Annotated in this window: 106 protein-coding genes and 2 other annotated features (2 of these 108 running past the window's edge); of the genes, 94 read left to right on the top strand and 12 right to left on the bottom strand. The window is 35.2% G+C overall.

What is annotated here, in order from left to right; translation table 11 throughout:
- Positions 1-7 carry the 3' end of a preprotein translocase subunit YajC gene (yajC, locus tag NKG37_RS24110; protein ID WP_016201678.1) on the top strand. It extends 293 nt beyond the left edge of the window, so 7 of the gene's 300 nt are visible here — the last part of the coding sequence; the start codon falls outside the window, past its left edge; its stop codon occupies positions 5-7.
- Between the two features lie 365 nt (positions 8-372).
- Here the strand turns inward: yajC and NKG37_RS24105 are convergent, their stop codons facing one another.
- Positions 373-693 carry a TIGR04086 family membrane protein gene (locus NKG37_RS24105; RefSeq protein WP_254415457.1) on the bottom strand — a complete coding sequence of 107 codons (321 nt, stop codon included), beginning with the start codon at positions 691-693 and terminating at the stop codon, positions 373-375.
- A gap of 316 nt (positions 694-1,009) precedes the next feature.
- Between NKG37_RS24105 and NKG37_RS24100 the strand changes: the two genes are divergently transcribed.
- Complete coding sequence (locus tag NKG37_RS24100; RefSeq protein WP_254415456.1) at positions 1,010-1,651, top strand: DUF421 domain-containing protein; 642 nt, start codon at positions 1,010-1,012, stop codon at positions 1,649-1,651.
- A gap of 87 nt (positions 1,652-1,738) precedes the next feature.
- Here the strand turns inward: NKG37_RS24100 and spoVB are convergent, their stop codons facing one another.
- Entirely contained in the window at positions 1,739-3,283 is a 1,545-nt protein-coding gene (gene spoVB / locus NKG37_RS24095; protein ID WP_016201675.1) for a stage V sporulation protein B, read from the bottom strand.
- 215 nt (positions 3,284-3,498) lie between these two features.
- On the opposite strand from spoVB, the gene NKG37_RS24090 reads away from it, so the two are divergent.
- From NKG37_RS24090 to dtd, 8 genes are all read left to right on the top strand, one after another.
- The gene (locus NKG37_RS24090) at positions 3,499-3,798 is read left to right on the top strand and encodes a post-transcriptional regulator (RefSeq protein WP_016201674.1); all 300 of its coding nucleotides are present in this window, start codon (positions 3,499-3,501) and stop codon (positions 3,796-3,798) included.
- A gap of 379 nt (positions 3,799-4,177) precedes the next feature.
- Positions 4,178-6,430 (top strand): protein translocase subunit SecDF, encoded by a 2,253-nt coding sequence (secDF, locus tag NKG37_RS24085; protein WP_254415455.1) that lies wholly within the window; start codon positions 4,178-4,180, stop codon positions 6,428-6,430.
- 424 nt (positions 6,431-6,854) lie between these two features.
- The gene (locus tag NKG37_RS24080) at positions 6,855-7,154 is read left to right on the top strand and encodes a LapA family protein (protein ID WP_016201672.1); all 300 of its coding nucleotides are present in this window, start codon (positions 6,855-6,857) and stop codon (positions 7,152-7,154) included.
- A 466-nt stretch (positions 7,155-7,620) separates the two neighbouring features.
- Positions 7,621-8,937, top strand: a complete 1,317-nt coding sequence (locus NKG37_RS24075) for an ISLre2 family transposase (protein ID WP_254415264.1) — start codon at positions 7,621-7,623, stop codon at positions 8,935-8,937.
- Positions 8,938-9,120: 183 nt separating this feature from the next.
- Positions 9,121-11,484 (top strand): single-stranded-DNA-specific exonuclease RecJ, encoded by a 2,364-nt coding sequence (gene recJ / locus NKG37_RS24070; protein ID WP_254415454.1) that lies wholly within the window; start codon positions 9,121-9,123, stop codon positions 11,482-11,484.
- On the top strand, positions 11,475-11,987 hold the full coding sequence (locus tag NKG37_RS24065; RefSeq protein WP_016201669.1) for an adenine phosphoribosyltransferase: 513 nt from the start codon (positions 11,475-11,477) through the stop codon (positions 11,985-11,987). Before recJ ends, NKG37_RS24065 begins: the two co-directional genes overlap by 10 nt.
- 571 nt (positions 11,988-12,558) lie before the next feature.
- Positions 12,559-14,754: a RelA/SpoT family protein gene (locus tag NKG37_RS24060; RefSeq protein ID WP_016201668.1), complete on the top strand. Its 2,196-nt coding sequence runs from the start codon at positions 12,559-12,561 to the stop codon at positions 14,752-14,754.
- An 11-nt stretch (positions 14,755-14,765) separates the two neighbouring features.
- Entirely contained in the window at positions 14,766-15,206 is a 441-nt protein-coding gene (dtd, locus tag NKG37_RS24055) for a D-aminoacyl-tRNA deacylase (RefSeq protein ID WP_101730754.1), read from the top strand.
- 254 nt (positions 15,207-15,460) lie between these two features.
- Here dtd and NKG37_RS24050 read toward each other — a convergent pair whose 3' ends face one another.
- Positions 15,461-16,999 carry an N-acetylmuramoyl-L-alanine amidase family protein gene (locus NKG37_RS24050; RefSeq protein WP_254415453.1) on the bottom strand — a complete coding sequence of 513 codons (1,539 nt, stop codon included), beginning with the start codon at positions 16,997-16,999 and terminating at the stop codon, positions 15,461-15,463.
- 208 nt (positions 17,000-17,207) lie between these two features.
- On the opposite strand from NKG37_RS24050, the gene NKG37_RS24045 reads away from it, so the two are divergent.
- The 41 genes from NKG37_RS24045 (at position 17,208) to NKG37_RS23845 (ending at position 64,722) form a co-directional block, all read left to right on the top strand.
- Positions 17,208-17,384, top strand: coding sequence for a hypothetical protein (locus tag NKG37_RS24045; protein WP_016201664.1), 177 nt, complete (start codon positions 17,208-17,210; stop codon positions 17,382-17,384).
- Between the two features lie 235 nt (positions 17,385-17,619).
- Positions 17,620-17,853, top strand: a binding site (T-box leader).
- Between the two features lie 99 nt (positions 17,854-17,952).
- Complete coding sequence (gene hisS / locus NKG37_RS24040) at positions 17,953-19,227, top strand: histidine--tRNA ligase (RefSeq protein ID WP_016201663.1); 1,275 nt, start codon at positions 17,953-17,955, stop codon at positions 19,225-19,227.
- A 55-nt stretch (positions 19,228-19,282) separates the two neighbouring features.
- On the top strand, positions 19,283-21,055 hold the full coding sequence (gene aspS / locus NKG37_RS24035; RefSeq protein ID WP_254415452.1) for an aspartate--tRNA ligase: 1,773 nt from the start codon (positions 19,283-19,285) through the stop codon (positions 21,053-21,055).
- Between the two features lie 277 nt (positions 21,056-21,332).
- On the top strand, positions 21,333-22,100 hold the full coding sequence (locus tag NKG37_RS24030) for a tRNA threonylcarbamoyladenosine dehydratase (RefSeq protein WP_016201661.1): 768 nt from the start codon (positions 21,333-21,335) through the stop codon (positions 22,098-22,100).
- Between the two features lie 172 nt (positions 22,101-22,272).
- A complete protein-coding gene (locus tag NKG37_RS24025) occupies positions 22,273-22,470 on the top strand; it encodes a hypothetical protein (protein WP_254415451.1) in 198 nt (65 codons plus the stop codon).
- Between the two features lie 5 nt (positions 22,471-22,475).
- The gene (locus NKG37_RS24020; protein ID WP_254415450.1) at positions 22,476-23,036 is read left to right on the top strand and encodes a hypothetical protein; all 561 of its coding nucleotides are present in this window, start codon (positions 22,476-22,478) and stop codon (positions 23,034-23,036) included.
- A gap of 7 nt (positions 23,037-23,043) precedes the next feature.
- On the top strand, positions 23,044-23,421 hold the full coding sequence (locus NKG37_RS24015) for a GntR family transcriptional regulator (RefSeq protein ID WP_016201659.1): 378 nt from the start codon (positions 23,044-23,046) through the stop codon (positions 23,419-23,421).
- Positions 23,422-24,111, top strand: a complete 690-nt coding sequence (locus NKG37_RS24010; protein ID WP_254415449.1) for an ABC transporter ATP-binding protein — start codon at positions 23,422-23,424, stop codon at positions 24,109-24,111.
- 21 nt (positions 24,112-24,132) lie between these two features.
- Positions 24,133-25,050 carry an ABC transporter ATP-binding protein gene (locus NKG37_RS24005; RefSeq protein WP_254415448.1) on the top strand — a complete coding sequence of 306 codons (918 nt, stop codon included), beginning with the start codon at positions 24,133-24,135 and terminating at the stop codon, positions 25,048-25,050.
- Positions 25,047-26,000 carry an ABC transporter permease gene (locus NKG37_RS24000; protein ID WP_169188884.1) on the top strand — a complete coding sequence of 318 codons (954 nt, stop codon included), beginning with the start codon at positions 25,047-25,049 and terminating at the stop codon, positions 25,998-26,000. Before NKG37_RS24005 ends, NKG37_RS24000 begins: the two co-directional genes overlap by 4 nt.
- A 434-nt stretch (positions 26,001-26,434) precedes the next feature.
- Positions 26,435-27,718, top strand: coding sequence for a replication-associated recombination protein A (locus NKG37_RS23995; RefSeq protein WP_254415447.1), 1,284 nt, complete (start codon positions 26,435-26,437; stop codon positions 27,716-27,718).
- A gap of 333 nt (positions 27,719-28,051) precedes the next feature.
- Positions 28,052-29,419, top strand: a complete 1,368-nt coding sequence (locus tag NKG37_RS23990) for an extracellular solute-binding protein (RefSeq protein ID WP_254415446.1) — start codon at positions 28,052-28,054, stop codon at positions 29,417-29,419.
- Between the two features lie 141 nt (positions 29,420-29,560).
- Positions 29,561-30,463 (top strand): carbohydrate ABC transporter permease, encoded by a 903-nt coding sequence (locus tag NKG37_RS23985; RefSeq protein ID WP_016201652.1) that lies wholly within the window; start codon positions 29,561-29,563, stop codon positions 30,461-30,463.
- A gap of 10 nt (positions 30,464-30,473) precedes the next feature.
- Positions 30,474-31,304, top strand: coding sequence for a carbohydrate ABC transporter permease (locus NKG37_RS23980; protein WP_016201651.1), 831 nt, complete (start codon positions 30,474-30,476; stop codon positions 31,302-31,304).
- A 6-nt stretch (positions 31,305-31,310) separates the two neighbouring features.
- Positions 31,311-34,418, top strand: a complete 3,108-nt coding sequence (locus NKG37_RS23975) for an alpha-mannosidase (RefSeq protein ID WP_016201650.1) — start codon at positions 31,311-31,313, stop codon at positions 34,416-34,418.
- A 155-nt stretch (positions 34,419-34,573) separates the two neighbouring features.
- Positions 34,574-36,805: a helix-turn-helix transcriptional regulator gene (locus tag NKG37_RS23970; RefSeq protein ID WP_254415445.1), complete on the top strand. Its 2,232-nt coding sequence runs from the start codon at positions 34,574-34,576 to the stop codon at positions 36,803-36,805.
- Positions 36,806-36,982: 177 nt separating this feature from the next.
- Entirely contained in the window at positions 36,983-38,104 is a 1,122-nt protein-coding gene (menC, locus tag NKG37_RS23965; protein WP_169189703.1) for an o-succinylbenzoate synthase, read from the top strand.
- A gap of 20 nt (positions 38,105-38,124) precedes the next feature.
- On the top strand, positions 38,125-38,940 hold the full coding sequence (locus tag NKG37_RS23960) for a GNAT family N-acetyltransferase (RefSeq protein ID WP_254415444.1): 816 nt from the start codon (positions 38,125-38,127) through the stop codon (positions 38,938-38,940).
- A gap of 36 nt (positions 38,941-38,976) precedes the next feature.
- The gene (locus NKG37_RS23955) at positions 38,977-40,119 is read left to right on the top strand and encodes a M20 peptidase aminoacylase family protein (protein WP_169188877.1); all 1,143 of its coding nucleotides are present in this window, start codon (positions 38,977-38,979) and stop codon (positions 40,117-40,119) included.
- A 470-nt stretch (positions 40,120-40,589) separates the two neighbouring features.
- The gene (locus NKG37_RS23950) at positions 40,590-41,273 is read left to right on the top strand and encodes a YczE/YyaS/YitT family protein (protein ID WP_254415443.1); all 684 of its coding nucleotides are present in this window, start codon (positions 40,590-40,592) and stop codon (positions 41,271-41,273) included.
- Entirely contained in the window at positions 41,273-41,692 is a 420-nt protein-coding gene (locus NKG37_RS23945; protein ID WP_101730770.1) for a cysteine metabolism transcriptional regulator CymR, read from the top strand. Before NKG37_RS23950 ends, NKG37_RS23945 begins: the two co-directional genes overlap by 1 nt.
- A gap of 508 nt (positions 41,693-42,200) precedes the next feature.
- Entirely contained in the window at positions 42,201-43,343 is a 1,143-nt protein-coding gene (locus NKG37_RS23940; protein WP_101730771.1) for a cysteine desulfurase family protein, read from the top strand.
- A gap of 52 nt (positions 43,344-43,395) precedes the next feature.
- Positions 43,396-44,511: a tRNA 2-thiouridine(34) synthase MnmA gene (mnmA, locus tag NKG37_RS23935; protein WP_254416437.1), complete on the top strand. Its 1,116-nt coding sequence runs from the start codon at positions 43,396-43,398 to the stop codon at positions 44,509-44,511.
- Between the two features lie 518 nt (positions 44,512-45,029).
- Complete coding sequence (locus tag NKG37_RS23930) at positions 45,030-45,680, top strand: tetratricopeptide repeat protein (RefSeq protein WP_254415442.1); 651 nt, start codon at positions 45,030-45,032, stop codon at positions 45,678-45,680.
- A gap of 33 nt (positions 45,681-45,713) precedes the next feature.
- Positions 45,714-48,140, top strand: a complete 2,427-nt coding sequence (locus tag NKG37_RS23925; RefSeq protein ID WP_254415441.1) for an SF1B family DNA helicase RecD2 — start codon at positions 45,714-45,716, stop codon at positions 48,138-48,140.
- A gap of 325 nt (positions 48,141-48,465) precedes the next feature.
- The gene (locus tag NKG37_RS23920) at positions 48,466-48,654 is read left to right on the top strand and encodes a hypothetical protein (protein ID WP_016202904.1); all 189 of its coding nucleotides are present in this window, start codon (positions 48,466-48,468) and stop codon (positions 48,652-48,654) included.
- Between the two features lie 55 nt (positions 48,655-48,709).
- A complete protein-coding gene (locus tag NKG37_RS23915) occupies positions 48,710-48,841 on the top strand; it encodes a DUF3918 family protein (RefSeq protein WP_084668708.1) in 132 nt (43 codons plus the stop codon).
- A 133-nt stretch (positions 48,842-48,974) separates the two neighbouring features.
- Positions 48,975-50,054 carry an AI-2E family transporter gene (locus NKG37_RS23910; RefSeq protein WP_254415440.1) on the top strand — a complete coding sequence of 360 codons (1,080 nt, stop codon included), beginning with the start codon at positions 48,975-48,977 and terminating at the stop codon, positions 50,052-50,054.
- Between the two features lie 208 nt (positions 50,055-50,262).
- On the top strand, positions 50,263-51,579 hold the full coding sequence (locus NKG37_RS23905) for an ISLre2 family transposase (RefSeq protein WP_254415300.1): 1,317 nt from the start codon (positions 50,263-50,265) through the stop codon (positions 51,577-51,579).
- 183 nt (positions 51,580-51,762) lie between these two features.
- Positions 51,763-51,995: a binding site (T-box leader), on the top strand.
- An 85-nt stretch (positions 51,996-52,080) separates the two neighbouring features.
- The gene (gene alaS / locus NKG37_RS23900) at positions 52,081-54,708 is read left to right on the top strand and encodes an alanine--tRNA ligase (protein ID WP_169188873.1); all 2,628 of its coding nucleotides are present in this window, start codon (positions 52,081-52,083) and stop codon (positions 54,706-54,708) included.
- A 74-nt stretch (positions 54,709-54,782) separates the two neighbouring features.
- Entirely contained in the window at positions 54,783-55,049 is a 267-nt protein-coding gene (locus NKG37_RS23895; RefSeq protein ID WP_254415439.1) for an IreB family regulatory phosphoprotein, read from the top strand.
- A gap of 4 nt (positions 55,050-55,053) precedes the next feature.
- Positions 55,054-55,470 (top strand): Holliday junction resolvase RuvX, encoded by a 417-nt coding sequence (gene ruvX, locus NKG37_RS23890; protein ID WP_016202908.1) that lies wholly within the window; start codon positions 55,054-55,056, stop codon positions 55,468-55,470.
- Between the two features lie 12 nt (positions 55,471-55,482).
- Positions 55,483-55,770: a DUF1292 domain-containing protein gene (locus tag NKG37_RS23885; protein WP_016202909.1), complete on the top strand. Its 288-nt coding sequence runs from the start codon at positions 55,483-55,485 to the stop codon at positions 55,768-55,770.
- Positions 55,771-55,953: 183 nt separating this feature from the next.
- Complete coding sequence (gene mltG, locus NKG37_RS23880) at positions 55,954-57,105, top strand: endolytic transglycosylase MltG (RefSeq protein WP_016202910.1); 1,152 nt, start codon at positions 55,954-55,956, stop codon at positions 57,103-57,105.
- 317 nt (positions 57,106-57,422) lie between these two features.
- The gene (locus NKG37_RS23875; RefSeq protein WP_226752509.1) at positions 57,423-58,064 is read left to right on the top strand and encodes an O-methyltransferase; all 642 of its coding nucleotides are present in this window, start codon (positions 57,423-57,425) and stop codon (positions 58,062-58,064) included.
- Positions 58,065-58,066: 2 nt separating this feature from the next.
- A complete protein-coding gene (locus tag NKG37_RS23870) occupies positions 58,067-58,996 on the top strand; it encodes a peptidase U32 family protein (protein WP_169188871.1) in 930 nt (309 codons plus the stop codon).
- 20 nt (positions 58,997-59,016) lie between these two features.
- Positions 59,017-60,285 carry a peptidase U32 family protein gene (locus NKG37_RS23865; protein WP_254415438.1) on the top strand — a complete coding sequence of 423 codons (1,269 nt, stop codon included), beginning with the start codon at positions 59,017-59,019 and terminating at the stop codon, positions 60,283-60,285.
- 6 nt (positions 60,286-60,291) lie between these two features.
- Entirely contained in the window at positions 60,292-60,927 is a 636-nt protein-coding gene (gene udk / locus NKG37_RS23860; protein WP_016202915.1) for a uridine kinase, read from the top strand.
- A gap of 518 nt (positions 60,928-61,445) precedes the next feature.
- Positions 61,446-61,922 carry a transcription elongation factor GreA gene (gene greA / locus NKG37_RS23855; RefSeq protein WP_016202916.1) on the top strand — a complete coding sequence of 159 codons (477 nt, stop codon included), beginning with the start codon at positions 61,446-61,448 and terminating at the stop codon, positions 61,920-61,922.
- A gap of 282 nt (positions 61,923-62,204) precedes the next feature.
- The gene (locus tag NKG37_RS23850; protein WP_016202917.1) at positions 62,205-63,968 is read left to right on the top strand and encodes a peptidoglycan D,D-transpeptidase FtsI family protein; all 1,764 of its coding nucleotides are present in this window, start codon (positions 62,205-62,207) and stop codon (positions 63,966-63,968) included.
- A gap of 115 nt (positions 63,969-64,083) precedes the next feature.
- A complete protein-coding gene (locus tag NKG37_RS23845; RefSeq protein WP_254415437.1) occupies positions 64,084-64,722 on the top strand; it encodes a YrrS family protein in 639 nt (212 codons plus the stop codon).
- A 42-nt stretch (positions 64,723-64,764) separates the two neighbouring features.
- Here the strand turns inward: NKG37_RS23845 and NKG37_RS23840 are convergent, their stop codons facing one another.
- On the bottom strand, positions 64,765-64,977 hold the full coding sequence (locus NKG37_RS23840; RefSeq protein WP_016202919.1) for a YrzA family protein: 213 nt from the start codon (positions 64,975-64,977) through the stop codon (positions 64,765-64,767).
- A gap of 234 nt (positions 64,978-65,211) precedes the next feature.
- On the opposite strand from NKG37_RS23840, the gene NKG37_RS23835 reads away from it, so the two are divergent.
- The 8 genes from NKG37_RS23835 to NKG37_RS23800 all read left to right on the top strand — a co-directional run bounded on the left by NKG37_RS23835 (position 65,212) and on the right by NKG37_RS23800 (position 70,344).
- On the top strand, positions 65,212-65,859 hold the full coding sequence (locus tag NKG37_RS23835; RefSeq protein WP_169188869.1) for a class I SAM-dependent DNA methyltransferase: 648 nt from the start codon (positions 65,212-65,214) through the stop codon (positions 65,857-65,859).
- A gap of 4 nt (positions 65,860-65,863) precedes the next feature.
- Positions 65,864-66,556, top strand: coding sequence for a 5'-methylthioadenosine/S-adenosylhomocysteine nucleosidase (gene mtnN / locus NKG37_RS23830; protein ID WP_169188868.1), 693 nt, complete (start codon positions 65,864-65,866; stop codon positions 66,554-66,556).
- A gap of 348 nt (positions 66,557-66,904) precedes the next feature.
- Positions 66,905-67,828 (top strand): cysteine synthase A, encoded by a 924-nt coding sequence (gene cysK, locus NKG37_RS23825; RefSeq protein ID WP_254415436.1) that lies wholly within the window; start codon positions 66,905-66,907, stop codon positions 67,826-67,828.
- Positions 67,829-68,962 (top strand): bifunctional cystathionine gamma-lyase/homocysteine desulfhydrase, encoded by a 1,134-nt coding sequence (locus NKG37_RS23820; RefSeq protein ID WP_254415435.1) that lies wholly within the window; start codon positions 67,829-67,831, stop codon positions 68,960-68,962.
- Between the two features lie 183 nt (positions 68,963-69,145).
- A complete protein-coding gene (locus NKG37_RS23815; RefSeq protein WP_016202924.1) occupies positions 69,146-69,385 on the top strand; it encodes a YrhC family protein in 240 nt (79 codons plus the stop codon).
- Between the two features lie 471 nt (positions 69,386-69,856).
- Entirely contained in the window at positions 69,857-70,006 is a 150-nt protein-coding gene (locus tag NKG37_RS23810; protein ID WP_016202925.1) for a YrzI family small protein, read from the top strand.
- A gap of 27 nt (positions 70,007-70,033) precedes the next feature.
- On the top strand, positions 70,034-70,186 hold the full coding sequence (locus tag NKG37_RS23805) for a YrzI family small protein (RefSeq protein ID WP_016202926.1): 153 nt from the start codon (positions 70,034-70,036) through the stop codon (positions 70,184-70,186).
- A 20-nt stretch (positions 70,187-70,206) separates the two neighbouring features.
- Entirely contained in the window at positions 70,207-70,344 is a 138-nt protein-coding gene (locus tag NKG37_RS23800) for a YrzI family small protein (RefSeq protein WP_101730779.1), read from the top strand.
- Positions 70,345-70,571: 227 nt separating this feature from the next.
- Here the strand turns inward: NKG37_RS23800 and NKG37_RS23795 are convergent, their stop codons facing one another.
- Complete coding sequence (locus NKG37_RS23795) at positions 70,572-72,509, bottom strand: fructose-1,6-bisphosphatase (RefSeq protein ID WP_169188864.1); 1,938 nt, start codon at positions 72,507-72,509, stop codon at positions 70,572-70,574.
- A gap of 307 nt (positions 72,510-72,816) precedes the next feature.
- On the opposite strand from NKG37_RS23795, the gene sigK reads away from it, so the two are divergent.
- A complete protein-coding gene (gene sigK / locus NKG37_RS23790) occupies positions 72,817-73,536 on the top strand; it encodes an RNA polymerase sporulation sigma factor SigK (protein WP_016202929.1) in 720 nt (239 codons plus the stop codon).
- A gap of 154 nt (positions 73,537-73,690) precedes the next feature.
- Here sigK and NKG37_RS23785 read toward each other — a convergent pair whose 3' ends face one another.
- Complete coding sequence (locus NKG37_RS23785) at positions 73,691-74,011, bottom strand: hypothetical protein (RefSeq protein WP_016202930.1); 321 nt, start codon at positions 74,009-74,011, stop codon at positions 73,691-73,693.
- A 437-nt stretch (positions 74,012-74,448) separates the two neighbouring features.
- On the opposite strand from NKG37_RS23785, the gene NKG37_RS23780 reads away from it, so the two are divergent.
- The 4 genes from NKG37_RS23780 (at position 74,449) to NKG37_RS23765 (ending at position 78,208) form a co-directional block, all read left to right on the top strand.
- A complete protein-coding gene (locus tag NKG37_RS23780) occupies positions 74,449-74,919 on the top strand; it encodes a hypothetical protein (protein ID WP_254415434.1) in 471 nt (156 codons plus the stop codon).
- Positions 74,920-75,087: 168 nt separating this feature from the next.
- Complete coding sequence (locus NKG37_RS23775; RefSeq protein ID WP_254415433.1) at positions 75,088-75,852, top strand: N-acetylmuramoyl-L-alanine amidase; 765 nt, start codon at positions 75,088-75,090, stop codon at positions 75,850-75,852.
- A 112-nt stretch (positions 75,853-75,964) separates the two neighbouring features.
- A complete protein-coding gene (locus NKG37_RS23770) occupies positions 75,965-76,177 on the top strand; it encodes a hypothetical protein (protein ID WP_016202933.1) in 213 nt (70 codons plus the stop codon).
- A 246-nt stretch (positions 76,178-76,423) separates the two neighbouring features.
- Positions 76,424-78,208 (top strand): M3 family oligoendopeptidase, encoded by a 1,785-nt coding sequence (locus NKG37_RS23765; protein ID WP_169188862.1) that lies wholly within the window; start codon positions 76,424-76,426, stop codon positions 78,206-78,208.
- A 148-nt stretch (positions 78,209-78,356) separates the two neighbouring features.
- Here the strand turns inward: NKG37_RS23765 and pssA are convergent, their stop codons facing one another.
- On the bottom strand, positions 78,357-78,896 hold the full coding sequence (gene pssA, locus NKG37_RS23760; protein WP_016202935.1) for a CDP-diacylglycerol--serine O-phosphatidyltransferase: 540 nt from the start codon (positions 78,894-78,896) through the stop codon (positions 78,357-78,359).
- Between the two features lie 119 nt (positions 78,897-79,015).
- Between pssA and NKG37_RS23755 the strand changes: the two genes are divergently transcribed.
- Positions 79,016-79,822 carry a phosphatidylserine decarboxylase gene (locus tag NKG37_RS23755; protein ID WP_169188861.1) on the top strand — a complete coding sequence of 269 codons (807 nt, stop codon included), beginning with the start codon at positions 79,016-79,018 and terminating at the stop codon, positions 79,820-79,822.
- Between the two features lie 192 nt (positions 79,823-80,014).
- On the opposite strand, the gene NKG37_RS23750 is transcribed toward NKG37_RS23755, so the two are convergent.
- Positions 80,015-80,155: a sporulation histidine kinase inhibitor Sda gene (locus NKG37_RS23750; RefSeq protein ID WP_016202937.1), complete on the bottom strand. Its 141-nt coding sequence runs from the start codon at positions 80,153-80,155 to the stop codon at positions 80,015-80,017.
- A 601-nt stretch (positions 80,156-80,756) separates the two neighbouring features.
- On the opposite strand from NKG37_RS23750, the gene NKG37_RS23745 reads away from it, so the two are divergent.
- The 8 genes from NKG37_RS23745 to NKG37_RS23710 are packed head-to-tail and all read left to right on the top strand — an operon-like array spanning position 80,757 to position 85,813.
- Positions 80,757-81,272 carry a YqeG family HAD IIIA-type phosphatase gene (locus NKG37_RS23745; protein ID WP_016202938.1) on the top strand — a complete coding sequence of 172 codons (516 nt, stop codon included), beginning with the start codon at positions 80,757-80,759 and terminating at the stop codon, positions 81,270-81,272.
- Between the two features lie 3 nt (positions 81,273-81,275).
- Entirely contained in the window at positions 81,276-82,379 is a 1,104-nt protein-coding gene (yqeH, locus tag NKG37_RS23740) for a ribosome biogenesis GTPase YqeH (protein WP_016202939.1), read from the top strand.
- Positions 82,380-82,428: 49 nt separating this feature from the next.
- Complete coding sequence (aroE, locus tag NKG37_RS23735; RefSeq protein WP_101730800.1) at positions 82,429-83,256, top strand: shikimate dehydrogenase; 828 nt, start codon at positions 82,429-82,431, stop codon at positions 83,254-83,256.
- Positions 83,257-83,258: 2 nt separating this feature from the next.
- Positions 83,259-83,552, top strand: coding sequence for a ribosome assembly RNA-binding protein YhbY (gene yhbY, locus NKG37_RS23730; RefSeq protein WP_016202941.1), 294 nt, complete (start codon positions 83,259-83,261; stop codon positions 83,550-83,552).
- Positions 83,553-83,575: 23 nt separating this feature from the next.
- Positions 83,576-84,145, top strand: coding sequence for a nicotinate-nucleotide adenylyltransferase (locus NKG37_RS23725; protein WP_016202942.1), 570 nt, complete (start codon positions 83,576-83,578; stop codon positions 84,143-84,145).
- Positions 84,135-84,704, top strand: a complete 570-nt coding sequence (yqeK, locus tag NKG37_RS23720; RefSeq protein WP_016202943.1) for a bis(5'-nucleosyl)-tetraphosphatase (symmetrical) YqeK — start codon at positions 84,135-84,137, stop codon at positions 84,702-84,704. The genes NKG37_RS23725 and yqeK overlap by 11 nt, the downstream gene beginning before the upstream one ends.
- Positions 84,705-85,061, top strand: coding sequence for a ribosome silencing factor (rsfS, locus tag NKG37_RS23715; RefSeq protein ID WP_016202944.1), 357 nt, complete (start codon positions 84,705-84,707; stop codon positions 85,059-85,061).
- On the top strand, positions 85,058-85,813 hold the full coding sequence (locus NKG37_RS23710; RefSeq protein WP_016202945.1) for a class I SAM-dependent DNA methyltransferase: 756 nt from the start codon (positions 85,058-85,060) through the stop codon (positions 85,811-85,813). Before rsfS ends, NKG37_RS23710 begins: the two co-directional genes overlap by 4 nt.
- Before the next feature lie 183 nt (positions 85,814-85,996).
- Here the strand turns inward: NKG37_RS23710 and comER are convergent, their stop codons facing one another.
- Entirely contained in the window at positions 85,997-86,824 is an 828-nt protein-coding gene (gene comER / locus NKG37_RS23705) for a late competence protein ComER (RefSeq protein WP_169188859.1), read from the bottom strand.
- Positions 86,825-86,912: 88 nt separating this feature from the next.
- Between comER and NKG37_RS23700 the strand changes: the two genes are divergently transcribed.
- The 4 genes from NKG37_RS23700 (at position 86,913) to holA (ending at position 92,282) form a co-directional block, all read left to right on the top strand.
- The gene (locus NKG37_RS23700; protein WP_016202947.1) at positions 86,913-87,533 is read left to right on the top strand and encodes a helix-hairpin-helix domain-containing protein; all 621 of its coding nucleotides are present in this window, start codon (positions 86,913-86,915) and stop codon (positions 87,531-87,533) included.
- Positions 87,534-87,834: 301 nt separating this feature from the next.
- Positions 87,835-88,413 (top strand): ComE operon protein 2, encoded by a 579-nt coding sequence (locus NKG37_RS23695; protein WP_254415432.1) that lies wholly within the window; start codon positions 87,835-87,837, stop codon positions 88,411-88,413.
- A gap of 48 nt (positions 88,414-88,461) precedes the next feature.
- Positions 88,462-90,792, top strand: coding sequence for a DNA internalization-related competence protein ComEC/Rec2 (locus NKG37_RS23690; protein ID WP_254415431.1), 2,331 nt, complete (start codon positions 88,462-88,464; stop codon positions 90,790-90,792).
- A 467-nt stretch (positions 90,793-91,259) separates the two neighbouring features.
- Complete coding sequence (holA, locus tag NKG37_RS23685; RefSeq protein WP_254415430.1) at positions 91,260-92,282, top strand: DNA polymerase III subunit delta; 1,023 nt, start codon at positions 91,260-91,262, stop codon at positions 92,280-92,282.
- 97 nt (positions 92,283-92,379) lie between these two features.
- Here the strand turns inward: holA and rpsT are convergent, their stop codons facing one another.
- On the bottom strand, positions 92,380-92,646 hold the full coding sequence (rpsT, locus tag NKG37_RS23680) for a 30S ribosomal protein S20 (RefSeq protein ID WP_016202952.1): 267 nt from the start codon (positions 92,644-92,646) through the stop codon (positions 92,380-92,382).
- Positions 92,647-92,833: 187 nt separating this feature from the next.
- Here rpsT and gpr point away from each other — a divergent pair, with 187 nt between their 5' ends.
- The 12 genes from gpr (at position 92,834) to deoC (ending at position 107,328) form a co-directional block, all read left to right on the top strand.
- Positions 92,834-93,976: a GPR endopeptidase gene (gene gpr, locus NKG37_RS23675; RefSeq protein ID WP_254416436.1), complete on the top strand. Its 1,143-nt coding sequence runs from the start codon at positions 92,834-92,836 to the stop codon at positions 93,974-93,976.
- Positions 93,977-94,093: 117 nt separating this feature from the next.
- On the top strand, positions 94,094-94,441 hold the full coding sequence (locus NKG37_RS23670) for a YqxA family protein (RefSeq protein ID WP_254415429.1): 348 nt from the start codon (positions 94,094-94,096) through the stop codon (positions 94,439-94,441).
- A 102-nt stretch (positions 94,442-94,543) separates the two neighbouring features.
- Positions 94,544-96,379, top strand: a complete 1,836-nt coding sequence (lepA, locus tag NKG37_RS23665; RefSeq protein ID WP_016202955.1) for a translation elongation factor 4 — start codon at positions 94,544-94,546, stop codon at positions 96,377-96,379.
- 189 nt (positions 96,380-96,568) lie between these two features.
- Positions 96,569-97,711 (top strand): radical SAM family heme chaperone HemW, encoded by a 1,143-nt coding sequence (hemW, locus tag NKG37_RS23660; RefSeq protein WP_016202956.1) that lies wholly within the window; start codon positions 96,569-96,571, stop codon positions 97,709-97,711.
- Between the two features lie 529 nt (positions 97,712-98,240).
- Positions 98,241-99,269, top strand: a complete 1,029-nt coding sequence (gene hrcA, locus NKG37_RS23655) for a heat-inducible transcriptional repressor HrcA (RefSeq protein WP_016202957.1) — start codon at positions 98,241-98,243, stop codon at positions 99,267-99,269.
- A 122-nt stretch (positions 99,270-99,391) separates the two neighbouring features.
- Complete coding sequence (gene grpE / locus NKG37_RS23650) at positions 99,392-99,994, top strand: nucleotide exchange factor GrpE (RefSeq protein ID WP_016202958.1); 603 nt, start codon at positions 99,392-99,394, stop codon at positions 99,992-99,994.
- Positions 99,995-100,029: 35 nt separating this feature from the next.
- Complete coding sequence (gene dnaK, locus NKG37_RS23645; protein ID WP_016202959.1) at positions 100,030-101,859, top strand: molecular chaperone DnaK; 1,830 nt, start codon at positions 100,030-100,032, stop codon at positions 101,857-101,859.
- A gap of 183 nt (positions 101,860-102,042) precedes the next feature.
- On the top strand, positions 102,043-103,167 hold the full coding sequence (dnaJ, locus tag NKG37_RS23640; protein ID WP_101730808.1) for a molecular chaperone DnaJ: 1,125 nt from the start codon (positions 102,043-102,045) through the stop codon (positions 103,165-103,167).
- A 190-nt stretch (positions 103,168-103,357) separates the two neighbouring features.
- Positions 103,358-104,299, top strand: coding sequence for a 50S ribosomal protein L11 methyltransferase (gene prmA, locus NKG37_RS23635; protein WP_016202962.1), 942 nt, complete (start codon positions 103,358-103,360; stop codon positions 104,297-104,299).
- Between the two features lie 124 nt (positions 104,300-104,423).
- On the top strand, positions 104,424-105,167 hold the full coding sequence (locus NKG37_RS23630; RefSeq protein WP_016202963.1) for a 16S rRNA (uracil(1498)-N(3))-methyltransferase: 744 nt from the start codon (positions 104,424-104,426) through the stop codon (positions 105,165-105,167).
- Between the two features lie 5 nt (positions 105,168-105,172).
- On the top strand, positions 105,173-106,525 hold the full coding sequence (gene mtaB / locus NKG37_RS23625) for a tRNA (N(6)-L-threonylcarbamoyladenosine(37)-C(2))-methylthiotransferase MtaB (RefSeq protein WP_016202964.1): 1,353 nt from the start codon (positions 105,173-105,175) through the stop codon (positions 106,523-106,525).
- Between the two features lie 137 nt (positions 106,526-106,662).
- Positions 106,663-107,328, top strand: a complete 666-nt coding sequence (gene deoC / locus NKG37_RS23620; RefSeq protein WP_016202965.1) for a deoxyribose-phosphate aldolase — start codon at positions 106,663-106,665, stop codon at positions 107,326-107,328.
- Positions 107,329-107,407: 79 nt separating this feature from the next.
- Here deoC and NKG37_RS23615 read toward each other — a convergent pair whose 3' ends face one another.
- Positions 107,408-108,193, bottom strand: coding sequence for a helix-turn-helix domain-containing protein (locus NKG37_RS23615; RefSeq protein WP_254415428.1), 786 nt, complete (start codon positions 108,191-108,193; stop codon positions 107,408-107,410).
- 474 nt (positions 108,194-108,667) lie between these two features.
- Between NKG37_RS23615 and NKG37_RS23610 the strand changes: the two genes are divergently transcribed.
- Both NKG37_RS23610 and NKG37_RS23605 read left to right on the top strand, forming a co-directional pair.
- The gene (locus NKG37_RS23610) at positions 108,668-110,428 is read left to right on the top strand and encodes an ABC transporter ATP-binding protein (protein WP_254415427.1); all 1,761 of its coding nucleotides are present in this window, start codon (positions 108,668-108,670) and stop codon (positions 110,426-110,428) included.
- Positions 110,418-112,199: an ABC transporter ATP-binding protein gene (locus NKG37_RS23605; RefSeq protein ID WP_254415426.1), complete on the top strand. Its 1,782-nt coding sequence runs from the start codon at positions 110,418-110,420 to the stop codon at positions 112,197-112,199. Before NKG37_RS23610 ends, NKG37_RS23605 begins: the two co-directional genes overlap by 11 nt.
- A gap of 452 nt (positions 112,200-112,651) precedes the next feature.
- On the opposite strand, the gene NKG37_RS23600 is transcribed toward NKG37_RS23605, so the two are convergent.
- A complete protein-coding gene (locus tag NKG37_RS23600; protein ID WP_254415425.1) occupies positions 112,652-113,569 on the bottom strand; it encodes a Na/Pi symporter in 918 nt (305 codons plus the stop codon).
- Between the two features lie 325 nt (positions 113,570-113,894).
- Here NKG37_RS23600 and rpsU point away from each other — a divergent pair, with 325 nt between their 5' ends.
- From rpsU to NKG37_RS23585, 3 genes are all read left to right on the top strand, one after another.
- A complete protein-coding gene (gene rpsU / locus NKG37_RS23595) occupies positions 113,895-114,068 on the top strand; it encodes a 30S ribosomal protein S21 (RefSeq protein ID WP_003152957.1) in 174 nt (57 codons plus the stop codon).
- A 17-nt stretch (positions 114,069-114,085) separates the two neighbouring features.
- A complete protein-coding gene (locus NKG37_RS23590; protein WP_101730811.1) occupies positions 114,086-114,529 on the top strand; it encodes a GatB/YqeY domain-containing protein in 444 nt (147 codons plus the stop codon).
- Positions 114,530-114,734: 205 nt separating this feature from the next.
- A protein-coding gene (locus NKG37_RS23585) for an NfeD family protein (protein WP_254416435.1) crosses the window boundary here: on the top strand, positions 114,735-115,343 show its beginning. The gene runs 753 nt beyond the window's last position; the window shows 609 of its 1,362 coding nt (coding positions 1-609); it begins with the start codon at positions 114,735-114,737; its stop codon lies off the right edge, out of view.

Here is a 115,343-nt window from a genome sequence, read left to right as displayed (position 1 = left end):
AGAATAATAAAGATAAAAAGTGCAGTCTTAATAGCCTAAGGTTGCACTTTTTTATTTAGGCTGTTTTCTAAAGGATTGTTGTTTTTCAATAGGAAAAAAGAATTAGTTGGAAAAATGGAGCAGCCGGAATACACGAAGACGCCAAGGGGATTAGCGAGACAGCCTGAGACCCCGGAGGCGAAGCGGAGGAGGCTTAAGCTTAGCCCCACGGAAAGCGAAGTGTATTCCGGCTGCGGGTAATCGCAACAAACTTTACGAAAACAGCCTTTATTTATCTAACTCTTAACAGTTTTAAGATCATGTAACTAACCATCAGTGGGGAATGAGGGAAAAACCCCACTGTAGAAGTTTGCTTGATCATTCAGTTTTTAGCTAATTATTTTTTGCAAGATTTACTCCTAATATTCCACCCATCATACAAATAAGGGTATAACAAACATGATAAATTGTTTGCTCCATCGAAAATAGTTGGTCAGATCCCAAAAAGGAAAACAAAAAAATGATAATGGAGTAGATTATCCCAGTAACCCCGCCTAAAAACCAACCTTTTTCTTTCCCTTTTCCCCCAGAAATAAAACCACCTGCAAATAAAGTGATAAAGGATATGGCTGTAATAATATATTGCAGAGACGATTCTTGAACTGACGTAAATCTTAATAATAGGGAAAAGAACAAACTGCTAGTTATTAACATAATGAAAATGGCAATTAGACCGTATAAAACAGCACTGCCAACATGTTTACTCTCTTCGATTGTAAACCTCTCCTTTCCATTGCATCTAAAATTTTCAAAAGCTCTCTAGTACAAGCATATTCAGCATGAGAGAAAATAGAATGAAAAAATACTTAATATCTCATTTTTATTCTGAAGGCGAAGACAGTAATAGGTTGAGGTCGATTTTTTTCATTCTAAACGTCTGAGATTAGCAAACCAATATCATTTATTTTCCGTATTATTTTTTTCTTATGGAGCAGATTAAAAAGGAACATGTTTGATCGGAGGAGATAATGTGGACCAATATTTGATCATTTTGTTTAGAACGATTTTAATATATGCTCTAATCGTTCTTATTTTTCGTTTGATGGGAAAAAGAGAAATAGGGGAATTGAGTATATTAGACTTAGTCGTATTCATCATGATCGCAGAAATTGCTGTGGTTGCAATAGAGGATTACCATGACCCATTATTACCAACACTGTTTCCCATGTTTATACTTCTTTCTATTCAAGTACTTCTCGCTTTCTTATCCCTGAAAAGCAAAAAAATGCGTGATTTTATTGAGGGAGAACCGACCCTAATTATCAAAAATGGCGAAATTAACGAAGCAGCGATGAAGAGCCAGCGATATAATTATGATGACTTATTAGTGCAGCTTAGAGAAAAGGATATCCGTAATATAGCAGATGTAGAATTTGCTATATTAGAAACATCAGGAAAATTATCTGTATTTGAAAAAGAGAACAATAAATCATCCATTACAATTCCATTAATTATGGATGGAATTATTCAAGAAAGTAATTTAGATAAAATGGGGAGAACAAATCTTTGGCTAAGGCAGCAATTAAAAGAAAAAGGCTTTCTCCATATTAAAAATATCTCTTTTTGCAGTTATCAAGATGGGGAATTTTATGTTGATTTGATTGATAAATAGCAGCAAATATACCTATTTTGGATAAAAAAGCAACCAGTGGGAGGTATATTCTCACTGGTTGCTGATGGAATAAATCATCAAAAAAATTTAAGAGAAAAAACGGCCAATCCATGGGATTTTTGCTAAGTCCTTTTTGTTCATTAAACGAAGAAGGAAAAGTAATAATACATAAAAGATACAGATGATGCTTGTAATAGTAATCAATTGCAGCAGAATGGATGGAAATATAATGGTTTTAACTAAGAATGTACCAAGTACTGCTGTTAACGAAATAGTAAGGAGCATTTTTACATAATCTTTGACAATAATAGAGAAACTTATTGTCTTTAATATTGTGGCGAAATGGAGCAGAGTAACAAGGACAAACCCAACAATCAAAGCAATCGCTACTCCATATATCCCAAACTCTGGCCGACTTGCTAGAATAAAGATTAGCGCTGTTTTAACTGCCGCCCCAATAAAACTATTAATCATTGCGGCTCTTGCGAAATTTAGGGCCTGTAAAGCGGCTTGGAGTGGGCCTTGATAATAATTAAGAATAAAGAATGGAGCCATTATTTGAATGAAAGAGGTTCCTCTTGTACTCCCATACATAATGCTCATTAAAGGCTCTGCTAATACATAAAGCACAACGATGGCAAGACCACCTGTCATAAAGGTAAATTTGAGCGCCTGCTGTAATAAGTGTTCAATCAGCTTATATTGATTATTTGCCTTTGCTTCACTAATGGCAGGAACAAGAGATGTTGATAACGATTGAGTGAAGAAAGAGGGCAACATTAAGAGTGGGAGAGCAAACCCTGTTAACACCCCATATTGTTTTGTCGCATTTATGGCAGAGAGACCTGCTATCGATAAACTGTGGGCGACAACAATTGGTTCAATAAACCATGCAATGCTTCCAATCATACGGCTTCCAGTGGTCGGTAACGCAATCGTCATTAACTCCTGGAAAGTATTTTTTCCATTATGTACATATTGGAAGAACTTTTTCCGCAAATGAAATTTTTTTTTCCATTTGAACGATGCAAGTAAATACAATAAAGAAGCTAGTTCTCCAAGAACCGATGCTAGCATCGCTCCTGCCGCAGCATATTCGACTCCAAGTGGTAAAAATGCTTTTGTAAACGTTGCAATTAAAGCAATCCGAATGACTTGTTCAATCACTTGAGAGATGGCAGCAGGCTTCATATTTTGTCTTCCTTGGAAATACCCTCTTAATACAGATGACACAGCAATAATTGGGATAATCGGCGTAATCGCAAGAAGTGGTAAAAGTGTTCGTTCATCGGTAAAAAGTGTTTGGGAAAGATATGGAGCCAATAGAAATAAAGCAGGCGTAAATAAGATAGTTAAACCTAACGTTACACTTAAAGAAACAATTAAGATGCTTTTTACTTTGCGGAAATTCCCGGCAGCTTCTGCCTCTGCTACATTTTTAGAAATAGCAACAGGTAGTCCAAGTTGAGTGATGGTCACAACCAAGATCATGGTAGGATAAACCATCATATAGAGTCCAACTCCATCATCTCCGATAAAACGTGCGATAACGATTCGATTTATAAATCCTAACACTCTCGTAATAAATCCAGCTATAAGTAAAATCATTGTACCTTTTAAAAACTTAGACATTCTATTCCCTGCCTTCTCAAATAGCGAATAATACTATACAATTATCTATATGCAACAGAGTGGACAAAGCATGACAAGGTTTTTAAAAAGTAGACGTGTTGATTGGAGAAGAGTCTATTTTTATTAGAGTCTATTCCAAAAAAAATGTTGCTTTCATAAAAGAGATTGCTCATGATTAAAGTAAGCATAAAATGACTGTAATGGAGTGAATATTAATGTCGTCAACACACATTTATGACCAATATCGTTCACAAGTAAAGCCTGTATTAACGAGCAAGATAGAAGAATTTCAATTACTTGGCTATGACACTATTAAAGAAGATGAACTGTGGGAATATTTAACGAATAAAAAGTGGAAAAAACCATCTGAAGATAGAAGAATTTCAGAATTAGTACAGGATATACTCCATGTAAAGGTTGCAGAGTATATGAACTATGCCACAATCGAGGCATATAAAACAGCAGACTTTTTTTCTGTACTATCAGAAGAAGAGAAAAAAGAATTATTGAAATAGGAAGTTTTCATTATTGGTTCCAATTTATAAAGCTTCCTATTATTTTTGTGCTAAGTTAGAAAGTCTTTTTAATGATTTGGAGAGGGATTAATCAAAGTCGTTAATTTTATGTGACAAGTATGAATAATTTTACTAGTATATTTTTCTATACAAATTGACAGTGAAGATAAACTGTTCCATAATGAGTTTATTCTAATAAGAGAAGAACTTGCTAATAGAAGTTACTTGAAAGAAGTGAGCGGCGAAAATAGAATAGCACCTAATTAAAAGGTTCATATTAAAGATGACATAATTTTGGGACAAACTATTAATGAATAGGGTCAGTAAGCCTATTTGGGGAAGTTTCTGCTTTGTATTTCATGAGGAGGATTAATACATAATGGTTAAACGCAGTAGAATTGTTGCCTTTTTCTTAATCATTGTCTTGGCGGCAGGATTAATGGGAGGTACAACAAATAAAATATTAGGTGACATTAAGCTAGGGTTAGACCTGCAAGGTGGGTTTGAAGTTCTTTATAAAGTAGAACCACTGGAAAAGGGAAAAGGAACAATTGATGAATCGGCATTAAAAAGTACTGCTCAAGCGTTAGATAAAAGAATTAACGTTTTAGGAGTAAGCGAACCGGTTATTCAAATTGAAGGAAAAGACAGAATAAGAGTTCAGCTTGCTGGTATTACCGACCAAAATGAAGCAAGAGAAATGCTTTCAACAGAAGCGAACTTAACATTTAGAGATATTCAAGACAAGAAATTACTTGATGGCTCTGATTTAGTTCAAGGTGGAGCTAGCCAAGAATTTGATCAGTATGGGAAACCTAGTGTTTCTTTAAAATTAAAAGATGCAAATAAGTTTAAAGAAGTAACGCAATCTGTTTTAGGAAGTCCATTGGTAATTTGGCTAGATTTTGAAGAAGGAGATTCCTACAGTGCAGAAGCTACGAAGGAAGAACCAAAATTCTTATCAGCTCCAATGGTAAGTGAAGTAATTAACTCCGATACTGTTTCTATAACTGGTAATTTTACAGTTGATGAGGCGACAAGGTTAGCAGAATTATTAAATGCTGGTGCATTACCGGTTAAATTGACTGAAGAATATTCAACTAGTGTTGGTGCCCAGTTCGGGGATCAAGCATTAAAGGATACTGTATATGCTGGTATAATTGGTGTAGGACTAGTATTTTTATTTATGCTCCTCTATTACCGCTTGCCTGGATTAGTAGCTGTCATTACATTGTCTATTTATGTTTATTTAAATCTGCTCGTTCTTGATTTAATGAATGGTGTATTAACCCTTCCAGGAATTGCAGCACTTATTCTTGGTGTTGGGATGGCTGTGGATGCTAATATCATTACTTATGAAAGAATAAAGGATGAATTGAGAGTAGGAAAGTCGCTACGCGCTGCATTTCAGGCGGGTAATAAAAATTCTATCGGAACCATTCTTGATGCAAACTTAACTACAATCATAGCTTCCATTGTATTGTTTGTTTATGGTACAAGTTCCGTAAAAGGATTTGCCACCCTCTTAATTGTCAGTATATTAGTTAGTTTTATTACTGCCGTTTATGGTTCTAGATTATTACTTGGTTTACTAGTTAAAAGTAAATTGTTTGATAAAAAAATTACGTGGTTTGGAGTCAATCGAAAAGATGTAAAACATATTAGCGAGAATTATGATACGTTGACATTGCCAACTAAATTTGACCGGCTTGATTTTGTGAAATATAAAAATGTGTTTTTTGCAATTTCTGGTATTTTAATTGCTGCAGGGATTGTAATTATGTTTATATTCAAGCTTAACCTTGGAATTGATTTTGCAAGTGGATCACGCATAGAAGTCATGGCAGATAAGGCTTTAACAACTGCTGAAATTGAAGACCAATTGGACAAGCTGGATGTAAAAGCGGACGATATTATTATTTCAGGTGAAAAGCAAGAGATTGCCGCTATTCGTATTAAAGGGGATTTGAGTCAAGAGAAAATTAATACGATAAAATCAGAGTTTAAAAATACGTATGGGCATGATCCGAGCGTAAGCAGTGTATCACCAACTGTTGGTAAAGAATTAGCTAAAAATGCATTTTATGCGATAATATTCGCTTCTATTGGGATTTTTATTTATGTAGCGATTCGTTTTGAATTATATATGGGACTTGCTGCAGTGTTAGCGCTACTTCATGATGCGTTCTTTATTATAGTAATTTTCAGTCTCACACGATTAGAAGTAGATATTACCTTTATTGCAGCGGTGTTAACGATAGTAGGTTATTCGATTAATGATACGATTGTTACTTTTGATCGTATTAGAGAAAATCTAGCGAAGAAAAAGCGTATAAAAACACCACAAGAGATTAAAGATATTATCAATACAAGTATTAGACAGACTCTTGCACGCTCAATAAATACTGTAGTAACAGTTGTAATTTGTGTTGTTGCTCTATTAATATTTGGTAGCAGTGCAATTACAAACTTCTCATTAGCGTTACTTATCGGTTTAATTGGTGGAGCGTATTCCTCTATCTTTATTGCATCCCAGCTTTGGTATGTATGGAAGAAGAAAGAATTAAAGAGAAAAGGTGTCTTAGTTACTTATAAAGAGAAACGTCCTATTTCTGACGAACCACAAGTATAATATAAATAGTTAGTTTTAGCCTGTCTCCTTTTAGTAGAGGAGGCAGTTTTTTTTGGCTGTTTTCAAAAGGATTGTTGTTTTTTCAATCGAAAAAAAGAATTAATTGGAAAAACGGAGCAGCCGGAATACACGAGGACGCTTAAGCTTAGCTCCACGGAAAATGAAGTGATATTCCGGCTGCGGGTAATCGTAACAAACTTTACGAAAACAGCCTTTTTTTTGAAAAGAAGAAAGTATAAGTATTTGAAATTAATAGGGAGCCTCTAGCACAAGCAGCCTACTGCCTAGTAAATATCAGGTTACCTCTTTTACGTAAGGAAACACGAAAAAGCTACGTTCTTTGTGTTTGCTTTTCTTGTTTATATTAGTGAGAATGTGGAAATTAGGGAATAATGAATAAAGTATAGAAAAAGGGGGGGAAGAAATGAAGTTTCAATGGAGTATGCTTTTAGGAATTATTTTCGCCTTAATTGTAGCGGTATTTGCAGTTATTAACGTAGATCCAGTGTCTGTTAATTATCTATTTGGTGAAGGACAATGGCCACTTATTTTAGTAATACTAATTTCTGTTCTACTAGGTGGGTTGATTATTGGCTCTGCAGGAATTATTCGCATCTATTCATTGCAGCGCAAGATTAAAACATTGGAGAAAGAAAAAAGAGAATTAGAACAAAAAAATGGTAGCAAAAAAGAAAATCCAAAGATTCTTACAGATTCAAAATAAAAAAGATGCCTGTTTGGAGATAGTTTGTTGTGATTCATTCCTTCGAATAATTTCTGTGCAGGCATTTTTTTAAGGTGTAAAATGATTAGTAATACATCTTTATTTAGTCCACTCTTACTGTCCGTGAAGGTCCGAATGGTTCAATTAACCATCAGTGGTGGAGGAAGGAAAACCCCCACTGATGGAAAATTTCCCTTTATGAGAATTCTATATGCTTTTAAAGTATTTACAAAAAAGGAAACCTCTATCTTTTCCATTCTGTATGAGTAAAATGTTTGTGGGAGAATAAATATCCTTTTTGTCTAGTTGGGGGACGAGTCCCCCAACTAGACAAAAAGGCCACCAAGCGAAAGCGCGGTAGCTGGAAAAAATTAAGTATTAAAAAAGAGAGCTTCCTTTTGTAAAGTAGAGTTTGACTAGAAAACTACGAAAAGGAGAGGCTCTCATGAATCAATGTAACATAAAAATGCCATCATTAAAAGAATTGGAAAAAACTTTATTTCGAACACTACAAATGACGTTTCAAGAAATCCTTATTCAAACGTTAGAAAATTGGGATCAAGAGATTGCCAAGCAACGAGACAAAAGAAGATTTGCTTTACGAGATAAACGAGAAATACGATTAGATACAGCGTTTGGAGCTGTGGAGCTGAAGCGTAATTATTATTTCGATCGTGTAACCAAAAAATATATTTGTCTGTTAGATCATTATTTACAGTTTCAAGGGAATAAAGGGTTTAGTCCACTATTAGAAGAATGGGGGCTAGAATTAGCGACAAATGGTTCCTCCTATCGAAAGGCGGTGGAAACGTTCGAACAATTTTTAGGCTATTCGGCGATGAGCCACGAAGCATTACGGCAACATCTTCTTCAAACAAGCGTACTTCCCGCTAAGGAAAAACGTCCTTTTCAAAAGGTGTTGTTTGTCGAAGTAGATGGATTATATGTGAAGAGTCAAGAAAAGAAAAAGCGTGGATGGGAGTTGAAATTCGCCGCTGTACATGAGGGATGGAAAGAAAACGGAAAGCGAATCAGGCTCCGAAATAAAAGGCATTTTCTTTATGAAGGAAAAGAACCCTTTTGGGAAGCCTTTGAAACGTTCTTACAGAATCATTATGCGTATGATCCTACCCAAACCTTGCTTATTATTAATGGTGATGGAGCAGGCTGGATAACGGCATGTCGGGAGTATTTTCGGGAACGCGCCTTTTTCACCATGGACCGTTTTCATGTCGCTCGTTCGATGAAGCAACTAATGAAGAGCCATCCTCGATACCGCTACATGAAAAGAGCGTTAAAAAACTACCAGGTAGAAACATTACTTCTAGAGTTGAATAGCGCAGTAGGAACAATGGATACACCAGAAGAAGAAGAAAAACTAGCACATTTCCTCGGCTTTTTAACGCATCATCAGGAAACCATAAAAGATTACCGTAGTTGGTTACAGGAAAAAGGTGTGGACACGACAGCGTATCGTCCAATGGGAAGTGCAGAGGCGATGATGAATCAATTAGCCAAACGATTAAAGAATGGAAGAGCATGGAGCAAAAAAGGGGTCATGAGCATGGCGCGCTTGTGGATTGGATTGAAGGATGACCTATCCATCCAAACGATATATGGGAAATGGGAAAAAGCCACGGAAAAATCAAAGAAAGAGCATCGAGCGAAAAGAAAAATACCCACAAAATTAGTAACAGAAACCGTGCGTCAGAACATGCCATACTTAAATCAAGCGATTGGAAAACCCGTTCACTTTGCCTTACAGGGATTAAAAGGTTTTTAAAAAATGAGAGAATCAACAGTTGGAAGAACAAAACCAATTGGAAAGCGGATACAAACTTAGAGGTTTTACTTTATAAAAAAGGGAGCTAAAAAAACTCCCACAAAAACTTGACTCAATCTTCCATTCTTCTTGCATTGAAACGACTTCTTTTAACTTGTATAATAGTTAAATTGAGGTGATTGAATGTTACGTTCTAAAAAAAGATGGATAAAAGAAGAAGCTCCCAATAAAGAAAAAGCTTCCGAATTAGCGGAAGAATTAAAAATAGCACCACTAGTTGCCTCACTTTTAATAAAAAGAGGTTATTATACTACAGAAGAAGCAAAGGCTTTTTTATTTGATGATAATAATGAATTTCATGATCCGTTTTTACTTTTAGGAATGAATATAGCGGTTGAACGAATAAAGAAAGCAATTTCTAATAATGAATCAATCTTAATTTTTGGAGATTATGACGCCGACGGAGTAACCAGTACGACTGTAATGATGAAAACATTAGAAGATCTCGGTGCGAATGTGCAATTTTATATTCCAAACCGATTCACCGAAGGGTATGGCCCCAATGAAGGTGCTTTTCGTTATGCCAAAAGCATAGGGGTTCAATTAATTATTACTGTTGATACAGGTATTGCTGCAGTACATGAAGCACAAGTGGCAAAGGAATTAGACATAGATTTAATCATTACCGATCATCATGAACCTGGTCCAGTGTTACCAGAGGCACTAGCGATTATTCACCCAAAAATAGAAGGTAGTAAATATCCGTTTCGCGATCTAGCAGGGGTTGGTGTTGCTTTTAAGCTATCCCATGCTTTATATGGTAGTGTTCCTCTTCATTTATTGCCATTTGCAGCAATAGGAACGATTGCTGACCTTGTCTCCTTGACTGGGGAAAATCGTCTTCTTGCGAAAAAAGGAATCAAAGCATTACAAGAAACAAATAATATCGGTTTAAATGCATTATACCGCCAAATGAATGTAGAAAAAAATGCGATTAACGAAGAAACAATTGGATTTATGCTTGCCCCCCGAATTAATGCAATAGGAAGATTAGGAAGTGCTGATCCTGCGGTAGAGCTATTATCAACTGACGATCCAGAGCTTGCGAAAGAGCTTGCATTAGAAATGGAAGAAACCAATAAGGAAAGACAAGCCATTGTAAATCAAATCACAGAGGAAGCGATAGAACAAGTCGAACAAAACTACCCCTTGGCTGAAAATCGCGTTCTAATAGTTGGGAAAGAAGGGTGGAATCCAGGAGTAGTAGGAATTGTTGCTTCAAGATTGGTAGAGAAGTTCTACCGTCCAACGATTATATTAAGCTTTGATTATGAAAAGGGTGTAGCAAAAGGGTCTGCTCGTAGTATTGAAGGATTTGATTTATATCAAAATTTATCGACTTGTAGAGATATTCTGCCCCATTTTGGTGGCCATCCAATGGCAGCAGGAATGTCCTTGAAAATAGACGATGTAGATGTGCTAAGAAATAACTTAAACAAATTAGCCTTTGATCAATTAACGGAGGAAGATCTCGTGCCATTAACAAAGGTGGATGGCAGTTTTTCGATAAGTGACATTTCCATTCAGTCAATAGAGGATATGCAAATGTTGCCTCCGTTTGGTGTTGATAATCCGAAACCGAAGCTGACATTCTGTGATTTAGAAGTAGAGAACATGAGGAAAATAGGTTCAAATCAAAACCATTTAAAAATTTTATTAAAGCAAAATGAATTTGATTTGGATGGTATAGGGTTTGGAATTGGTGACTTATGTGATCATATTGCTCCAAATGCAAAAGTATCTGTATTGGGAGAACTTTCGATAAACGAATGGAATAATCGCAAAAAAACACAAATCTTTATTCAAGATATCGAGGTTTCTCATTGGCAGCTATTTGACTATCGAAGTTTGAGGAAAATGAATCATTTATATGATGTAGTACCTGAAAATGCTCATTGGATTTTCTTCCATCAAGACTCTGTTCCAAAGGATATGAATCAACAAGTCTCCTATCAGGTAATGGAAACGATAGAACAAGCAGCTTTTTTTGAGTCAGTCGATAATGCTATAGTATTAGCAGATTATCCGCCAAATATAGATATGTTAAAAACGTTGTTAGCGAACAATCAACCTGAAAGAATCTATGCTGTTTTTTATAAACAACAAAGTGACTTTTTTAGTACGATGCCAACTCGAGACCATTTTAAATGGTTCTATGCCTTTTTAGCGAAACAGGGGATGTTTCACCTCGGAAAATTCGGTGGAGAGCTAGCTAGAAGAAAAGGTTGGAGTAAAGAAACGGTAGATTTTATGTCAAAGGTGTTTTTTGAATTGAATTTTGTTACAATGAAGGATGGATTTATTTCATTGAATAAGAATGTACCGAAAAGAGATTTATCAGAGTCTATCTCTTTTCAACAAAAGCAGGCGCAATTTGAGCTAGAAAATGAATTGATTTATTCATCTTATGAGCAACTTAAAAATTGGTTTGATCTTATTCTAAAGAAATCCGTTAATAATGAGGAGGCAGTAAAAGAATGGATTTAAAACAATATGTTACCATCGTTGAAGATTGGCCAAAAGAAGGGATCAGATTCAAGGATATTACAACATTAATGGATAATGGAGAAGCATATAGATATGCAACAGATCAAATAGTAGCGTATGCAAAAGAAAAGGAAATTGATCTTGTTGTAGGACCAGAAGCAAGAGGCTTTATCATTGGCTGTCCTGTTGCTTATTCTCTAGGAGTAGGTTTTGCTCCAGTTCGTAAAGAAGGGAAATTACCTAGAGAAACAATTAAAGTAGAATATGGATTAGAGTATGGAAAAGACGTATTAACAATCCATAAGGATGCAATTAAACCAGGTCAACGTGTGTTAATTACAGATGATTTATTAGCGACTGGCGGCACAATTGAGGCAACAATTAAATTAGTAGAAGAGCTTGGTGGAGTTGTTGCAGGTATCGCATTCTTAATTGAATTATCTTATCTTGAAGGACGTAAAAATTTAGATGGATATGATATATTAACATTAATGGAATATTAATATATATATTTTTTCAGCTTGAAAAATTTTAAACAAAGAGCGCTTATAATGAGCGCTCTTTCAGTATGTAGACAAAAAGATTTTTAAAAAGTTAAATGGAATTTTTATGCGTTGCTTGGAGTGGAAGGGGTGAGACCCTGCAGGCCAAAGGCAGACCGCGGCTCAGCGCGAGCCCCACGGAAAGCGAACCCCTGGAGCGGAAAGTAACATCCCTCTTCAAAGGGACTAATAAATATGCTATATACAAACTTCTATTTTAAATAATTAGGGGTTTGTCTACAGTCTGAAAGAGCGTTTATAAAGAGCGCTCTTTTTTATTTTAAATGGGAAATAAGGAAATAAATTCATGAATTTTTATAAAAATCGCCTTTATTCGACATTTTTCTATGATTCTCCATAAAATTTCCTTCCAATCCCTTTACATTCTTCGTTTTTTTTTCGATAATAGTAATAATCATTCTAAAATAAATTTTATTCTTTTTTGTAATTTCGCATAAAAGTAGTAGGATAGAAAGAATGTCTAAAATATGATACATTTAAATAATATAATCGTGATATGAAAGGTGATTACATGGCGAATGATCAAGTATTAACCGCCGAACAAGTCATCGATAAGACTAGAGGATATTTAAACGGAGAGCACGTAGCTTTTATTGAAAAAGCCTATGACTATGCAAGAGAGGCTCATCGTGAACAATATAGGAAATCTGGGGAACCATATATTATTCATCCAATCCAAGTAGCAGGTATTTTGGCTGATTTAGAAATGGATCCAGCAACTGTAGCAGCAGGTTTTCTCCATGACGTTGTTGAAGATACGGAAATTACTTTAGAAGATATAAGTAAAGCATTTAACAGTGAAGTGGCCATGCTCGTTGACGGTGTAACGAAGCTCGGGAAAATTAAATATAAATCGCATGAAGAACAGCAAGCAGAGAATCATCGCAAAATGTTTGTTGCAATGGCACAAGATATTCGTGTTATTTTAATTAAACTTGCAGATAGGCTCCATAACATGAGAACATTGAAGCATTTACCTGCAGAAAAACAGCGTCGTATTTCTAATGAAACATTAGAAATTTTTGCCCCACTAGCTCATCGTCTTGGAATCTCCACAATTAAATGGGAACTAGAGGATACAGCATTACGCTATATGAATCCACAGCAATATTATCGTATTGTTAACTTAATGAAGAAGAAAAGAGCAGAAAGAGAACAATACTTAGATGAGGTAGTTACTGAAATTCGTGAAGGAACAGCAGAAGTAAATATACAGGCAGATATTTCAGGAAGACCGAAGCATATCTATAGCATTTACCGTAAAATGGTTTTACAGAACAAACAATTTAATGAGATATACGATTTGCTAGCAGTAAGAATTGTCGTAAATAGTATTAAAGATTGCTATGCGATATTAGGAATTATTCATACTAGATGGAAGCCAATGCCAGGGCGCTTTAAAGATTATATTGCCATGCCAAAGGCTAATATGTATCAATCTTTACACACAACTGTAATTGGACCGAAGGGTGATCCTTTAGAAGTGCAAATTCGTACCCAAGACATGCATCGGATTGCTGAATATGGGATTGCAGCACATTGGGCATACAAAGAGGGGAAATCAGTAAATGAAGGATCCTCACTAGAAGAAAAATTAACTTGGTTTAGAGAAATACTTGAATTCCAAGATGATATCGTCAATGCGGAAGAGTTTATGGAAAGTCTGAAAATTGATTTATTTTCCGATATGGTTTTTGTTTTTACACCAAAAGGAGATGTGTTTGAGTTACCTTCAGGCTCTGTACCAATTGACTTTGCTTACCGCGTTCATTCAGAGATAGGGAATAAAACCATTGGAGCTAAAGTAAATGGCAAGATGGTAACCCTTGATTATAAATTAAAAACAGGCGATATTATTGAAATTCATACGAGTAAACATTCTTACGGACCAAGTCAAGATTGGTTAAAGATAGCACAAACCTCTCAAGCAAAAAATAAAATTAGACAATTTTTCAAAAAGCAGCGCCGAGAAGAGAATATCGAAAAAGGCCAGGAATTAGTTGAAAAAGAAATTCGCAATATGGAATTTGATATCAAAGAAATTCTTACTCCGGATAATGTGAAGGCTGTGATTGAGAAATTTAATTTTATGACAGAAGAGGATATGTATGCAGCTGTTGGTTATAATGGAATAACTGCACTTCAAGTAGCAAATCGATTAACAGAAAAATGGCGTAAGAAAAGAGATGCAGAACAAGTATCTACCATAACAAATGCTGTTGCTGAATTAAAATCCTTTCCTAATAATAAAAAAAGTGCTTCAGGTGTTCGAGTAACTGGAATTGATAATTTACTCATCCGTTTATCCCGCTGTTGTAATCCAGTTCCAGGTGATGAAATAGTCGGATTTATCACAAAAGGAAGAGGAGTTTCTGTCCATCGTGCAGATTGTACTAATATTGATACAGACGATGCAAAAGCTCGACTAATTCCTGTTGAATGGGAAACGAATTTAAATAATCGTAAAGAATATAATGTTGAAATTGAAATAAGTGGCTATGACAGAAGAGGTTTATTAAATGAGGTTCTACAAGCAGTAAATGAATCGAAAACTAATATCTCAGCAGTATCTGGTAAGTCTGATCGGAATAAAGTCGCGACAATTAACATGAGTATTATGATTTTAAATGTAAATCACCTTCATAAAGTTGTAGATCGAATTAAGCAAATTCCAGATGTCTATTCTGTGCGAAGAATAATGAACTAAGGAGTATTAATGTGCGTGTCGTATTACAAAGATCAAAAGAAGCAAAAGTAGAAGTGGACGGAAAAGCAGTGGGGTCGATTGAGAAAGGTTTTGTTCTCCTAGTAGGCATTACCCATAGTGACGAGCTAGAGGATGTCAAATACCTTGCAGAAAAAATTGCTCACCTTCGCGTGTTTGAAGATGAGAATGGGAAGATGAATCAAAGCATTTTGGATAGTGGAGGAGCAATTCTTTCGATTTCTCAGTTTACCCTTTACGGAGATACCCGTAAAGGAAGAAGACCAAACTTTATGAATGCAGCAAAACCAGATCAGGCAAAAGAACTATATGATCAATTTAATATTCTTTTACGTGATCAAGGCTTAACGGTTGAAACGGGCATCTTTGGTGCCATGATGGATGTCCATTTAATTAACGATGGACCAGTAACTCTTATTCTAGATAGCAAATAAAATAAGCTTAAAGATAAAAAATCATAAAAAAGTTCTTTCAACAGATAATATTCTGTGAAAGAACTTTTTTGTTTAGAACTGATTAGAAATATGGAGCAGCCTAAATACATGTAGACTTATGGCGGGGATTAGCGATGCCTAAGGAGGCGAAAAACGTAGCCCCGTCGGAAGCAATGTTTATTCAGGCTGCGGGATATGCAACTCACAAATCATTATATTTGCATAATTTTAACTAACTAGTAATTTGGAGAACTTTAATAGCTAAAATAATTCTCTAAACCATGATAAATAGCTGTAGTAATGGTCTCTTGATATTTACTTGAAAGCAGTGTTTGTTCTTCAGCAGGATTACTTAGATAGCCTAATTCTAAAAGAGATGCAGCTTGTCTATTTTCCTTGAGTACAACAAACGTATTTTGTCTAACACCTCTGTCTTTTCGATCGGTTGCTTCAATGATACTTTTATGTAAGCTAGTAGCTAGTTTTTTTTGATTTGCTGTATAGTAATAGCTTGTGACGCCATTTACAGAGCTATCATTTATACTATCATAATGAAGACTGATAAAAGCATCTGCATGATAGAAATGGCTGATATCCACTCGATTTTGCAGTGGAATGAATATATCGTTAGATCTAGTAAGAACTACTTTTGCACCTGCAGTTTTTAGTTTGCTAGCAAGTAATTGGGCAGTACGAAGATTTAAATCCTTTTCTAGTGTACCAATTACTCCGATTGTACCGCTATCCTTTCCACCATGACCTGGATCTATTACGATCGTTTTTCCTTTTAAATCAGCTGAATTTGTAGCACTTGCAATTTGCTGATCTAAAGGGTCTGTTTCTTCTACAATCCATTCGGCAATATATCCAAATTCTCCATCTGAAAGTTTAATTTTATACCAATCATCGATTATTTCTACTGCTTGAAATGTTTCTCCATTATTGGCAACAAGTAAGACCTTTGAATTGACTGTTGCATCACTTCTGATGTTTGTTCTGTCGTATACAAGTTTGATTGTCTTATCTGTTTTTTTTCCTTTTCTGCTTTCGAGATCACTATTCTTTAGTAAATCTTTGTGAACCCAGCCGATATTACCAGAATATTGGATTTTTGCCCAATTAGATTCTTCTTCTATTATAGTAATTACAGTGCCTATGCTAATTTTACCAATGATTTCAGCACTTGTAGATGGATTACTCCGAAGATTGATCTGATCTTCTGTAACAGTCGCAATTTGCTGTTTAGGTTTTTCCGGTTCTCCAGTATCTGCTTGAGTTTGAGGATCCTTAAGCAGGAGATAATCATTATGGACCCATCCAGACCCTAAGTCCGTTTTTATTTGATACCATTCTCCATTAGTTGAAAGTATGGTAACTTCGATTCCTTTTCCTAAAGATGTAATAACTTGGTAATTGGTACCAGGACCTTTTCTTAAGCGAAGACCATTTTCTATAATCGTGGCTTTGTTTGAAAGGGAAGTTATTTTTTCTTCTTCTATCGGTTTTTCTTCTACGTTTTCTCCATTTTTGGTTACTAAATAGCCGGCTACCCAACCAGTTAAAGAGGAAGTAAATTGAATTTCCAGCCAACCCTCTTCTTCTTTTATTAAGGGATACGCTTTTCCTATCTCCATTTTCCCAATAACGTTTTGATCAAGCCCTGGATTATCTCTAACATTTACTACTGTATTAGCTTGAACAGTTGATTGATTTTCTGCTGATACATATTGATTGTATGTAGGAATGAAGAAGATGCTTACTAAAAGTAATAGCATCCATCTTATATTCTTCAAACAAGCTACACTCCTTCCGTATATTGTCTAAAGATGACTAGTGTATTTTTGGGCCTATAAAAGAGAATTCTTCATTAGGAAGGTAGATTCCTTTATGATATTCTCTTTTTTTCTAATCAAATTTAGACAAGAAACTATTTTTTGGATGATATTTTTTAGCCACTCATGGTAATACTATAAAAAAATAACAGAAAAAAGGGTGAATTGCATGAGATTTGGTGAAAAAAGTTTATCAGCTGGTGAAATTGATTCCAAATTACTAGGCGTAGATTTTCACGATTTTATTCAAAGAGAAGGAAATTCCAATGCTGTGGAACTTGCTTCTGAATTTGGTTTATCATTAGGAGAAGTAAAAAAACTAAAAAAACAATTAGGGAAATCATAAAAGAACAGGGAAATCATTTTTGGCCCACTCTCAACGGAAAGTAAGACTCTGGACGTAAGCTTAAGAGAATTCGAAGAAAATAGGTTGGAGATTAACTGTCTAAAAGGTCCGAATAGTTCAACTAACTATCATTGTTGAATGAAGAAAAATCCCCTTGATGGAAGTTTCACTTTATATCCTATTGACAATATAATCGTTCCTATTTATTATTAATTAGATAATAATAAATAATCAAGTAAAGCTATTGATCGAGAAAAGTATCTAAGAGACACATGAACAGAGAGGAAATGTCCATAAGGCTGCAAGCATTTCTACATGATGACTTAGAGAAAGAACACTCTGGGAGGCTTTCTTCTGAAAATATTGCTTCATTAGTAGGTAGAAACGTGAGCAGGCGTTAACTGCAAAGTGGAAGATTTATGATAATCTTCAATTAGGGTGGTACCACGGGAAGAATCTCGTCCCTTGTATTCAGATGGATGCAAGGGACGAGATTTTTTTTGTACAAACTATTACGGAAAAAGCACGAATAGCCGGTGCTTTCTAATATTAGGGAGGATACATAAAAATGCAAATTAATATTCCAAGAGGAACCCAAGATATATTGCCTGGAACAGTAGAAAAGTGGCAATATGTTGAACAGAAAATGAAGGAACTTTGTGAACGATATCAATATAGTGAAATCCGCACACCTATATTTGAACATACAGAGTTATTTCTACGAAGTGTTGGAGATACGACGGATATCGTGACAAAGGAAATGTATACTTTTGAAGATCGAGGAAAAAGAAGCCTAACATTAAGACCAGAAGGAACAGCAGCGGTTGTTCGTTCATTCGTAGAGAACAAAATGCATGGTTATGCTGCTCAGCCAATTAAGCTCTTTTATTTAGGACAAATGTTCCGTTATGAAAGACCACAGGCTGGTCGTTTTCGTCAATTTGTTCAATTTGGTGTGGAAGCAATAGGGAGTAAAGATCCAGCTATTGATGCAGAAGTAATCGCACTTGCTTATTCTGTTTATCAAACAATGGGACTATCTAAGTTGAAAGTGGTTGTAAATAGCTTAGGAGATAAAGAAAGCAGACAAGCTCATCGTGAAGCATTAATTGCACATTTTAAACCAAGCATCGGTGAATTTTGTCATGACTGTCAAACAAGATTAGAGAAAAACCCAATGAGAATCTTAGATTGCAAAAAAGATCATGACCACCCATTAATGAAATCTGCTCCATCGATCTTAGATTATTTAAATGAAGAATCAAAAACATACTTTGAAAAAGTGCAGAAATATTTAACAGCGTTAAACATTCCTTTTGTTGTAGACTCCAACCTAGTTAGAGGATTGGATTATTACAATCACACAGCTTTTGAAATAATGAGTGAGGCAGAAGGATTTGGGGCAATTACTACCTTATGTGGTGGAGGCAGATACAATGGCTTAACAGAAGAATTAGGTGGACCAGAAGCACCGGGAATCGGTTTTGCCATGAGTCTAGAAAGATTACTTGCTGCACTTGAAGCGGAAAAAATCGAATTACCTATTGAAAAAAAAGTGGATTGTTATTTAGTTTCATTAGGGGAAGAAGCGAAGGATTACACGGTAGGCTTATTATATGAGCTTAGACAAGCTGGTTTCTCTGCTGAAAGAGATTATCTTGATCGCAAAGTAAAAGCACAATTTAAAGCTGCTGACCGTCTTGGTGCTAAATATGTAGTTGTTATAGGAGAAGATGAGCTTCAAAATAACAAAATTAATGTAAAGCATTTAGAAACCGGGCAACAAAAAGAGATTGAATTAACGAATCTTGTAAGTGTACTGAAAGATTTTGGAGCTTTTTAATACAAGGAATCGTTTTATAGAATTATTAATACAAGATAATTAGGGAGGATACTTCATGTTTGGAAGAACATATTTTTGTGGTGAAGTAACAGAAAAATCGATTGGAGAAAGTATTGTTTTAAAAGGGTGGGTTCAAAAAAGACGTGACTTAGGTGGACTTATTTTCATCGATTTGCGTGACCGTACTGGTATTGTACAGGTAGTGTTTAATCCTGAGATAAATAAAGAAGCAATAGAAATTGCTGATAAAGTGCGAAACGAATTTGTTCTTGATATAAAAGGAAAAGTAGTGGCACGTCAAGAAGGAACAGTTAATGAAAACATTAAAACAGGAAAAATTGAAATAATAGCGGATGAAATTTCGATAATAAATGAAGCAAAAACTCCTCCATTTATTATTTCTGATCAAACAGATGTAGCAGAAGATGTCCGTTTAAAATATCGTTATTTAGATGTTAGAAGACCTGTTATGTTTGAAACATTAAAGATGCGTCATCAAGTAACCAAAGTTATGAGAGACTTTCTTGATAGTGAAGGATTCTTAGATATAGAAACACCAATTTTAACGAAAAGTACGCCTGAAGGAGCAAGAGATTATTTAGTTCCTAGTCGTGTTCATCCAGGTGAATTTTATGCTCTTCCACAATCTCCGCAAATCTTTAAGCAATTGTTAATGGTTGGTGGAGTAGAAAGATACTATCAAATTGCTCGTTGTTTCCGTGACGAAGACTTACGTGCAGATCGACAACCAGAATTTACGCAACTTGATATCGAAACAAGCTTTATGAGTCAAGAAGACATTATGGCTATGATGGAAACAATGATGGCAAAAATCATGAAAGAAGTAAAAGGAATAAATGTTTCTTTACCTTTTGCAAGAATGCCATATGATGAAGCGATGAGCAGATACGGTTCTGATAAACCAGATACTCGTTTTGAAATGGAATTAGTAGACCTTTCTGAAATAGTTAAAGATTCAAGCTTTAAGGTATTTGCTTCAGCGGTCGAAACAAATGGTCAAGTAAAAGCAATTAATGTAAAGAATGCAAGCGGAAAATATTCTCGTAAAGATATTGATGCATTGACAGAGTTTGTAAAAGTGTATGGTGCAAAAGGTCTTGCTTGGTTAAAAGCAGAAGAAGATGGCTTAAAAGGACCTATTTCCAAGTTTATTTCAGAAACAGAGCAAAAAGGTTTAGAGCAAGCTTTAGCAATTGAAACTGGAGACCTTCTATTATTTGTTGCCGATAAAAAGAACGTTGTTGCAGATGCATTAGGAGCTCTACGTTTAAAATTAGCAAAAGAGCTAGATTTAATCGATCAAAGCAAATTTAATTTCCTTTGGGTGACTGATTGGCCATTATTTGAATATGACGAAGCTGAAGGTCGTTTTTACGCAGCTCATCATCCATTTACGATGCCACAAAGAGCAGATCTTGAACTGCTTGATAGCAATCCTAAAGCAGTGAAAGCACAAGCCTATGATATTGTATTAAATGGATACGAGCTAGGTGGAGGATCTCTGCGTATTTTTGAAAAAGACATCCAAGAGAAAATGTTTAGCTTACTAGGCTTTACGAAGGAAGAAGCGCATGCTCAATTTGGCTTTTTATTAGAAGCTTTTGAATATGGTACACCACCACATGGCGGGATCGCGATTGGATTAGACCGCTTAATTATGTTGTTATCTGGCCGTACTAACCTTCGTGATACAATTGCATTCCCTAAAACGGCAAGTGCAAGCTGTCTCATGACAAATGCTCCAAGTGAAGTAAGTGAAAACCAATTAACAGATCTACATTTATCACTAAAACTAGATAAAAAATGATGAAGAGCAGAAGAAAACATTCTAGAATATGTTTTCTTCTGCTTTTTTTATTCATGGGATATTTAGTGTTGACAATGACTTCCTTGTAAAATGAACTAGTATGGTAAACAAAATTTGATGCTTATTTGGAAGCAAGAAAAGGAAGAGTGGTAGCTGATAAAAAATTATGATATATTTCATAAGTAATTATTTTTATTCTCCCAGAATGAAAGTTCCCTGTAAGGGAATATGTAAACATAATTAGCTTATAGGAAAAATTAAATGGAGTTGAAAACAGATGTTACACCAATTTTCGAGAAATGAGTTAGCCATTGGTAAAGAAGGATTAGACACGATGAAAAACAGCACTGTAGCTGTTTTAGGTATTGGGGGCGTTGGTTCTTTTTCAGCAGAAGCCTTGGCCCGCTCTGGCATAGGAAGATTAATTTTAATTGATAAAGACGATGTGGATATTACAAATGTGAACAGGCAGGTCATTGCATTGTTATCCACTGTTGGCCGTCCTAAAGTAGACATAATGAAAGAGCGTATTGCAGACATTAATCCTGAGTGTGAAGTAATTGCCTTGAAAATGTTCTATACAGAAGAAACATATGAAGAAATTTTTGACTATGGCTTAGATTTTGTGATAGATGCTTCTGATACAATTGCGTATAAAATACATTTAATGAAAGAGTGCCTAAAAAGGAATATACCGATTATTTCAAGCATGGGTGCTGCAAATAAAATGGATCCAACCCGTTTCCAAATTGCAGATATCAGTAAAACACACACAGATCCGATTGCGAAAGTTATTCGTACAAGACTACGTAAAGAAGGGATTAGAAAAGGAATTAATGTCGTATTCTCTGATGAAAGTCCCATTATCATTCGTGAGGATGTTCGTAAAGTAGTAGGAAAAGATAATGCACCAATACGTAAAGCAAAAATGCCGCCCTCTTCTAATGCATTTGTACCTTCTGTAGCTGGATTAATTATGGCTAGTCATGTTGTAAAAGAGTTATTAAAAGAGATAAAAATAACACGTGTAAAAGATGAAAAATAAGTTATTTATTTTATAATTACAGTCTTTACGTCGTAAAAAAGGGTGAACTCATAATTGATGAGTTGATCCTTTTTTATTTGTGTTTAGAAATACCACTCCAATGTCCTATTGACGAATGTTTTTGCATTAGTGTACTATGTTGATAGTACACTAATACAATGAGGTGATTTGTTTGCATTCCTTTAATGGACTATTGAAGAAAGATTTAAAGCTTGGTCTCCCTTTTCTATATACAATTCTTCTTATTATGGGATTAGGGATGGTCACGGCAATTGGTTTTGCAGGTTATTATCAATCATTTGTTTTGGTAGCGATTTTAGCTATTTCTTTATGTTTTGCCCACCTTTTTTTCTTCCTGCCTTTTTATTGACTTCGTTGAATATAGAGGGGAAAACACAATTATGGCTTCATAATCCAAATAGCAGTATAAAACTTCTTTTATCCAAATGGATTGCTGGCTTTCTCTATTCTTTAGGATCTTTAAGTCTAATATTTATTGTTGCAGTGATCAGCATTGTAAATGCAGGAGACTTTCAGTTAGCTTTCAATCAGTCGGATTTATTTTTTATGTGTTTGGTTATTTTAGGAATGTCCATATACTTTAGTAGCTGGATTTTTTTCTATTGGGCTCTCTATCACAGTATGAAAAGAATCGCATGGATGAACAAAATACGTTGGCTGCTTTTAATCCTTATTTGGAATGGCTGGAATGTGGCAGTCTATTGGTTTAATCGAATTCCCATTATTGATGCGCTTAAAAGGAAAAGTGTGATTTCAGTAGACCATACATTCACTTTTGAAGGAAATCAGCATTTTTTTCAGGCTTCAATAGAAAGAACAGATATATCAATTTTTACATTACTAGGATATTTCATAACATTCATTGCCGTTTTTCTAGCAGCTTCTTGGTTACTGGAAAAGAAAGTGGAGGTGTAGCTTTACAATGGCAGATGAATTTCAAGCATCAAGACCAATTTATATGCAAATCGTCGAAAAAATCACACAGCAAATTGCTCGTTATGAACGAATGCCAGGAGATAAACTACCATCTGTTCGAGAAATGGCTATTGCTTTAGGCGTAAATCCTAATACGATTCAACGAACGTACAGTGAATTGGAAAGGATGAAAATTGTGGAAACGAGAAGAGGTCAAGGTACATTTATTACTGAATCAGGGGAAGTTTTAGATAAGCTAAGAACAAAGTTACAACATGATTTACTAGATCAGTTTGTTTGCAATATGAAAGAGCTAGGAATCAAAAAAGAAGAAATGGTTCAGTTATTAACAAGCTATCTTCACGAGAAGAAGGGTGATAAGTAAATGATACAATTTCAACATGTAACCAAAAAATATGGCAAAGACTACGCTGTGAATAATATAAATTTAAGCCTAGAAGAAGGAAAGATTTATGGTCTTCTTGGAACAAACGGGAGCGGCAAATCAACTATATTAAAGATGATTGCTGGGCTTGTTCAACCGACTAATGGAGAGGTGTTAGTCAACAAGAAAAAGGCTAATCGTAGAATTGCTGAGGAAGTTTCGTATTTAACAGAGTTAGATCGTTTTTATGAATCCTTTACTGTCCATGATATGGTTCAATTCAGTGCATCACAATTTAACGATTTTCAGCTTGATAAAGCAAAAGAATTACTAGAATTTATACACCTAGATGGAGATAAAAAAATAAAGCATCTTTCAAAGGGGAATAGAGGGAGACTTAAGCTTGTCCTCTGTATAGCTAGAACAGTGCCTATTCTTTTACTGGATGAACCTTTTTCTGGACTCGATCCATTGGTTCGTGAATCCATCGTTAAAAGCTTATTAACATATATAGATTTTGGAAAGCAAACAGTTGTGGTTGCTACACATGAAATAGCAGAGGTTGAATCTATTTTAGACAATATTATTGTATTAAATAATGGGGATTTAATCGCCAATCTTTCTGTAGAAGATTTGAGAGAAGACAAAGGGCAATCAATTATTGAGTGGATGAAGGAAAATATAAACTAGTGAAAGGTTGGTAGAGAAATATTGACTTCAATTGTAGACTTAAAAAATGTTTCTAAAGTAATCAAGGGGAGAAAAATTATTGATTCCTTAAGCTTCCAGGTAGAAGAAGGGGAGGTATTCGGTTTTCTCGGTCCGAATGGAGCTGGTAAAACGACAACCATTCGAATGATTGTGGGATTAATCAGTATGAGTGACGGCGATATTTTTATTTGCAACGAGAGTGTTCGTGATCAATTTGAGAAAGCAATCCAGCATGTCGGCGCAATTGTAGAAAACCCTGAAATGTATAAATTTTTAAGTGGCTATGAGAATCTCTTGCATTATGCGCGAATGATGAAGGGGATATCAAAAGAGAAAATAATGGAGACGGTTGAATTAGTAGGACTAACAGAACGCATTCATGATAAGGTTCGTACGTATTCACTCGGTATGAGACAGCGATTAGGTCTTGCACAAAGCCTTTTGCATGATCCGAAGGTTCTGATTTTAGATGAGTCAACTAATGGGTTAGATCCTGCTGGAATCCGAGAAATAAGAGATCATTTAAGAATGTTAGCAAGAGAAAGAAATATGGCAGTTATTGTTTCTAGTCACTTATTATCAGAGATGGAAATGATGTGTGATCGTATCGGTATCATTCAAGAGGGGAAACTTGTCGATGTACAATTAGTAAAAGATTTTGTTGCAGTGGAACAAGTATTTGAAATAGAATTGAATCCTGTTGATACAGCGATCAATTATTTGAAAAATGTATATCCTGATGTGCAAATGACATCAAGTGAATCAGGAATTTCGCTTACTGTGACAAGAGATAAAATACCAGAAATAATTAAAACACTTGTGTTACAAGATTTTCGCATTTTCGGAATAAAGGAAGTATCGAAGACATTAGAAGATAGATTTTTAGAATTGACTAATCAAGGGGAGGGACAGAAATGATTCAGCTAATAAGAAATGAATGGATGAAAATATGGAAACGTCCAGCTACATTAGTAATGATAGTGATTTTGTTAATTGCTGTACTGCTATTAGGTGCTTTTAATAAATATCAATCAAGTGGATTTTCTGTTCCAGATAATGAGAACTGGCAACATGGACTTGAATTGGAAAATAAACGCTATAAAGAAATGCTAAAGGATGAACATCTTCCTTCAGAAACAAGAAATTATTATACAAAAGAAATAGCACTAAATGAGTACCGTATTACGCATGATTTAAGTACAAACATAGAATATTCGGCATGGGATTTTGTTTCTGATAATATCCAGTTAATAAGTATCGTAGGCTTATTTACTATTATTATAGCAGCTGGAATTGTTGCGAATGAGTTTAATTGGGGAACGGTGAAACTTCTGCTTATCCGACCATTGAGCAGAACGAAGATATTATTGTCCAAGTATTTAACCGTGCTATTTTTCGGTTTTATAGCTCTTTTTGTCTTATTCGCATTCTCCTTTGCACTAGGTGCTATCCTTTTTGGTCTACCAGAAGAAGCCTATCCATATTTATATTATTCCGATGGTGTAGTGAAAGAACAAAGTATCTTCATTCACTTAATCGGTTTTTATGGGTTAAATTCGATTAGTTTAATTATGCTCACTACGATGGCGTTTATGATATCGTCCGTCTTCCGGAACAGTTCATTAGCAATTGGTATATCCATTTTCTTAATGTTTATGGGAAATACAGTAACGTTTTTATTAGCTAATTGGTTCGACTGGGCAAAGTATCTATTATTTGCTAACACTGATTTAACACAGTATTTTGATGGAACACCTCTTGTTAGTGGCATGACCTTGTTTTTCTCTATTATAATGCTACTAGTTTATTTTATCGTGTTCATCGGGTTAGCCTTTTGGGTATTTAAGAAGAGGGATGTGGCGGCATAATAGTAAAAAAGAATGAAGTGATATTATTCGCTTTATTCTTTTTTTATAAAGAATTATTAAATACAGAATGTAATAGTTATATTAGAAAGACCCCCTTTTAATAACTCCATTTCACTATTTAATAAAGTAGAATGAGAAAACAAAGGATCATTTTAAATAATCTTATGAAAATAGAAAGAAATTAATAAGCAAAAGTATTTCCCAAGGAATAGTAGATAGGTAAAGAGCTTTGCTATTTTATCCCACTCATAACAGCCCCAGCTCAAGCTGTTGAAAGTATCCCCTAAAGGTCATATAGTGCAACTAACCATCAGTGGGGGAGAAAGGAAAACCCCCACTAATGGAAGTTTCATTTTATTAGACAAATCAACTTTTTTCTTACTTTCTTCTTTTACGTTATAATAAAGGTAAGATGTTTTAAAGAAGGTGTATAAATGAACGGAGAACCACTTGCTTTTCGAATGCGACCGACAAACCTAGATGAAGTAGTTGGGCAAAAAGAAATTATTGGGAAAAAAACAAGTTTATATAAAATGATTAAAAATGGTCATGTTCCATCCATGCTATTGTATGGTGAGCCTGGTATTGGCAAAACCTCGATTGCATTTGCGATTGCTGGAACGACAAAGCTTCCTTTTATTGCATTAAATGCAACCACATCTGGTAAAAAGGATGTGGAGGCAGTTGTAGATGAAGCAAGAATGACAGGAAAGGTTATTCTCTTTTTGGATGAAATTCATCGCTTTAATAAAGCACAACAGGATTATCTACTCCCACATGTAGAAAGAGGAGATATTGTTTTAATAGGTGCTACTACAGAGAATCCCTATCACGACGTAAACCCTGCGATTAGAAGCAGATGTGGTCAAATTAAGCAATTAAAGAGATTAACAGATGATGATATTAATGAATTACTGCATCGAGCATTAAAAGAGGAAAAAGGGCTTGGAAATCTCTCCATTCAAATTAGTGATAATCAGGTGGAAAGAATCGCAATGGGAACAAATGGCGATGCAAGGAAATCGCTAACGCTATTAGAATCAATTGTATATTCATCAGATAAAGAAGAAGGAACTTTTATCATTAAAGATGAAACGATTGAACAAATGATTGAAAAGGTTGGTGTTTTTGGGGATAAAAAAGGTTCGCATTTTTATAATCTTTTATCAAGTCTACAAAAAAGTATTAGGGGAAGTGATGTAGATGCAGCCCTTTATTACCTTGCTCATTTGTTGGAAAGTGGAGATTTGGTAGCTGTGAACAGAAGACTACTAGTTATTGCTTATGAAGACATTGGACTCGCTAAAACATCTGTTGGAAATAATGTTTTAGCAGCAGTAACAGCTAGTGAGAGACTAGGTCTGCCAGAAGCACGTATTCCCTTATCTGTAGCGGTCGTGGAAATGTGCTTATCCTCAAAATCGAATGCTGCTTATAAAGCGTTAGATGCAGCGATAGCAGATGTTCGTAGTGGCAGAGTAGGTGATATCCCGATGCATTTAAGAGACGGGCATTATGAAGGTAGCAAAAAGCTTGGACATGTTGGCTATATTTATCCGCATGACCATCCAATTGGAACATTCGGAGGATGGGTCGATCAAGATTATTTACCAGAGAAGTTAAAAGGAACGCAGTATTACCACCCAACAGAAGCAGGGGAGGAGAAGAAGCTGGGATCTATATATGACAAACTTAGAAGGTTTAAAAAAGATAGATGATAAAGAATAGATTTGAATAATTAGAGTCTGCGTAAATGACACTTATGAACAAAAGGTAGTCATTTATGTAGGCTTCTTTTTTAGGCGAATTATTAGGTGAAAAAATCTATGCGGAATAATCTTCATTTTCTTAGATGGTAGATAAAATGTCATTCTAGCAAATCAATATTTTTTGTTAAAATCTTCATTTTTTTAACTATATATGAAAAATATTGACTTTCTTTTATTTTATAGATTGAAATAGAGGTAATTAGAGCTTAAATTGAAAGTGCTTACATTTTAGTGACTGATTATATCCACTAATGATTGAATAAAAATGGAGGGGTTGAAAAGATGGGGAAATCGTTTAAAAAAGTATTTTTGATTCTCTTATGCATTCCTTTTTTATTGATTGGATGCTCTAGTGAAAGTAATACTGATGAGGGGAATAGTGAAGGAAAAACACAGGTTAAAATAACATGGAGAGATGTAGGCGAACATGATAATTTGAAAAAATATTTAACTAACACCTTTATTCCTGAATTTGAAAAAGAAAATCCAGACATAAAAATTGTTTTATCTCCGATCACCGCTAGTGAAGGAGACTATTTCTCAAAAGTAGCCTTATCGATGCAATCAGAAAGTACAGCACCTGATGTTGTAGCAGAAGACTCCTTTATGTTAAATTCTGATGCTAATGCAGGATATTTATTGCCTCTTGATGATTATGTGAGTGATTGGGATCAATGGGAATATTATACGGAAAATTTAAAGTCAGGTTCGCTTGGAGAAGATGGGAAATTGTATGCCATTCCAGGGACGTCTGATTCCCGTGGACTGTGGTATAACAAAAATGTTTTTAAAAAAGCTGGCTTACCAGAAGATTGGCAGCCTAAAAATTGGGATGAAATTATAGAAGCTGCTGAAAAAATAAAAGATTCTTCCTCAGATGTGATTCCTCTTTCCATGGGAGTGGCAAAAGCAAATGGAGAATCTGTATCGATGCAAACTTTCGAGATGTTACTCTACGGCACAGAAGATGTTTTATTTGATGCTGAAACAAAAAAATGGCATGTAAATACAAAAGGAATTGAAGATTCCTTAAAATTTATTGACAACGTATACAATCAGAAAAAATTAGGGCCTCCTCTTTTCATTGCAATTAATAGTAACTACAGTTCCGTCCTATTTCAAGAGAAGTTCCCTAATGATGAAGCGGGAATTATCCTAGATGGATTCTGGAATACAGGAAATTATTCGGAAAATGGGGCAGTACCATTAGATAATGTAACAGAACGATTTGGTTTTGCTGCAATGCCTACCCAAAATGGACAAGAGCCTGGTAATACTACGATGTCTGGGGGATGGACATGGGCTATTCCAGCAAAAGCAAAAAATCCTGAAGCATCTTGGAAGGTTATCCAAGCTTTAGGTGGCAAAGAACAGCAAGCAGCACGCGCTGTTTCAGAAGGTAACTTAACAGTACGAGATGATTCGGCTGAGATTCCAGAATATAAGGAACAAGCATTTATTTCAGAAGCAACCGAATATTTGAAGAATGCACATTTTCGTCCTGCTAATGATAAATATCCGAATGTTTCAGTAGAAATTCAAACAATGGTAGAAGCGGTAGCGACTGGAAGTAAAACTCCAAAACAAGCTGCAAAGGATTATGCAAGTAACGTAACTAGGATTGTTGGAGAAGAGAATGTAGTTAAATAAGTTTTAAGCTGTACAAAAGGTTAGATAAATCTAAATGATGAGACCCTACAAGGAATTATCAGCCAGATTATGTATTATTCCTTGTAAGGTCTAAACCTTTTTGTCATAGTGATAAACTTTTTTAAAAAAGGTGGGATGAAATTGGAAGCCGCATTATTAAAGAAGCCTAAAAAGAAAGGCAAATCGGATCACTTTAAGGCAGCTATCTTTCTAGCTCCAACTTGGCTTTTATTATTGATTTTTTTTATTGGACCTATGATTTTGACCTTGCTTTTTTCTTTTACGAATTTAGCCCTGACCGGAGCAGAAGCTAGTCAGCTAAGATTTGTAGGTTTTGAAAACTTTACCCGAATGTTTCAAGATCCAGATTTCCGTGCTAGTGTATGGAACACAATTGTTTTCGTGTTTTTTTCTGCAGTATTAGGACAATGTTTTTTTGGCTTTTTGATCGCTTTTTTAATGAAAGAGAAAAATAAAACATTTAGAAGAATTGTTGGTTTAATCATTATTGCTGCTTGGGTAACTCCAGAAGTTGTTGTAGCATTCTGTTGGGTGGCATTTCTTGGGGAAAGCGGGACGGCTAATTGGCTATTGAGTCTTTTTGATATTAAGCCAATTGCCTGGTTGTTTACCTTCCCTATGATTAGTGTAGTCATAGCAAATATGTGGAGAGGAACGGCTTTTTCCATGATGGTGTTTCAGGCTGCTTTAGACGATATTCCTAAAGATGTGGAAGAGGCAGCTATTATGGATGGTGCCCGCCGCTTTCAGGTTATTCGCTATATCACTATCCCGATGGTAAAAGGAACGATCGCAACGAATATGATGCTAGTTACTCTGCAAACTCTTGGGGTATTTGCTTTAATTTATACAATGACTGGCGGTGGTCCAGGTGTAAGTACAGCGACTCTACCTGTATTTATGTATAAACAGGCATTTGTTAGTTATCAGTTAGGATATGGAACTGCCATTTCCTTTGTGTTGTTAGTATTAGGAGCAATTGCCAGCTTAATATATATGAAAACCTTGAAAGTGAAAGTGTAGGTGATGTAAGTTGGTCCAAAAAGGATATAAAGTCGAAAAATTTATTCATTATTTAATTCTCTCTATTCTAGCAATCCTGTTTTTATTGCCACTGCTATGGATGATTTTCGCATCAGTAGATCCAGGGGCAATTCAGGCACTAAAGATGCCAGAAAAGATAACGTTAGATAACTTTAAGTCCATATTGTCAGAAACAGCGATTTTACGTTCGTTTTTTATTGGTATCGGAATCTCAACTTCGCAAGCATTGTTAGTAGTGATTTTATGTATTTTGGCTGCGTATCCACTATCTAGGTATACGTTAAAATATAAAAATAGTTTTATGATGACAATCTTGTTTATGACTTCATTACCAATGACAGCAGTCATCGTACCTGTATTTCAATTATTTCTTTATTTGAAATTTCAAGATTCTTTAATTGCGATGACACTTTTTTTAACAGCATCCTCTTTGCCATATGGTATTTGGATGATGAAAAATTTTATGGATTCTATTCCTTTAGATTTAGAAGAATCAGCATGGGTTGATGGTGCATCAATCTTCCAAGGAATAAAAAAAATCGTTGCTCCATTAATGCTTCCTGGTATATTTACAGTTGCGATTTTTACTTTTACAGGCAGCTGGGGAAATTACTTTGTTCCATATATCCTGATTCAAAGTCCTGAAAAAATGCCAGCATCTGTGACGATATTTCAATTTTTCGGAAATTTCGGAATGGTTAATTACGGTAGATTAGCAGCGTTTTCGGTAATGTATACATTACCTGTTGTCATTTTGTATACAATATCACAAAATTTTATGTCAAAAGGCTTCAGTTTAGGTGGAGCTACGAAAGGATAGGGTGCTATGTTTTATACAATTGAAAAATTAGAAGCGAGGATTAAAGAATTAAATACTTATCGTTACATGGAAAAAAGTAGTCTCAACGGTTGGAAAGCAAAAGAGAGCATTGATGGAGAAGAGAAATATCCTCCTTACCTCTCTGCTGATTGGAAAGACTTTTCTATAGGGGATATTTGGGAAGGAAGAGACTATTATTTATGGATTCAAACAACCTTTAAAGTACCGAGATCAGATGGGAAAGTAATCTTATTATTGGATTTTGGGCGAACAGGTGGAGGTTATAATTCTGGGTTTGAGTCATTACTTTTTATTGATGGTCATCCATATCAAGGTGTTGATTCCAATCATAAAGAAGTCTTTATTGATTCGGAATTGTACGGAAAGGAAATTACTCTCTCATTAAAATTATGGTCCGGGTTAGAAGGCGGAGGACCTGAACACATTCAATCACATAAATTTAAAGCAGCGGATTCTGCTGTTTTAAATGAAGAATGTGATGATTTATATTTTACAGCTGATTGTGTCTTAAAAACGATTAAACAATTAAAGGAGGATAACCCTGATCGATACGAACTTTTGCCTTTATTAGAAAAGGCAATGAAATATATTGATTGGTCTTATCCAGGAAGTCCGTCTTTTTATAAAAGTGTAAAATTAGCAAATGACATGCTACAAAAAGGAATTGATTCTTTAGACAAACGTGATTTAGTAGCAATTACCACTATAGGTCATACACATATTGATGTTGCTTGGTTATGGAGATTAAAACATACAAGAGAAAAAGTAGCCCGTAGTTTTTCAACTGTTTTACAGTTAATGAAGCAATACCCAGACTATATATTTTTACAAACACAACCCCAACTCTATAAATTTATTAAAGAGGATTATCCTCTAATCTATGAACAAATTAAAAATAGAATAGCGGAAGGACGATGGGAAGTAGATGGAGCTATGTGGCTTGAAGCTGATTGTAATATACCATCTGGGGAATCATTAACTCGGCAAATTCTCCATGGAACGCAATTTATAAAAAAGGAGTTCAATAAAGATGTCCAGTATCTATGGCTGCCAGACGTATTCGGTTATTCGTGGGCATTGCCACAGATTTTAAAAAAGAGTGGAATAGAGACATTTATGACCACTAAAATAAGTTGGAATCAATATAATCGAATGCCGCATGATACATTTGTGTGGCGTGGAATAGACGGATCTGAGGTGTTAACGCATTTTATTACTACACCTGAACCAGGAAGAAACTTAGTTGATAATGAATGGGCGTCCCGCTGGTTCTATACGTATAATGGACAGTTAGAACCAGAAACAGTGTTAGGCAGTTATAAAGCTTACCGGAATAAAGATTTGAATAAACAATTACTGATATCATACGGGTATGGCGATGGCGGTGGAGGAGTCACGAGAGATATGTTAGAAAATCGCCGTCGAATGGATAAAATACCTGGTCTTCCTCACGTCAAAACAGGGCGTGCTGATGAATTTTTCAAGCAGCTTCATGAAACCGTAAATGCAGCAGAAAGTTATGTGCATAAATGGGATGGTGAATTGTATTTAGAATATCATCGAGGAACCTATACTTCTCAAGCGTTTGTAAAAAAAATGAACCGCAGATTAGAACTTGCATTAAGAGAGCTGGAAATTTTGTATGCAACAGTTCAAAATACGGAAGGAGACCCTTATCCGAAGGAAGAAATATATGATTTATGGGAAGTGTTATTACGTAATCAATTTCATGATATTATTCCTGGTTCATCGATAAAAGAAGTCTATCAAGACCATAAGGTGGAGATAGGAGGAGCGATGGAAAGATCAGCCCAACTTTTAACACGATTGAATGATGTCGTTATAAATCAATGGAACGTATATAACTCAGCAGGCTGGGAAAGAAGAGAATTGGTGACGATTGATCTAAATGAAAGCGGAAAATTCGTAACGGATTCTGGTGAAGAATTACAAGCTGTTCCTTGTGAGGAAGGATATATTGTTCAGACTCCTAACATTCCTGCTTTAGGGAATTGTATCATTCAGTTTGTACCAACTAAAGAGGATAGCATAGAAACGGATTTTGTTAAAGAAATAGAAAGTGGCATTGAGACAGATAAATACGTGATAAGCTGGAATGAAAAGGGACAGCTAATTAGCATCTATGACAAAAAATATCAGCGGGAAGTATTAAAAGAAAATGGTCTTGGTAATAGACTTCAATTATTTGAAGATAAACCAATGAACTTTAATGCATGGGATATCGATATTTTTTACCAAGAAAAATGTATTGAGTTAACCGCAGAATCAATTACGATCAAAGAACGAAATAAATTATATGCCTCGGTTGAATTTGTTTATTCGTTTGGTACTTCGAGAATTATTCAAATCATGCAGGTTTATAAAAATTCACGTCGAATAGATTTTATTACTCAGGCTGATTGGAAAGAAAGGGAACAATTGCTTAAAGCAGGATTTGATGTGGACATTCGCAATACAGAAGCAACTTATGATATTCAATACGGTAATGTTAAGCGACCAACACATTGGAATACGAGTTGGGATATGGCAAAATTTGAAACAGTGGCACACCAGTGGGTGGATTTTTCTCAAAGGGACTATGGAGTTAGCTTATTAAATGACTGTAAGTACGGTCATGATATTAAGGATCAAACGATGAGAATTACCTTATTAAAAGGTGGAATTTATCCAGACCCAACAGCTGATATTGGTCAGCATGAATTTACGTATAGTCTTCTACCACATAAAGGAGATTTCATAGAGGGAAGAACAGTTGAGGAAGCTTGGGCTATAAACCAGCCGTTATCTATAGTGAAAGGCAATAAATTAATTAAGGGGCTATTTAAATTACACGCAGAAGAAAGCGTATTCATAGATGCTATTAAATTAGCGGAAAATGGTAAGGGTCTAATTTTACGAGTACATGATCATCTAGGTAGTAACAGAGTTTTAAGTCTCGAGCCATTATTTGATTGTAAAGAATGGAATGAAACGAATTTACTGGAAAAGGATATGACCCTTCCTGTAGATATACAGGGGAATATCACATTTGAGTTAAATCCTTATGAGATTAAAACGATCCGTATTATATAAGGGTAATAATTAATTACAAGAGATTAATAGGTGGAAACAGTTTCTCCACCTATTAATCGTCTTTAACCGTGAGTTTAGCGACCTCTTCTAACATATTGTTTTTCATTATAATCGCACAAATATAAGTTGAATAATAACAAAAAGAGGGGGATATAATGTTTCGGAAAACTATCTTTAAGAAAATTTTTCTGTCATTCTCCGTTGTTATCATTATTTATACTTCTATCATTCTATTTGTTACAATTTCCCAAGAGTATTCCCAGAATAGGCTAGAATTGGATAAATTAAATGAAATGTTTCTTGAAAGGGAAAGTAATATAATTGACTATCGTTTAGATGTTTCGTTAAATGTGGTCAAGCTGCTATCCCAACAAGATGTTATTGTGGAGTTCTTAGAAAAGAATCAGTTTGATTACAATACATATAGTAAATTGTTTAATGAGTTAACAGGCAATCATTTTTCGAATGATCAATTAGGGTTTAATCTTGCTGTTTTAAAAGATTTTGGGACAGATGTAACGAGCTCTGATGGTTATTTTTTGTTTAAAGACTACATGAAATTTATTCATATGGATAAGAATTTGGAGAAATTAAAAGGATTTATGGGTTCGGAAGGAAACAATGATTTACAATGCTATGATGCAAATGACAAATTAATCATTGTTCATAAAATCTATTATCATCAGGAAAAGCAAAACCTTTACTTTTTTATTGTATGGGAGAAAAAGGACTTGTTAATGACGAATTTACCAGATGAGAATGGTATTTTTGGGATTGTCAATGAGTCTACCTTAGCCTCTACCGCAAATAGAGGGGAAAACATACTATCTAGTTTTTTACCAGTGGAAAATACGCATGAAAATCAAATTGTTTCTCGTTCATTAAATGATTATGATGGCTATCAAAAGGGTTCCAATGCGATACCAACAATTAATTATTTATATATAACGAATGTACATAAAGGAATAGGGTTACCGATTCATACCATTAAGAGCATAGCAATAATTTTGTTCGTATTACTTCTGCTCGGTTTCATTCTAACTACAATCTTAAGTAGAAAATCGTATTCACCGATTGAAGAAATTATCAAAAACATAAAAAGCGGTGAAAAAAAGAATAATACAGAAGAGTATATAAAAAATGAACTAGATTATATTATCTCTAATATTCATGATATAAATAAAATCAATAAAAATTTAGTGCAATTGCAAGAAAGCTCATTAAGCGATTTACAAGAGAACTTTTTAAAGAATATCATTTATGAAAATTATGATAAGCAGTTTATAGAGAAAAGATTGAATCTTCTTCAGTTAGATCCATTCCGTGACGGTGGAATTCTTGCAATTGTATCAATGGAGGGAATTTCAGAGTGGGAATCAACTTTAAGTGAAGGCAATATTTTGACATTAAGAAAAAAAGTATTAGCTTTATTTAATGACAAAGATCCCAACCAAAAATTCATATCATTTCCGATTGATTATCAACATTTTTGCTTATTTTTTGCAGAAAAAAATCAGCATCTTATTTTAGAGATGTTAAATAGAATGATTCATAGAATAGAGCAAGAATTAGGAATAGAAATAACTTTTACCCTCTCGCAAGCTTTTTCTTCGTTAATAGATTTACCAGATATATTTAAGTCATCTTTTCAGCTTATGGAACAGAAATATTCTTTTATCGATACAAAATGTTTATGTACCAGCAATGTTCCTTTAACGTCTGAAAAAGAATACTTCTATAGTGTGGAGACGGAAAGTATTTTAATAAATTTTATGCAGAAAAGAGACTTGAAGCAAGCTGAAAAACTGATAAAGGAGATTGTCGAAACAAATTTTAGAGAAGAAAGCATGGATATATTTAGTATTTATGATTTTAGAAATGCCCTTATCAACACATTAAAAAGAATCTTGAATAAATTTAATTTACCGTTTGGCGATTTTTTGAAAGAGAATAAGGCTTTGTTTTTTCATTTGAACAGTACCGATATTGAGATTTTAAAGAGCACCTTTATCGATATTTTCAATGAGTTAATGCTTCTTCTAGGAGAAAAACATTCTCTTAAACTTTCAACTGTAGAAAGTGTTATCAGTTATATTCAAGATAATTACACAAACGATCTTTCCTTAGGGGAAGTTGCAGATCATTTTCAATTAAGTGAATCCTATGTAAGCAAGTTGATCAAAGATCATTTGAAGTCTTCTTTTAAAAATTATGTAAACCAGCTGAAGGTAGAAAAATCCAAGGATTTATTGAAATCAGGTAAATATATGGTATCAGAAGTTGGCGAAATGGTAGGGTGTAAAAATGTTAATACTTTTATAAGGATTTTTAAGCAGTATGAAGGAATAACACCAGGAAAGTATGTTATCAATAAAATGGCCAAATAAATATAATGATATACAAAGTGTGTTTACTCTGTGTAAGCACACTTTTGTGTATTTAGGCTGCGAGTAATAGCTATAAACTTTTTCTAAGATATTTCGACTTTTTAAATAAATTTACACACAAAATTCAAATAACTATTAAAATAGAATAAAGAGACTTGATGAAAAGGGCGTGAAATGGTGCAAATCGATAAAATAGAAGTTCAGCATGTAAAAATGCCGTTGGTTAGTCCTTTTGAGACGAGCTTTGGCAAACTGTTAGAGAAGGATTTTCTTATAATTAAAATATATAGTGGAGAGCACATTGGCTATGGAGAGTCTGTCGCTTTACCTGATCCTACTTATAATGAGGAAACGACTGGAACAGTCATTTACATGTTAAATGAGTTTTTGATACCACTCTTGTTAAAAGAAGAAATAAATCATCCAGATGAAGTTTCAAAAAGATTCGCTCCTATCAGAAGAAATAATATGGCAAAAGCAGCTTTAGAAGGAGCGATATGGGATTTATATAGTAAGAAATTAGGTATTTCTCTTTCTAAAGCACTTGGTGGTGTACAAACTTCGATTGATGTAGGGGTTAGCATTGGAATTGAACCTACTACAGAGATGCTTTTATCAAAGGTGGATCGTTTTTTGTCAGAGGGCTATAAAAAAATCAAAGTAAAAATTAAACCTGGTTATGATTTGGAGCCTTTAACGAAAATAAGACAGACTTTTGGATATGAAATACCGTTAATGGCGGATGCTAACTCTGCGTATACATTAGCAGACATTGAAAGAATCAAAGAATTAGATCCACTTAAATTGATGATGATTGAACAGCCGTTAGCATATGATGATATTATTGACCATTCTATCCTACAGAGCGAGCTTGCTACACCAATATGTCTAGATGAAAGTATTCATTCCGTAGAAGATGCGCGAAAAGCGATTGAATTAGGAAGTTGTAAAATTATTAATATTAAGATTGGCCGTGTTGGTGGATTGACCGAATCGAAGAAAATTCATGATTTATGTGAAAAACATGGTATCCCTGTATGGTGTGGAGGAATGCTGGAAGGCGGTATTGGCAGAGCGCATAATATCGCGATTACAACACTCCCAGCCTTTACTATAGCAGGAGATACATCTGCTTCCAATCGATACTGGAAAAAGGATATCATCTGTCCAGAAGTCACATTGTCTACCCCAGGAAAAATAGATGTGCCCTCAGGAGCTGGTATTGGATTCGACTTAAACGAAGAAGTGATTAATCAACATATGATTTCGAAGAAGGTATATCCTAATCTATCTATATAGTTAAGGGGAGAACAAATAAAGTGAAACCTTATATGATAAGAGAAGTGACCGCAAAAGATGAAATCCAAATGGTGGTTGTTTTTCAAGATTTAATTTGGGGGAAGAAGAATACGATGCCTTTTCCATTTTTGGTTGCCTCCCTTCATAATGGAGGGATCATTATAGGGGCTTTTCTCAAGAAAGAATTAGTCGGTTTTTGCTATGGTTTTCCTGGCTTTCATCAAAATGAAGTATATTTGGTGTCACATATGATGGCAGTAAAGGATAAGGAAAGAAATGCTGGATTGGGCTTTAAAATGAAAGTTAAACAAAAAGAATTAGCTTTGGAGCGTGGCTATAAAAAAATTATCTGGACTTTTGATCCGCTAGAATCACGTAATGCCTTTCTTAATATTGCAAAATTAGGAGGAGCAGTCAAAACATATTATTCCGATCATTATGGAATAATGGACGATGAATTAAATAGTGGTCTTCCTTCAGACCGTTTTTTATTAGAGTGGAGTCTTAAGGGGAAATCTGTTAATAATATTCCGGCGGAGGAGCAAATTCAATCGATTGTTACTTGGGAAATGGCGGCAGATATTCCTGTACCATTATTCGTAGAATCAATTTCCAAAAAGGCAGAATTCTATAAGGTTCCTGTTCCAAATAACATACATACAATAAAAGAAAGAGACATTGCGATAGCAAAAAAATGGCGCATCATGCTACGAAATGCATGTAATCACTTGTTTGAAATGGGATATATCATTCATTCTTTTCAAAAGACAAATGAACCAGTGAATTATTATATTGTAAGCTCAGGCAAAGTCGCTTGTTTTAGCAAAACAATATAAGATGAATAACGAGGTGCATAAACTAGGAGGGGAAAAATGCGCGAGCAAATTGACGGCTGGGTAGATAGGCAAAAGGAAAATATAATAGAAATGTACCAGTTTCTTCATAATAATGCAGAAATAAGTTGGGAGGAAGTTAAAACAACTCAATTTATAAAGAATGAACTAGAGAAATTATCAATCTCTTATGAATTATTTAATGATCAAACTGGTATTGTAGGTGTATGGGGAGAAGGTAATGCTCCTGTCGTTGGCCTTCGAGCAGATATGGACGCATTATGGCAACAAGTTAACGGGAAATGGAAAGCAAATCATTCATGCGGTCATGATGCACATACAACTATTTTACTTTTTACTTTAAGATGTCTGAAGGAATTGGGTTTTGAACCAAAAGGAAAGATTAAGTCTCTTTTTCAGCCGGCCGAAGAGACTGGTGCAGGGGCAATTTCTTTTATTAATAAGGGGCTTTTAGATGATGTGGATTATTTATTAGGACTGCATGTACGGCCAATTCAAGAAATGAGATTTGGCGAATGCTCTCCTGCTATTTATCATGGTGCAGCAGCAAGCTTTAAAGGGAAAATATATGGAATGCAGGCACATGCAGCAAGACCTCACTTAGGTATAAATGTAATCGATAGTCTTACAGCAATCAATGTGGCGATCCGGTCTATTCCTTTAAATCCGATCATTCCAGCATCCGCAAAATTAACTTTTGCACAAGCAGGAGGGAAAAATTTCAACATTATCCCAGATTATGCCGAGTTTGGGATCGATGTTCGTGCCCAAACCAATGAAGCGATGGCTCAATTAATTTCCAGATTAGAGAGCCAAGTGAAACTAGCAGGAGAGGCAAATGGAGCAAGAATAGAATTAGAACTATTATCCGAAATGCCAGCAGCAAGTCCTAATAAATGGATGGAGGAAATAGTAGCAAGAAGCATTAAAGATATACTTGGGAAAGAAGGGCTTGTAAAACCACCAATAACACCTGGAGGCGAAGATTTTCATTATTATGCAAAAGTAAATGAACAACTTCAAACAACCATGATCGGATTAGGTACTGATTTGCAGCCAGGTTTACACCATCCTGACATGCATTTTCAGCTAAATAGCTTACTACATGGGATAAAAATCATGGCACTATCTACAACTAAATTAATGGAAAGAAACCACTAAATAGAATGGGCTGGGACATAAGTATTCCAACCAAATATAAACCTAAACAATTACACGAAGATGCTAAAAAAATTCGTATAATTGTTTGGGTTTTTTATTCATTTTACAAAGATGGTTTGTGGTTATCACCCCCAGACTAAATACATTTCGCTTTCCGTGGGACGAGTGCCAAGCCTCCTTGTCATATTATTCCTGCGGGAAGTAGAGCAAAATATTTTTAATCTAATTTACGAGATTTTCTAAAAGAAAAAATAATAGCCTCCCCATGTAAATGGATAAATCCACTAATTATTACGCAAAGTAAAAAAATATGATATCCTATTGAATAGATAGGATATAAAATAATTATACTGGATAAAGGATGAATATTAGGTCTTTATACCAACAATTCATAAGTAATTATGCTATAATGCTTAATGGCAATTATACAGAAAAACCGCATACTATAGGGAAATTAAAAGGGGCTACAAATGAAAGCATTAATAAGCCAAGATAAACCGGTTAAACGACTAGCTATTTTTATTTTAGGACTTTTGATTATGTCATTAGGTATTGTTTTAGTTATAACAGCAAATTTAGGTTCAGCCCCTTGGGATATTTTGAATATTGGATTACATATTCAGTTTGGTCTAACCATTGGCAGCTGGGCAATAATAGTTGGATTTTTAATATTATTAATTGCTGCGATTCTTTCCAAGAAGCTTCCACAGTTTGGGGCTTTATTAAATATGGTGTTAGTAGGAGCCTTTATTGATCTCTTTTTACTCCTTCCTTTTATGAATACCCCTTCCTCCTTATATCAAAAATGGATCATGTTTTTAATTGGGTTGATCATAATGGGCTACGGAATGGGAATCTATATTTCTGCAAAACTTGGTGCCGGACCTCGTGATAGTCTAATGATCGTCTTATCCGAAAAATTTGGTGGAAGTATCGCAAAAACGAGGTTATTTATGGAGGCGATTGTTTTAGTAATAGGATGGATGCTCGGGGGACCCGTATCTTGGGGGACGATTATCTATGCTGTTTTAATAGGAAGAATTGTCGGATGGAGTATCCCACAGTGTACAAAATGGACGAACTATATACTGAATCGAAACGAAAGAACAGTGAATAATATTCACCAACATAATATGGAGCAGGAGGCAAAATAATGAAGATATCAACTAAAGGAAGATATGGATTAACCATTATGATGGAGTTAGCAAAGAAGCATGGAGAAGGACCGATTTCCTTAAAATCTATTGCTCAAACAAATAATTTATCGGAGCATTACTTAGAACAATTAGTTGCACCATTGCGTAATGCTGGTTATGTACGTAGTATTCGCGGAGCATATGGTGGGTATGTTTTAGGGGATGAACCAAATAAAATTACTGCTGGAGACATTATTCGCATATTAGAAGGACCAATTAGTCCGGTCGAAGGAATCGAAGATGAAGAACCAGCCAAAAAAGCATTATGGATGAAAATTAGAGATGCTGTAAAAGATGTGTTGGATTCAACAACAATAGAAGACTTAGCTAATCATAAAGAAGACGGCAGTTCAGACGGTTATATGTTTTATATATAAAAAGCTGTTTTCGTAAAGTTTGTTGCTAGTAACCCGCAGCCTGAATACAATTCGCTTTCCATGGGGCTACGCTTGAGCCCCCTTGGCTGGCTCATCTGTCTCGCTATCGAGGCCACTGAAAAAGTCTTTTTTTCGTGCGAAATGAAGAGCAAGCATTTTTGAAAGTGAAAATAAGGTTGGTTTGGAGAGGCGTCCGCTCGACTCCTATGGGAGCTGCGAGAAAGTCCGAGACCCCGCAGGAACGTAGTGACGAGGAGGCTTGGCGCTCGCCCCATGGAAAGCGAGCGGACGCCTCGGAAAACAAATCGATCATCTTATGTTTAAAAAGTGGCTATTGCCCTATCATTAACTAGCCAGTTTTTCAGTGCCCTCCTCGATATCCCAAAGGAGTCTATGTATATTCAGGCTGCTGCTCAGTTTTCCAATATATAAATTTTCCCTATTAAAAACAACAATCTTATAGAAAACAGTAACATAAAAAGATACTAACTAAATGTAGGTGAATAACGTGGAACATATTTATGTGGATCATGCGGCAACTTCTCCCATGCATCCAAAGGTAATTGACAAAATGTATGAAATCATGAAAGATCAATTTGGAAATCCATCGAGTATTCATACTTATGGAAGACAGGCAAGAAATATTTTAGATAATGCAAGGGCGGTAATAGCTTCTAGTATTGGCGCACTCGAAAATGAAATTATTTTTACGAGTGGTGGAACGGAGGCAGATAATTATGCTATCTTTGGAATTGCTGAAGGAAAAGAAACAAAAGGAAAACATATTATCACAACAGAAATCGAACATCATGCCGTATTGCATGCTTGCCAAGAATTAGAGAAAAAAGGCTACGAGATTACTTATCTTCCCGTTAATGAATACGGAGTAATAGATTTAAATGAATTTAAAACGGCATTAAGAGAAGATACAATACTTGTTACCATAATGTATGGTAATAACGAAATAGGTTCGATTCAGCCAATTAAAGAAATTGGTTTATTGTTAAAAGAGCATCCTGCAGTATTTCACACAGATGCCGTACAAGCCTATGGTTTAGAGGAAATCGATGTAAAAGAACAGCATATTGACCTTTTATCTGTTTCTTCCCATAAGATTAATGGACCTAAAGGTATTGGGTTTTTATATGTTAGAAACGGCATTAAGTTAAATCCCCGATTTTTTGGTGGGGAACAAGAGAAAAAGAGAAGAGCAGGGACAGAAAATGTTCCTTCTGTAGCTGGTTTTCAGCTAGCAGTAGAGATTGCCGAGCAGGATAGATTCCATAAGAGAGAGCAATATAAAAAATACAAAGAAATACTTATCGGCATCTTAAAAGAAAATAATATTTCATTTAAACAAAACGGATTAGTTGATAATACCTTACCACATGTTTTAAACTTAAGCTTTCCTGGTACAAATGTCGAAGCGATGTTAGTTAATCTCGATTTAGCAGGTATTGCGGCTTCAAGTGGTTCAGCTTGTACAGCAGGATCAATCGAACCTTCCCATGTGTTAGTAAGCATGTTTGGTAAAGAATCGGAAAGAACGAAAAATTCGATTCGATTTAGCTTTGGTTTAAATAATACGGAACAACAAATAGAAAAGGTCGGTCATGAATTAGTCAAAATCATTAACCGTCTGACAAAATGATAACCTTCCCTTCCATGTTAAGGGAAGGGCTAAGGGGGAAATGGAAATGGAAATGGAAAAAGCACCGAAAGATACCCGTGTAGTAGTTGGAATGTCCGGTGGAGTAGATTCATCTGTTGCAGCACTTCTTTTAAAAGAGCAAGGATACGATGTTATTGGTATATTCATGAAAAACTGGGATGATACAGACGAATTTGGTGTCTGCACAGCAACAGAGGATTATGAAGATGTTATTCGTGTCTGCAATCAATTAGGGATTCCTTATTATGCGGTGAATTTTGAAAAACAATACTGGGATAAAGTATTTACTTATTTTCTTGATGAATATAAAGCAGGTAGAACACCTAATCCTGATGTGATGTGTAATAAAGAAATTAAATTCAAAGCTTTCTTAGAGCATGCGATGAGCCTTGGCGCTGATTATCTAGCAACAGGACATTATGCACAAGTTGTTAGAGAAGATGGACAAGTCAAAATGCTTAGAGGAAAAGATGATAATAAAGACCAAACTTACTTTTTAAATCAACTAACAGAAGAACAATTAAGCAAAGTAATGTTCCCTATTGGTGGCATGGAAAAATCAAAGGTTCGTGAACTTGCTGCTAAAGCAAATCTTGCAACTGCAACTAAAAAAGACAGCACAGGTATTTGTTTTATTGGAGAACGTAATTTTAAAGAATTCTTAAGTGGATTTCTTCCTGCCCAAAAAGGGAATATGGAAACATTGGATGGAGAAATAGTAGGTCGTCATGATGGGCTTATGTATTATACAATTGGACAAAGACATGGACTTGGCATTGGTGGAAGTGGAGAACCTTGGTTTGTTATCGGCAAGGATTTAAAGAGAAATGTTTTATACGTAGGACAAGGTTTCCATCATGAATTATTGTATTCTGACAGTATTATCGCAACTAATATTAGCTGGGTGTCTAAAGATAGAATTGGTACATCGTTTGAATGCACAGCTAAATTCCGTTACCGTCAACCAGATAATAAAGTGACGGTAGAGATTATCGATGAAAATACAGTGAAAGTTATTTTCCATGAGCCAATTCGTGCCGTTACACCAGGTCAAGCAGTGGTGTTCTATCAAGGGGAAGAATGCTTAGGCGGTGGAACGATTGACAAAGTATTTCGGGATAATGAAAGATTAACATATGTAGGTTAATGGTGAACGGGACTGGGACATAAGTATTCCAGCCAAAGATAAATCCAAACAATTATACGAAGATATTAATAAAAGTTCCGTATAATTGTTTGGTTTTTTATTTGTTTTTAAAAGGATGTTTCCATGAAGTTTAGTGCAATTCCCCGCAGCCGGAATACACTTCGCTTTCCGTGGGGCAAAGCTTAAGCTTTCTCAGCTTCGCCTCTGGGGTCTCAGACTGTCTCGCTAATCCCCTTGGCGTCTTCGTGTATTCCGGCTGTTCTGTTTTTCCAACTAATTATATTTCCTCTTGTAAAAAGTATGCGAAAGCAGCTGCTATTTACTAGCTAGTTTAGAAATTGTTCGTCTTTACAGAGTATCTATTTAGTTATGTCCCAACCTTGTTTTTTGCATATCGTAAAAGTAGCTAGCAATTTTCCTGAAGTAGGATGATTTGCTAGTTTCTTTTGTGCTATTGGTTTTCTCATTTTTGATTAGAAAATATGCTATACTACCAATTAGAAATGGAGTGTTTTAAGATGGATAATAGTCAATTAGGAATACAATATATGCAAGAAGGTAAATGGGAAGAAGCAGCAAAGTTTTTTATGGAAGAGATTGAGAAGAATCCGAATAATGCCGTTTCTTACGTTAATTTTGGGAATGTTTTATCTGCTTTAGGAGACGAGACAAGAGCGTTATCTTTTTACCAAAAAGCGATAGAAATAGATGATACTACTGCTGCAGCCTACTATAGTGCAGGAGCTGTTTACTATGAGAAAGAAAATTTAGAATCTGCAAAAACGATGTTTGAACAAGCACTAGCAAAAGGATTAGAAACAAGTGACAATTTCTTTATGTTAGGATTAACATATGTTGGTTTAGAAAAAGGAAAACTTGCTATTCCTTATTTTCAGAGAGCAGTTGAGTTAAATAATCAAGATGCTGAGGCATATTTTCAATTAGGTCTCTGTTTGGCACAAAGCGATTATATTGAGGAAGCAATTGCGCAATTTCAATCCTGTATAACAATAGATGCTAATCACGCTGATGCTTATTATAATTTAGGCGTTGCGTATGGTTTTAAAGAAGAAACAGAGAAAGCAATAGAAATGTTTGATAAGGCACTAGAAATCCAACCAGATCATCTCCTTGCCGGTTATGGGAAGCGAATTATCGAAGGGAAATAATAGGATATTAAAGCGTAGAAAGGAGGATTCCAGTTGAACGAGCAGAACTCCTTGGATCTTTTTGAACAAGAAAAAAAGTATGTTAAGGGACGTCATCTTGTTACCATTTTTCATAATGAACAGAACCTTTACTCTGTAATAAGAATAAGAGTAGACGAAACGAATCATGATTATGATGATAAAGAAGCGGTTATTACTGGCTATTTGCCGAAGATGAATGAAGAAGAGACATATACATACTATGGTGATTTTAAAGAGCATCCAAGATTCGGGCTACAGCTGCAGGCAACTTCCTTTCGAAAAGAAATGCCACAAACAAAGCAAGGGGTTGTGGCTTATTTATCCAGTAATCTGTTTAAAGGGATTGGGGAAAAAACAGCTGAAAATATAGTGGATACATTGGGAGAAGAGGCAATATCTAAAATCATGAATCAGCCATCGGTTTTAGACACAGTGCCTAAACTTGCAGCTGATAAAGCGAAAATATTATATGATACCTTAATGAAAAACCAGGGCTTAGAACAAGCAATGGTTTCGCTAAATCAATACGGTTTTGGTCCACAATTATCGATGAAAATTTATCAAGTATACAAAGAAAATACTTTAGAAGTGGTTCAGACTAATCCGTATAAATTGGTGGAAGATATAGAAGGGATTGGTTTTGGAAAGGCAGATGATCTTGGTTCACAAATCGGAATTACAGGTAATCATCCAGATCGTTTAAAAGCTGGGTGCTTGTATATTTTAGAGCTAAGCAGTAATCAAGAAGGTCATGTCTATCTTCAAGCTGAATATTTGCTTGAAAAAGTTAAAGTGTTACTTGAAGAAAATCAAAAAGAGGAAATAGAATTTTCGCAAATAGCAGAGCAGATTATTCAGCTAGAAGAAGAAGGGAAAATTATAGTTGAGGATAAAAAAATATATTTGCCTTCTTTGTTTTTTTCGGAAAAAGGACTTGTACGAAATATTAAGCGGGTAATGGAACAATCAGAATATAAGGATCAATTTCCAGAATCAGAATTTTTGCTTGCCTTAGGAAATTTGGAGGACCGCATTGGCGTTCAGTATGCTCCATCGCAACGAGAAGCGATTCAAACGGCGCTTATGTCTCCGATGCTTATTTTGACAGGTGGTCCTGGTACAGGAAAAACGACAGTAATCAAAGGAATTGTTGAATTATATGGAGAATTGCATGGTTGTTCCTTAGATCCAAACGATTACAAAAATGATGAGCCCTATCCGTTTATTCTTGCTGCACCGACTGGCAGAGCTGCAAAGCGAATGGCTGAATCGACTGGTTTACCTGCTGTTACGATTCATCGATTGTTAGGCTGGAATGGGACAGGGAAATTTGAGCGAGATGAGGATCATCCTCTCGAAGGTAAAATTCTCATAGTGGATGAAACATCGATGGTAGATATTTGGTTAGCCCATCAATTATTTAAAGCCTTGCCTGAGCATATTCAAGTCATTATTGTTGGGGACGAAGATCAACTACCCTCAGTGGGACCAGGTCAAGTTCTAAAGGATTTACTTGATTCAGCTTGTATTCCTACTGTAAAGCTGAAAGATATTTATCGTCAAGCAGAAGGGTCATCTATCATCGAATTAGCACATGAAATGAAAAAGGGACAGTTACCGGCTAATTTGCTTGTACCACAAGGAGATCGATCCTTCATAAAGTGCTCTTCCAGTCAAATTCCACAAGCAATTGAAAAAATTGTTTTAAATGCAAAAAATAAGGGATTTGCACCAATGGATATTCAAGTATTGGCACCGATGTATAGAGGACCTGCAGGTATTGATCGGTTAAATGCTATTTTACAGGAGATTTTAAATCCTAATCCTGACGGAACCAGAAAAGAGCTGAAATTCGGAGACGTTACATACCGAATAGGGGATAAAGTCCTTCAACTAGTCAATCAACCAGAAAGCAATGTTTTTAATGGCGATATGGGAGAGATTGTATCGATTTTTTATGCGAAGGAAAATACGGAAAAGCAAGACATGGTTATTGTTTCGTTCGATGGTATCGAAGCAACTTATACACGACAGGATTTAAATCAAATTACCCTTGCTTACTGCTGCTCTGTCCACAAATCGCAAGGAAGTGAGTTTCCAATCGTCATCATGCCTATCGTTAAAAGCTATTATCGCATGTTGAGACGGAATCTCATTTATACGGGCATCACAAGAAGCAAACAATTTTTAATTCTTTGCGGTGAGGTAGAAGCGATAGAATTGGGAGTTAGTCGAAATGACGAGCTGAATCGGCAAACTACCTTAAAAGAAAAAATCAAAGAGGCATTCGCTGATGTATACCAACCAGACGAAACGAAAGAAATGACGTCAGAGAATTCATTTGATTTATTGTACGAAGGCAAAATCAATCAAATTGATCCAATGATTGGTATGGAAAATATCACACCGTATGACTTTATGGAAACGTCTGAAGTATAAGATGATAAATTTAAGTTGTATATTGGTTGTCAAGGCATACACTCGCTTATCCCTATGAAAAGTTAGTATTTTTGAAGTTGAAAATCTCCATTTTTAGGGGATTTTTTTTGCCAATGTTTGCACTACATGTTTTTAATTCTTAGGAGAAAAATAATATTGTTATCTTCTTCGAATAGCCCAGTAGGATTCCGAGATTTCGTAAAAAAAGCCAACTCCTAAGGAAATTCTGGTATATTTGGAAGCTGTTTAGAGCATAATGGGAATACTTAACTAGAAATTCCATGATGGAATATTTCATGAAACGAATGAAGATGAGGTGTTTCCTGTGCTCAAATGTCCAAATTGCCAGAGCAAAGATATTGGAAAAATTGGAATCAATCAATACTACTGCTGGAATTGCTTTATTGAATTATCGCTAACAAAAGGGATTATTCATACACATCAAGTAGAAGAAGATGGAAGCTTAAGTTCTCTAGACGACTTATTTGAAGAAGAAGAGCGTCGATTAAGCTAAGTTCTTCTCCACATTCATTGGCGCTCACTTCTATATAAAAGGAGTGCAAAGTAAAATGGGTAAAGTGATGAATACAGCAATAGCTATTGGTGCTGGTGTAGTAGCAATGAGCTATATGCAAAAAAATAATATGATGAGTCAAAAACAATTGAAAAAAATGCAAAAAAAAGTAATGAAGATGTTTTAATTAGTCTATTAGAAGATTGTAGATGCTCAAAAAAGTGTATCTACAATCTTTTTTTGTTGAAAAGTTTCGTCAATGATGATGTGCATAAAAATTCCTTTTATCTCTCACAATAGGTTATGAGGGAGGAAAGAAAATGGATATAAGAATGAAATGGTATTACCGGTTAGGGTTTACCTTATTACTTTTTATTGTATTATTTGTTTTTATAAAATTATCACCGATTTGGTTGCCTATTTTAAGCCTTATAACAAAAGTTATTATTCCTTTTATAATTGGAGCATTTATTACGTATTTATTACATCCGATTGTAGAATTACTACATAAAAAAGGCTTACATAGAGGTTTATCTGTTGCACTTATTTATATCCTTTTTTTTGGTGGGATTGGCTATGCCTTATATAAAGGGATTCCTATTCTTATCCATCAGCTTGAAGAACTTACGGAAAGTGCTCCTGAGCTTGCGGCACGATATAAAGATCTGATTGACTCCATCCAAAATAAAATGGAGTCATGGCCATTTAATTTACAGGAAAAGGTTGACCGGGGGATTGATTTATTTGAAACAAAGATGGAATCTCTTTTAAATAAAGTAATTAATGGGGCAATGGGGATTATTAATTATTCCATTGTCATTATGCTGATACCATTCATCTCTTTTTATATGTTAAAAGATATTGATGCTGTAAAAAAAGCTTTTAACGGCCTAATTCCAAATAAATGGCGCAACAGTGCTCATTTATTTTTAGAAGACGTAAATGAATCATTAGGCAGCTATATACGAGGGCAATTATTGGTTTGTACAATTATTGGAGTAATATCCATGATCCTATTTTGGGTTTTTCATATGAAATTTGCGCTTGTATTAGGAATCATCGTTGGGATAACGAATGTCATTCCCTATTTTGGTCCAATCATAGGTGCTATTCCTGCCTTAATCGTAGCAAGTACCGTTTCTGTTAAAATGCTAATTATTGTAGTCATCATCATTATTATTTTGCAATTTCTAGAAGGGAACATATTGTCGCCTTATATAGTTGGAAAAAGCACCCATATGCATCCGCTATTTATTATGTTTGCTCTTCTGCTTGGAGAAGAGGTTGGTGGAATGATTGGGATGATCGTAGCAGTTCCATTATTATCGATAGCGAAAGTGGCAATCGTTCATATGAGAACACACTTCGGGAAAAAAGACCCGGAAATTAAACGTATATAAATAGGTATGAGTAAAATGTTTGTGGGAGAATAAATATCCTTTTTGTCTAGTTGGGGGACGAGTCCCCCAACTAGACAAAAAGGCCACCAAGCGAAAGCGCGGTAGCTGGAAAAAATTAAGCATTAAAAAAGAGAGCATCCTTTTGTAAAGTAGAATTTGGCGAAAAATACGAAAAGGAGAGGCTCTCATGAATCAATGTAACATAAAAATGCCATCATTAAAAGAATTGGAAAAAACTTTATTTCGAACACTACAAATGACGTTTCAAGAAATCCTTATTCAAACATTAGAAAATTGGGATCTAGAGATTGCCAAGCAACGAGACAAAAGAAGATTTGCTTTACGTGATAAACGAGAAATACGATTAGATACAGCGTTTGGAGCTGTGGAGCTGAAGCGTAATTATTATTTTGATCGTGTGACTAAAAAATATATTTGTCTATTAGATCACTATTTACAGTTTCAGGGGAATAAGGGATTTAGTCCGCTACTAGAAGAATGGGGGCTAGAACTAGCGACGAATGGCTCCTCCTATCGAAAGGCGGTGGAAACGTTCGAACAATTTTTAGGCTATTCGGCGATGAGCCACGAAGCATTACGGCAACATCTTCTTCAAACAAGCGTACTTCCCGCTAAGGAAAAACGCCCTTTTCAAAAGGTATTGTTTGTCGAAGTAGATGGATTATATGTGAAGAGTCAAGAAAAGAAAAAGCGTGGATGGGAGTTGAAATTCGCCGCTGTACACGAGGGATGGAAAGAAAACGGAAAGCGAATCAGGCTCCGAAATAAAAGGCATTTTCTTTATGAAGGAAAAGAACCCTTTTGGGAAGCCTTTGAAACGTTCTTACAGAATAATTATGCGTATGATCCTACCCAAACCTTGCTTATTATTAATGGTGATGGAGCAGGCTGGATAACGGCATGTCGGGAGTATTTTCGGGAACGCGCCTTTTTCACCATGGACCGTTTTCATGTCGCTCGTTCGATGAAGCAACTAATGAAGAGCCATCCTCGATACCGCTACATGAAAAGAGCGTTAAAAAACTACCAGGTAGAAACATTACTTCTAGAGTTGAATAGCGCAGTAGGAACAATGGATACACCAGAAAAAGAAGAAAAACTAGCGCATTTCCTTGCCTTTTTAACGCATCATCAGGAAACCATAAAAGATTACCGTAGTTGGTTACAGGAAAAAGGTGTGGACACGACAGCGTATCGTCCAATGGGAAGTGCAGAGGCGATGATGAATCAATTAGCCAAACGATTAAAGAATGGAAGAGCATGGAGCAAAAAAGGGGTCATGAGCATGGCGCGCTTGTGGATTGGATTGAAGGATGACCTATCCATCCAAACGATATATGGGAAATGGGAAAAAGCCACGGAAAAATCAAAGAAAGAGCATCGAGCGAAAAGAAAAATACCCACAAAATTAGTAACAGAAACCGTGCGTCAGAACATGCCATACTTAAATCAAGCGATTGGAAAACCCGTTCACTTTGCCTTACAGGGATTAAAAGGTTTTTAAAAAATGAGAGAATCAACAGTTGGAAAAACAAAACCAATTGGAAAGCGGATACAAACTTAGAGGTTTTACTTTATAAAAAAGGGAGCTAAAAAAACTCCCACAAAAACTTGACTCAATCATATAAATAGACCGATATTGACAATACTGCCTAATAATCAGTATAATTCGAATGAAGCATATATCGAAAAAATGGTGAAAGAAACAAGTAGATTATAGACCACTTTAAAGAGAGAAATTCCCTTAGGCTGAAAGGAGTTTCAAGTGAAGGATAATTGAAAGCTAATTCTTGAGTGCAGCTAATCACTGCCGTTTTCCGCGTTAAGGAGTATTGAGAGATGGATAGAAATTTTTAAGTGTCTTTGTATACTTTTATCCATAATCAGGGTGGTACCGCGAGCAATACTTTCGTCCCTGTCCAGGGATGGGAGTTTTTTTTATGCAGAAAAAAGGTAAAACTCTAAATTCGTAGCAATTACATATAGAAAAATAGGAGGAAATGCGATGAAGAATTTAACTGGCGCAGAAATAAGAAGCAAATTTTTAGAATTTTTCCAGGGAAAAGGACATGCAATTGAACCAAGTGCATCTCTAGTTCCTCATGATGATCCATCATTATTGTGGATAAATAGTGGAGTAGCAACCTTAAAAAAATATTTTGATGGTCGTGTTATACCAGAAAATCCAAGAATAACAAATGCACAAAAGTCTATTCGTACAAATGATATTGAAAACGTAGGGAAAACAGCTCGCCACCATACTTTTTTTGAAATGCTCGGTAATTTCTCCATTGGGGATTACTTTAAGGAAGAAGCAATTGAATGGGCTTGGGAGTTCTTAACTGATGAGAAGTGGATCGGCTTTGAGAAAGAAAAGCTGTCAGTAACGATTCATCCAGAAGATGAAGAAGCGTATGTTCTATGGAGAGATAAAATTGGAGTGCCAGAGAATCGTATCATTCGATTAGAAGGAAATTTCTGGGATATTGGCGAAGGGCCAAGTGGTCCTAACACGGAAATATTTTATGATCGTGGTCCAGAGTATGGGGATGATATAAATGATCCTGAATTATATCCAGGTGGAGAGAATGATCGTTATTTAGAAGTATGGAATCTAGTTTTCTCTGAATTTAACCATAATCCAGATGGAACATATACTCCACTCCCAAAGAAGAATATTGATACAGGAATGGGTTTGGAACGTATGGCATCCGTTGTTCAAAATGTTCCAACAAACTTCGATACAGACTTATTTATGCCTATTATTCATGCTACGGAACAATTAGCAGATGTAAAGTATGGTAAGGATTCTTCAAGTGATGAAGCATTTAAAGTGATCGCAGACCATATTCGTACAGTTGCTTTTGCAATTGGCGACGGAGCACTTCCATCGAATGAAGGAAGAGGTTATGTTTTAAGAAGATTATTACGTAGAGCAGTACGCTACGCAAAGAAAATCAACATTAATCGTCCGTTTATGTTTGAGCTAGTTCCAGTCGTTGCAGAAATAATGGTCGATTATTATCCAACGGTGAAAGAAAAGACGGAATTCATTCAAAAAGTAATGAAAAGTGAAGAAGAACGATTCCATGAAACCTTAAATGAAGGGCTTGCCATTCTTTCTGAAGTAATTGAGAAAGCAAAGGGAAATGGGGTTATCGCAGGAGAAGATATTTTCCGTTTGTATGATACGTATGGATTCCCAGTTGAACTTACAGAGGAATATGCGGAAGAACAGGGACTTCGCATTGATCATGAAGGCTTTGAGAAGGAAATGGAAAGTCAGCGTGACCGTGCCCGTAAAGCAAGACAAGAAGTAGACAGCATGCAAGTTCAAAGTGGTGTTCTAGGGAATATTAAAGTAGAAAGTGAGTTTATTGGCTATGATCAATGGGCAACTGAAGCAAAAATAGTTGCATTGTTGAAAAATGGGGAAGAAGTGGACGCAGCTGAAGCAGGCGATGAAATTCAGTTTATATTAGATAAAACACCTTTTTATGCAGAGAGTGGCGGACAGATTGCTGATAAAGGAACGTTAAAATCAGATCATGTCACAATCAAAGTCGAGGACGTTCAAAAAGCACCTAACGGACAAAACTTGCATAAAGGAACGATCGAAACGGGAGCTGTAAGGATTAACGATGTGTTAGCAGCTAAAGTGGATAGCCAAAATCGTTCGAAAATAGTCAAAAATCATACAGCAACACATTTATTGCATCAGGCACTTAAAGATGTTTTAGGAACACATGTTAATCAGGCAGGTTCCCTTGTGCGATCAGATCGCTTACGTTTTGATTTTTCTCATTTCGGGCAAATTACTGCAGAAGAATTAGATGAAATTGAACGCATCGTAAACGAAAAAATTTGGGAAAGTATTGCAGTCCAAATTGACTACAAAGATATCAATGAAGCAAAAGCAATGGGTGCTATGGCGTTATTTGGTGAAAAATACGGCAAAATCGTTCGTGTTGTTCAAGTGGGTGAATACAGCTTAGAATTGTGTGGAGGATGTCATGTTGACAACACTTCAGCAATTGGCTTATTTAAAATTGTATCGGAAGCTGGAATAGGTGCGGGAACAAGGCGTATTGAAGCAGTAACTGGACAAGCTGCATATCAACAATTAACAGATCAAATTCACTTATTAAAAGAAGCTGCAAGTAAATTAAAGACAAATCCAAAAGATGTTACAACTCGAATTGATAGTCTTCTAACGGAAGTCAAGCAATTACAGCGTGAAAATGAGTCGCTTGCTGCAAAATTAAGCAATATTGAAGCTGGCAATCTTGTAGATCGAGTAAAAATGGTAAATGAAGTTCCTGTATTAGCAGCTTCTATACCAAATGTGGATATGAATAATCTACGTACAATGGCAGACGAATTAAAACAAAAAATTGGCTCTGTTGTGTTGGTTTTAGGAAGTGTTAATGAAGGAAAAGTAAATATAATTGCTGGTGTAACGAAAGATTTAATGGATAAAGGTTACCACGCAGGAAAGATTGTAAAAGAAGTAGCTTCTATTTGTGGAGGCGGCGGAGGCGGTCGTCCAGATATGGCTCAAGCAGGCGGTAAGGATCCATCTAAATTAAATGATGCTTTAGATTTTGTAGAAGAATATGTGAAATCCGTTTGATATTAGGGACAAGTAGTGTAAAATGTAGATAACTCTTAACAGAAATTGTTCGAAAAGGAAATGGGGTGTTCAAAATGAGCTCATTCGATAAAACAATGAGATTCAATTTTCCAGAAGAACCATATGAACATGATGTAAAGGAAGTACTTTATCAAGTATACGATGCACTTCAAGAAAAAGGATATAATCCAATCAATCAAATTGTTGGTTATCTTCTTTCCGGGGACCCTGCTTATATTCCCCGCCACATGGATGCACGCAATATCATCCGTAAATTAGAGCGTGATGAAATTATTGAGGAACTTGTGAAGTTTTTTTTAAAACGGCAACGAGAGGAATAGATGTATGCGACTAATGGGCTTAGATGTGGGCTCAAAAACAGTAGGAGTTGCTGTTAGTGATGCTTTAGGATGGACAGCACAAGGAATTGAAACGATTCAAATTGATGAAGAGAAAGAACAATTTGGTCTAGACCGTATTGCGTCCTTGATTGTTGAGTATGATATAGGTAAAATAGTGGTTGGACTTCCAAAAAATATGAATGGTAGTATAGGTTTTCGAGGAGAAGCTAGTCAAATGTACGGGAAGCTTTTAGAAGAAAGATTTGAACTGCCAGTTGTTTTTTGGGATGAACGACTAACAACGATGGCTGCTGAAAGAATCCTATTGGAAGCAGATGTTAGTAGAAAAAAACGAAAAAAAGTTATCGATAAAATGGCGGCGTCTATTATTTTACAAGGGTATTTAGACAGCCAAAAATAATGAGGTGGAAATATGGAACACGGTGAAACAAATACAATTACGGTTGTAGACGAACAAGGAAATGAACAATTATGCGAGATTTTATTTACATTTGAATCTGATGAATTTGGAAAATCATATGTATTATACTACCCTCTTGGAGAAGAAGGCGATGATGAAGAAATCGATATCCACGCATCTTCCTTCATACCAAATGAAGAAACAGGAGACGGTGAACTTTCTCCAATTGAAACAGAGGAAGAATGGGATCTAGTCGAAGAAATGTTAAATACATTCCTCGCAGAACAGGAAGAAGAGTAATAAATAAAAAAAGAGTCCTATAGGGCTCTTTTTTTATTGTGGAAAGTCTTCTCACAAATTGCTCCTGTCCTTGGAGGAACATGTAAATTTCGCTAAAAGCTACAACTTCTTTTGCAAAATATAGTATAATAGGTCGAGATATGTAAAAAATGTTTGATTGGTGTGTGTCAAGGAGGGAAAAGTTTGACTAAAAATAAAGACGAAAACAATACTCTAAATAGTAAGAAAGAGTTATTTTTAGCTAATTTACATCAGAGACAACAAGAAGCAAAATTAGTAAGAAGAATCGTATTAATTGTTGCCTTTGTATTAATCATGATTATTGCAATTGTAGGAACTTCAGGATATTTCTACATAAAATCAGCATTACAACCAGTTAATCCCAAAAGTGATAAAGAAATTATTGTGGATATTCCAATAGGTTCAGGTGTTAACACTATTTCTCAATTGCTGGAGGACAATGGACTCGTAAAAAATGCAAAGGTATTTAAATATTATGTGAAATTTAAAAATGAATCGAATTTTATGGCAGGGGAATACCATATGAATCCGTCCATGTCGATTCAAGAAATTATTGATAGCTTAAAAACAGGTAAGATTATGCAAGAGCCGATTTTTACAATGACGATTCCTGAGGGAAAACAGTTAAGTGAAATTGCCGCCATTATTGCTGAGAAAACAAAGCAAAATGAAGAAGACATTTGGAAGCAATTAAATGATGAAGCTTTTATTAAAGGTTTAATGGCTAAGTATCCTGATCTTCTTACAACGGAAATTTGGGCAAAAAATATAAAGCATCCGCTTGAAGGGTATTTATTCCCGGCAACTTATTCTTATTATGAAGAAAAACCAACACTGGAAGCAATTGTTTCCGAAATGCTTGATAAAACAGAAAGTATAGTAAAAGCCTATGAAACGGAGCTTGCAAGAGATAATTTAACCGTTCATCAATTTTTAACGATGTCTTCGTTAATCGAAGAAGAGGCAACAAAGAATGTCGATCGTAAGAAAATTGCCAGTGTGTTTTATAATCGTATCGAAGAAGGTATGCCACTGCAAACAGATCCTACTGTCCTGTATGCGTTAGGTGAACATAAAGATAGAGTGCTTTATAAAGATCTCGAAGTAGATTCACCTTATAATACTTATCAAAATGTAGGATTACCACCTGGTCCGATCGCGAATGCTGGAACAGTTTCTATGGAAGCAGCACTGCATCCAGATGATACAGATTATCTCTATTTTTTAGCTTCGAAAGATGGGAAAGTTTATTTCTCTAAATCGCTCAATGAGCATAATGAATTGAAAGCTAAGTATATTACCGAGAATAATTAGAGCAAATGAAATGATAGAAACAAGACTGCAGACAAACAGAAAGGTGAATGACTGCAGTCTTGTTTTATACTCGTATGCAATATTTGTTCAATAATTTGTCAATGATTATATATATATAGCCTTTGATAAATAAAGATTTATTAGCATTCTCTAATATTTTATGATAAAATAGTACAAGTGTTTTTGAGTATGTATTACGTAATTAGCTAAATTTCATACACTGTTTTTGATTTGTTAGGTTCTTTAGAAGAAGCTAACTATTTTTAGGTAGAAGACCAAAAGGATAGGGCTTTAAGGAAAATAGGAGGGACTCATCCTTGCAAAATAAACAACTCCTGGATTATATGGAAAATTTAATTCCAGCAAGAAGTAACCAGATAAGTGAAATAGAACAATATGCTAAAGAAAATGAAGTCCCGATTATGGAATTAATAGGGATTGAAGCATTATTACAATTACTACGTATTCAGCAGCCTAAAAAAATTTTGGAGGTTGGTACTGCTATTGGTTATTCTGCATTAAGAATGGCGGAAGTATTGCCATCATCGCAAATAATTACAATCGAAAGAGATGAACAAAGACACTTAGTTGCGAAAGAGAATGTGAAAAAGCTTAAACGAGAATCACAAATTGTTTTGTTGTATGGAGATGCACTAGAATTAGAGTCGATTGTCAAACAATATGGACCGTTTGATGCCATTTTCATTGATGCCGCTAAAGGACAGTATCAAAAGTTTTTCGATTTATATAGCCAGTTTTTAACAAATGACGGAATCGTGTACACAGATAATATTTTGTTTCATGGTTTAGTTGCTGAAGAAGAAATAGACAGTAGAAATCTTCGCCAATTAGTACGTAAAATAAGAAATTATAATCAATGGCTTATGGAAAATCAGGATTATCACACAGCAATTTTGCCTGTGGGAGACGGTATTGCAATTAGTAAAAAGAGGGGATAATAATGAAAAAACCGGAATTACTAGTAACGCCAACCAGTATAAACGATATAGAGCCACTAATTGATAATGGAGCAGATGCTTTTGTTATTGGTGAACAAAAATTTGGTTTAAGATTAGCTGGTGAATTTAATCGTGAAGAAGTAAAAAAGGCGATTGAAATAGCGCATCAAAGAGGGAAAAAGGTGTATGTGGCTGTAAATGCCATTTTTCATAATGATAAAATCGAGGATGTAACGGAATATCTTCGTTTTCTAGTGGATGTGAATGCAGATGCTATTTATTATGGTGACCCAGCTGTATTAATGATCGCTAGAGAAGTAGCGCCAAATATGAAATTACATTGGAATACAGAAACAACAGGGACGAACTGGTACACATGTAATTATTGGGGACGCAAAGGTTCAAAAAGAGCTGTCCTTGCAAGAGAAATTAGCATGGATGCCATAATTGAAACAAAAGAACATGCAGAAGTGGAGATTGAAATTCAAGTTCACGGAATCACAACGATGTTTCAATCAAAACGTACCTTGTTAGAACATTACTTTCAATATCAAGGGAAAGAAGTTGAATTGGAAGCTAGCAAAACAGATAAAAACCTCTTCCTGCATGATAAAGAAAGAGAAAATAAATATCCAATTTTTCAGGATGAAAACGGGACACATATTTTGAGTCCAAATGATATTTGCATTATCGATGAGTTACAAGAGCTAATTGATGCTGGGGTTGATTCTTTTAAAATTGATGGCCTTTTAAAAGATCCAGCATATATTATGGCGGTTACAGCTCTTTATCATCAAGCGATAACCTTATATTTAAAAGATCCAAATCAATATGAAGATGAAAAAGATCACTTACTTGCTGAGATAGAGAAGATTCAACCACCTAACAGACCATTGGATACAGGATTTTTCTTTAAAGAAACGGTTTACTAAACAAGTGGAGGAGAAGGGAAATGACATTAGTTAAAGATCCTATTTCTGAAATAAGAGATGGGAAAAGAGTAATTGTAAAGAAACCGGAACTGTTAGCGCCAGCTGGTAATTTAGAAAAACTAAAAATTGCTGTTGCTTATGGTGCAGATGCTGTTTTTATTGGTGGACAAGAATATGGACTTCGCTCAAATGCTGGAAACTTCACTTTTGCAGAAATGAAAGAGGGAGTGGAGTTTGCTAAGAAATATCAAGCAAAAGTTTATGTAACTACAAATATCTTTGCACATAATGAAAATATAGACGGTTTAGAAGATTATTTATTGGGTTTAAAGACAGCGGGTGTTCATGGAATAATTGTTGCAGATCCATTAATCATTGAGACTTGTAGACGAGTTGCTCCAGAAATAGAGGTTCATTTAAGTACACAGCAATCCCTTTCTAACTGGAAGGCCGTTCAGTATTGGAAGGAAGAGGGATTAGAACGTGTCGTGCTGGCTCGTGAAACGAGTGCTGAAGAGATTAAGGAAATGAAAGAAAAAGTGGATGTCGAAATTGAAACTTTTATTCATGGTGCAATGTGTATCGCTTATTCTGGTCGTTGTACATTAAGCAATCATATGACAGCAAGAGATTCAAACCGTGGAGGTTGCTGCCAATCTTGTCGCTGGGATTATGATTTGTACAAGCTAGATGGTACAGAAGAACAACCTTTATTCACCGATGGAGATGCGCCGTTTGCGATGAGCCCTAAAGACTTAAAGCTAATCGAATCCATTCCAAGGATGATTGAACTAGGCATAGATAGTTTGAAAATCGAAGGTAGAATGAAATCTATTCACTATATCGCTACTGTTGTTAGTGTGTATCGAAAAGTTATGGATGCTTATTGTCAAGACCCAGATAATTTTGTCATAAAAGAGGAATGGCTAAAGGAACTCGATAAATGTGCAAATCGAGATACGGCTCCGGCTTTCTTTGAAGGTCAGCCTGGGTATAAAGAGCAAATGTTTGGAAATCATAGCAAAAAGACCACTTTTGACTTTGCTGGTTTAGTGCTTGATTATAATGAAGAAACAAAAATAGTAACATTACAACAAAGAAACTTCTTTAAACAGGGACAAGAAGTTGAGTTTTTTGGTCCAGAAATCGATAATTTTACAATGATAGTTGATAAAATTTGGGATGCAGACGGGAAGGAAATGGATGCTGCTAGACATCCATTACAAATTGTTAAATTTAAGGTGGACCACCCTGTTTATCCAAATAATATGATGCGAAAGGAGCTTTAAATAAGCATGCAGCCAAAACCAGTAGTTATTGGTGTCGCAGGTGGCTCCGGATCTGGAAAAACAAGTGTGACCAAAGCGATATTTGACCATTTTAAAGGACATTCGATTTTAATGATCGAACAAGATTATTACTATAAAGACCAATCTCATTTACCATTTGAAGAAAGGTTAAAAACAAATTATGACCATCCGCTGGCATTTGACACGGAATTGCTAATAAGTCATATTCAAAAGTTAATAAATTATGAGGCAATTGAAAAGCCTGTATATAACTATGCAATGCATACTCGTTCGGATGAAACAATATTAGTGGAGCCTAAGGATGTAATCATCGTTGAAGGGATCTTAATACTAGAGGATGAAAGCCTCCGTGATTTAATGGACATGAAGTTGTTTGTGGATACAGACGCTGATTTGCGCATTATCAGAAGATTGATGAGAGATATCAAAGAAAGAGGCAGAACGATTGATTCTGTAATTGAACAATATGTTAATGTGGTTCGCCCAATGCATAATCAATTTATAGAACCAACGAAAAGATATGCGGACATTATCATTCCTGAAGGTGGCCATAATCATGTAGCGATCGATTTAATGGTTACTAAGATTCAGACCATTCTTGAACAAAAATCACTTTTGTGAAACAATAGATGGTGTTCATTAAATTATCAGGAAAAATAGGCTGTTTGTCTATAGACAGCCTATTTTTCCCAATATTGTTTATGTAAGAAAACAATAGGTTAAGATAACAGGAAGAATGAATGAAGAAATATTAACGTAGTTTTATGAGGCTGTTCTTATCATATTGGCATTATTTTAAAACGAGAGTGAAATATAGCAAAAGACACTCAACTCCTACAGAAAGAAGGGGAAAGAAAGTGTCTATAGCGCAATGGAATAAACATGGTTAACTTTATAAAAACAATCATTCTTTAACAAATAAACACTAATTAGTGAAAAAATGTTAAAGTAGAACAGATAATCTAATAGAAAATGCTTTCTTTTTTCTTCAATCCGTATTAAACTCATTCTATTAGAAAAAAAGCGCGTCTATCAAAGTTGTCGTGCAATTATCTTTAAATACATAAATATTAGGGATTTTCTAAAATAGCATTTGTGCTATTTTTTCTACATATCCCATACTTGAAGGAGTGAAGATTTTGGCAATCGAAAAAGAATTTCCAATGACATTAGCAGGTAAAGAAAAATTAGAACAGGAACTAGAACAACTAAAAACAGTAAAACGTAAAGAAGTAGTGGAACGTATTAAAATCGCCCGTAGTTTCGGTGATTTATCCGAAAACTCTGAGTATGATTCAGCAAAAGAAGAACAGGCTTTTGTAGAAGGTCGTATTACTACAATTGAAAATATGATTCGAAATGCAAAAATTATCTCTGAGGATGAGTTGGACCGTGATACAGTTTCTCTAGGTAGTTCGGTTACTTTTATTGAACTTCCAGATGGTGAAGAGGAAACGTATACAATCGTTGGTAGTGCAGAGGCAGATCCATTTGAAGGGAAAATTTCTAATGATTCACCGATTGCGAAGAGCTTAATCGGGAAAAAAGTTGGAGATAAAGTAAATGTACAAACTCCAGGTGGAGAGATGAATGTACAAATCGTTTCAATTAAATAGGCTGTTTTCTAAATGATTGTTGTTTTTTCAATAGGAGAAAAGAATTAGTTGAAAAAAATGGAGCAGGCGGAATACACGTAGACTCATGGGGGAATTAGCGAGACAGGTGAAAGTAGCTTGTGATGCCTGAAGAGGTTAAAAGCTTGCCCTACGAAAAGCGAAGTGTATTCAATCTGCGTTTTATAGCAATAATCAATACGAAAACACCTAGAATAAAAAGTTATCTTGTTTTTGTTTATAAATAAAGCACCTCGTCAACACTCTTGATGAGGTGTTTTTTATATGTGGAGAAAAAGAATAGTTGGCATTGGTATCGTTTTTTTACTTGCCTTATGTGTTTTGCTTGGACGATTAATACAAGTGCAATTAGTAGAGACAAATCATTTTACAAAGCACAATATTAATTTGGTGGAAGCAAGCGTAAAGCAAAGATCACAGGAAATGCTGTTGGACAATGGCAGGGGAACTTTTCTTGATAAAAATGGAGATTCGCTTACACATCAGACAAAATCTGTTTTAATATTATTTCCCTTTTTAAATAAAATGGAATGGAATAGCAAAAAAGTAGCGGATATTATTGGGACTAGTGAATACAATGTAAAGAAAAGTATTATAGATGCCAAAGATCCAGTAGTCTTTGGAGGTAAGAACCCTTTAGAATTAACAAGCAGCCAGATGTCTGCAATTAATCAATTGAAAATTCCAGGTGTATTTGCTGCCGAAAAAAAATTTCATATTAATAACAATATCGCTGAACAATTACTCGGTATAACGGGACAAAATGAAGAGCAATTACAAAAGCGATATCCAGATAGAGAGCTTGTAGGCACAACATTAATTGGCTTAACAGGATTGGAAAGAAGTTTTGATGAATTTCTTTTGCCAGATGGGGAATCAAAACTTGTTTATCATGTCGATGCGAAAGGTGGACCACTTTTTGGATTGAATGTTAAATACGTGGAACCAGCAAATCCTTTTTATCCTGTTAATATTCGAACTACAATTGATACAGAACTACAGGAGATGGCTGAAAAATTAGTTGATGAACAAGGTATAAAGAAGGGTGGACTAGTACTGTTGAATCTTGAGGATAATACTGTTGCGGCAATGGTTTCTAGACCACAGATAAATAAAACAAATCCATACCAGACAGATGGAGTAAATAACTACATGCTAAAACAGCAGATAGTTGGATCTGTGTTTAAGACCGTCATCGCAGCGGCAGCGATTGATAATAAATTAGATGACGCCAATACGCAGTATGATTGTAGTAAGAAGATTAATGGAGAGCAAGACCCGAATTATCAGCATGGAATGCTGAATTTTACAGAAAGCTTTGCGGTTAGCTGTAACAACACATTTGGAACATTGGCGAAAGACTTAAAAGAGATAGATGAAAATTTACTGGAGATATATGCCGAAAAATTATCTTTAACAAGCTTGGTTGGTTGGCAGGGAAGTATCTTTCATTCAGCAGAATTTCAACAGTTTAGTGGAGAAGAAAAGGGAAGAGTGTTTCTCAACGAGGAAGCAAAAAAGGATAAAAACTATGTTGCTTTAACTGGAATTGGTCAACATGAGGTTCGTGTTACACCGTTAGCTGTGGCGAATATGATGGCGACGATTGCAAGAGGAGGTACGAAAGAAAGTGTACGAGTTGTCTCAGATATTCAATACAAAAATGGCACAACCTTATACTCTTTTGACAGACAAGAACTGGACGGAGAGAAGATTTCCCCCTATACTGCTTCAAGATTGCAAAAGCTGTTAAGAGAAGTTGTCACAAACGAAAAAGGGACTGGTAGATGGTTCCAGGATCTACCTTTTGAAGTTGCAGGTAAATCAGGGACTGCAGAAACAGGTGTTTTGAAAGAGGGAAAGCAGCTTCATAATAAATGGTTTGCAGGATACTTCCCATTCGATAATCCTAAATATGCATTAGTAACGGTGAATCTAGATGTTTACTCGGACGAAGGTGGAGTAAATCAGCTTTTTGCAGAGGTGGTAAAAGGGGTTTATGAAAAGGAGCAAAAGTCCGCTCAATAGTAGACATATATGGTTCTTGCTTTTCTAAAAGTACACTACCATGTTAAAATAGGTACAGTGAAAAAATAATCGTTTGTATTTAAGGATATGGAAAGTCAATAGGAGGAGAAACACCTTGAGTAAAGAGATAAATGATGAAGGTAGAACAAGATATCAACAACGTTCCAAAAGAAAGAAAACAAACTTTATTCTAAATGGATTAATTATTGTCGTTATTCTACTAATAGTTTTCGTATCTTATTCTATTTTTCATACAAATGATGAAAAAAATGCTGATAAAAATAAAGATAGTGATACGAAAACTGGGCAACAGGCATCTGGTGATAAAGAAACAGCTAGTTCAACAACTGGATCGGATAATACAGATGAAAATACTACTACTGAAGAGGAAGAGGAATCAGAAGATGGAGAAGTCGTCACAGAAGGCGGCAGTGACTCTAATGTCATTAAAACGATAGAAAATTCTTCCTGGCGGCCAGTTGGAACAACACAAACGGGTGAACATGTTGCCTCTTATTCAGAAGGTGTAGATTGGAATGAGCAGATAAAAGCATTGTCCTATGCGACTGGTTTAGATAACGGGAATATGACTTTGTGGTTCCTCGGCAACAATAATCAAGATCCACATAAATCCATTGGAACCGTATCATCCAAGGACAAATCTGAAAAATATAGAGTGTATATTGAATGGGTTGATGGAAGTGGATGGAAACCGACAAAAGTAGAAGAAATAAAAGACTTGAATATTCGGTAAAAAAAGAGCTGGAGAAATAATCTCCAGTTTTTTTGTTTGTTTTTAATAACTTTTCTTCACTTTGAAATGAACCACCGCTGTATAATAAGGTCGACCATTATCTAATATAGTGACTTGATGGGAGACGGAATGAACAGAAAGTAAAATGGCTTTATTCACTTCAATTTGTTCATTGATTTTTTTCTCAATTGTCTTCAGACTCTCCCCTTCAAAAAATTCCACTTTATCCTCTATCATTTCTAATTGGATATTCATGCTTCAAACTTCCTTTCTTTCTAACAGTAAAATTATCATACCATAAGCACATAATGGAATAATAACAAAATAGATAAACAGATGGAATAATTATTGCAAAATAGGGAATAAACTTACTATTTAAAGATTCTTGATTAGAAAAAGGAAGATATGATAAATTAAGAACAAGTAATATTAAAAACCATAGTATACTTATAGGAATTATATATATTTAAACAACAGGGGTGCAAAGCTATGGGAAAAGAGTTCCTTGAGATATTTGAACAATGGGCTGATTCTTATGATGACAGTCTTACGAATAACAAAGAGTATGAAGCAGTTTTTCACCATTATGATCATATTTTAAATAATGTAGCAGAACGTTCCACTGGTCATGTTGTCGAATTCGGACCTGGTACAGGAAACCTTACACTAAAATTGATTGCAAAGGGTTTAAAGGTTACTGCAATTGAACCATCACCTGCTATGAGAAAGTTGGCGAAGGAAAAAATCGGTGCAAAGGCACAGTTAATAGAGGGTGACTTTCTTCAATTTAAGTTAGATAGTAAACCAGATACATTTGTAAGTACCTATGCATTTCATCATTTAACCGATCAAGAAAAAGAAGAAGCGATTAAACAGTATAGTAATCTTCTACCTATAGGTGGTAAAATAGTGTTTGCTGATACTATGTATGTCACAAAAGAAGCGTACAACCAAGCAATTCTAGATGCAAGTAAAAAAGGGCAGCATAATTTAGCAGAAGACTTACAGAGAGAATATTATACAACAATCCCCATTCTAACAGAACTCTTAGAAAAGAATGGTTTTACTACACATTTCAAAAAGATGAATGATTTTGTCTGGATTATGGAAGGGGAAAAAATAAACGAAAGAGGTTAATGAATTGAAAATCGCAATAATCGGTGCAATGGAAGAAGAAGTAACTTTATTACGCGAAAAAATAGTAAATAAGAAAGAACACACAGTCGTTGGATTTCAATTTATTGAAGGCGAATTATTTGGAAAAGAAGTTGTCTTACTTCGCTCAGGTATAGGGAAAGTCAATGCAGCGATGAGTACCACAATTCTTCTTCAAACATTTAAGCCAGATTATCTCATTAATACTGGTTCAGCAGGAGGGTTGAATCCTGAGCTAGAAGTAGGAGATGTTGTCATTTCGAATGAAGTGCGTCATCATGATGTAGATGCTACTATTTTCGGCTATGAATACGGGCAAGTCCCACAAATGCCAGCAAGTTTTAAGGCAAATGAAAAACTAATTGCTGTTGCAGAACAAAGTGCAAAAGAAATTGGTAATCATACAGTAGTAACAGGATTGATTACAACTGGTGACTCGTTTATTAATCAGCCAGAAAAAGCAGCGTTTATAAAATCGAAATTCGAAAATCTGCAAGCTGTTGAAATGGAAGCAGCAGCCATCGCTCAGGTTGCCTATCAATACAATATACCATTTGTAATTATACGCTCTTTATCAGATATTGCTGGGAAGGAATCCCATCTATCTTTTGACCAATACTTAGAAAAAGCTGCTGTACATTCAGCAAATTTAGTAATGGGAATCGTTGATAAAATTTAAGGGTGTTTTCTTCTAAAGGATTGTTGTTTTTCCATCGAAAAAAAGAATTAGTTGGAAAAATGGAGCAGACTGAATACACGTAGACGCCACGGGGATTAGCGAGACAGTCTGAGACCCCGGAGGCTCAAGCTTAGCCCCACGGAAAGCGAAGTGTATTCCGGCTTCGGGTAATCGCAACAAACTTTACGAAAAACAGCCAAATTTAAAAAGAGATAAAGAAGGGGAGTATTTCGCCCTTCTTCATCTCTAAACACTAGTAAATCACTAAGAATAGTTGGAACGGAAGTAATTTATGGATGGAACGAAATTTCTTGTAAATAAGGTAAGAATAAAAGGGGGGTGTAGAGTTTGAATGTTTATCAGAATGTACATCAATTAATTGGTCGTACACCTATGGTTGAACTTACTCATTTTTCATTACCTGAAAATGTTCGTATATTTGCCAAATTGGAATTTTATAATCCAGGTGGAAGTATAAAAGATAGACTAGGATATGAATTAATTCAAGAAGCATTGCAGAGTGGAAAACTTGCTGAAGGCGGCACGATTATCGAACCTACTGCGGGGAATACGGGAATCGGGTTAGCACTTGCATCGTTAAATACAGGTATAAAGGTAATTGTTTGTGTACCTGAGAAGTTTAGCCTGGAAAAGCAAGAGATAATGAAAGCGTTGGGAGCAGAAATTATTCATACACCAACTTCATTAGGAATGAAAGGTGCAATCGAAAAAGCGAAAGAACTGCAAGAACAAATTACTAACTCTTATATCCCAGGACAATTTGAAAATGAGGCAAATCCTAATACGTATTATAAAACACTCGGTCCGGAAATATGGGAGCAATTAAATCATCAAGTTGATATATTTATCGCTGGTGCTGGCACAGGCGGAACCTTTATGGGAACGGCTCGGTATTTAAAAGAACAAAATCCAGGTGTTAAAGCAGTAATAGTAGAACCAGAGGGCTCTATTTTAAATGGAGGGGAAAGTGGCCCGCATAAAACAGAAGGAATTGGGATGGAGTTTTTACCAGCATATATGGATAAAAGCTATTTTGATCAAATTTATACTGTTTCTGATGCAGATGCCTTCCATTATGTAAAGCTTGTAGCCAAAAAGGAAGGTCTGCTTGTAGGCAGTTCCTCAGGAGCAGCTTTATATGCCGCTATACAAGAAGCTAAGAAAGCAAAAAGTGGCAGTAATATTGTTGTAATTTTCCCTGATTCTAGTGATCGTTATATAAGCAAGAAAATATTTGATGGAGGAATTTAAATGAAAAGAAAAACGAAATTAATACATGGTGGAGTTCCAGGAGATCCTCATACTGGTGCAGTTAATGTTCCTATTTATCAAGTAAGCACATATAAACAGGACGGAATTGGAAATCATAAAGGCTTTGAATATTCTAGAACTGGAAATCCTACTCGTCATGCTTTAGAAGAGCTCATCAAGGATTTAGAAGAAGGAAAAAGGGGTTTTGCTTTCAGTTCTGGTATGGCAGCTATTACTGCGGTTATGATGCTATTTAAAAAGGGAGACCATGTTCTATTAACAGACGATGTGTATGGTGGAACTTTCCGTGTTATGACAAAGGTGTTAAATAAGTTTGGTATAGAGGCCACCTTTATTGATACAAGTGATATAAGCAACATTCATGAGGCTATAAAAGAAAATACAGTAGCGCTATATATAGAAACGCCGACGAATCCATTATTAAAAATAACAGACATAGAAGCAGCATCTCGTGTTGCCAAAGAAAATGGATTATTAACGATAGTAGACAATACTTTCTCTACACCTTATTGGCAAACTCCACTAATATTAGGGGCAGATATTGTTCTTCATAGCGCAACGAAGTATCTGGGAGGCCATAGTGATGTAGTATCAGGCTTAGTTGTTGTTAATGATGAAAAATTAGGTGAAGATCTTCATTTTGTGCAAAACTCAACAGGTGGAGTGTTAGGACCACATGATTCATGGCTCTTAATAAGAGGGATGAAAACACTAGGAATTCGCATGGAGGAGCATGAAAGTAATACAAAACAAATTGTAGCTTTTCTAGAAGAGCATGCTGCCATTTCAAAAGTATATTATCCAGGACTTCCTGCTCATCCGAATCATGAAATAAGCAAGAAGCAAGCACTTGGATTTGGTGGAATGGTAAGCTTTGATGTAGGAAGCGCAGAGAACGCTGATAAGCTTTTAGAGAAAGTTAGATATTTTACGCTTGCTGAAAGCTTGGGAGCTGTAGAAAGCTTAATTTCAGTGCCTGCGAGAATGACGCATGCGTCTATCCCAGCAGAAAGAAGAGCGGAGCTTGGTATCACAGATGGACTTGTAAGAATATCGGTTGGCTTAGAAGACGTAGAAGATTTAATCGAAGATCTAAAACAGGCATTACAATAATAATAGACAAGAGATTTACAGATAGTGCATCTATTTGTAAATCTCTTTTGTTTGATGGATACTTAGTTGCGGAGATCGCTGTATTTTCCATAATATCGCAATTTAGCTATTGATTTCATAAAGCTTATTCTTCTATTCCTATGTTATGGTAATTATATAGTTTACTAGGAAGTAGGGGAAGAAATGGAGAAAAAGATGAAAATCTTAACGGACAAAATATCTGATTATCAGCAATTCGGCACCGTTTTATTAGCAGTTGGAGCGTTTTTTTATATAGGAATAATCATTCCGAAAATGGACAAGGTAGCTGGTTATAACATTGGAATGCTCATTACTTCGATTCTTTTCTTAAGTGCTTCGATTTTATTTTTGGGTAAAGCTAAGAAATTAAAAAAACTTTTGGATGAATGGAAAGAATCATAAGTTAGATTTAAAGGGGATTTTAGCCATAATCTTTCTGAATGTAGAGAATAAGGGGCTGCGGGCAATAGCAACAAACTTCATAGAAGCAGATATAACAAAAAAACTTGAAAAATAGTGTGAAATGTCCATTTTTTCAAAAAGAGGTTTACAAAAATGGCATCGAAGGATATAATTACCAATGTGAGAACAAAAAAATTCTAAGGAGGTTGAATAAAATGGTCAGAAATTTACCAGAATTAAACAGTGTAGTAGTAATTAAATATGTAACATACACGAATTCAACCACTTCGGAATGGGATTTGTTATCTTAGTTTTATTTTAACAAAATATTCCAACCGCTGGGTAGTCGTGTCCTGCGGTTTTATTATGCCTTTTTTTGAACCGCAGATCAGTCTATTTGCGGTTTTTTTGTGCGCTCACGAGAAAAATATACCATTTATGGAAAAAAAACGAAAATTAGGAGTGGGAAAGATGACGTTAAATCTAATTTTTCTAACGGTAACGATTAAGAAAAAGCAGTATACAAACACAGAGTGGTTACAAGAGATGGAAATGGAGAAGAGAATGGAGGAAAATCGCAGAAAGCTGCATGAAATTGGCTATTTAAACCATAGGTTGTAAAAAAATTCACTCTTGGGAGGTGAAGACATGACCTTAAATATTTTCTTTATTACAATAACTATTAACTTGAAAAAGTGGAGTGAAGAAGAACATGCTCATTTACAGGAAATCGAGCAAATATTCGAAGAAACAAAAAACAAGCAAATTCGATCTGGGTATTTTTCTCGAATCAATTACTAACATCATAGGTGGTGATAATTATGACGATAAATATGTTATTTTTTACAATTACTGTACATCAAAAACAAATGACTGAAGAAGAAATCATTCATCAGCAAAATATTGAAGAAATTATGGAAGAAAATAGAAGGAAACAGTTTTCTATGATGCATTTCTAATAAAAATATAGATAAAAAGGAGAGGTGGATAAAAATGTTTTTGATCATCTTGCAATGTCGACAATCAATCTTATGGGCGGAGAAAGATACTGACTAACTTAGGGGTTTGAATGAACAACCTGCAAGAATGAAGCGCTTATGAGGAAGCAATCTTCTATCGATAAAAAAGAATTACAGAAAAAAACAAGCAGCGGGCTAAAATAAAAACCCGCTGCTTGTTTTTTCTCTTATTTTTTAATATAGCGGTATTCCAACAATCGATTTAAATCATTCATTTGCTCCAGTAATTTTTGACCTACATTTGTTTCTAATACCTTTTTGCGTTGTAACTCTCTATCGACTACTCTTTTTACAGACAAGACATCTGTACCATTTTCTAAAACATCTTCCTTTGAAGTAAAGCGCTTATGTGCAACCAATTGCATGCCATAAGAGTTATATAATAAAGTGTAGCCTGCGATTCCTGTTTTTGATTGATAGGCTTTGGAGAAACCACCATCAATAACAATCATTTTCCCATTGGCTTTAATTGGGTTTTCTCCATTGATCTCAGCTACGGGTGTATGCCCGTTAATAATATGTCCTTGATCAGGATTTAGCCCAAATTCTTCTAAAATGTGGCGACATACCTCTTCGTTTTCTCGCAAGGAGTAATAAGGATTCTTTTTCTCTTTATGGATTTCCTTTTCTTTAATAAAATACCGCTCGAATGTAGTCATGTCTTTTTTGCCAAATAACGAGGAATTTTCACCAGTCCATAAATACCAAACTAAATCTGTTGCAAAGTCATCCGATATTTCAGGATGATTAAAGCTATAGCGTAAATAGTATTCAAATAGATCAAATAATTCCTTTCCGCAATAATCTTTTCCATCAATGCGCATCGTTTTCATTGTTCCATCTTCATTTAAAGGAATACAACCATGGATTAATAAATTGCTGTTATATCTTAAGTATAGATTCCCCTTATTCATAAGAAAGTGAATGTGCCTTGCAAGTTTCTCTGAATGCTGGATCGAAAAAAGCAGCTTATCCATGACTTGTTCTTCTTCTTTTAATAGCTTTGAAGGATCTTTTGGATTAATTGTATTAAAACAAATATTTTCTAGTGAATAATTTTTTTCGTTTAAATCAATGGTATTATTCTCGTAATTAATTTTTTCTAAAAGTAGACGGTGGTGCATTTGGAAATCAGGACGTCTTTTGATAATAGGCATTTCTAGTTTAAATTGAATGATGGAAATAGCTTGATGAATTTTTGTTATTTGTAAAATATTTTCTTCTGAGTTTTCTTCTTTTTTGGCATTCATTTTCGGACGAAAAGCTTTATTATCGTTATAATATTTATTCGCTAAATTTAAGAGTGGCCGTAAGTTTATGCCATATGCATCCTCGATAATATCTAAATTATCATATCTTGCACAAATACGAATAATATTAGCAAGACAGACTTTTGACCCTGCAAATGCACCAATCCATAGAACATCATGATTCCCCCACTGTATATCCACGGAGTGATACTCCATTAATGTTTCGATGATTTTATCGGGGTAGGGTCCTCGGTCATATATATCTCCAACGACGTGCAAATGATCAACAACTAGTCTTTGTATTGTATAGGATAGGCCGATAATTAATTTATTCGCTTGTCCTAAAGAAATAATTCTGTTAATGATGCTTGAATAATAATCGGTTTTATTATTTAATTCATTTTTCTCATACAATAATTCTTCAATTATGTAAACAAACTGCTGTGGCAACGCTTTTCTCACTTTGGAATTTGTATACTTGGAAGATGCATAGGATACTAGGCGAATCATCCTTTCGATCGTATCAGCATACCAAGTATCCAGTTCTGTTGTATGTATAAATGAATTTACTACTCTTTTTAGCTTTTCTTCTGGATAATATACCAATGTTGCAAATTCATCGATTTGCGTTTTGGAAAGCTCGTCTTTAAATAAATCGCGAATTTTTTCCTTAACATTTCCAGAACCATTTCTTAAAACATGTTGAAATGCGTGATACTCTCCATGCAGGTCACTGACAAAATGCTCGGTCCCCTTTGGAAGATTGAGTATGGCATCTAAATTTATTATTTCAGTAACCACTTTTTCTTCAGAATCATACTTTTCTGTTAGTAAATCCAAATATTTAGTATCCATTTTGTTTGTCCACCCCCATGTAATAGAAAAAAGCTATCAATATATGTATTATACAAGGAAATAATGAGAATTTTGTATTCATTTTAAAATAATTGGAAAATTATTCATTGTTTTTTGTATCCATAGAAAATAATTAAATAGAAGTTTATCGATTTTGTGCTTCTTGATATTACCCAAAGCAGATAGTGAATAAACCAAAATAAAATAGATTTTCCAAAGTTTATTGTCACTTGGACATGCAAAACCACCTCACTTTTTACATAGTAATGAAGTATAGGCAATTGTCCTTGAATGTGGAGGTGGAAAGATGACTGGAATCTTGTTGTCGCTTGGAGCTTTACTCAAAGAATTGGTTTTTCTTGTGTCCTATGTTAAGAACAATGCATTTCCCCAACCATTATCAGCGAGTGATGAAAAGAAATATTTACGATTGATGGCTGAAGGTGATTCGCATGCGAGAAATATGCTAATAGAGCATAATTTGCGTTTAGTTGCCCATATTGTGAAAAAATTTGAAAATACAGGGGAAGATTCAGAAGATCTAATTTCGATTGGAACAATCGGTCTCATAAAAGGGATAGAGAGTTTTTCAGAGGGAAAAGGAACAAAATTAGCTACTTATGCCGCTCGCTGTATTGAAAACGAAATACTTATGCATCTTCGAGCTTTGAAGAAAACAAAAAAAGATGTTTCTCTTCATGATCCAATTGGTCAAGATAAGGAAGGAAATGAAATCAGTCTTATAGATGTACTAAAATCAGAATCGGAAGATGTTGTAAATACGATACAGTTAAATATGGAGCTCGAAAAAGTAAAAGAATATATTGATGTATTAGATGAAAGAGAAAAAGAAGTGATTATCGGAAGATTTGGTCTCGATTTAAAGAAGGAAAAAACACAAAGAGAAATTGCGAAAGAACTAGGAATATCGAGAAGCTATGTTTCGCGAATAGAAAAGAGAGCCTTGATGAAAATGTTTCATGAATTCTACCGGGCCGAAAAGGAAAAAAAGCGAAAAAATGAATAACAATTTTACATAAGAATGTTAACAATATGCATTCTTATGAGGATCGTTTTGCATAAAAAACATCATAAACTAATAGAAAATCTAGTTGAAAAGGCGAGAAGGATAAAAGAGCAGCTTAGTCGATTGGTTCGTATCTTTGACTAAGCGGCTTATTTTATCTTTTATACTTTGCGTAATGTATGTATTCTGTGTTGTCGGTAGCTACGGTTTTTACTACTTCTCCTTGCCGATTTTTGTAAATTTCATATTCTCGGTAAACTTCCACTATAAACCCATCCACTTCTTTTGTCTCATCTAATTTATATTCAAGATCAGGAGCACCAAATATTTCACTGGCATTACTGGAAACCTCTTGCTCTTCATTTGTAGATCCATAAAAGAGAACTTGATTTTTATTAATTTTAGCAGTTGGAGTTTCTATGTAAGCAATAAAACCCAATAAGATGATAATGGATATTAAAGAGATTTTTTTCACCTTTTCTCTCCTCCTTCCTTACATTGTATGCATGTCCTTTTAAAGTATGCGAATAAGTAAAGGGTGGAGAACGAAAGAATTGGAAAATTTAATCATTTTTAGATTACGAAAATCATAGGGTTAAAAAGGTACAGGCCCTCCAAATATTTTTATAAGGAAAAAATGAATTGCCTCAAAAAATTTTTGCATCCTGTAAATATTTTAAAATATTTGTAATATAAATGAAATATAAAGTGAAACTTCTGTCAGTGGGCAGATCCTTTTTCCCCCACTGATGGTTAGTTGAACCAATCGGACCTTTACGAACAGTTGATCTCCCACCTATTTTCCTCGTATTCTCCTAAGCTTGAGGGGGGAGTCTTACTGTCCGTTAAGAGTGTGGGATAACGTTGTTGCAAAACGGAAGGATTAGAGCTTATTGAAGGGGTTGAAGACCAGTGTTTATAAGACACATACTATTCTTAACATTATTGATATCTTTGCTTACCACCACTTGGCCAATGCATGGTATGGAGGATTTTAAAGCAAGCACACATCATGATGAATTCAATTATTCCATGTCTGAGCTAAAAGATACAATAAGAAATATACAAAGTAAAGCTGACATCAACTCCAATCTAGGCATGAAGCATGAAGTAGTTAGAGGTGATATGTACAACAATGTTGTATGGAGATTTGATTTGGGTTCGCAACCAACGTATCAATTTGTTTCGGAAAATGACAGCATCGATATGGAAGGTTTGCAAGAAAGAACGATTAAGTATATCGTATTTTTAAGTTTTGGGGAAGACGAGGAAACGATTATTAGTAAATCCATTTATTATTGTGATGAGAATGGTGCTATTCATGAAGTGAAATATATTGAGAATATAGAAAGGGAGAATATTATTTTGCCGTCAAGCAAGTAATAAGAGAATCGGCGTAAAGCTTGCCTTTACTAACGTAGGTTTATGCCTAAAAAGAGAACCATTTTCTTTGCAACTTAATAGTATAAGAATAATAATGTGTGATATATGGGCTTTAAAACAAGCGATTTTTCACCACCTTTCTATACTATTAGAAAGGTGGTGAAAAGCATGGTGAAAATTTTTATCGATCCTGGCCATGGTGGATCTGATTCTGGAGCAGTAGGAAATGGATTACAAGAAAAAAATATTACATTAATGATTGCTCAACAGATTAGAAATATTCTTCAAAATGAATATGAAGGAGTAGAAATTCGGATGAGTCGTAATGGCGATTCAACGGTAAGCCTGGCAGCAAGAACGAATGCCGCCAATAACTGGAATGCTGATTTTTTTCTTTCAATTCATGTTAATGCAGGTGGTGGTACTGGCTTTGAAAGTTATATATTTCCAGGAGTTGGTGCACCAACATCAACTTATCAGAATGAGATTCATGAAGAAGTAATTGCTGAGACCAGATTTAACAATAGAGGAAAGAAAAGTGCGAATTTCCATGTATTGAGAGAAACAATCATGCCTGCGCTGTTAACAGAAAATGGATTTATTGATACAGCAATAGATGCTAATCAGTTAAAAGACAGCAATTTCATTACAAAGATTGCTAGAGGGCATGTCAACGGATTAGAAAGCGCTTTTTCCCTTCAGAAAAAACAAACTCAGTCTCCGATATACCGTGTACAAATCGGAGCTTTTAAAGTAAAAGAAAATGCCGAAAAAACAGCATCTCAAGCAAGTGAAAAAGGGTTTGACACTGCTGTTTTGTTTAGAGACACCCTATTTAAAGTACAAATTGGAGCATTTAGTAATAGAAATAATGCGGAGCGATTAGCACAAAGAGCAAGGGAAGCAGGATTTAATGCGTTCATTACTAGTTAGAAGAAAGAAGAAGTAATCGGCGAAAGTAGGAAAATTGCTAGAAAATAGGACAATTGCCTAAAACATTAGGAACAAAATAAGAATATTTTATAGAAAGAGAGGAGGAATTTTAATGGTTGGTTATGGATATTCGAATCAAGTACCACCCGCTGTTCCACTTGGAGGAATAGGACCTGCGCCAGTTGGATATGGTGGTGCCCCTTATCCAGCATATGGAGGAGTATATGGTGGAGCTGGTGGTTTCTGGTACGCATTCTTAATCATTCTATTTATTGTTATTATTCTATTTTGGGGTTTTTGGGCATTTGGCAGTTATTATCGGTAAGTAAAAAAGAAAGAAGAATAGGCAAGCATATATTTTTTTGATAAAAGTTATTAGTGCTACTAAAATAATGGACAATACATGCAAGCTTTCTGTCATTTTTAGTTGTTAATGAGCATCTTGATTAAAATCGGGGTGCTTGCTTCTTTTAGTCTGAAAAATTTTACTATTTTCATAGAAATAATGGAAATAGTTCGATAATCAAACTATAATGGCATAGTAGTAATTAAAGGAAGGAGCTTGAGTATAGTGTACATTAAAAAATATCAAGAAACATGGGATTTAGAAGGATTATTTCCTGGAGGCAGTGATTCCTCAAAGTTTAGAGAGCATATTGCCATTTCAATAGATGAAATTGATAAATTGTCAACATATGTACATAAGTTTGAGCCATTAAAAGAAGAAGCAGAGGTAGAGGCTTTACGGGAAATTGTAGGACAGTTTGAGATCGTGGTAAAAAAAGTAAGACAAGCAGGTGCCTTTGTCAGTTGTTTAGAGGCACAGAATATGGAGGATAAAGAAGCGAGTACACTAAGAGGGAGAGTAACAGAACTAAGTACTTCGTTTCAAAATGTATTAACTATCTTGGACGGAAAATTATCTTTATATAGTGACATAGAATGGGATTCTTTATTTAAAGGTAACGATCTGGAAGAACTTTATTTTGTACTGTCGGAAAGAAGAACAGCTGCAAAAGAAAAATTATCAGAAGTAGAAGAAACACTCATAAATAAATTAAGTGTTGATGGATATTATGGCTGGGGCCAAATGTATGATACCATTGTTGGAAAAATCCAGATTCCTTTTGAGGAGGAAAATTTATCTGTTGGACAAGCAGCAAATAAATTTTCAAGTCCTGAGCGCATGGTTAGGAAAAAAGTGTTTTCAGAATGGGAAAAAGCATGGGATGCAAATGGTGAAGTGCTTGCAAAAACATTAAACCATTTAGCTGGCTTTCGATTGAATGTTTATGGTATGAGAGGCTGGAGTAGTTTTTTGAAAGAGCCGTTAGCCATTAATCGTATGCAAGAAGAAACATTACAAGCGATGTGGAATGCTATTGCAAAAAATAAACAGCCGTTTGTACAATTTTTAGATAGAAAAGCCAAACTGTTAGGATTAGAGAAATTAAGCTGGTATGACTTAGATGCACCGCTTGGAAAGGTAGAAACAAAAATGTCGTACCAAGAAGGTGCTGAATTTATTATTAAGCACTTCGAACAATTTGGCGCTGAGATGGCCGCTTTTGCAAAAAAAGCGTTTGAAGAGAGCTGGATTGAGGCAGAAGATAGAAAAGGAAAAAGACCAGGAGGCTTTCACACCTATTTTCCAGAAAGTGCTCAGTCACGTATTTTTATGACGTATTCTGGTACTCCCTCCAATGTCTCGACATTAGCCCATGAATTAGGTCATGGCTTTCATACTTACGTAATGAGGGATATGCATACATTAAATAGGAATTATGCGATGAATGTGGCTGAAACAGCGTCTACATTTGCAGAGATGATTGTGTCAGATGCGGCAGTAAAAGCTGCTTCAACAGAAGAAGAAAAGGTAGTATTATTAGAAGACAAAATACAGCGCTCCATAGCATTATTGATGAATATTCATGCGCGCTTTCTTTTTGAAACAAGCTTTTATGAAAAACGCCAAAATGGTCTAGTTTCTAAAGAACAACTAAATTCGTTAATGCTGGATGCACAAAAAGAAGCATATGGAGACTCCTTAGAGGAATATCATCCATCTTTCTGGGGTTCAAAATTACATTTTTATATTACAGGTGTACCTTTTTATAATTTCCCTTATACATTTGGTTTCCTATTTTCGCTTGGAATTTATGCAAAGGCAATTGAGGAAGGTAAGGGGTATGAAGAGAAGTATATTGCTTTATTAAAGGATACAGCAAGCATGACGGTGGAAGAGTTGGCATATAAGCATCTTCAAATTGATTTAACGAAAGAAGATTTTTGGAATAGTGCGATTGAGCTTTGTATAAAGGATGTAGAAGAGTTCTTGGCACTAACCAACGAATAGATATTAAGTGGTGTGTTCGGACCAAAATAAGGGCAATGGACGCCTTTAAAAAGTTATCAAAAGTAAAGAGACCACATAACAGCTTCTTTAAGCAGTTATGTGGTTCTCAGAATTAATCTATCGCCTTATAAAAAGGATAAATTGTTTGTTAAATTTTTCTCCACTTAAAACTCCCAATCATTAATACTGAAAGAATGAGCATCAGAAATAAATAAATGTGTGGAGGGATGAAAGCAAACCATAGACAGCTAAACGTTAAGATACAACCAGCAGCCGTAATTGGTAAGCCTGTAAAAAAGCCATGACTTTCAGTAATATTAAATCGAGCTAATCGAAAAGCGCCACACACAATATAAAGCACTGTAAAAAAAGAGCCTGGTGCCCCCAAATCAAATAGTACCCCTTGATATACTAATAATGCTGGTGCTACCCCAAATGAAATGATATCGCTCATAGAGTCCAGCTGTTTGCCAAGTTCTGATTCAATATTAAATTTTCTGGCAGTCATTCCATCAAGTCTATCTGCTAAGGCGGCGATAAAAATAAGTAATAGACTTAATTGAAGATGTCCCTTTAAACTATAGATAATTGCAAAAGCACCTAAAGAAATATTCGTTAAGGTTAAAACATTAGCCAGTTGAGTTTTAATTTTCTTGATAGTTTGTTCTAAAACTCCATGTAGAAACATTAGATTCACTCCCAGTATGAAATGAATTTCATACAACTATTTTATATAATCATATATAATTTTAATGTAGTATATGAATATCCGTAAAGAAAAATTTTATTTATTGGAGGATTGCTTCATTGAAAGAAACAATGTATCGACTTTGTATTGAACTAACAAACGGAAGATGGAGTTCCTATTTAATTAAGAAATTTGCTTATTCTAGATGGAGCCGTTATATTATTCCTTCCTTTGCAAAAGTTTATAAAATAAATATAGATGAAATGGAAAAACAGCTACATGAATATCGGTCATTACACGAATTTTTTATTAGAAAATTAAAAGTCAATTGTAGAAAGGTAGATGCGGAGACTCGAGAAATCATAAGTCCTGTTGATGCGGTAATTGAAGATATTGGGCAAGTAAGGACGGATCGTTCTATTTTAGTGAAAGGAAAATCGTATTCGATTCATGAAATGCTTGGTGATGAAAAAACGGTTGATAAATACGTAGGTGGGACGTATCTCATATTTTATTTAAGTCCTAGTCATTATCATCGAATTCACTGTCCTGCAACAGGCTTAGTAAAAAAGCGTTGGACGCTTGGAAGTAAATCGTATCCTGTTAATAAATATGGTTTAAAGTGGGGGGATTCGACCCTTTCTAAAAATTATCGCTCTATAACTGAAATCCAAACAGAAGAAGGAAGTAGTATTTGTATGGTAAAGGTTGGTGCGATGTTTATTAATTCTATCGTACTAAGCCATAAAAAAGACCGCTTAGTACAAGGTGAGGAAATGGCCTATTTTTCCTTCGGCTCGACCGTTGTGTTACTATTTGAAAAAAATACATTTATAGAGAAGGACTTTATTTCTATACCGTATCCGGTTAAAATAGGGGAGGTTATCGGCGAAATTAGGGAATTGGATGCTTCAAAGGCTCAATGAGAATTTCTATTCCGTGTTGGCTAAAATGGAAAAAGATAAGCACACATTGTTTGTTTGGATGGCAGGCTTGCCTTGTTTTGAAAGTGAATTTATTATGTACAAGGAAGAGACAATCAAATATCGTTAAAAACAAAAACAGCCTGCAATTAAGGCTGTTTTCAAATGTATAGATGGCTCATATTATTCTTTCATTTAAGAGGAGACTTTTATCTTGTTGCTTAGAGAACGTCGGTGAATCTCTGTTTCGATGAGACGAATAAATTCAGGGCTTAAGTTTAGTTCCCGAGCTTTATGGTATGACTCGATCAATAATTCATCTGACAGTTTCCGCATGCCAGAAACACCTCCATTCGAATATAGTAAGAACATTTTCTAAAAAACATATATAAATGTAATTATCTTCAATGCTGAAAAAGGCTTTTGTGCTTTCATGATGAAATAACTTTTAAAAAAGTGCGTAGTATACATATTAGATGTACAATTTCGACATTATTTTTTGAGAAACTTGCTTGTCCAACATGATTATTCATGGAGGAAGCACTTTTTGATTTAGTTCCTTTTTCTGCGTGTTAATCTTGGAAGTTTTTTGGATATTATAATGTATCCTTACTTTAACAAAAATAAACATAGAGAACAACTGTTCGTTTATCCACAATAGTTAGTGGATAACCTGTGATTATTTTGTTGAGAAGTATGTGGATTGCATATAAATCAATGGGTATTATGTGTATAATGTTATCCACAAATGTTGAAAAATGCGTATTTTGTCGAAAATTATTTTATTTTTATTAAAAAAAGAATGGATATGGTATCTTCTTTAAGCGGAAAAACGGTATAATATTACTTTCTTCTATCGAAAAAAATGGTTACCATAATAATAGTAGGACATTCTGGTTAAACAATAGAAATGAGAGAGTTAAGAGGTGTTTTTTAAGTGTTCAATCAATTTTTGCCAAATCAATTTGTTAAAAATATATTTGAGATTTCACCAGAAAGTTTAAAAGAAAAAGGGATTAAGGGGATTATCACGGATTTAGATAATACGTTAGTAGAATGGGATCGCCCGCTTGCGACACCGCAAATTATTGAATGGTTTGCAGAAATGCAGAGAAATGACATTAAAGTAACAATTGTTTCCAATAATAAAGAAACAAGGGTTAAGTCGTTTTCTGATCCATTGCAAATTCCTTTTATCTTTGCTGCCCGGAAACCACTTGGCCGAGCTTTCAAAAAAGCTATCATGCAAATGAATATTAAAAAAGAAGAAACAGTTGTTATAGGTGATCAATTATTAACAGATGTTCTTGGTGGAAACAGAAGTGGATTTCACACCATTTTAGTAGTTCCTGTTGCTCAAACAGATGGGTTTATGACAAGGATCAATCGGAAAATTGAAAGAAGAATTTTAAATTGGTTTCGTAGAAACGGAAAATTGACTTGGGAGGATTAATACGTGACAGAAAGAATACATTGTATAGGCTGTGGAGTTGCCATTCAAACGGAAAATAAGGATGAATTAGGGTATGCACCTCCTTCTTCTCTAGAAAAGGAAGAAGTAATTTGTCAAAGATGTTTCCGTTTAAAGCATTATAATGAAGTACAGGATGTTTCTTTAACAGACGATGATTTTTTAAAGATTTTAAATGAGATTGGAAAAAGTGATAGTCTAATTGTAAAAATAGTCGATATTTTTGATTTTAACGGCAGCTGGCTCCCTGGTCTCCACCGTTTTACAGGAAAAAATAAAGTTTTACTAATTGGAAACAAAGTCGATCTTTTACCAAAATCGGTGAAACAGCAAAAAGTTATTAATTGGATGAAAAAAGAAGCGAAGGATTTAGGGCTAAGACCGGAAGATGTCTATCTTGTTAGTGCGGAAAGAGGCAAGAACATCAAAGAAGTATTAGAAGCCATTGAATATCATCGTCATGGAAAAAATGTGTATGTAGTTGGTTGTACGAATGTAGGGAAATCGACATTTATTAATCGAATCCTTAAAGAGGTTTCTGGGGAAGAAAACGTGATTACTACTTCCCATTTTCCTGGTACGACATTAGATATTATTGAAATACCATTATCCGACAGTAAGTATTTAGTGGATACACCAGGAATTATTAATCATCACCAAATGGCTCATTTTGTAGATAAAAAAGATTTAAAAGTTATTACTCCGAAGAAAGAAATTAAATCAAGAATTTTTCAATTAAATGATAAACAGACACTATTCTTTGGTGGACTAGCTAGGTTTGATTTTGTAAAAGGAGAACGCAGTAGTTTTGTATGCTATTTTTCTAATGAGATAACGATACATCGTACGAAATTGGAAAATGCAGATGAATTATATAAAAAGCATGCAGGAGAGCTATTAACGCCGCCAAATAGAGACCATTTGGATGATTTCCCAGAGCTAGTTAGACATGACTTTTCTATAAAAGAGCCAAAGACGGATATTGTTTTTTCAGGACTGGGGTGGATAACGGTTAATGAACCGAATATACAAGTATCGGTTTATGTACCAAAGGGAGTTCACGCTATGCTGCGTAAATCACTGATATAAGTGAGCAGCAAAGTTTTTTATAAAAGGGGAAAGGGAGAGAGCTGCTTAAATGAAGAACTATGCAGTAATTGGCGATCCAATTCAACATTCCATGTCACCGGTCATGCACAATGATCTTTTTCAATTTTATGGATTGGATGCTGAAATGAAAAAAGTGCATATAAAAACGGAAATGCTTGAAGTGGGATTGCAAAGTTTAAGGGACATGAATATAGATGGCTTCAATGTTACTGTACCGCATAAGCAAGCAATCATTCCCTATTTGGATGAGCTAGACCCACTGAGTGAAGCAATTGGTGCTGTTAATACGGTAGTTTGTGAAAATGGAAAGTGGATGGGGTATAATACGGATGGAGAAGGATATCTAAAAGGGCTTTTAGAACAACTACCTGATTTGAAACAGAGAAGAACATTGATTGTTGGGAGTGGCGGTGCTGCAAGAGGCATTTATTTTACATTGGCTCACTATGGGGTACAACAAATAGATATTTGTAATCGTACACTAGTAAAAGCAGTTGCCTTAAAAGAGGCATGTCCTTTTCCGGTAAAAACCAATATAATGGAAGTTGCCTTAGCGGAAAAAATGCTTGGCGAATATGAACTTATTATACAAACCACTTCTATTGGAATGTCTCCGAAAATAGGTGCTTCGCCCATTAAAATGACTAATTTGAAGAGGGAAGCATTTGTAAGTGACATTATCTATAATCCATTGGAAACAAAAATATTAAGTGAAGCGAAAGCCAGAGGGGCAAAAACTCAAAATGGCATTGATATGTTTGTATACCAAGGAGCTTTAGCATTTGAGAGATGGCAAGGTTTTTTTCCAGATACAGACAGAATGAGATACAGTGTTTTAACACAACTAGGAGGATAAACATGTTAAGAGGTAAGCAAAAAAGATTTTTACGAGCAAAGGCACACCATTTAAGTCCTATTTTTCAAGTGGGAAAAGGTGGCGTTAATGACAATATGATTAAGCAAATTAGTGAAGCTTTAGAAGTAAGAGAATTATTAAAAATAAGCATTTTGCAAAATTGTGATGAAGATAAAGATACGGTTGCAAGTGAATTAGTAAATGGAACGAAGAGTGAACTAGTTCAAATTATTGGAAATACAATCGTTTTATATAAAGAGTCTAAAGAAAACAAAACGATAAATTTACCATCTTAAATTGGTAGAAGAGGCGATTTTTTGTGAAAAAAGTAGGGATATTAGGAGGAACATTCGATCCTCCTCATATAGGCCATCTAATCATAGCAAATGAAGTGCTGCATGCCCAAAATTTAGATGAGATTTGGTTTATGCCAAATCAAGAACCCCCACATAAAATAAAATCAGGGGATGTAACGAATATTCAGCGAGTGGAAATGTTACAATTATCCATAGAGGTTCATTCTGCCTTTCGAATCGAAACGCTGGAGTTAGACAGAGAAGGTAAATCATATACGTATGATACGATGACGCTTTTAAATGAGGCTCACCCGGATATTGACTTTTATTTTATAATTGGAGCCGATATGGTAGAATATTTGCCTGAATGGTATAAAATTGAAAAACTTATGCAAATAGTAAAATTCATTAGTGTAAACCGTCCTAAATATCAATTGGAAACAGATTACCCTGTTCAGTATGTAAAGGTTCCTGATATTAATATTTCTTCTAGTTTAATTCGTGAAAGAGTCAAGGACGGGGAAACGATTTCGTTTTTAGTAAGAGATGAAGTAAAGCGATATATTGAGGAGAACCGACTATATGAATCGTGAAGAAGCCTTACAAATAGTGAAAGAACAGATTACCGAAAAGCGTTATATTCACACAATTGGTGTAATGGAAACTGCCATTAAACTAGCGATTAAATATGGTGGAGATGCTGAAAAGGCGGAAACGGCAGCAATATTTCATGATTATGCAAAATTCCGTCAGAAGGATGAAATGAAAAAGATTATTGTAGAGCAAAATATGGATCCAAATCTTTTATTATTTCATTCTGAACTTTGGCATGCTCCAGTAGGTGCTTTTCTAGTAGAAAAAGAAGTTGGAATAAAAGATAAGGAAATACTGGATGCTATTCGATATCATACATCTGGAAGACCAGAAATGAGTATGCTAGAAAAAATAGTTTATTTAGCAGACTATATTGAACCAGGAAGAGCTTTTCCTGGTGTCGATGAGGTAAGGGAATTAGCAGAAATAGATTTTGAACGTGCTTTTTTACAAGCTGTAAAAAATACCATTATTTTTCTAATCCGAAATAATCGGGCAGTATTTCCTTTAAGTTTTGAAACATATAATAGTTATTGTATAAATACGGAGGTTGATTGAATGGATGAACGTACTTTATTATGGACTGCTGTAAAAGCAGCTGATGCAAAAAGAGCAGAAAATATTGTCGCGCTTAATATGAAAGGTATATCGCTTGTAGCAGATTATTTCGTGATTTGCCACGGTAATTCTGACAAACAAGTACAAGCTATTGCAAATGAAATCAAGGATAAATCTGGGGAACTTGGAATTTCCGTAAAAAGATTTGAAGGCTTTAATGAAGCAAAATGGATTTTAGTTGATTTAGGCGATATTATTGTTCATGTTTTCCATCGCGATGAAAGAACTTATTACAATTTAGAACGTCTTTGGGGAGATGCGCCAGTTGAGAACATTGAAAGTGTGATTAGTCAATGAGTTATCAGCAGTTTGCCTATCTTTATGATCGTTTAATGAATGATGTGCCGTATGATAAGTGGGTAGAGCTTGTAAAGAAGGCGGTAAGCGATTATAAAGTGAATGGAGCAAACCTTTTGGATTTAGCTTGTGGAACTGGTGAGTTGTCAATTCGGTTTTCACAAGCTGGGTTCCGTGTGACTGGGGTTGATTTATCAGAGGATATGCTAAGTGTAGCACAAGCAAAAACGATCGAAGCAGGTGAAGGAGTTTTTTACTTGGAGCAGGATATGTCTCGCTTAGAAGGCTTACCTGTTTTCGATCTAGTTTGCATATGCTGCGACTCTATTAATTATTTAAGAACAGAAGAAGATGTTATCAATACTTTTAAGGGTGTTTATGAGCATTTAGATGAAAACGGCCTTTTTATATTTGATGTACATTCTTTGTATAAAATGAACCAACTATTTATTAATCAAACATACGCTGTCAATGACGAGGATTTGAGCCTTATTTGGCAATGTTATGAAGGAGAAAATCCTAATAGCGTAGAGCATGATTTAAGCTTTTTTGAATTGGACGAAGAATCAGGTATGTATCATCGTTATGATGAACTCCATTTTCAACGAACCTATTCCGTTGAACAATATAGCGAATGGCTAGATTTAACTGGATTTAGTGTGGTGAAAGTCGAAGCAGATTTTTCCGAAGGGATAGAGGATCTCGCAGAACGGATTTTCTTTTACTGTAAGAAAAAAGAAATGATTAAATAAAAAATTTTAGATTTAGTGCAATAGGCCATTCTAAAATCGTTATTATAATAAAAAAGGGAAGTGCTCCGCAGATGGACCATCTCCCTTTTTTATGTTCTCGACTATTTTCAAATTTACTTGATAATAATTTGAAAGGAAAGAAGGAATTCGAATAGGTATAATAGAAAGTATTATTAGCATCAGCTATTTTTGTCCTGAAACAAGATTTCTAAGGGATCGCTGATCATCTTCATACTTAGCCTGTGTTGCCTGAAATAATTGATTAAAAGTATCTCCTAACTGACTCTCCAGTACGTTTATTCCTTCACCCGTTATTCCGCCTTTTACACACACCTTCTCCTGTAAAGTAGGTAATGTATAATAACCTTTTTTTAACAATTCTCCTAACCCAATAAGCATTTCACTAGCTAATTTTGTTGCGGTTTCTGAATCAATTTCCGTCTCGTCGACTGCCCCTTCTATAAATCTGCGAGTAAGATAACTAAAAAATGCTGGTCCACAGCTGACAATATCAGAGGCAACTCTCGTAATATTATCTTCAATTTCTAATGGAGTCGAAAAATTTTCATAGAAACTCTCTAATTGTTTTTTCCACGCATCCGTACAATTGCTTCCATAAGAAAATAAAGAGACCCCTGCTAATGCTCTATTTGTGATGCTTGGAATAATCCGTGCAACAGAGCAGCTAAAGAAAGAATCTAGTTGGTCGGGGCTTATTGGACTAGTAATAGATACAACACATTTATCCTTTGTTAAATATGGAGATATGTTCTTGGCAACTTCATACATATCATGTGGTTTTACACATAAAAAGGTAAGATCTGTTTGTTTAGCTATTTCGATATCGCTATAGCATACATTTATGTTTGGATAATCTTCCTTAATTTCTAATGCTTTGTTAATTGTTCGATTAAAGATAAATAAGTCTTCGGGGGAAATAGCATTTCCATCAATCATCGCTTCTACTAAGATTTTCCCCATATTTCCAGTACCAATCATTCCAATTTTCACTTTTTCTTCCCCCCCTATAATGAGCGGTTTCTCATATAACGATATGAAGCAACAATACAAAATATACCTGAAAGGATGATTAGTTATCATGGACTGGCTTCGAAAAAATAAAAAATTCATTCTATTTGTTTTAGGTGGGATATCCCTACTTTTGCTGTATCGTTTTTATCCTATCCTTATGCCAAAGAATGAAGAAGAATACTTCCCACAAGATGACTTATTAACTGAAAGGGGGGAGGAAATAACAGAGAGCGAGTTAGCTGAGGAAGAACCACAAGTTACGTTTATACTCGTAGATGTAAAAGGAGCAGTCAAAAATCCAGGCGTTTATGAGGCGAATGAGGGAGATCGCGTGAATGACATTATTCAAAAGGCAGGAGGGATTTTGAATAACGGTGAAAAAAATGCAGTGAACCTTGCAATGAAAGTGTCGGATGAGATGATTATTTATGTACCTTATATAGGAGAAGAGGGAGAAGTAGTTAATGACCAAGCAAGTCTCTCTGCGAATGAAGGCCTAGTAAATATTAATAAAGCGAGCGAAACGGAATTGCTTCAATTACCAGGAGTGGGTCCGTCTAAAGCGGCAGCCATTATCGAATACCGTGAACAAAATGGAGGATTTTCTACAAAGGAGGATTTAAAAAAAATAAGTGGAATTGGAGAGAAAACATATGAAAAATTAGAACCCTTTCTTACGATAAATTAAATTTCTTTCCAATTTTAAATGGTCAACAGAAAAGGATATAGGGTAAAAGTAATCTTACATCTTTTTTGTAATTGACTGAAAACATACTTCCCGATAAACTTAATGAAGAATTGAATTATTGTATTTATCCCACTCTTAACAGGAAGTAAGACCCAATCCGCGGAAAATCAAGGAAGCGAGGTGGGGGCTAACTGCCCGTAGAGGTCCGATAAGTGCAACTAACCATCCGTAGGGGCGAGGGAAAACTCTTATTGATGGAAGTTTCTTTATTAATTTTGTTAACTTATGGGAGTGAATATAATTGGAAAGAATCTCATGGAATGAGTATTTTATGGCTCAAAGCGAATTGTTGGCTTTAAGAAGCACATGTACAAGATTGGCAGTAGGGGCAACTATTGTCCGAGACAAGCGGATAATCGCTGGAGGATATAATGGTAGTATAGCCGGTGGTGTTCATTGTATTGATGAAGGCTGCTATGTAATTGATAACCATTGTGTTCGAACCATTCATGCGGAAATGAATGCTATTTTACAATGCGCTAAATTTGGTGTTCCGACTGACGGAGCAGATATCTATGTAACACATTTTCCTTGTCTTCAATGCTGTAAAGCGATTGTACAAGCAGGTATAAAAACGGTTTATTATGAGATGGATTATAAAAATCACCCCTACGCTCTTGAGCTTTTTGAACAGGCAAATATCGCAACAGTGCAAGTGGAAAGAAAAGAGCTTGAGAAAATAGAAGAGAAAAAGACGTTTGTAGAATCCCTTGTAAAACAATTAAAAGAAAATAATGCAGATACTGTAGAGGTAGAGGTTTTGGAAAAAAGAGCAGAAGAATTATTCTCCATAATACCTACAGCAAAGACGTCTATTTAATCTGATTTCTCCATTCTCGGTCTACAGCGGTCTCGTGAGGAGCGATGTATGATTCAATCAAGATTATTGTATTTCGCGGTGTCAGCCCTATTTGGCTTATTATGTTCATTAACACAACATATAATAGTCTATTTAATCTATTTCCTATTCGTAGGCTGGTTGTTTCTAGTAAAAAAAGCAGCAGTAAAATCAGGTGTTTTTCTGCTTTGTATTTTTCTTTTATTCCTTGTTCGGGGAAGTTATAGCTATCAGTGGAGCGGCTCGAAAATGAAGGAGGATGCTTCATCTTTTTTAATCACCTTCTTAGAGCCAGCAGACATAGACGGTGATAGATGGAGAGTAGTAGGAAAGGAAAAACAAACTGAAGAAAAATTGCTGCTTTTCTACAAAATGGAAACAGAAGAAGAAAAAATTTTGCTAGAAGCCGAGCAGGTGATAGGGAAGACTTGCCAGATTAAAGGCTCATTGTCTCTTCCCTCTTCCAAGAGAAATGAAAATGGCTTTAACTATAAACAGTACCTTGAAAACAATTCGATTTATTGGCTATTATCAATTGAAGAATTGGATCTAACAAGTTGTGTCACAGAAAGAAATGGTATTTTATTATTAAAGCAACTAAGAGAAAAAGGAACCGTTTGGATTGCAGAGCATTTTACTGATACAACTATTCCAATCGCAGAAGCGCTAATTTTTGGAGAACGTAGCATGATGGACGAAAATCTTCAAAATGCATTTCAACGCCTAGGGATTATTCATCTATTAGCTATATCTGGTTCACATGTTGTCGTTTTAGTAGGTATACTTTATTTTTTACTGATTCGTTTTGGATTAACGAAAGAATGGACTAGCACTATTTTATTACTACTTTTGCCGATTTATGCTGTTTTAACAGGATTAAGCCCATCGGTTGTAAGAGCTGTCTCCACTTCTTTCATTCTCTTAGCCATAAATAAATTTCGTCTCCCCTCTAGATTTCCGATGATTGATATAATTAGTATCGTTTTTTGTTTTTGTTTATTGATTCAGCCGCGAATGCTGTTTAGTATTGGATTTTTATTATCGTTTATCGTATGTTTTTTTCTCATTCTCTCTTCCTCTCTTATTAAGGAGTATCATACCTCAACCATTAAAATGTATTTCTTTATTACGTTTATCTCCGAATATGCTGTACTTCCTATTATTTTATACTACTTTTATGAAATTCCTACATTATCATTACTAGCAAATCTTATTTTCATCCCTTTTTATACGACTATTGTTTTGCCTTATTTACTGATTCTCTTTGTTGTTTCCTTTTTGTTTCCGCAATTGTTTTCCGTCTTTTCATTCCCTTTAGATCTTCTGATAATGCTTTCTGATAGGCTGGTGTTGAAATTAGCGAGTTATCCTTTTAGCACGATCATTTTGGGAAGACCATCCTTCTTTTTTGTTTGTGTCTATAGTGTCAGTCTGCCAATGTTCTTTTATTTATACGAAAATATTTCGAAGAACTCAAGGAAATGGTTATATTGTCTTCCACTCTTGCTCATTAGTCTTCAATTCATTAACAATATCTATCCCGCTAAAGGGGAAATCACTTTTATTGATGTTGGGCAAGGGGATAGCATTCTTATTCAGTTGGCAAATAATAAGGGAACATACTTAATTGACACAGGTGGAACGGTTACATTTCCTCAGGAGGACTGGCAAAAGAGAAAAGAGCCCTTTGAAGTTGGTGCAAAGACAGTTGTTCCTTTTTTAAAAAGTAAAGGAATCCATACGATTGATAAATTGATCTTAACACATGGCGATTTAGATCACATTGGGGGTGCCACAGCGATTATCGAACAATTAAAGGTAAAAGAAATCATGTATCCAAATGTAACAGAAGAACGTACTAAGGAGGAAGAAAAGGTATTAAATTTTGCACAGAAGAAGCAAATCCCTATTCGTCTTATTCAAGCTGGTCATAAATGGAACGCGGGGGAAGATTTCTTTTCTGTATTGGCCCCTTTACAAAAAAAGGAACTAACGAAGAATAATGGTTCGATTGTAATTTATGCGAATATCGCTGATATTACATGGCTATTTACAGGTGATTTAGAGAAAGAAGGGGAACAAGAGGTTCTGAATAATTATCCGAATTTAAAAGATGTAGACGTTTTAAAGGTAGGACATCATGGCAGCAAAACGTCTTCTAGTAACGAATTTATTGAGCGGCTTAAACCGAAAATTGCTGTGATTTCTGTAGGTGAAAATAATAGATATCATCATCCTAGTAAGGAAGTGCTTTCTACTTTAAATGAGAATAAAGTAAAAGTATTTAGAACAGATGAAAATGGGGGGATTTCTTTTTATTTTTCCGAAAAAGGTGGCACATTTCATTTGCAAATTCCATAGAATATAACATAAGTGAATGGCGATAAATAATGGGAAAATGTCATCTAAATACCTATCCAATTGGACTAAAAAATACTTATCTATATTGACATGATTCGCACAGATTTCCTTTGCTGTCAGGACTTGACACAAATAGATTTAAAGCCATTCGAGCACACTAGTAATACAAAAGTGTACCGTTACATATTAAGTATCCTAGGCCTTAGTGTGTAACGTTCATTATAGATCGAAGGAAGGTTCCTTAACTTATCATTTCTTGCTACTAGTAAATCTTGCTAAAGCGATAACACAAGCTTTATGGAAGAATTCTTTAACAAGAGAAATGGTAGAAAGAGGACCTTCTTTCTGTATTTACATAAGCTGATTTTTGATAAAAAAAGGACAATTCATAGGAATTTCGTATATAATAATTGTTTAGTGATGAACTAAATCACAAAGGAAAAATGTTTTAGGAATGGGGAGAAGAAATGATCGAAGAATTATGGAAAAAAATAAAAAATAAAGATTTTTCTTTTGTCTATTTATTATATGGACTCGAGACTTTTCTAATAAATGAAACGAAATATTTATTATTGCAATCTTTATTAAACGAAGAGGACGAGGATTTTAATTTATCTACATATGATTTGGAGGAAACTCCGATAGAATTAGCAATAGAGGATGCAGAGACAATTCCTTTTTTTGGGGAAAGAAAAGGAATTGTATTAAATAACCCTTTTTTCTTAACAGCTGAGAAATCTAAGTCAAAGGTAGAACATAATGTAAAGAAACTGGAAGAATACTTGAAAGAACCTTCCCCGTTCACTACTATGATTTTTGTAGCTAATTATGAAAAATTAGATGAAAGAAAAAAAATAACGAAGCAGTTAAAAACGATTTCCTCTGTTTTAGAAGCGAAAAAATTAAATGAACAAGAACTGAAAAAATGGTTAAGACAACGGGCGGCATATAATCATGTAGAGATAAATGAAGACGGTTTAGATACTATTCTCAGTCTTGCTGGAACAAATTTATCCCTTTTAACAACAGAAATAGATAAAATGGCCTTATATGTGCAGGATTCAAAACTAATTACGAAAGACATTGTGGAAGAATTAGTGGCGAAATCGCTCGAGCAAAATATTTTTACGCTTGTCGATAAGGTAATCTCTAAAAAAATTGATGAAGCATTGCGCATTTATTATGATTTATTAAAGCAAAATGAAGAACCATTAAAGATTCTTTCAATCATAGCAAATCAATTCCGCTTCATCTATCAAGTGAAAGGCCTATCACAGAAAGGTTACGGGCAGCAGCAAATTGCTTCTGTGTTAAAGGTTCATCCATTTCGAGTCAAATTAGCAGCAGGACAAGCTCAGCGCTTTACAGAAGAGGAATTAACTAAATGTATCCGCCTATTTGCAGAAGGTGATTTTCAGCTGAAAACAGGTACTATGCCAAAAAATATGGTGATAGAAATGATATTGTTTCAGTTAGGACATGGGTTGTAGAAGATTGGGATTTTTAGACTTTATAGTGAAATTTTACAAGGGGATAAAATAAAAGGCATAAAAAAAGACTATCGTTTCGATAGTCTTTTTTTACTCATTATGCGTTTAAAGCATTTTTTCTTTTAGCTAAACGAGATTTTTTACGAGCAGCAGCATTTTTATGAATAAGACCTTTTGCAGCAGCTTTGTCTAACTTACTAGCAGCTTCTACAAAACTTTCATTTGCAGCAGTTGTATCATTAAGAGCAATAGCAGCTTCAGTCTTTTTAACAGCAGTACGCATTGCAGATTTAACTGTAGTGTTTTGAGCGTTACGAGCTTCACTAGTTTTCACACGTTTAATAGCAGATTTAATATTTGGCATTTACGTTCACCTCCTAAAAAGAAGCATCAAGTTCATTATTTAAACTCGATATATACATTCCTAAAAAACTTAAAGAACAAGAGATATTTTATCAAACGAGGACTAATAATGCAATACCTCATACCAATTTGCACGATATGAATTTTTTTCGGGAGAAAGGCAATGCTAGTAATACTCTTATAATTAAATCGATTGGAAGGGGATAATGATGGAGGAAAAACTAGATTTAAGCATGTATTCTATCCGTACAGACTTAGCAATTGAAGCAAGAGATTTAGCTTTACATAAACAAGGACTTGTTCAAAATGAACAGGATCAATCAAACCTTGATGGCGTAATTATCAAGGAAAAAGAAGAAAATGGAATTAAAATGTCCTATGTGGAAGTTACAGAAAAGGGCGAGGAGATTATAGGAAAAAAACGAGGGAAATATTTGACAATCGAAGTATTAGGAATAAGACAGCAAGATACAAAATTGCAGGAAAAAGTAGAGCGAGTATTTGCGAAAGAGTTTTCGCAATTTTTAAAGCTGAGCAATATAAAAGAGGATGCTTCCTGTCTAGTAGTGGGATTGGGAAACTGGAACGTTACTCCCGATGCGCTAGGGCCACAGGTTTGTGAAAATATACTAGTGACAAGACATTTATATGAATTACAGCCAGAAAGTGTAGAAGAGGGCTATCGTCCGGTATCAAGCCTAGCTCCAGGTGTGATGGGCTTAACAGGAATAGAAACGAGTGACATTATAAAAGGCGTTGTCGAAAAAACAAATCCTGATTTTGTGATTGTTATTGATGCTCTTGCATCACGTTCTATTGATCGTGTGAATTCCACTATTCAAGTTTCTGATACAGGTATTCATCCTGGGTCTGGAGTCGGAAATAAACGAAAAGAGCTTAGTGAAGAAACTCTCGGAAGACCTGTTATCGCGATTGGTGTTCCAACTGTTGTTGATGCTGTGTCGATTACAAGTGACACAATTGATTATATATTAAAGCATTTTGGAAAAGAGCTCAGAGAAGGGAATAAACCATCGAGAGCGCTGGCTCCTGCGGGCTTAAATTTTGGTGAAAGAAGAACATTGACAGATGAAGACTTACCGGAGGAACAGCATCGTAAGACATTTCTCGGCATTATCGGTACTTTGCCTGAGGAAGAAAAACGAAAGTTAATTTATGAAGTGCTATCCCCAATTGGTCATAATTTAATGGTAACACCGAAAGAAGTGGATGTTTTTATTGAAGACATGGCAAACCTACTTGCAAATGGATTAAATGCTGCCCTTCATTCAGCCATTAATCAAGACAATGTTGGTTACAATACACACTAAATAAAAGAAAAGGGTTCTACCTTTCCTAGTAACTTCATACATTTTTAATAGAGTTACTAGGAAAGGTGATTTTTGGAATTACAAACTTGATACTTAAAATAAAGGGGATTGATCAAGTTGAAACGATATACATTAGGCGCGGTAGGTATCGTTTTGTTAATGTTTATATGTGTATTATTCGGAATGCAGCAAGCAAATAGTGGAATACACAAAATGAAAGGCTATGAAGATCAAGGATTTCAAAGTGCTGTATCCATTAAAAATGAGGATGGTAATATGGAGGCATCAGTTCTTGGCCAAAATATCACAAGCCATGATTTGGATCAAAAAAAACAGCAATTAGAAGAAATAAAAGCTTTTAACTTACTGTCCAGTATTGGTAAAGGGGTAGCAGATACGATATCTTCTTTAGCGGAAAAAGGAGTTAGTCTTGTTGGAGATATAATAGAGGAAAAAGAAAAATAGAAAACTGTTTAGTAATTCATTTTACTTTTCGTTGAATCTTATTCTTCACACTGCTATAATCAAAAATAGTGTACATGCGCGATTATTGTAGGAGTGAACTAAATGAACAGAGAAGAGATGCTTAAAAGACAATCAAAAATTAGAAATTTTTCTATTATTGCACATATAGATCATGGGAAATCAACCCTAGCTGATAGAATATTAGAAAAAACAAATGCACTCACTGCACGTGAGATGAAAGATCAGCTTTTAGATTCAATGGATTTGGAAAGAGAACGCGGAATTACGATTAAACTAAACTCAGTCCAATTAAAATATCAAGCAAAAGATGGAGAAATATATACCCTTCATCTCATAGACACACCAGGACACGTGGATTTTACATATGAAGTATCACGTAGTTTGGCTGCGTGTGAAGGAGCTGTATTAGTAGTTGACGCAGCACAAGGAATTGAAGCACAGACATTAGCTAATGTTTATTTAGCAATTGATAATGATTTGGAAATAGTTCCTGTTATTAATAAAATCGACCTTCCAAGTGCTGATCCTGAGAGAGTTAGAAACGAAATTGAGGAAGTTATTGGATTAGATGCTTCAGAGGCTGTGCTTGCTTCTGCAAAAGCTGGTATTGGGATAGAAGATATACTTGAACAAGTAGTAGAAAAAGTTCCTGCGCCAGAAGGAGATCCAGAGGCACCGTTAAAAGCACTTATTTTTGATAGTTTATATGACGCTTACCGGGGTGTAGTCACTTATATTCGTGTGGTTGATGGAACAGTTAAACCAGGTGACAAAATTAAAATGATGGCAACAGGTAAAGAATTTGAAGTTATTGAAGTAGGGGTATTTACACCGAAAGCTGTTAATACCGATGAATTATCTGTTGGAGATGTAGGTTTTTTAACAGCTGCAATTAAAAATGTTGGTGATACTCGAGTAGGGGATACGATTACAAGCGCGAAGAATGGCGCAACAAAAGCATTACCAGGATATAGAAAGCTTAATCCAATGGTTTATTGTGGTTTATATCCAATAGACAGTGCAAAATTTAATGATTTACGTGAAGCATTGGAAAAATTAGAGCTGAATGATTCAGCATTGCAATTTGAACCGGAAACATCACAAGCATTAGGATTTGGCTTTCGTTGTGGTTTCTTGGGCCTACTTCATATGGAGATTATTCAAGAGCGAATTGAGCGTGAATTCAAAATTGACTTAATTACAACTGCTCCAAGTGTTATCTATGATGTTATTTTGACAGATGGAACAGAAATCAAGGTAGATAATCCATCAGCGATGCCAGATCCTCAAAAAATCGAACGAATTGAAGAACCGTACGTGAAGGCAACGATGATGGCTCCAAATGAATATGTCGGTGCCATTATGGAATTATGTCAACAAAAAAGAGGCGTATTCATCGATATGCAATATATGGATGAGACTCGCGTCAAGATTATGTATGAAATTCCATTATCCGAAATTGTTTATGATTTCTTTGACCAATTGAAATCAAATACGAGAGGATATGCTTCATTTGATTATGAACTCATTGGATATAAAACATCGACTTTAGTGAAGATGGATATTTTACTGAATTCAGAACAAGTAGATGCGCTTAGCTTTATTGTTCATAAGGATTTTGCTTACGAAAGAGGAAAAGTTATTGTGGAGAAGTTAAAGGAACTGATTCCGCGTCAGCAATTTGAGGTGCCAATCCAAGCAGCAATTGGCCAAAAGATTGTCGCTCGTTCTACCATTAAAGCAATGCGTAAAAACGTATTGGCAAAATGTTATGGTGGGGATATTTCCCGTAAGCGTAAATTGCTAGAAAAGCAAAAAGAAGGAAAAAAACGGATGAAGCAAGTTGGATCTGTTGAAGTTCCGCAAGAGGCGTTCATGGCAGTATTGCGTATGGATGATAATAATACGAAAAAGTAAAAAGGCAGAATGACATAAAAGGAGTCAATCAAAATGATGCAAGAAACTTGCTAATCATATCATTGACTGCTATAAGTAAGGGAGGTAGGTGCCAACAAGCATCACCTCTTTTCTTATTTATTCATTGAAACAAGTTGATCTTAAAACTTGTTTCATCACATAGTTAACTAATTAAAAGGTTGTGAAAAATTGATACAAGCAGCATATATCCATATTCCATTTTGTGAGCATATTTGTCACTATTGTGATTTTAATAAAGTGTTTTTAAAAGGACAGCCAGTAGATGAATACCTCGATTCTCTAGAGAAAGAAATGAAGTTAACCATTGAAAAATATGGGGAACAAAAGCTTTCTACGATTTTTGTCGGGGGAGGAACACCAACAAGTTTAACTGCACCTCAATTGGAACGACTTTGTGGAATTATTAATAGAGAACTTAAAGTTCATCCAGAAATAGAATATACCTTTGAAGCAAATCCTGGGGATTTAACAGAAGATAAATTAAAGGCTCTTTATGAGGGAGGCGTCAACCGTTTAAGTTTCGGTGTTCAATCTTTTAATAACGAGCTATTACAGAGGATTGGTAGAACTCATAAGGCTGAAGAGGTGTTTTCATCCATCGAATCTGCAAAAAAGATTGGGTTTGATAATATAAGTGTAGACTTAATTTATAGTTTGCCTGGACAAACATTGGAAGATTTTCAAGAAACCTTAAATACAGCATTTACACTAGATATCCAGCACTATTCAGGATACTCCCTGATTATAGAGCCAAAAACTGTTTTTTATAATTTGATGCGGAAGGGGAAACTACCTACACCTGGTGAAGATGTGGAAGCAAGCATGTATGGCGTATTAATGGAGGAGATGGCAAATCACGGTTTTCAACAATATGAGATTAGTAATTTTGCGAAACCTGGTTTTGAAAGTCGTCATAATCTCACATACTGGAATAATACAGAGTATTTTGGGTTTGGAGCAGGCTCACACGGTTATGTAGGTAAGAACCGATACTCTAATTATGGGCCATTAAAAAAATATATGCAGCCATTAGAACAAGGCGAGTTTCCACTTATGCACGAACACGAAGTAACAGTCGTAGAACAAATGGAAGAAGAATTATTCCTTGGATTAAGAAAAAACAAAGGGGTAAGTTTACTATCTTTTGAAGAAAAATATAATCAAAATCTATTACAGCTTTTTGATAAAGAAATAAAGGGGCTAATTAGTCGAGAGCTTATTGAAATCGAGGATGGATATTTGAGATTAACCGATAAGGGCAGGTTTTTGGGGAATGAAGTTTTTCAATCCTTTATTGGAGTGCTTAAGTAATGAAGTCTCTTTATTTAGAAAGGCTGTTTTCTAAAGGATTGTTGTTTTTTCAATAGGAAAAAAGAATTAGTTGGAAAAATGGAGCAGCCGGAATATACGTAGACTCCTGTGGGATTAGCGAGACAGTCTGAGACCCCGGAGGCGAAGCTGAGGAGGCTTAAGCTTAGCCCCACGGAAAGCGAAGTGTATTCCGGCTGCGGGTAATCGCAACAAACTTTACTAAAACAGCCTTTAGAAAAGAAACCTAACTTATTTTTGGGTTTTAAAAATGTGTTGGTTGTAAAAGAAGAAATACAGAGTGGGCTGCATAAAGGTAGATAACGAAGTGTTTAACATTCTTCTTACTTGAACGGAGTGTATTTTAGTAACTAGTAAAGAGATAAAAAGCAATTCAATGTCTAGGTTGACTAGAAGGTAAAAATTTCTTGCAGAAAAAAGGACCAAATTATTGACACAGACCCTTTGTTTTTGCTACTTTATATATAGATTTAGCACTCGTTAATAAAGAGTGCTAACAGAGGTGATTAATGTGTTAACTGATCGTCAATTATTAATATTACAAGTGATTATTGATGATTTTATTTCAACAGCACAACCCGTAGGCTCAAGGAGCTTATCGAAGAAAGAAAACATCACGTTTAGCTCCGCTACCATCCGTAATGAAATGGCTGATTTAGAGGAGTCTGGATTTATAGAAAAAACGCACTCTTCTTCAGGGCGTGTACCCTCAGAAAAGGGATATCGTTTTTATGTTGATCATCTATTATCACCACAGAAATTAAAGCGTTCAGATATTATGAGGATTAACTCATTATTTGCAGAAAAAATTTATGAATTAGAAAATATTGTGCAAAAATCTGCTAAAATATTGTCTGATTTAACAAACTATACTACTATTGTCCTTGGACCTGCCGTTAAGGAAAACAAGTTGAAGAAAATTCAAATTGTCCCTTTGAACAACCATACGGCAATCGCCATTATTGTGACAGATTCAGGCCATGTAGAGAACAGAATGTTTCATTTACCTGATTCTATCCATGCAGGGGAAATAGAGAAATTGGTTAATATTTTGAATGAACGGCTAATGGGAGTTTCAATTGACAAGCTTCATAACAAGATTTATAAGGAAGTAGCTTTCTTATTGAAACAACATATTAGTAATTATGAGTATTTTATCAACTCACTTTCAGAAACAGTGAAAATTGATACCCATGAAAAATTATTTTTTGGTGGGAAAACAAATATTTTAAGTCAACCTGAATTTCATGATATTACGAAAATAAGAAATTTATTGAATATGATTGAAAAAGAGGATGGGATTCCAGAGCTCATTCGCAATAACTCATCTGATATTAGCATTAAAATTGGAAGAGAGAATAATAACACCGCAATGGAAAATTGCAGTATTATCTCCGCTTCCTATAGTATCGGGGATGAACAAATTGGTTCAATCGCTATTCTTGGTCCAACAAGAATGGAATATTCAAGGGTTATAAGCTTATTAAATATTTTATCAAATGACCTAACAAAAGTACTTACTAATTTGTATCAAAAGTAACTTATGTGGAATATTTAAAAGGGTAGAAAATCGATTTATATAAAGACCATAAAAGATTGATAAATTTCTATCAATCAGTATGGTTTTCATTGGAATGATTCCTTTAAGGGAGGTGAAACAAGTTGGCAGAAGAAAAAACAACGAATAGTGCAGAGATGGAACAACAAGCAGCACAAGAAGACATCCAAGTAGAAGAAACAGTCGAAGAAGTATTCGAAGAGGCAGAAGCAACTCCTTCCAATGAGGAAAACACAGCTGAAGAATTAAAGGCAGCTAATGAAAAAATTGCTGTACTAGAAGCAAAATTAGAAGAAGAATCTAATCGCTATCTTCGCTTGCAAGCTGATTTTGATAATTCACGTCGCAGAGCAAGGCTTGATATGGAAACGGCTCAAACATATAGAGCACAAAGTCTTGTAATGGACTTATTACCAAACATAGATAATTTGGAAAGAGCTTTGAAAATCGAGGCTGTTGATGAACAAACACAAAGTTTATACACAGGTGTGGAAATGGTTTATCGTGGAATCCTTGAAGCTCTTAAAAAAGAAGGTGTAGAAGCTATCGAAGCGGTTGGAAATGAATTTGATCCACATCTTCATCAAGCAGTAATGCAAGAAGAAGTAGAAGGAACGGAATCTAATATCGTGGTAGAAGAGTTTCAAAAAGGGTATAAGTTAAAAGACAGAGTGATTCGACCTGCAATGGTTAAAGTAAGTCAATAAGCTTTACATATCTAAAAAATAGGAGGGAAATTTGCATGAGTAAAATTATTGGAATTGATTTAGGTACAACAAACTCTTGTGTTGCTGTACTTGAAGGTGGAGAACCAAAAGTTATCCCAAATCCAGAAGGTAATAGAACATCTCCATCTGTAGTAGCATTCAAAAATGGAGAACGTCAAGTAGGGGAAGTTGCAAAACGTCAATCTATTACAAACCCAAACACTATTATGTCTATTAAACGTCATATGGGTACAGACTATAAAGTGGAGGTAGAAGGTAAAAACTATTCTCCTCAAGAAGTTTCTGCTATTATTCTTCAATACTTAAAAGGATATGCTGAAGAGTATCTAGGCGAAAAAGTAACAAAAGCTGTTATTACAGTGCCTGCTTACTTTAATGATGCAGAACGTCAAGCAACGAAAGACGCTGGTAAAATTGCCGGTTTAGAAGTGGAACGTATCATTAACGAACCTACAGCTGCTGCATTAGCTTATGGACTTGATAAAACAGATGAAGATCAAACAATCTTAGTTTATGACCTTGGTGGAGGTACTTTTGACGTATCTATCCTTGAGCTTGGTGACGGTGTATTTGAAGTTAAATCTACAGCTGGTGATAACCGTCTAGGCGGAGATGACTTTGACCAAGTTATCATTGATTATTTAGTAGAACAATTCAAAAAAGAGAATGGTATTGATTTAAGCAAAGATAAAATGGCTCTACAACGTCTTAAAGATGCTGCAGAGAAAGCGAAAAAAGACCTTTCAGGTGTAGCTTCTACACAAATTTCTTTACCATTTATTACAGCTGGAGATGCTGGCCCACTTCACTTAGAAGTAACTTTAACTCGTGCTAAATTCGAAGAGATTTCAGCTTCACTAGTAGAACGTACAATGGGACCAACTCGTCAAGCACTTAAAGATGCTGGTCTTAGCGCTTCTGAAATTGATAAAGTTATCTTAGTAGGTGGATCAACACGTATCCCAGCAGTACAAGAAGCAATCAAAAAAGAAATCGGTAAAGAGCCTCATAAAGGGGTAAACCCTGATGAAGTAGTTGCAATGGGTGCAGCTATTCAAGGTGGCGTAATTACTGGTGATGTAAAAGATGTTGTTCTTTTAGACGTAACACCACTTTCATTAGGTATTGAAACAATGGGTGGAGTATTTACGAAGTTAATCGAGCGTAATACTACAATCCCTACATCTAAATCTCAAGTATTCTCAACTGCTGCTGATAACCAAACAGCTGTTGATATCCATGTGCTTCAAGGGGAGCGTCCAATGGCTGCAGATAATAAAACATTAGGCCGTTTCCAATTAGCTGATATTCCACCAGCACCACGTGGAATTCCACAAATCGAAGTATCATTTGATATCGATAAAAATGGTATCGTAAATGTTCGTGCGAAGGATCTTGGCACAAATAAAGAGCAAACCATTACAATTAAATCTTCTACAGGCTTATCAGATGAAGAAATTGACAAAATGGTAAGAGAAGCAGAAGAAAATGCAGAAGCTGATAAAAAGCGTAAAGAAGAAGTAGAACTACGCAATGAAGCGGATCAATTAGTTTTCACTACTGAAAAAACGTTAAAAGATTTAGAAGGTAAAGTGGACGAAGGCGAAGTAGCGAAGGCAAACGAAGCAAAAGATGCTTTAAAAGCAGCTATCGAGAAAAACGAATTAGAAGAAATTCGTGCGAAGAAAGATGCTCTTCAAGAAATCGTTCAAGCCCTTTCTATGAAATTATATGAAGAAGCTGCTCAAGCTGCACAAGGAGCAGAAGGAGCAGAAGGCGGAGCATCTGGTAAAGATGATAACGTTGTGGATGCAGAGTTTGAAGAAGTAAAAGACGATAAGTAATTGAAATAAACAATAGACGTCTAGTAAAAAGTCAAAGTCAGGTTATCTTGACTTTGACTTTTCTTTTAGAGAATAAGTTTTTAATCGATATTTAAGAAAGATAGCAATAAACTATTGTACTTTGGAAAGGCAAAATGATACAATAGCATCTATGTGAAAAGAATCGGGGAGTGGTAATCAATTATGGATAAACGAGATTACTATGAAGTCCTGGGAGTAAGCAAAGGCGCTTCTAAGGATGAAATAAAAAAAGCATATCGTAAGCTTTCGAAAAAGTATCATCCAGATATTAATAAAGATGCAGATGCAGATGAAAAGTTTAAAGAAGTCAAAGAGGCATACGAAGTTTTAAGTGATGATCAAAAAAGAGCTCATTATGATCAATTTGGGCACACAGATCCTAATCAAGGATTTGGTGGCGGGGGAGACTTCGGTGGTTTCGGTGGCTTTGAAGATATTTTCAGCACATTTTTTGGTGGTGGAGGTTCAAGAAGACGAGATCCTAATGCTCCACGCCAAGGGGCTGATTTACAATATACAATGACCCTTTCATTTGAAGAAGCGGCATTTGGCAAAGAGACAGAAATTGAAATACCAAGAGAAGAAAACTGTGAAACATGTAGTGGAACAGGTGCAAAACCTGGAACCAAACCAGTTACATGTAAGCATTGTAGCGGTACAGGGCAATTGAATGTAGAGCAAAATACGCCGTTCGGTCGTATTGTGAATAGAAGAACATGTAATTATTGCCATGGTACTGGTAAAGAGATTAAGCATAAATGTTCTACTTGTGGCGGAACTGGTAAAGTGAAAAAACGCCGTAAAATCAGTGTTAAAATTCCTGCAGGTATCGATGATGGCCAACAATTAAGAGTATCTGGTCAAGGTGAGCCTGGAGTGAATGGAGGACCAGCAGGTGATTTATATGTTGTATTCCACATAAGAAGACATGATTTCTTCGAGCGTGATGGGGAAGATGTATATTGTGAAATGCCGATTACTTTTGTTCAAGCTGCACTTGGGGATGAAATTGAAGTCCCTACGATTCATGGAAAAGTGAAGCTAAAAGTACCTGCAGGAACACAAACAGGAACGAAATTTAGACTTAAAGGCAAAGGTATTCCAAATGTGCGTGGATACGGTCAAGGTGACCAACACGTGATTGTACGACTAATAACGCCAACAAAGCTATCCGAAAAACAAAAGCAAATTTTACAAGAGTTTGCTGATGTAACAGGGGCTTCCCCTCAAGGAGAAGAAGATGATAGCTTTTTCTCTAAAGTGAAAAAAGCATTTAAAGGTGAATAATCAGAGTTGTATTTGCTCAAATTCTTTTTTCTATAGAAAAAAAGAATTAGTTGGAAAATGGAGCAGCCGGAATACACGTAGACTCCTATGGGATTAGCGCGATCCCCACGGAAAGCGAAGTGTATTTCTGCTGCAGGTAATAGCAACAAACGTTACGAAAACAGCCATAATCAAAAAGGAGTTGGTAGAAATGAAATGGTCAGAAATCACAATTCATACTACAAATGAAGCGATTGAACCTATTTCAAATATTTTGCATGAAGCAGGTGCTAGTGGGGTAGTTATTGAAGATCCCTTTGAATTAATTAAGGAAAGAGAAGACCAATTCGGCGAAATCTACCAACTAAATCCTGATGATTATCCTGAAGAAGGCGTTCTAGTTAAAGCATACTTACCGATCAATAGTTTTCTTGGAGAAACAGTGGAAGCAATTAAAGAAAATATTAATAATTTAGTACTATTTAATATTGATATTGGATTAAATAAAGTTTCTATTATGGAAGTTAATGAAGAAGAATGGGCGACCGCTTGGAAAAAATATTATCATCCTGTAAAGATATCGGAGAAATTTACAATTGTGCCAACTTGGGAGAATTATACTCCAGTTCATACAGATGAATTAATTATTGAATTAGACCCAGGTATGGCATTCGGTACAGGAACTCACCCAACAACTGTATTATGCATCCAAGCTTTGGAAAGAATAGTAAAAAAAGATGATGTGGTTATTGATGTAGGGACTGGATCTGGTGTATTAAGCATTGCCGCTGCGATGCTAGGAGCTAGCTCTGTACTGGCTTTAGATTTGGATGAAGTTGCAGTACGTTCTGCAAAGCTAAATATTAAGTTGAACAAGGTTCATGAAAAAACAACAGTTCGCCAAAATAATCTATTAAGCGGTATAGACGAACAGGCAGATGTAATTGTTGCAAATATTTTGGCAGAGGTTATCGTACGATTTACAGATGATGTTTACCGTTTACTTCAGAAAGACGGTTACTTTATTGCTTCTGGTATTATTCTTCAGAAAAAAGAAGAAGTGAAAGATGCTATTATAGCTTCAGGACTAGAAATAATAGAAACAGTACAAATGGAAGATTGGGTAAGCATTACCGCTCAAAAAAAGAACTAAGGTATAACAAATGTCTTTTTGACGGCGCTAAGCTGTAAGAGTAAGCGTATATTCTAAAGGAAAAAAGGAAGTTTCGTTTTGCGATTCTTCCTTCTCTATTGCTTAAAGGAAAGTAGGTATTCGATTGCAGCGTTATTTTGCTAAACAGGAAGAAGATACTTTTATAATCCAAGAAGATGATTATCATCATATAGTTCGTGTGATGCGCATGAATGTTGGAGATAAAATATACTGTGTCAATAATGATCAACAGGTAGCACAGTGTTCAATAGAAAATATTTTCGAAAACGAAGTCACTGCAAAAGTGGTACAATGGTTAGAAGGAGAAATAGAACTACCTGTTTCTGTTTCCATCGTGAGCGGACTGCCAAAAGGGGATAAGCTAGAATGGATTATTCAAAAGGGGACAGAATTAGGCGCTTATGAGTTTATCCCTTTTATAGCAGCTCGCTCTGTCGTTAAATGGGATGAAAAAAAAGGGGCAAAAAAGCTCATTCGCTGGAATAAAATTGCCAAAGAAGCGGCTGAACAATCTCATCGAACGATGATACCAGAAGTAAGTACCCCAATCAGTATGAAAGAATTAATCAAACGCTCAAAAAGCTATGACGTAAAGATAATTGCTTATGAGGAAGAGGCAAAAGAAGGCGAATCGGCTATGTTAACGAAGAAATTACAGTCGATGACAAAGGGGCAAACAATCCTTGCCTTGTTTGGACCAGAGGGTGGTCTAAGTGAATCAGAGGTAAATTTATTAAAAGAGCAAGATTTTGTGACATGTGGACTTGGTCCAAGAATATTAAGAACAGAGACTGCACCGTTATATCTATTGTCTGCTGTATCTTATCATTTTGAATTGATGGAGTGATAAAAATGCCAACAGTTGCTTTTCACACATTAGGATGTAAAGTAAACCATTATGAAACGGAAGCGATCTGGCAGTTGTTTAAACAACAAGGCTATGAACGTGTAGATTATGAAAATATTTCAGATGTATATGTTATAAATACATGTACTGTTACGAATACAGGGGATAAGAAGAGCCGTCAAGTTATTCGTCGTGCAGTCCGCAAAAACCCTGATGCGGTTATTTGTGTTACAGGTTGTTACGCACAAACATCACCAGCAGAAATCATGGCTATCCCTGGTGTCGATATTGTAGTAGGGACACAGGATCGTGTGAAAATGCTAGAGTACATTGCGCAATTCAAACAAGAAAGACAACCAATTAATGCAGTTGGAAACATCATGAAAAATCGTGTTTATGAAGAAATGGATGTACCTGCATTTACAGATAGAACGAGAGCATCTTTAAAAATTCAAGAAGGCTGTAATAACTTTTGTACTTTCTGTATAATTCCTTGGGCAAGAGGATTGATGCGTTCTAGAGACCCACAAGATGTTATTAAACAAGCGCAGCAATTAGTGGATGCTGGCTATAAAGAAATCGTGTTAACAGGTATTCACACAGGCGGATATGGCTCTGATATGAAGGACTATAATTTAGCTAACCTACTTCGTGATCTAGAATCGCAGGTGAAGGGGCTAAAGCGTCTTCGGATTTCTTCTATTGAGGCTAGTCAAATAACAGATGAAGTAATCGAAGTATTGGATAAATCTAAAATAATTGTAAATCATCTTCATATTCCTATTCAATCAGGATCAGACACTGTTTTAAAAAGAATGAGAAGAAAATATACGATGGAATTCTTTGCGGAAAGAATTACGAGATTAAAAGAGGCTTTACCAGGATTAGCAATTACATCCGATGTTATTGTCGGTTTCCCAGGAGAAACAGAAGAAGAGTTTATGGAAACATATAATTTTATTAAAGACCATAAATTTTCCGAATTACATGTATTCCCTTATTCAAAGAGAACAGGAACTCCTGCTGCACGTATGGACAACCAGATTGATGAAGATGTGAAGAATGAGCGAGTACATCGTTTGATTTCGCTTTCTGATCAGCTGGCAAAAGAATATGCGTCTAACTATGAAGCGGAAGTAGTAGAAGTTATTCCAGAAGAAGTTTACAAAGAGGATGGAAATGGCAAGCTTTATGTAGGATATACAGATAATTATCTAAAGGTAGTTTTCCCTGCTACAGAGGAAATGGTTGGGAAAATTGTTAAGGTTAAAATCATCAAAGCTGGCTATCCTGTGAATGAAGGACAATTTGTCCGCGTTCTGGAAGAAATAGAAGATCAAGCAGCGATTGTTTCTTGAGAAAAAATTAATGGTTCACTTTTTGTGTTACGGAAAGTAATATTAATTTAGAATATGTTGTTGAAGCTCTTTGTTTCAATTGCTGCAAAGAGCTTCGACATCATTTTCATTAGTACATAAATCAAAGGAGAATCATAATGAATATTGCTAAAATGATTGATCACACTTTATTGAAAGCAGATGCAACAAAAGAACAGGTTGTTACTCTATGTGAAGAAGCAAAACAATATGTATTCGCTTCGGTCTGCGTTAACCCAACATGGGTGAAAGTTGCAAGTGAATTACTGAGTGGAACAGAAGTAAAAGTGTGTACAGTGATCGGTTTCCCTTTAGGCGCAACTACTTCCGCAACAAAAGCATTTGAAACAGAGGATGCAATCAAAAATGGTGCGACAGAAGTAGATATGGTTATTAATATTGGTGCGCTAAAGGATAAAAATTATGATTTAGTTAAAGAAGACATAAAAGCAGTTGTTGACGCTGCTAAAGGTAAAGCTTTATCAAAAGTAATAATTGAAACTAGCCTGCTAACAAATGAGGAAAAAGAAATCGCTTGTAAATTAGCTGTAGAAGCAGGAGCTGACTTTGTAAAAACGTCAACAGGCTTCTCTACAGGTGGAGCGACGGTTGAGGATATTGCATTAATGAGAAAAACGGTTGGACCAGATGTAGGTGTAAAAGCTTCTGGAGGTGTGCGCAGCAGCGAAGATACAGAGAAAATGATTGCTGCAGGAGCAACTAGAATTGGAGCAAGCTCTGGGGTAGCAATCGTTAATGGCTTAACGAGCACTGGTGATTATTAATAGTTGTAATAGAAAATCCTTAGAATAAACGATACTTTCGTTTTTCTAAGGATTTTTTGGTATGTGATTATTAATAGTATTAATATGTTTCTGTATATGCTTTTCGGTAATTACTTGGGGTAGTATGCATAATTTTTTCGAAGTTTCGATTAAAACTGCGAATGTTTTTATATCCAACCATATCAGCAATTTCTGTGATTTTACTATCCGTTGTTTTTAATAATTGGGATGCCAATGTAACCCGATGCCCGTTTAAAAAATCAACGAATGGTACTTTTAGTATCTTTGTAAAAAATCTTGATAGGTAAGAGTAATCATAACCAAACCTTTGTGATAACTCTTTTAATGAAAGTTCCTCTGTAAAGTGATTTTGGATATAGTTCAGTAAATCATGTAATAAATAATCATCTCTCCGTGTTTCCTCTTTAAATGATGTTTGGTTTAATAATTCCGCACAAATCAAATATAATACTCCTTTTTTAGCAAGCATCGAGCTTTTACTTTTAATGAACAACTCCTTTATCATCTCACAAGTGTTAGGTTGTAACCTGAATACTGGATGGATTAAGTCTTTATTTTTACTTAGTTGATAAAACTGATTAACTAATTCTGGTGAAAAGACATAAATCCAAGAGTGATTGTTCTGAGTGCTATGCAAACTATGTATCTGATTCGAAAGAATGAGAGCGTTTTCTCCAGCTTGCAGTGTATAGGTTTTATTCTGTATATTAAGCTCCAGTGTTCCTTCATCGACCATTATCAATTCCATGCTGCGGTGGAAGTGTGGAAGGTTAGTAGGAGTGAATGCTGATATACGATCAAAATCGCCATTTTGTCCAAAATAATTTGATTGATAGTATAACATTCAATGTACTCCTTTCAAGTCAAATTTTGTCCATAATTATACAATTTAAGTACTAGTTACGTCAAACGGTCATGACTAAAATTAATCTGTGATAAGAAATGAGTTCTTTCTTATCTTTTTAAACTTACAAGTAGTGTCTGCACTTAAGCAGTGATACTATTTGTAGCATTTTAAAATAAAATAATTTAAATGGCATTGTTAAAGAATAGTTGTTACCTGCAAAAAGGCAGATAAGGAGGATCAAAGTGTGTGAAAGGCAGCAGAGCGTAACAAATGGTTTAACAACGCCAAAAAGATGGGAGAGAGGCAAGAAAGTATGAAAGCGAATCTAAACTTTTTATACACCCCTTTATTTGTATTAAGAGATATTATTGATTTCACTTAGTGAATTTTGTTTAATAAGTATATTTATCTATCTTTAGAAATATCATTTTTGAAGTACACAAATAAAAAAAGAAAGAGTGTAGATTCCTATTGAATAATTACCAATGGATTTGGAGTTATGTAAAGAAGAACAAGAAAAAAGTAATTAGTGCAACGTTGATTTTATTGGCAAATTCCTTCTTTGTAGTGATTATTCCTATTTTAAGCGGAAGATTGATTGATGAAGTCATTGAGAATAATCGAGTCCAACTCTTAGTTCCAATTCTGTTAGCGATGATAGGGGCAACACTTATTAGAACGGTTACTCGTTACATATACCAAATGTTCTATGAACATGTTGGTCAAGATGCACAGTTTGAAATCAGGCAAGATATGTACAAAAAACTACAAGAGCTTGATTTTGACTTTTTCAATCATAATAGAGTAGGGGATATTATGGCGAGGATGACAGGGGATATGGATGCGATACGCCATTTTGTTTCATGGGTTTGCTACAATATCGCTGAATGTGTCATCTGGTTTGTCGTTGCTATTCTAGTAATGATGAGCATCGATTGGAAACTAACTTTAGCACTTGTTGCCGTTACACCAATTATTTTTATTTTTACGCAAAAAATGTCCAAAGCAGCACATCCTGTATTTTTAGAAATTCGCGAAAGTTTTTCAAGACTGAACTCCATGGTAGAAGAAAATATTAGTGGAAACCGAGTAGTTAAAGCGTTTTCTCGTGAAGAATATGAAATTGAAAAGTTTAATCATTTTAACAATGATTATCGGAAGCGTAATCTTGATTCTGCTAATGTTTCGAAAAAATATTTACCATGGTTGGACGGATTTGCAGGCGTATTAGCTGTTATTACATTATTATTAGGTGGGTTATTTGTTATCCAAGGAAGTATGTCCATTGGTGATTTGGTTGCTTTTAACGGCTTTATGTGGCTTCTAAATATGCCAATGCGTATGAGCGGATGGCTGATAAATGATGTGCAGCGTTTTAATGCATCGTGTGTAAAAATTAGAAATTTATTAAATACCGAGCCGCAAATTATGGTGGAAGACAGAAAGAAAGGCAAGAAAATTTCTGGATATGTAACATTTGAAAATGTCTCTTTTGCGTTTTCCGATGATCCAGAAACACCAATCTTAAAAAATGTTTCCTTTAGCGTTCGACCGGGGCAAACAGTGGGGATTTTAGGTGAAACAGGATCAGGCAAATCTACGCTTGTTAACTTAATTGCAAGATTCTATGATCCGACAGATGGGGAAGTATTAATTGATCATGTCAATGCCAAAGAATGGCCAGTACGGAAGCTCCGTGATCAAATTTCGATGGTAATGCAAGACATCTTTTTGTTTTCCAATACGATTGAGGAAAATATCTCCTTTGGAAATCCATATTTGAATATGGAACAGATTCAGCGTGTTGCAGCGATTGCAGATGCTCATAATTTCATTGCTAAAATGCCTGAAGGATACGATACAATCGTAGGCGAGCGTGGGGTTGGATTATCTGGGGGTCAAAAGCAAAGAATCTCTTTAGCGAGGGCGTTAGCAAAGGATCCGTCTATTTTAATATTAGATGATACGACATCGGCAGTAGACATGGAAACAGAAAGTAAGATTCAAAAAGAACTAACTCAGCTAACGAAAACTAAAACAACATTTATTATTGCGCATCGGATTTCTTCTGTGAGAGAAGCGGACTTTATTTTAGTTCTTGATAAAGGCGAAGTAAAGGAACGAGGAACACATGCAGAGCTCGTTGCCAAAAAAGGAATGTATTACGATGTATACAAAAGACAGCTAGGATTAGTAGAGCAGGAAGAAGGGGGAGCAACCATTGGCCCGTAATAAATTTAATGTCGATGAAGAATTAGAAACCGAATTTAACTGGAGTCACTATAAACGAATCGGTGCTTATATTAAACCTTATAAAAAGGCATTGTTTATTACATTGCTAATCATATTAACTGCCAATGTGGCAGGGATGCTCGGTCCGTTTTTTACGAAAATAGCAATCGATGAAATCATACCAAATAAAGATATATCATTACTGATAGGCATTAGTATTCTGTTTATTCTTTCTCTAGTTGTAATCGGAATATGTATGCGCTACCGTATTCAATGGATTACACAAATTGGTCAGAATATCTTAAAGGATATGCGCTTAGATATTTTTCAGCACCTACAGAAGCTTCCCTTTTCTTACTTTGATAATCGTCCCCATGGGAAAATTTTGATAAGAGTCGTTAACTATATTAATACATTAAGTGATTTATTAAGTAACGGTTTAATCAATCTCATTTCTGATATCATCAGCGTAATTATTACGTTAATTTTCATGTTTGCAATTGATGCAAAATTAACGTTGTATAGTTTAGCACTCTTGCCGATTTTAGGATTATTAGTATGGGTTATCAAAAATATGCAGAGAAAAGCATATCAAGTGTTAAGTAATAAACAATCTAATATGAATGCCTATATCCATGAAAGTATTGCTGGGATAAAAATTACCCAATCATTTGCTAGGGAAGAGGAAAACTTTGAAATTTTCGATGAAGTAAGTAATGAGACACGTACATCTTGGCTCAAAGCAGTATCCATTCAGTTTTTATTATGGCCAGGGGTACAAAACATCTCTGTTTTAACGACAAGTTTAATTTATTTCGTAGGAATACGTCAGATTGGGGTAGATGTTAGTACAGGAACACTTGTGGCGTTTATTGGATATGTCAATAATTTCTGGAACCCTGTTATAAATATGGGGAACTTCTATAATGCGCTTATTACTGCTTCCGCTTATTTAGAGCGCATATTTGAAACATTGGATGTAGAACCAGATATTAAGGATGATCCAAAAGCGATCCAAATGCCAACAATAAAGGGAAATGTCACATTTGACCATGTTTCTTTCCGCTACGAAGAAGGGAAAAACATCCTTAACGATGTTAGCTTTCATATAAATGCGGGCGAAAGCATTGCCTTAGTAGGACCAACAGGTGCCGGAAAATCAACCATTATCAATTTGTTAAGCAGGTTTTATGATGTAAATGAAGGAAGCGTAAAAATTGATGGGATAGATGTCAGGGATGTTACGCTGAAATCTCTCCGCTCGCAAATGGGTGTGATGCTTCAAGACACTTTTGTATTTTCAGGGACCATTCTAGAAAATATTCGTTATGGAAAGCTGGATGCAACTGAAGAAGAAATTATTGCAGCAGCTAAAATTGTAAGAGCTCATGATTTCATTAAAGATTTAAAGGACGGTTATCATACTGTTGTAGAGGAACGAGGCAGTACATTATCAGCGGGACAAAGGCAGCTGATCTCTTTTGCACGAGCCCTCTTAGCAAACCCTAAAATACTGATTTTAGATGAAGCTACGAGCAGCATTGATACAAAAACAGAGGAACTCCTGCAAGAAGGAATTACCGAATTGTTAAAAGGTCGGACTTCTTTCATCATCGCCCATCGCCTATCGACAATTAAAAATAGCAGACAAATATTTTATGTGGATGGTGGTAGAATTGCGGAAAAAGGTACCCATGAAGAGTTAATGACTAAAAAAGGATTGTATTATCATTTATATCAATCCCAATATGATTTATTAAAAGTAATGTAAATAAAGAGACTGAAACATAAGTATTTTTAATCAAATAACCCCGAACAATTATACGTACATATAAGAAATAATCGTATAGTTGTTTGGGGTTTTATTCATTTTAAGAAAGAAGGTTTGTGGTGATCACCCGCAGCCTGAATACACTTTGCTTTCCATGGGGCTAGCGCCATGCCTCCTCGCTTCTTAAGTTCCTGCGGGGTCTTGGACTTTCTCGCAGCTCCCATAGGAGTCGAGCGGACGCCTCTCCAAACCAACCTTATTTTTACTTTCAAACATGCTTGCTCTTCATTTCGCACGAAAAAAAGACTTTTTCAGTGGTCTCTAATAGAGTGTCTGTAGCGTAATGGAACGAGTTGGTTTCGCTACTAAAGGAGAGATTGTTCGTCTTTATTTATTATATATTTTGTTCTGTCCAGTCTCTTTTCATTAATCCAATATAGAGAAAAACATCTTTAACTGTGTATACGCATAATTAATTTGCCAAAACGTTCAGCAAAGGGAAGAACTAAAAGCGAAGACAAGACATTAAATAGTAGACTTGCATGGGCCAGTTGGACATCAATATCAGACGTCATATTTTTAACAATAGCAGCTAATTCATGGATAAATGGATAAAACAAAATAACCCCGCCGATATTTAACCAAATATGGGCATATGCACAGAGTTTCGCACTTTTTTCTGTTCCGAGTGAAGCCAAAAAAGAAGTAACGCATGTTCCAATATTAGAACCTAACATAATTGCAATAGCAATCTCGATAGGAAGCAGTCCTGCCGTCAAAAAACCCATAATAATTCCAATTGTAGCAGTACTTGATTGAATCAATGCGGTAATAACAATGCCAACTAGAAGAGCGAGGAAAGGACGATCTGCCAATTGGAGAAAAAAAGTATTTAATGTTGTTTGGTTTTCAATCATTCCAGCAAAATATTTAAAGCCTCTCATCGTTGTAAAGACGATAGAAATACCAAATAAAATGAAACCAAAACTTCTTAACTGATATTTATTTATAATCATAAACAGTACACCAAAAATGGCAAGTGGCAGTAAATAATTATTAATATCAAAAGTAATAAATTCGGTTGTAAATGTTGTCCCTATATTTGTTCCTAAAATAATTCCAATGGATTGAGGGAAAGTTAAAACTCTTGCAGAAATTAATCCGATTGTGAGCACCATAACTGCAGCACTGCTTTGGAGAAGGGCTGTAATAATGATGGACACGATTAAGCCCTTCCAAGGTTTATCTGTTAATTTTTCGAGTAAACCTTTCAATGAATGAGAAGATAAATTAAATAAGCCTGTTCGTAAAAGCGTCATTCCATAAATAAATAAAAGGATAAGTCCGATAAAAAGTAAAAGATAAATCATTGTATGCTTCCTCCTTATCAGAACTATATGAAGAGAAGAAGAAGGACATGCCATTTAAATGATAGAAGAATAAACTTCTTTATAGTAGCTTATATGGCATGGTGTTTAAAATGATTTATAGAGGGAAAAATAGAGGACGAGAAAGGAATGGAGGGAGAAAAAGGCTGATTTCTTGTGTAAAACACCTTTTTTTTACGTTTTTTTAAAACAATTTGTCTAACTAGGTCAAATACGGTTGACCTTGTAACTTTGATATATTATAATGTCAAGGTACATGGAAACCATGTTGATGTTAGTGTGTTGTGTTCGGAGGGAGGGAAAGAGAATGTCTAAAACCGTCGTTCGTAAAAACGAATCGCTTGAAGATGCTCTTCGTCGCTTCAAACGTTCAGTATCAAAAACTGGTACTTTGCAGGAAGCTAGAAAGCGCGAATTCTACGAGAAACCAAGTGTGAAACGTAAGAAAAAATCAGAAGCAGCAAGAAAACGTAAGTTCTAAGAGAGGGTGTAGCTAAATTGAGTCTTCTCGAACGCTTAAACAATGATATGAAGCAAGCGATGAAAAACAAAGAAAAAGATAAACTAGTTGTAATTCGAATGATTAAGGCTGCCATTCAGAATGAAAGAATTAAGCTTGGTAGAGATCTTTCTGAAGAAGACGAGTTATCTGTCCTTTCTCGCGAAGTAAAACAACGCAAAGACTCCCTCCATGAGTTTGAGAAAGCAGGTCGTGAAGATCTTGTTGACAAAATACGTGCGGAGTTAAAACATGTTGAAATATATATGCCTGAACAGCTTTCGGAAGAGGAGCTAGCAGAGATTGTGAAACAAACAATCGCTGATACTGGTGCTTCTTCGAAGAAAGAGATGGGAAAAGTGATGGCTGCTTTAATGCCTAAAGTAAAAGGAAAAGCAGACGGTTCACTAGTAAATAAACTTGTACAACAACACCTTTCATAAATAAGTTTATGTTTTAAAGGCTGCAGATTAAGTCTGCAGCCTTTTTACATAAAGGGATTGAAAAGGTTTTCTTTTTTTAGAGTGCGAGGTCGTTTGCCTAATTTTTGTTTTATCTATTTACAAAAAAACATCTAATAAAAAATTAAAAAAAGTGAAACTTTTCATCAAGTTAACCGTATACATAGTCATAAGCTTTTCCTATTCTATTTTAGAAAGGAGGGAGAATTTGAAAAGGCAAAAGAAATTATTGTTTATTCCTCTTCTTTTTATGCTTTTACTATCTATCATTCCAAGCATCATTTATGCGAATAATGACGAGATAGTATATGTGGTTCCGATTAAGAATACTGTTGAAAAAGGTTTGAGTGAGTTTATCGATCGAGCAATAACAGAAGCAGAAGAAAATCGCGCTAGTGCCATTATTTTTGATATGAATACTCCTGGTGGAGACGTTTCGGCTGCTATTGAAATAGGAAAAAGAATATCTGAAACAGATATTAAAACCGTAACCTACATTAATCAAGATGCTATTTCAGCAGGTTCTTATATTGCGTTAAATACCGATGAAATCTATATGGTGGAAGGAGGCAGGATAGGCTCTTCTGGAGTGATTGACCAACAAGGAAACGCAGCGGATGAAAAAGCTCAATCTTACTGGCTTTCTGCGATGAAAGGTGCAGCAGAGAAGACAGGGAGAGATCCAATTTATGCGATGGCTATGGCAGATAAATCTATTGCTATACCTGGAATAAAGAAATCTGGGACTTTTTTAACCTTAACTTCATCTGAAGCACAAGAAATAGAATATTCAAAC

Source organism: Niallia sp. RD1 (assembly GCF_024219955.1).
Lineage (GTDB): Bacteria > Bacillota > Bacilli > Bacillales > Cytobacillaceae > Niallia > Niallia alba.
Note: the sequence above shows the minus strand (reverse complement) of the source record. Positions and strands in the feature narration are given on the sequence as shown.

Coding starts and splice junctions, on each gene's coding strand:
- NKG37_RS23865 (WP_254415438.1), top strand. CDS start 59,017: ATGACATTAGTTAAAGATCCTATTTCTGAAATAAGAGATGGGAAAAGA.
- dnaJ (WP_101730808.1), top strand. CDS start 102,043: ATGGATAAACGAGATTACTATGAAGTCCTGGGAGTAAGCAAAGGCGCT.
- NKG37_RS23700 (WP_016202947.1), top strand. CDS start 86,913: ATGGACTGGCTTCGAAAAAATAAAAAATTCATTCTATTTGTTTTAGGT.
- NKG37_RS23955 (WP_169188877.1), top strand. CDS start 38,977: ATGCGCGAGCAAATTGACGGCTGGGTAGATAGGCAAAAGGAAAATATA.
- rsfS (WP_016202944.1), top strand. CDS start 84,705: ATGGATGAACGTACTTTATTATGGACTGCTGTAAAAGCAGCTGATGCA.
- hisS (WP_016201663.1), top strand. CDS start 17,953: ATGCAAATTAATATTCCAAGAGGAACCCAAGATATATTGCCTGGAACA.
- lepA (WP_016202955.1), top strand. CDS start 94,544: ATGAACAGAGAAGAGATGCTTAAAAGACAATCAAAAATTAGAAATTTT.
- NKG37_RS23800 (WP_101730779.1), top strand. CDS start 70,207: ATGACGATAAATATGTTATTTTTTACAATTACTGTACATCAAAAACAA.
- NKG37_RS23615 (WP_254415428.1), bottom strand. CDS start 108,193: ATGTTATACTATCAATCAAATTATTTTGGACAAAATGGCGATTTTGAT.
- NKG37_RS24090 (WP_016201674.1), top strand. CDS start 3,499: ATGTCGTCAACACACATTTATGACCAATATCGTTCACAAGTAAAGCCT.
- aroE (WP_101730800.1), top strand. CDS start 82,429: ATGAAGAACTATGCAGTAATTGGCGATCCAATTCAACATTCCATGTCA.
- NKG37_RS23950 (WP_254415443.1), top strand. CDS start 40,590: ATGAAAGCATTAATAAGCCAAGATAAACCGGTTAAACGACTAGCTATT.
- aspS (WP_254415452.1), top strand. CDS start 19,283: ATGTTTGGAAGAACATATTTTTGTGGTGAAGTAACAGAAAAATCGATT.
- NKG37_RS23805 (WP_016202926.1), top strand. CDS start 70,034: ATGACCTTAAATATTTTCTTTATTACAATAACTATTAACTTGAAAAAG.
- NKG37_RS24105 (WP_254415457.1), bottom strand. CDS start 693: ATGTTAATAACTAGCAGTTTGTTCTTTTCCCTATTATTAAGATTTACG.
- NKG37_RS23975 (WP_016201650.1), top strand. CDS start 31,311: ATGTTTTATACAATTGAAAAATTAGAAGCGAGGATTAAAGAATTAAAT.
- NKG37_RS23840 (WP_016202919.1), bottom strand. CDS start 64,977: ATGAATATCCAATTAGAAATGATAGAGGATAAAGTGGAATTTTTTGAA.
- recJ (WP_254415454.1), top strand. CDS start 9,121: ATGTTACGTTCTAAAAAAAGATGGATAAAAGAAGAAGCTCCCAATAAA.
- NKG37_RS23750 (WP_016202937.1), bottom strand. CDS start 80,155: ATGCGGAAACTGTCAGATGAATTATTGATCGAGTCATACCATAAAGCT.
- secDF (WP_254415455.1), top strand. CDS start 4,178: ATGGTTAAACGCAGTAGAATTGTTGCCTTTTTCTTAATCATTGTCTTG.
- rpsT (WP_016202952.1), bottom strand. CDS start 92,646: ATGCCAAATATTAAATCTGCTATTAAACGTGTGAAAACTAGTGAAGCT.
- NKG37_RS24015 (WP_016201659.1), top strand. CDS start 23,044: ATGGCAGATGAATTTCAAGCATCAAGACCAATTTATATGCAAATCGTC.
- NKG37_RS23690 (WP_254415431.1), top strand. CDS start 88,462: ATGATTCAATCAAGATTATTGTATTTCGCGGTGTCAGCCCTATTTGGC.
- sigK (WP_016202929.1), top strand. CDS start 72,817: ATGACTGGAATCTTGTTGTCGCTTGGAGCTTTACTCAAAGAATTGGTT.
- NKG37_RS24080 (WP_016201672.1), top strand. CDS start 6,855: ATGAAGTTTCAATGGAGTATGCTTTTAGGAATTATTTTCGCCTTAATT.
- NKG37_RS23820 (WP_254415435.1), top strand. CDS start 67,829: ATGAAAAGAAAAACGAAATTAATACATGGTGGAGTTCCAGGAGATCCT.
- NKG37_RS24045 (WP_016201664.1), top strand. CDS start 17,208: ATGAGATTTGGTGAAAAAAGTTTATCAGCTGGTGAAATTGATTCCAAA.
- holA (WP_254415430.1), top strand. CDS start 91,260: ATGATCGAAGAATTATGGAAAAAAATAAAAAATAAAGATTTTTCTTTT.
- deoC (WP_016202965.1), top strand. CDS start 106,663: ATGAATATTGCTAAAATGATTGATCACACTTTATTGAAAGCAGATGCA.
- NKG37_RS23870 (WP_169188871.1), top strand. CDS start 58,067: ATGAAAAAACCGGAATTACTAGTAACGCCAACCAGTATAAACGATATA.
- NKG37_RS23930 (WP_254415442.1), top strand. CDS start 45,030: ATGGATAATAGTCAATTAGGAATACAATATATGCAAGAAGGTAAATGG.
- NKG37_RS24075 (WP_254415264.1), top strand. CDS start 7,621: ATGCCATCATTAAAAGAATTGGAAAAAACTTTATTTCGAACACTACAA.
- yhbY (WP_016202941.1), top strand. CDS start 83,259: ATGTTAAGAGGTAAGCAAAAAAGATTTTTACGAGCAAAGGCACACCAT.
- NKG37_RS24060 (WP_016201668.1), top strand. CDS start 12,559: ATGGCGAATGATCAAGTATTAACCGCCGAACAAGTCATCGATAAGACT.
- NKG37_RS23600 (WP_254415425.1), bottom strand. CDS start 113,569: ATGATTTATCTTTTACTTTTTATCGGACTTATCCTTTTATTTATTTAT.
- NKG37_RS23905 (WP_254415300.1), top strand. CDS start 50,263: ATGCCATCATTAAAAGAATTGGAAAAAACTTTATTTCGAACACTACAA.
- NKG37_RS23835 (WP_169188869.1), top strand. CDS start 65,212: ATGGGAAAAGAGTTCCTTGAGATATTTGAACAATGGGCTGATTCTTAT.
- NKG37_RS23815 (WP_016202924.1), top strand. CDS start 69,146: ATGGAGAAAAAGATGAAAATCTTAACGGACAAAATATCTGATTATCAG.
- NKG37_RS23795 (WP_169188864.1), bottom strand. CDS start 72,509: ATGGATACTAAATATTTGGATTTACTAACAGAAAAGTATGATTCTGAA.
- prmA (WP_016202962.1), top strand. CDS start 103,358: ATGAAATGGTCAGAAATCACAATTCATACTACAAATGAAGCGATTGAA.
- NKG37_RS23915 (WP_084668708.1), top strand. CDS start 48,710: ATGGGTAAAGTGATGAATACAGCAATAGCTATTGGTGCTGGTGTAGTA.
- alaS (WP_169188873.1), top strand. CDS start 52,081: ATGAAGAATTTAACTGGCGCAGAAATAAGAAGCAAATTTTTAGAATTT.
- NKG37_RS23775 (WP_254415433.1), top strand. CDS start 75,088: ATGGTGAAAATTTTTATCGATCCTGGCCATGGTGGATCTGATTCTGGA.
- mtaB (WP_016202964.1), top strand. CDS start 105,173: ATGCCAACAGTTGCTTTTCACACATTAGGATGTAAAGTAAACCATTAT.
- mnmA (WP_254416437.1), top strand. CDS start 43,396: ATGGAAAAAGCACCGAAAGATACCCGTGTAGTAGTTGGAATGTCCGGT.
- NKG37_RS23810 (WP_016202925.1), top strand. CDS start 69,857: ATGACGTTAAATCTAATTTTTCTAACGGTAACGATTAAGAAAAAGCAG.
- dnaK (WP_016202959.1), top strand. CDS start 100,030: ATGAGTAAAATTATTGGAATTGATTTAGGTACAACAAACTCTTGTGTT.
- yqeK (WP_016202943.1), top strand. CDS start 84,135: ATGAATCGTGAAGAAGCCTTACAAATAGTGAAAGAACAGATTACCGAA.
- NKG37_RS24000 (WP_169188884.1), top strand. CDS start 25,047: ATGATTCAGCTAATAAGAAATGAATGGATGAAAATATGGAAACGTCCA.
- NKG37_RS24065 (WP_016201669.1), top strand. CDS start 11,475: ATGGATTTAAAACAATATGTTACCATCGTTGAAGATTGGCCAAAAGAA.
- rpsU (WP_003152957.1), top strand. CDS start 113,895: ATGTCTAAAACCGTCGTTCGTAAAAACGAATCGCTTGAAGATGCTCTT.
- NKG37_RS24030 (WP_016201661.1), top strand. CDS start 21,333: ATGTTACACCAATTTTCGAGAAATGAGTTAGCCATTGGTAAAGAAGGA.
- NKG37_RS23885 (WP_016202909.1), top strand. CDS start 55,483: ATGGAACACGGTGAAACAAATACAATTACGGTTGTAGACGAACAAGGA.
- NKG37_RS23970 (WP_254415445.1), top strand. CDS start 34,574: ATGTTTCGGAAAACTATCTTTAAGAAAATTTTTCTGTCATTCTCCGTT.
- pssA (WP_016202935.1), bottom strand. CDS start 78,896: ATGTTTCTACATGGAGTTTTAGAACAAACTATCAAGAAAATTAAAACT.
- NKG37_RS23850 (WP_016202917.1), top strand. CDS start 62,205: ATGTGGAGAAAAAGAATAGTTGGCATTGGTATCGTTTTTTTACTTGCC.
- spoVB (WP_016201675.1), bottom strand. CDS start 3,283: ATGTCTAAGTTTTTAAAAGGTACAATGATTTTACTTATAGCTGGATTT.
- ruvX (WP_016202908.1), top strand. CDS start 55,054: ATGCGACTAATGGGCTTAGATGTGGGCTCAAAAACAGTAGGAGTTGCT.
- udk (WP_016202915.1), top strand. CDS start 60,292: ATGCAGCCAAAACCAGTAGTTATTGGTGTCGCAGGTGGCTCCGGATCT.
- NKG37_RS23910 (WP_254415440.1), top strand. CDS start 48,975: ATGGATATAAGAATGAAATGGTATTACCGGTTAGGGTTTACCTTATTA.
- NKG37_RS23995 (WP_254415447.1), top strand. CDS start 26,435: ATGAACGGAGAACCACTTGCTTTTCGAATGCGACCGACAAACCTAGAT.
- NKG37_RS23945 (WP_101730770.1), top strand. CDS start 41,273: ATGAAGATATCAACTAAAGGAAGATATGGATTAACCATTATGATGGAG.
- NKG37_RS23770 (WP_016202933.1), top strand. CDS start 75,965: ATGGTTGGTTATGGATATTCGAATCAAGTACCACCCGCTGTTCCACTT.
- NKG37_RS23990 (WP_254415446.1), top strand. CDS start 28,052: ATGGGGAAATCGTTTAAAAAAGTATTTTTGATTCTCTTATGCATTCCT.
- NKG37_RS24010 (WP_254415449.1), top strand. CDS start 23,422: ATGATACAATTTCAACATGTAACCAAAAAATATGGCAAAGACTACGCT.
- NKG37_RS23895 (WP_254415439.1), top strand. CDS start 54,783: ATGAGCTCATTCGATAAAACAATGAGATTCAATTTTCCAGAAGAACCA.
- NKG37_RS23710 (WP_016202945.1), top strand. CDS start 85,058: ATGAGTTATCAGCAGTTTGCCTATCTTTATGATCGTTTAATGAATGAT.